The organism is Nesterenkonia alkaliphila (assembly GCF_009758175.1).
GTDB classification, from domain to species: domain Bacteria; phylum Actinomycetota; class Actinomycetes; order Actinomycetales; family Micrococcaceae; genus Nesterenkonia; species Nesterenkonia alkaliphila.
Map to the genome: position 1 here is coordinate 1 of NZ_WRPM01000101.1, position 114,403 is coordinate 114,403.

99 protein-coding genes, 2 tRNA genes and 1 other RNA gene (1 of these 102 cut by a window edge) are annotated in these 114,403 nt (G+C 65.8%); 42 read left to right on the forward strand and 60 right to left on the reverse strand.

Annotated features, from left to right (window positions below; all coding sequences use genetic code 11):
* Positions 1-73: 73 nt before the first annotated feature.
* From GNZ21_RS14340 to GNZ21_RS14350, 3 genes are all read right to left on the reverse strand, one after another.
* Entirely contained in the window at positions 74-1,312 is a 1,239-nt protein-coding gene (locus GNZ21_RS14340) for an RNA polymerase sigma factor (protein WP_188503447.1), read from the reverse strand.
* Between the two features lie 156 nt (positions 1,313-1,468).
* Positions 1,469-2,590, reverse strand: coding sequence for a DUF4192 family protein (locus GNZ21_RS14345; protein WP_157325526.1), 1,122 nt, complete (start codon positions 2,588-2,590; stop codon positions 1,469-1,471).
* A gap of 112 nt (positions 2,591-2,702) precedes the next feature.
* On the reverse strand, positions 2,703-3,665 hold the full coding sequence (locus tag GNZ21_RS14350) for a PAC2 family protein (RefSeq protein ID WP_157325527.1): 963 nt from the start codon (positions 3,663-3,665) through the stop codon (positions 2,703-2,705).
* A gap of 120 nt (positions 3,666-3,785) precedes the next feature.
* Here GNZ21_RS14350 and GNZ21_RS14355 point away from each other — a divergent pair, with 120 nt between their 5' ends.
* From GNZ21_RS14355 to sucB, 3 genes are read left to right on the forward strand one after another with little or no spacing between them, the layout of a single operon-like run.
* Complete coding sequence (locus GNZ21_RS14355) at positions 3,786-5,336, forward strand: leucyl aminopeptidase (protein WP_229659367.1); 1,551 nt, start codon at positions 3,786-3,788, stop codon at positions 5,334-5,336.
* A 55-nt stretch (positions 5,337-5,391) separates the two neighbouring features.
* Complete coding sequence (gene lpdA / locus GNZ21_RS14360; RefSeq protein ID WP_188503446.1) at positions 5,392-6,756, forward strand: dihydrolipoyl dehydrogenase; 1,365 nt, start codon at positions 5,392-5,394, stop codon at positions 6,754-6,756.
* 39 nt (positions 6,757-6,795) lie between these two features.
* Positions 6,796-8,580, forward strand: a complete 1,785-nt coding sequence (sucB, locus tag GNZ21_RS14365; protein WP_157325529.1) for a 2-oxoglutarate dehydrogenase, E2 component, dihydrolipoamide succinyltransferase — start codon at positions 6,796-6,798, stop codon at positions 8,578-8,580.
* A 3-nt stretch (positions 8,581-8,583) separates the two neighbouring features.
* Here the strand turns inward: sucB and GNZ21_RS14370 are convergent, their stop codons facing one another.
* Complete coding sequence (locus GNZ21_RS14370; protein WP_157325530.1) at positions 8,584-9,525, reverse strand: protein kinase domain-containing protein; 942 nt, start codon at positions 9,523-9,525, stop codon at positions 8,584-8,586.
* A 73-nt stretch (positions 9,526-9,598) separates the two neighbouring features.
* On the opposite strand from GNZ21_RS14370, the gene lipB reads away from it, so the two are divergent.
* The 7 genes from lipB (at position 9,599) to GNZ21_RS14405 (ending at position 17,092) form a co-directional block, all read left to right on the forward strand.
* Entirely contained in the window at positions 9,599-10,330 is a 732-nt protein-coding gene (gene lipB, locus GNZ21_RS14375; RefSeq protein WP_157325531.1) for a lipoyl(octanoyl) transferase LipB, read from the forward strand.
* A gap of 56 nt (positions 10,331-10,386) precedes the next feature.
* On the forward strand, positions 10,387-11,367 hold the full coding sequence (lipA, locus tag GNZ21_RS14380) for a lipoyl synthase (protein WP_157325701.1): 981 nt from the start codon (positions 10,387-10,389) through the stop codon (positions 11,365-11,367).
* An 18-nt stretch (positions 11,368-11,385) separates the two neighbouring features.
* On the forward strand, positions 11,386-12,171 hold the full coding sequence (locus GNZ21_RS14385) for a DUF4191 domain-containing protein (protein WP_157325532.1): 786 nt from the start codon (positions 11,386-11,388) through the stop codon (positions 12,169-12,171).
* A 173-nt stretch (positions 12,172-12,344) separates the two neighbouring features.
* Positions 12,345-12,977 carry a 30S ribosomal protein S4 gene (gene rpsD, locus GNZ21_RS14390; protein WP_157325534.1) on the forward strand — a complete coding sequence of 211 codons (633 nt, stop codon included), beginning with the start codon at positions 12,345-12,347 and terminating at the stop codon, positions 12,975-12,977.
* Positions 12,978-13,092: 115 nt separating this feature from the next.
* Positions 13,093-15,798, forward strand: coding sequence for an alanine--tRNA ligase (gene alaS / locus GNZ21_RS14395; RefSeq protein WP_157325536.1), 2,706 nt, complete (start codon positions 13,093-13,095; stop codon positions 15,796-15,798).
* A 2-nt stretch (positions 15,799-15,800) separates the two neighbouring features.
* A complete protein-coding gene (gene ruvX / locus GNZ21_RS14400; protein WP_157325538.1) occupies positions 15,801-16,283 on the forward strand; it encodes a Holliday junction resolvase RuvX in 483 nt (160 codons plus the stop codon).
* 41 nt (positions 16,284-16,324) lie between these two features.
* Complete coding sequence (locus GNZ21_RS14405) at positions 16,325-17,092, forward strand: hypothetical protein (protein WP_157325540.1); 768 nt, start codon at positions 16,325-16,327, stop codon at positions 17,090-17,092.
* Here GNZ21_RS14405 and GNZ21_RS14410 read toward each other — a convergent pair.
* The 8 genes from GNZ21_RS14410 to GNZ21_RS14445 form a co-directional block, all read right to left on the reverse strand.
* Positions 17,056-19,344, reverse strand: a complete 2,289-nt coding sequence (locus tag GNZ21_RS14410; protein ID WP_229659382.1) for a RelA/SpoT family protein — start codon at positions 19,342-19,344, stop codon at positions 17,056-17,058. The genes GNZ21_RS14405 and GNZ21_RS14410 overlap by 37 nt on opposite strands.
* Before the next feature lie 102 nt (positions 19,345-19,446).
* Positions 19,447-20,616, reverse strand: coding sequence for a protein translocase subunit SecF (gene secF, locus GNZ21_RS14415; RefSeq protein ID WP_157325542.1), 1,170 nt, complete (start codon positions 20,614-20,616; stop codon positions 19,447-19,449).
* The gene (gene secD / locus GNZ21_RS14420) at positions 20,616-22,643 is read right to left on the reverse strand and encodes a protein translocase subunit SecD (RefSeq protein WP_157325544.1); all 2,028 of its coding nucleotides are present in this window, start codon (positions 22,641-22,643) and stop codon (positions 20,616-20,618) included. Before secD ends, secF begins: the two co-directional genes overlap by 1 nt.
* An 11-nt stretch (positions 22,644-22,654) precedes the next feature.
* Positions 22,655-23,074: a preprotein translocase subunit YajC gene (locus GNZ21_RS14425; RefSeq protein ID WP_157325546.1), complete on the reverse strand. Its 420-nt coding sequence runs from the start codon at positions 23,072-23,074 to the stop codon at positions 22,655-22,657.
* 30 nt (positions 23,075-23,104) lie between these two features.
* The gene (gene ruvB, locus GNZ21_RS14430; RefSeq protein ID WP_188503462.1) at positions 23,105-24,121 is read right to left on the reverse strand and encodes a Holliday junction branch migration DNA helicase RuvB; all 1,017 of its coding nucleotides are present in this window, start codon (positions 24,119-24,121) and stop codon (positions 23,105-23,107) included.
* Positions 24,122-24,138: 17 nt separating this feature from the next.
* Positions 24,139-24,774, reverse strand: a complete 636-nt coding sequence (ruvA, locus tag GNZ21_RS14435; protein WP_157325548.1) for a Holliday junction branch migration protein RuvA — start codon at positions 24,772-24,774, stop codon at positions 24,139-24,141.
* Between the two features lie 53 nt (positions 24,775-24,827).
* Positions 24,828-25,490 (reverse strand): crossover junction endodeoxyribonuclease RuvC, encoded by a 663-nt coding sequence (gene ruvC, locus GNZ21_RS14440; protein ID WP_308805445.1) that lies wholly within the window; start codon positions 25,488-25,490, stop codon positions 24,828-24,830.
* 15 nt (positions 25,491-25,505) lie between these two features.
* Positions 25,506-26,267 (reverse strand): YebC/PmpR family DNA-binding transcriptional regulator, encoded by a 762-nt coding sequence (locus tag GNZ21_RS14445; RefSeq protein WP_157325550.1) that lies wholly within the window; start codon positions 26,265-26,267, stop codon positions 25,506-25,508.
* A 103-nt stretch (positions 26,268-26,370) separates the two neighbouring features.
* Between GNZ21_RS14445 and GNZ21_RS14450 the strand changes: the two genes are divergently transcribed.
* Both GNZ21_RS14450 and GNZ21_RS14455 read left to right on the forward strand, forming a co-directional pair.
* Positions 26,371-28,401, forward strand: coding sequence for a M3 family metallopeptidase (locus tag GNZ21_RS14450; protein WP_157325552.1), 2,031 nt, complete (start codon positions 26,371-26,373; stop codon positions 28,399-28,401).
* Positions 28,402-28,470: 69 nt separating this feature from the next.
* Positions 28,471-30,072, forward strand: a complete 1,602-nt coding sequence (locus GNZ21_RS14455; RefSeq protein WP_157325554.1) for an HNH endonuclease signature motif containing protein — start codon at positions 28,471-28,473, stop codon at positions 30,070-30,072.
* Position 30,073: 1 nt separating this feature from the next.
* Here GNZ21_RS14455 and pgsA read toward each other — a convergent pair whose 3' ends face one another.
* From pgsA to GNZ21_RS14480, 5 genes are all read right to left on the reverse strand, one after another.
* Positions 30,074-30,682 (reverse strand): phosphatidylinositol phosphate synthase, encoded by a 609-nt coding sequence (gene pgsA, locus GNZ21_RS14460; protein WP_157325556.1) that lies wholly within the window; start codon positions 30,680-30,682, stop codon positions 30,074-30,076.
* The gene (locus GNZ21_RS14465; protein ID WP_157325558.1) at positions 30,675-31,226 is read right to left on the reverse strand and encodes an HIT family protein; all 552 of its coding nucleotides are present in this window, start codon (positions 31,224-31,226) and stop codon (positions 30,675-30,677) included. The genes pgsA and GNZ21_RS14465 overlap by 8 nt, the downstream gene beginning before the upstream one ends.
* Positions 31,223-33,220: a threonine--tRNA ligase gene (thrS, locus tag GNZ21_RS14470; protein ID WP_188503444.1), complete on the reverse strand. Its 1,998-nt coding sequence runs from the start codon at positions 33,218-33,220 to the stop codon at positions 31,223-31,225. Before thrS ends, GNZ21_RS14465 begins: the two co-directional genes overlap by 4 nt.
* A gap of 73 nt (positions 33,221-33,293) precedes the next feature.
* Positions 33,294-34,196, reverse strand: a complete 903-nt coding sequence (locus GNZ21_RS14475; protein ID WP_157325560.1) for an Fpg/Nei family DNA glycosylase — start codon at positions 34,194-34,196, stop codon at positions 33,294-33,296.
* Positions 34,197-34,670, reverse strand: coding sequence for a ribose-5-phosphate isomerase (locus GNZ21_RS14480; protein ID WP_157325562.1), 474 nt, complete (start codon positions 34,668-34,670; stop codon positions 34,197-34,199).
* A gap of 254 nt (positions 34,671-34,924) precedes the next feature.
* On the opposite strand from GNZ21_RS14480, the gene GNZ21_RS14485 reads away from it, so the two are divergent.
* The 3 genes from GNZ21_RS14485 to GNZ21_RS14495 all read left to right on the forward strand — a co-directional run bounded on the left by GNZ21_RS14485 (position 34,925) and on the right by GNZ21_RS14495 (position 36,722).
* Positions 34,925-35,350 carry a globin gene (locus GNZ21_RS14485; RefSeq protein WP_188503461.1) on the forward strand — a complete coding sequence of 142 codons (426 nt, stop codon included), beginning with the start codon at positions 34,925-34,927 and terminating at the stop codon, positions 35,348-35,350.
* A gap of 38 nt (positions 35,351-35,388) precedes the next feature.
* Positions 35,389-35,461 (forward strand) — tRNA-Arg (locus GNZ21_RS14490).
* A gap of 1 nt (position 35,462) precedes the next feature.
* Entirely contained in the window at positions 35,463-36,722 is a 1,260-nt protein-coding gene (locus GNZ21_RS14495; protein ID WP_157325566.1) for a glycosyltransferase, read from the forward strand.
* Here GNZ21_RS14495 and GNZ21_RS14500 read toward each other — a convergent pair.
* Positions 36,710-37,750 (reverse strand): acyl-CoA thioesterase, encoded by a 1,041-nt coding sequence (locus GNZ21_RS14500; RefSeq protein ID WP_157325568.1) that lies wholly within the window; start codon positions 37,748-37,750, stop codon positions 36,710-36,712. The genes GNZ21_RS14495 and GNZ21_RS14500 overlap by 13 nt on opposite strands.
* Positions 37,751-37,767: 17 nt before the next feature.
* Between GNZ21_RS14500 and GNZ21_RS14505 the strand changes: the two genes are divergently transcribed.
* Both GNZ21_RS14505 and GNZ21_RS14510 read left to right on the forward strand, forming a co-directional pair.
* On the forward strand, positions 37,768-38,409 hold the full coding sequence (locus tag GNZ21_RS14505) for a hypothetical protein (protein ID WP_157325570.1): 642 nt from the start codon (positions 37,768-37,770) through the stop codon (positions 38,407-38,409).
* Between the two features lie 179 nt (positions 38,410-38,588).
* On the forward strand, positions 38,589-39,089 hold the full coding sequence (locus tag GNZ21_RS14510) for a single-stranded DNA-binding protein (protein WP_157325572.1): 501 nt from the start codon (positions 38,589-38,591) through the stop codon (positions 39,087-39,089).
* 8 nt (positions 39,090-39,097) lie between these two features.
* Here the strand turns inward: GNZ21_RS14510 and ettA are convergent, their stop codons facing one another.
* From ettA to rnpB, 6 genes are all read right to left on the reverse strand, one after another.
* The gene (ettA, locus tag GNZ21_RS14515; protein WP_157325574.1) at positions 39,098-40,780 is read right to left on the reverse strand and encodes an energy-dependent translational throttle protein EttA; all 1,683 of its coding nucleotides are present in this window, start codon (positions 40,778-40,780) and stop codon (positions 39,098-39,100) included.
* Positions 40,781-40,791: 11 nt separating this feature from the next.
* On the reverse strand, positions 40,792-41,784 hold the full coding sequence (locus GNZ21_RS14520; RefSeq protein WP_157325576.1) for an acyltransferase family protein: 993 nt from the start codon (positions 41,782-41,784) through the stop codon (positions 40,792-40,794).
* 11 nt (positions 41,785-41,795) lie between these two features.
* The gene (locus GNZ21_RS14525) at positions 41,796-43,271 is read right to left on the reverse strand and encodes a DUF2079 domain-containing protein (RefSeq protein ID WP_229659366.1); all 1,476 of its coding nucleotides are present in this window, start codon (positions 43,269-43,271) and stop codon (positions 41,796-41,798) included.
* Positions 43,268-44,803: a polyprenol phosphomannose-dependent alpha 1,6 mannosyltransferase MptB gene (gene mptB, locus GNZ21_RS14530; protein ID WP_157325578.1), complete on the reverse strand. Its 1,536-nt coding sequence runs from the start codon at positions 44,801-44,803 to the stop codon at positions 43,268-43,270. The genes GNZ21_RS14525 and mptB overlap by 4 nt, the downstream gene beginning before the upstream one ends.
* A 25-nt stretch (positions 44,804-44,828) precedes the next feature.
* A complete protein-coding gene (locus GNZ21_RS14535; protein ID WP_157325580.1) occupies positions 44,829-46,271 on the reverse strand; it encodes a glyceraldehyde-3-phosphate dehydrogenase in 1,443 nt (480 codons plus the stop codon).
* Positions 46,272-46,346: 75 nt separating this feature from the next.
* Positions 46,347-46,686: RNase P RNA component class A (rnpB, locus tag GNZ21_RS14540), an RNA gene on the reverse strand.
* Positions 46,687-46,732: 46 nt separating this feature from the next.
* Here rnpB and GNZ21_RS14545 point away from each other — a divergent pair.
* Entirely contained in the window at positions 46,733-47,494 is a 762-nt protein-coding gene (locus GNZ21_RS14545; protein ID WP_157325582.1) for a YaaA family protein, read from the forward strand.
* Here the strand turns inward: GNZ21_RS14545 and epsC are convergent.
* From epsC to msrA, 3 genes are read right to left on the reverse strand one after another with little or no spacing between them, the layout of a single operon-like run.
* Positions 47,487-48,077 carry a serine O-acetyltransferase EpsC gene (gene epsC / locus GNZ21_RS14550; protein ID WP_157325584.1) on the reverse strand — a complete coding sequence of 197 codons (591 nt, stop codon included), beginning with the start codon at positions 48,075-48,077 and terminating at the stop codon, positions 47,487-47,489. The two genes, GNZ21_RS14545 and epsC, sit on opposite strands and share 8 nt — an antisense overlap.
* The gene (cysK, locus tag GNZ21_RS14555) at positions 48,074-49,006 is read right to left on the reverse strand and encodes a cysteine synthase A (RefSeq protein ID WP_157325586.1); all 933 of its coding nucleotides are present in this window, start codon (positions 49,004-49,006) and stop codon (positions 48,074-48,076) included. The genes epsC and cysK overlap by 4 nt, the downstream gene beginning before the upstream one ends.
* A gap of 50 nt (positions 49,007-49,056) precedes the next feature.
* The gene (msrA, locus tag GNZ21_RS14560) at positions 49,057-49,590 is read right to left on the reverse strand and encodes a peptide-methionine (S)-S-oxide reductase MsrA (protein ID WP_157325588.1); all 534 of its coding nucleotides are present in this window, start codon (positions 49,588-49,590) and stop codon (positions 49,057-49,059) included.
* 71 nt (positions 49,591-49,661) lie between these two features.
* Here msrA and GNZ21_RS14565 point away from each other — a divergent pair, with 71 nt between their 5' ends.
* On the forward strand, positions 49,662-50,504 hold the full coding sequence (locus tag GNZ21_RS14565) for a Nif3-like dinuclear metal center hexameric protein (RefSeq protein WP_157325597.1): 843 nt from the start codon (positions 49,662-49,664) through the stop codon (positions 50,502-50,504).
* An 11-nt stretch (positions 50,505-50,515) separates the two neighbouring features.
* Positions 50,516-50,968, forward strand: a complete 453-nt coding sequence (locus GNZ21_RS14570) for a reverse transcriptase-like protein (protein WP_308805444.1) — start codon at positions 50,516-50,518, stop codon at positions 50,966-50,968.
* A 138-nt stretch (positions 50,969-51,106) separates the two neighbouring features.
* Here GNZ21_RS14570 and gndA read toward each other — a convergent pair whose 3' ends face one another.
* The 3 genes from gndA to zapE form a co-directional block, all read right to left on the reverse strand.
* Complete coding sequence (gene gndA, locus GNZ21_RS14575) at positions 51,107-52,564, reverse strand: NADP-dependent phosphogluconate dehydrogenase (RefSeq protein ID WP_157325599.1); 1,458 nt, start codon at positions 52,562-52,564, stop codon at positions 51,107-51,109.
* Between the two features lie 151 nt (positions 52,565-52,715).
* Positions 52,716-53,648 carry a polyphosphate kinase 2 gene (gene ppk2, locus GNZ21_RS14580; protein WP_157325602.1) on the reverse strand — a complete coding sequence of 311 codons (933 nt, stop codon included), beginning with the start codon at positions 53,646-53,648 and terminating at the stop codon, positions 52,716-52,718.
* Between the two features lie 79 nt (positions 53,649-53,727).
* A complete protein-coding gene (gene zapE / locus GNZ21_RS14585) occupies positions 53,728-54,798 on the reverse strand; it encodes a cell division protein ZapE (protein WP_157325604.1) in 1,071 nt (356 codons plus the stop codon).
* Positions 54,799-54,849: 51 nt separating this feature from the next.
* On the opposite strand from zapE, the gene GNZ21_RS14590 reads away from it, so the two are divergent.
* A complete protein-coding gene (locus GNZ21_RS14590; RefSeq protein WP_157325606.1) occupies positions 54,850-55,578 on the forward strand; it encodes a glycerophosphodiester phosphodiesterase family protein in 729 nt (242 codons plus the stop codon).
* 12 nt (positions 55,579-55,590) lie between these two features.
* Here GNZ21_RS14590 and GNZ21_RS14595 read toward each other — a convergent pair whose 3' ends face one another.
* The gene (locus GNZ21_RS14595; protein ID WP_229659365.1) at positions 55,591-56,847 is read right to left on the reverse strand and encodes an alpha/beta hydrolase family protein; all 1,257 of its coding nucleotides are present in this window, start codon (positions 56,845-56,847) and stop codon (positions 55,591-55,593) included.
* Positions 56,848-56,918: 71 nt separating this feature from the next.
* Between GNZ21_RS14595 and msrB the strand changes: the two genes are divergently transcribed.
* The 4 genes from msrB to GNZ21_RS14615 all read left to right on the forward strand — a co-directional run bounded on the left by msrB (position 56,919) and on the right by GNZ21_RS14615 (position 60,312).
* A complete protein-coding gene (gene msrB / locus GNZ21_RS14600) occupies positions 56,919-57,326 on the forward strand; it encodes a peptide-methionine (R)-S-oxide reductase MsrB (RefSeq protein WP_157325610.1) in 408 nt (135 codons plus the stop codon).
* Positions 57,327-58,385: a threonine aldolase family protein gene (locus GNZ21_RS14605; protein WP_188503443.1), complete on the forward strand. Its 1,059-nt coding sequence runs from the start codon at positions 57,327-57,329 to the stop codon at positions 58,383-58,385.
* Between the two features lie 89 nt (positions 58,386-58,474).
* A complete protein-coding gene (locus tag GNZ21_RS14610; protein ID WP_229659364.1) occupies positions 58,475-59,089 on the forward strand; it encodes a DUF3000 domain-containing protein in 615 nt (204 codons plus the stop codon).
* A 2-nt stretch (positions 59,090-59,091) separates the two neighbouring features.
* Positions 59,092-60,312, forward strand: a complete 1,221-nt coding sequence (locus tag GNZ21_RS14615) for an HRDC domain-containing protein (RefSeq protein WP_229659363.1) — start codon at positions 59,092-59,094, stop codon at positions 60,310-60,312.
* 2 nt (positions 60,313-60,314) lie between these two features.
* On the opposite strand, the gene GNZ21_RS14620 is transcribed toward GNZ21_RS14615, so the two are convergent.
* From GNZ21_RS14620 to GNZ21_RS14640, 5 genes are all read right to left on the reverse strand, one after another.
* Positions 60,315-62,435 (reverse strand): 3-hydroxyacyl-CoA dehydrogenase NAD-binding domain-containing protein, encoded by a 2,121-nt coding sequence (locus tag GNZ21_RS14620; RefSeq protein WP_157325614.1) that lies wholly within the window; start codon positions 62,433-62,435, stop codon positions 60,315-60,317.
* A gap of 72 nt (positions 62,436-62,507) precedes the next feature.
* Entirely contained in the window at positions 62,508-64,502 is a 1,995-nt protein-coding gene (gene dxs, locus GNZ21_RS14625) for a 1-deoxy-D-xylulose-5-phosphate synthase (protein ID WP_157325616.1), read from the reverse strand.
* Positions 64,503-64,530: 28 nt separating this feature from the next.
* Positions 64,531-65,418 (reverse strand): MaoC family dehydratase, encoded by an 888-nt coding sequence (locus GNZ21_RS14630; RefSeq protein WP_157325618.1) that lies wholly within the window; start codon positions 65,416-65,418, stop codon positions 64,531-64,533.
* Between the two features lie 5 nt (positions 65,419-65,423).
* Positions 65,424-66,782, reverse strand: a complete 1,359-nt coding sequence (locus GNZ21_RS14635; RefSeq protein WP_157325620.1) for a 3-oxoacyl-ACP reductase — start codon at positions 66,780-66,782, stop codon at positions 65,424-65,426.
* Between the two features lie 9 nt (positions 66,783-66,791).
* Entirely contained in the window at positions 66,792-68,081 is a 1,290-nt protein-coding gene (locus GNZ21_RS14640) for an acetyl-CoA C-acetyltransferase (RefSeq protein WP_157325622.1), read from the reverse strand.
* A gap of 143 nt (positions 68,082-68,224) precedes the next feature.
* On the opposite strand from GNZ21_RS14640, the gene GNZ21_RS14645 reads away from it, so the two are divergent.
* Positions 68,225-69,319 carry a glycosyltransferase family protein gene (locus GNZ21_RS14645; RefSeq protein ID WP_198346042.1) on the forward strand — a complete coding sequence of 365 codons (1,095 nt, stop codon included), beginning with the start codon at positions 68,225-68,227 and terminating at the stop codon, positions 69,317-69,319.
* A 115-nt stretch (positions 69,320-69,434) separates the two neighbouring features.
* Entirely contained in the window at positions 69,435-71,513 is a 2,079-nt protein-coding gene (locus GNZ21_RS14650) for an acyl-CoA dehydrogenase family protein (protein WP_157325624.1), read from the forward strand.
* On the opposite strand, the gene pepN is transcribed toward GNZ21_RS14650, so the two are convergent.
* Complete coding sequence (pepN, locus tag GNZ21_RS14655; protein WP_157325626.1) at positions 71,500-74,106, reverse strand: aminopeptidase N; 2,607 nt, start codon at positions 74,104-74,106, stop codon at positions 71,500-71,502. The two genes, GNZ21_RS14650 and pepN, sit on opposite strands and share 14 nt — an antisense overlap.
* Positions 74,107-74,144: 38 nt before the next feature.
* On the opposite strand from pepN, the gene GNZ21_RS14660 reads away from it, so the two are divergent.
* Genes GNZ21_RS14660 through GNZ21_RS14670 form a run of 3 tightly spaced genes read left to right on the forward strand, consistent with a single transcriptional unit; the run spans position 74,145 to position 77,538 of the window.
* Complete coding sequence (locus GNZ21_RS14660) at positions 74,145-75,764, forward strand: circularly permuted type 2 ATP-grasp protein (RefSeq protein WP_157325628.1); 1,620 nt, start codon at positions 74,145-74,147, stop codon at positions 75,762-75,764.
* On the forward strand, positions 75,758-76,687 hold the full coding sequence (locus GNZ21_RS14665) for an alpha-E domain-containing protein (protein WP_157325630.1): 930 nt from the start codon (positions 75,758-75,760) through the stop codon (positions 76,685-76,687). The genes GNZ21_RS14660 and GNZ21_RS14665 overlap by 7 nt, the downstream gene beginning before the upstream one ends.
* Complete coding sequence (locus GNZ21_RS14670) at positions 76,684-77,538, forward strand: transglutaminase family protein (RefSeq protein WP_157325631.1); 855 nt, start codon at positions 76,684-76,686, stop codon at positions 77,536-77,538. Before GNZ21_RS14665 ends, GNZ21_RS14670 begins: the two co-directional genes overlap by 4 nt.
* On the opposite strand, the gene tatC is transcribed toward GNZ21_RS14670, so the two are convergent.
* The 11 genes from tatC to GNZ21_RS14725 are packed head-to-tail and all read right to left on the reverse strand — an operon-like array spanning position 77,522 to position 89,022.
* Positions 77,522-78,346: a twin-arginine translocase subunit TatC gene (gene tatC / locus GNZ21_RS14675; RefSeq protein ID WP_157325633.1), complete on the reverse strand. Its 825-nt coding sequence runs from the start codon at positions 78,344-78,346 to the stop codon at positions 77,522-77,524. The genes GNZ21_RS14670 and tatC overlap by 17 nt on opposite strands.
* Positions 78,347-78,351: 5 nt before the next feature.
* Positions 78,352-78,606 carry a Sec-independent protein translocase subunit TatA gene (gene tatA, locus GNZ21_RS14680; RefSeq protein WP_157325636.1) on the reverse strand — a complete coding sequence of 85 codons (255 nt, stop codon included), beginning with the start codon at positions 78,604-78,606 and terminating at the stop codon, positions 78,352-78,354.
* Positions 78,607-78,651: 45 nt separating this feature from the next.
* The gene (locus GNZ21_RS14685; protein WP_157325639.1) at positions 78,652-80,607 is read right to left on the reverse strand and encodes a helix-turn-helix transcriptional regulator; all 1,956 of its coding nucleotides are present in this window, start codon (positions 80,605-80,607) and stop codon (positions 78,652-78,654) included.
* A gap of 13 nt (positions 80,608-80,620) precedes the next feature.
* Entirely contained in the window at positions 80,621-81,025 is a 405-nt protein-coding gene (locus GNZ21_RS14690) for an FKBP-type peptidyl-prolyl cis-trans isomerase (protein ID WP_157325641.1), read from the reverse strand.
* A gap of 4 nt (positions 81,026-81,029) precedes the next feature.
* Entirely contained in the window at positions 81,030-82,286 is a 1,257-nt protein-coding gene (locus GNZ21_RS14695; protein WP_157325643.1) for an FKBP-type peptidyl-prolyl cis-trans isomerase, read from the reverse strand.
* A 33-nt stretch (positions 82,287-82,319) separates the two neighbouring features.
* The gene (gene pafA / locus GNZ21_RS14700; protein ID WP_188503442.1) at positions 82,320-83,822 is read right to left on the reverse strand and encodes a Pup--protein ligase; all 1,503 of its coding nucleotides are present in this window, start codon (positions 83,820-83,822) and stop codon (positions 82,320-82,322) included.
* 3 nt (positions 83,823-83,825) lie between these two features.
* Positions 83,826-84,029, reverse strand: coding sequence for a ubiquitin-like protein Pup (locus GNZ21_RS14705; RefSeq protein WP_157325645.1), 204 nt, complete (start codon positions 84,027-84,029; stop codon positions 83,826-83,828).
* Positions 84,030-84,058: 29 nt separating this feature from the next.
* Positions 84,059-85,708, reverse strand: coding sequence for a depupylase/deamidase Dop (gene dop / locus GNZ21_RS14710; protein WP_157325647.1), 1,650 nt, complete (start codon positions 85,706-85,708; stop codon positions 84,059-84,061).
* On the reverse strand, positions 85,705-87,264 hold the full coding sequence (gene arc, locus GNZ21_RS14715) for a proteasome ATPase (protein WP_188503441.1): 1,560 nt from the start codon (positions 87,262-87,264) through the stop codon (positions 85,705-85,707). Before arc ends, dop begins: the two co-directional genes overlap by 4 nt.
* Positions 87,257-88,315: a tRNA (adenine-N1)-methyltransferase gene (locus tag GNZ21_RS14720; RefSeq protein ID WP_157325649.1), complete on the reverse strand. Its 1,059-nt coding sequence runs from the start codon at positions 88,313-88,315 to the stop codon at positions 87,257-87,259. Before GNZ21_RS14720 ends, arc begins: the two co-directional genes overlap by 8 nt.
* 5 nt (positions 88,316-88,320) lie before the next feature.
* A complete protein-coding gene (locus GNZ21_RS14725; RefSeq protein WP_229659362.1) occupies positions 88,321-89,022 on the reverse strand; it encodes an HAD family hydrolase in 702 nt (233 codons plus the stop codon).
* A 124-nt stretch (positions 89,023-89,146) separates the two neighbouring features.
* Between GNZ21_RS14725 and GNZ21_RS14730 the strand changes: the two genes are divergently transcribed.
* Complete coding sequence (locus tag GNZ21_RS14730; protein ID WP_229659381.1) at positions 89,147-90,028, forward strand: PAC2 family protein; 882 nt, start codon at positions 89,147-89,149, stop codon at positions 90,026-90,028.
* Here GNZ21_RS14730 and mshC read toward each other — a convergent pair.
* Both mshC and GNZ21_RS14740 read right to left on the reverse strand, forming a co-directional pair.
* The gene (gene mshC, locus GNZ21_RS14735) at positions 90,000-91,286 is read right to left on the reverse strand and encodes a cysteine--1-D-myo-inosityl 2-amino-2-deoxy-alpha-D-glucopyranoside ligase (protein ID WP_188503440.1); all 1,287 of its coding nucleotides are present in this window, start codon (positions 91,284-91,286) and stop codon (positions 90,000-90,002) included. The two genes, GNZ21_RS14730 and mshC, sit on opposite strands and share 29 nt — an antisense overlap.
* 59 nt (positions 91,287-91,345) lie before the next feature.
* The gene (locus GNZ21_RS14740) at positions 91,346-91,609 is read right to left on the reverse strand and encodes a hypothetical protein (protein ID WP_157325655.1); all 264 of its coding nucleotides are present in this window, start codon (positions 91,607-91,609) and stop codon (positions 91,346-91,348) included.
* A gap of 94 nt (positions 91,610-91,703) precedes the next feature.
* Here GNZ21_RS14740 and GNZ21_RS14745 point away from each other — a divergent pair, with 94 nt between their 5' ends.
* Positions 91,704-91,910 carry a DUF5703 family protein gene (locus GNZ21_RS14745; RefSeq protein ID WP_150462587.1) on the forward strand — a complete coding sequence of 69 codons (207 nt, stop codon included), beginning with the start codon at positions 91,704-91,706 and terminating at the stop codon, positions 91,908-91,910.
* 21 nt (positions 91,911-91,931) lie between these two features.
* Here the strand turns inward: GNZ21_RS14745 and GNZ21_RS14750 are convergent, their stop codons facing one another.
* Together GNZ21_RS14750 and GNZ21_RS14755 are read right to left on the reverse strand one after the other, a co-directional pair.
* Positions 91,932-93,221: a M20/M25/M40 family metallo-hydrolase gene (locus GNZ21_RS14750; RefSeq protein WP_157325657.1), complete on the reverse strand. Its 1,290-nt coding sequence runs from the start codon at positions 93,219-93,221 to the stop codon at positions 91,932-91,934.
* 121 nt (positions 93,222-93,342) lie between these two features.
* The gene (locus GNZ21_RS14755; protein WP_157325659.1) at positions 93,343-94,725 is read right to left on the reverse strand and encodes an HNH endonuclease signature motif containing protein; all 1,383 of its coding nucleotides are present in this window, start codon (positions 94,723-94,725) and stop codon (positions 93,343-93,345) included.
* A 202-nt stretch (positions 94,726-94,927) separates the two neighbouring features.
* Between GNZ21_RS14755 and GNZ21_RS14760 the strand changes: the two genes are divergently transcribed.
* Genes GNZ21_RS14760 through GNZ21_RS14770 form a run of 3 tightly spaced genes read left to right on the forward strand, consistent with a single transcriptional unit; the run spans position 94,928 to position 97,905 of the window.
* On the forward strand, positions 94,928-95,566 hold the full coding sequence (locus GNZ21_RS14760) for a DNA-3-methyladenine glycosylase I (RefSeq protein ID WP_157325661.1): 639 nt from the start codon (positions 94,928-94,930) through the stop codon (positions 95,564-95,566).
* A gap of 57 nt (positions 95,567-95,623) precedes the next feature.
* Positions 95,624-95,986 carry a Cd(II)/Pb(II)-sensing metalloregulatory transcriptional regulator CmtR gene (gene cmtR / locus GNZ21_RS14765; RefSeq protein WP_229659361.1) on the forward strand — a complete coding sequence of 121 codons (363 nt, stop codon included), beginning with the start codon at positions 95,624-95,626 and terminating at the stop codon, positions 95,984-95,986.
* A 2-nt stretch (positions 95,987-95,988) separates the two neighbouring features.
* On the forward strand, positions 95,989-97,905 hold the full coding sequence (locus tag GNZ21_RS14770) for a heavy metal translocating P-type ATPase (RefSeq protein WP_229659380.1): 1,917 nt from the start codon (positions 95,989-95,991) through the stop codon (positions 97,903-97,905).
* A 135-nt stretch (positions 97,906-98,040) separates the two neighbouring features.
* Here GNZ21_RS14770 and GNZ21_RS14775 read toward each other — a convergent pair.
* Positions 98,041-98,127 (reverse strand) — tRNA-Leu (locus tag GNZ21_RS14775).
* A gap of 104 nt (positions 98,128-98,231) precedes the next feature.
* Entirely contained in the window at positions 98,232-98,489 is a 258-nt protein-coding gene (locus GNZ21_RS14780) for a type B 50S ribosomal protein L31 (protein WP_157325663.1), read from the reverse strand.
* 279 nt (positions 98,490-98,768) lie between these two features.
* On the opposite strand from GNZ21_RS14780, the gene GNZ21_RS14785 reads away from it, so the two are divergent.
* Positions 98,769-100,406, forward strand: a complete 1,638-nt coding sequence (locus GNZ21_RS14785; RefSeq protein ID WP_157325665.1) for an AbgT family transporter — start codon at positions 98,769-98,771, stop codon at positions 100,404-100,406.
* Between the two features lie 3 nt (positions 100,407-100,409).
* On the opposite strand, the gene GNZ21_RS14790 is transcribed toward GNZ21_RS14785, so the two are convergent.
* Together GNZ21_RS14790 and GNZ21_RS14795 are read right to left on the reverse strand one after the other, a co-directional pair.
* Positions 100,410-101,300 carry a sulfite exporter TauE/SafE family protein gene (locus GNZ21_RS14790; protein ID WP_229659360.1) on the reverse strand — a complete coding sequence of 297 codons (891 nt, stop codon included), beginning with the start codon at positions 101,298-101,300 and terminating at the stop codon, positions 100,410-100,412.
* A 4-nt stretch (positions 101,301-101,304) separates the two neighbouring features.
* Entirely contained in the window at positions 101,305-102,090 is a 786-nt protein-coding gene (locus GNZ21_RS14795; RefSeq protein ID WP_157325667.1) for an ABC transporter ATP-binding protein, read from the reverse strand.
* A 49-nt stretch (positions 102,091-102,139) separates the two neighbouring features.
* Between GNZ21_RS14795 and serB the strand changes: the two genes are divergently transcribed.
* From serB to pgl, 6 genes are all read left to right on the forward strand, one after another.
* Positions 102,140-103,096: a phosphoserine phosphatase SerB gene (gene serB / locus GNZ21_RS14800; RefSeq protein WP_229659359.1), complete on the forward strand. Its 957-nt coding sequence runs from the start codon at positions 102,140-102,142 to the stop codon at positions 103,094-103,096.
* Positions 103,097-103,208: 112 nt separating this feature from the next.
* Entirely contained in the window at positions 103,209-105,326 is a 2,118-nt protein-coding gene (gene tkt / locus GNZ21_RS14805; RefSeq protein ID WP_229659358.1) for a transketolase, read from the forward strand.
* A gap of 38 nt (positions 105,327-105,364) precedes the next feature.
* Positions 105,365-106,501 carry a transaldolase gene (gene tal / locus GNZ21_RS14810; protein WP_157325670.1) on the forward strand — a complete coding sequence of 379 codons (1,137 nt, stop codon included), beginning with the start codon at positions 105,365-105,367 and terminating at the stop codon, positions 106,499-106,501.
* Between the two features lie 44 nt (positions 106,502-106,545).
* Positions 106,546-108,195: a glucose-6-phosphate isomerase gene (locus tag GNZ21_RS14815; RefSeq protein WP_157325673.1), complete on the forward strand. Its 1,650-nt coding sequence runs from the start codon at positions 106,546-106,548 to the stop codon at positions 108,193-108,195.
* 20 nt (positions 108,196-108,215) lie between these two features.
* Positions 108,216-109,781, forward strand: coding sequence for a glucose-6-phosphate dehydrogenase (gene zwf, locus GNZ21_RS14820; protein WP_157325675.1), 1,566 nt, complete (start codon positions 108,216-108,218; stop codon positions 109,779-109,781).
* Positions 109,782-109,863: 82 nt separating this feature from the next.
* Positions 109,864-110,679 (forward strand): 6-phosphogluconolactonase, encoded by an 816-nt coding sequence (gene pgl / locus GNZ21_RS14825; RefSeq protein ID WP_157325677.1) that lies wholly within the window; start codon positions 109,864-109,866, stop codon positions 110,677-110,679.
* 235 nt (positions 110,680-110,914) lie between these two features.
* Here pgl and GNZ21_RS14830 read toward each other — a convergent pair whose 3' ends face one another.
* The 4 genes from GNZ21_RS14830 to GNZ21_RS14845 all read right to left on the reverse strand — a co-directional run.
* On the reverse strand, positions 110,915-112,072 hold the full coding sequence (locus GNZ21_RS14830) for a serine hydrolase (protein ID WP_157325678.1): 1,158 nt from the start codon (positions 112,070-112,072) through the stop codon (positions 110,915-110,917).
* Positions 112,073-112,088: 16 nt separating this feature from the next.
* A complete protein-coding gene (gene secG, locus GNZ21_RS14835) occupies positions 112,089-112,340 on the reverse strand; it encodes a preprotein translocase subunit SecG (RefSeq protein ID WP_188503438.1) in 252 nt (83 codons plus the stop codon).
* 80 nt (positions 112,341-112,420) lie between these two features.
* Positions 112,421-113,233 (reverse strand): triose-phosphate isomerase, encoded by an 813-nt coding sequence (tpiA, locus tag GNZ21_RS14840; RefSeq protein ID WP_157325679.1) that lies wholly within the window; start codon positions 113,231-113,233, stop codon positions 112,421-112,423.
* On the reverse strand, positions 113,230-114,403 hold the 3' portion of the coding sequence (locus GNZ21_RS14845) for a phosphoglycerate kinase (RefSeq protein ID WP_157325680.1). Its footprint extends 65 nt past the window's final position; 1,174 of the gene's 1,239 nt are visible here — the last part of the coding sequence; the start codon falls outside the window, past its right edge; its stop codon occupies positions 113,230-113,232. The genes tpiA and GNZ21_RS14845 overlap by 4 nt, the downstream gene beginning before the upstream one ends.

Genomic DNA, 114,403 nt, shown 5'->3' on the forward strand with positions numbered 1-114,403 from the left:
TCGGCCGGCTGCAGCGGCGCCGGCCTTCACACCTAAAGACACTCGGGAACCGTATCCCGCTAGTCCCTGTGACCTAGTCCAGGTAGTCGCGCAGCACCTGAGAGCGGCTCGGGTGGCGCAGCTTGGACATGGTCTTGGACTCGATCTGTCTTATCCGCTCACGGGTCACCCCGTAGACCTTGCCGATCTCGTCAAGAGTCTTGGGCTGGCCATCGGTGAGACCGAAGCGCATCGCCACAACCCCGGCCTCCCGTTCAGCCAGGGTGTCCAGCACGGAGTGCAGCTGCTCCTGCAGCAGGGTGAAGCTCACTGCATCGGAGGGCACCACTGCCTCGGAGTCCTCGATCAGGTCACCGAACTCGGAGTCCCCGTCCTCGCCGAGCGGAGTGTGCAGGGAGATCGGCTCGCGGCCGTACTTCTGGACCTCGACCACCTTCTCGGGGGTCATATCCAGCTCTGCTGCCAGCTCCTCCGGGGTAGGTTCACGGCCCAGGTCCTGCAGCATCTGGCGCTGCACGCGGGCGAGCTTGTTGATGACCTCCACCATGTGCACCGGAATGCGGATAGTGCGGGCCTGGTCAGCCATCGCGCGCGTGATGGCCTGACGGATCCACCAGGTGGCATAGGTGGAGAACTTGAATCCCTTGGTGTAGTCAAACTTTTCCACAGCGCGGATCAGACCGAGGTTGCCCTCCTGGATCAGGTCCAGGAACAGCATGCCGCGGCCGGTGTAGCGTTTGGCCAGGGAGACCACCAGGCGGAGGTTGGCCTCCAGCAGGTGGTTCTTGGCCTTCTTGCCGTCAGCCACCACCAGTTCCAGGTCCCGGCGGGCCCGCTTGTCCTTGGGCGGGCTGTTCTTCAACTTATGCTCGGCATAGAGGCCAGCTTCGATCCGCAGGGCCAAGTCCACCTCCTGCTCAGCGTTGAGCAGGGCCACCTTACCGATCTGCTTCAGGTAATCCTTCACAGGATCGGCGGTGGCGCCGGCGGAGACCACCTGGACGGCGGGGGCGTCGTCGTCATCGGCGTTGGAGATGACAAACCCGCGGCCGGAGCTTGAGTCATCGTCCTCGTTGTCCCCGGACTTGGCCTCCATGAGCTCTTCAGCGTCCTCGCCGGTGCTCTCGGCCTTGGCCACGGCTGACTCTAGGGCCTCAGTGGGTGAGGCCTCCTCCTCGGCAAGGATCTCCTCGACTGGGTCGGCGGCTTTCTTCCGCCCTCCGGTCTTCTTGGCTGCCGGTTTCTTCGCAGCGGTGGACTTGACCGCAGAGCTTTTCTTGGCTGCTGTGGACTTCGACGCAGTAGTGGGCACGATGACCTTCCGTCTCGTTTACTTGAGGTGCAGACGCTCAACACGCCTATGACCCTGTCAAGTCCCGGTTCAGAACAGATTCCTCCCCGGGCTGCAGGGTCTTACGGTGTATGAACACGGCTGCTGCGCAGTCCATTCCCGGTTCGGCAGAGGAATTTATCGGCTGCTCTTCCACCAGGAGTAGCTGGTCCGTTTCACCCGTGCCCAGGGGCAGACTCCTACGGCACTCATCCAGCTCCGCACCAGGGCCGCCAGGGTGGGGTCCTGCTGATCAGCCCACCGTTCAGGGAAGCGTTGCTGCACTGCCGCGGCGAAGGCATCAGTGCTGGACCCGCAGCCGCGGATCCACTCAGTCCAGGCTTTGAGGCCCATCAGCTGCTCGAGCTGGCGGGGCTGGGCGTAGGGCACCAGCTGGTGCAGCAGCAGGTCCAGGGCCTCCACCCGTTGCCAGGGCGGGGGCTGGGGTGAGTCCCCCCAGGGATCCTCAGCGCCGGTGAGCCGCATGATCAGCCCGGCTGTGGTGAGGCTCTCCGCGGGTCGCAGCAGTGCGGGGATCCAGCCCTTTGTGGAGTGCAGCCAGTCTGCCCCGCCGCAGCGCTGGGTCCGGTCCAGAGCCGCTTCCCAAATGGTGCGCACTTTATCCTTTGAGACAGCCGGGGCCTCCTCCCGCGCCCATGCGGCGGCGATTGCACCGGCGGTGATCAGCGGATTTCCCGCAAGGAAGGCATCCACCTGCTCCTGGGGGCTGGGCGTCTTACTGGGGGCCAGTCCCGGAACCCGCTGCAGACTGCGGGCAAGAACCTCCGCCACATCCTCTCCGGGATAGGGGCAGCAGTCTGCGTCGGGGCAGTGATAGTCCCGAATTCGACCGGCGCCGGCATGCCAGACCTGGCTGGTGCGCACCCCTGCCAGCCGCTGCAGCTGCTCACTGAGCGCAGCGAGGAACAGATCATGCCGTCCCGGGGTGTCCGGGATCAGGGGCGCAGAGTCTAAGATCACCACCAGCACCGCCTCGGGGACCGGCTCCGCCTCGGGGCCGGCCAGCCACTCCGCGCAGCGCCAGCCCATCGGCACCGGGCTCTGAAGCGCTGGTTCTAGATCCACTCTGAGGTGCCCGCCGGTGGATCCCTGGAGCAGTCCGAGGATCACCACAGAGTCCTGGGGCAGATGGCCGAAGCTGTGCTGCACCAGCGCCAGTGCGTCACCGGGATCGGCCACGCTCAGCGGTGCGCTCTCTGAGTCAGCAGATGGGTTCCGGGGTGTGTGTGATGGGGTCATGTTCCCAGATTCCGGCGTCCGCGAACGCGCTGGGATGCTCGGCCGGGTCGTTGGGGAGTCCCCGGCGAGTCGCCCAGCCGATGCCGAGCCTGGGGAAAACTGCCCCGGGCGCTCAGCCGTTCTGGTTGCGCAGGAACTCTTCCACCGCTGCGCCCAGCTCCTCGGCGTCGGGAACGGTATCGCCCTCCTTGACCAGCAAGGAGCGCTGATTGGTGGTGGCGTACTGGTCAAAATTGGCCTCCAGCTGCCTGACCAGCTGTGCGATCTCCGGAGCCTGTTCCACCTGCCGGGTGATATCGGCCTCCACGGAGCGGGCAGCCTCCCGCAGCTCATCAGTGGGCAGCATCAGCTCCCCGGCGGCCCCTGCGTACTCCAGGGCGGCCACTGCCACCTGTGGGTATTTGCCCCCGGCCAGGTAGTGCGGCACATGGAGGGTGTAGCCGACGACGTCGCGCCCGGCCTCGTCTGCCCGCAGCTCGAGCATCTGGGAAAGCCCCCCTTCGATCTTGGCCTCTGGCGACCAGGTGGAGATGCCTTCGACCAGGTCCGTCCGGTTGCCGTGGGCAGTTACGCCCACCGGGCGGGTGTGCGGGGTGGGCAGGCCTAGGGCGTCCACAGTGACCACCAGACGCACATCGATCTGCTCGATGAGCTGCAGTAGAGTCTCGGTGACCGACTCCCACTGGAAGTCCGGCTCATCGCCGGTGAGCAGCAGGAAGGGGCGGCCTGAGGCATCGACCACCTCGAACAGCTCTAGCCGAGGGCCCTGAAACTCGGAGAACCTGTTACCGGTAAAGGTCAGCTGAGGGCGGCGGGAGCGGTAGTCGAAGAGATCATCAACTTCGAAGTGGGCCACGCTGCGGTGCTGCAGCCGGCCCAACAGGGTTTCGGCAAGCTGCTCGGAGAGCTGTCCGGCGTCGGTGTGCCCGGAGATGGACACCAGCAGCGGCATCCGGGGCCCGGCTGCTGCCTCACGGTGTACCAAGTCAGTGCTTGGCGAGGCTGCATCAGACTCCGTGCCCTGATCCTCATCGGCATGGATGTGCAGCAGATTGAACTCTTCGGCATTGGTCACCGGCTCCGGCTCCTCCCCTGCGGTGTGGTCTGTAGTGTTCTGTCAGGTAACAGCGGACCAGCTCAACACATTCCCGACAACGGTGACGGGCCAGGGTCGTTTGTGGATAGTATCGGAGTCGTGATTAGTGACTTCGCCCCCACCGTGACCACCGTTTCCTCCGCAGTAGAGAAAGTTGACGCCGATGCACTGGTGATCGGCGTGGCCAAGGGCCCGGACGGCCCGGTGCTGCTGCCGAACCCACTGGCTGAGAAGGCCGCTAAGGGGGTGTCAGACTCGCTCAAGGCCCTGGGTGCCTCCGGTGCAGCCGATCAGCTGCTGCGGCTGCCCGGTGTGGACGGCTTCAAGTCTGAGACCCTGGTGCTGATCGGCGTCGGACCAATGACCGGCGAGCCGGACGGCGGACTATCTACTGAGGCGCTGCGCCGGGCCGCCGGCTCAGCGGTGCGTCAGCTCTCCTCAGCCGGCTCCGTGGCCCTGGCTCTGCCGGCTGCCACGGTGGAGCAGGTGGCCGCAGTGGCCGAGGGTGCGGCCCTCGGCGCTTACAGCTTCCCTCACTTCAAGGGTTCTGAGAGCGCACGCTCCAAGACCCCGGTGGCTGAGATCGCTGTGCTCACCGAGCTAAAGGACAAGCACACCAAGCCGGCCGTAGCCCGGGCTTCTGTTGTGGCCGCCGCAGTGCGTGCTACCCGGGACCTGGTCAACACCCCGCCCAGCCACCTCTACCCGGAGTCCTTCGCCGAGGCCGTCAAGGGCCACGCCCAGGGCTCCAAGCTCAAGATCAAGGTATGGGACCACAAGGAGTTGGATAAGGGCGGGTTCGGCGGTCTGCTCGGAGTCGGCGGCGGCTCCTCCCGCAAGCCTCGTCTGGTGCGGGTGGAGCACTCCCCCGCAAAGCCCGTGGCCCATATCGCCCTGGTGGGCAAGGGCATCACCTTCGACTCCGGCGGGCTTTCCCTGAAGCCGGCCAATGCGATGACCACTATGAAGCTGGATATGGCTGGGGCCGCCACAGTGGCGGCCGTGGTCAAGGCAGCGGCAGATCTTGATCTGCCGGTGAGGGTCACCGGTTGGCTCTGCCTGGCGGAGAATATGCCCTCCTCCACCGCGCAGCGCCCGGAGGATGTCATCACCATCTACGGCGGCAAGACTGTGGAGGTACTCAACACTGACGCGGAGGGCCGCCTGGTGCTGGCCGACGGAATCGTGGCCGCCGGTGAGGAGAACCCGGATGCGATCATCGATATCGCCACACTCACCGGGGCCCAGATGATCGCCCTGGGCAACCGCACCGCCGGTGTGATGGGCAATGAGGACCTCCGCGAGGATCTGGTCGAGGCCTCCCAGGATGCCGGCGAATCTCACTGGGCGATGCCCATCCCGGAGGAGGCGATCAGCGGGTTCGAATCCGCTGTGGCCGATCTCACCAACACCGGGGCCCGGGAAGGCGGCATGCTCAATGCGGCGGCTTTCCTGCGAGAGTTCGTCCCAGAGAAGCCGGATGCTCCCAAGGATGCCCTGGATCCAGAGCAGAAGCGCATCCCCTGGGCACATATCGACATTGCCGGCCCCTCCTTCAACGAGAAGGGCCCCTACGGCTATATGCCTAAGGGCGGAACCGGGGTCAGTGTACGCACTCTGATCACCTATCTTGAGGGCCTGGCCCGCTGATAGTCTGATGCCCAAGTACATAACTCAAAACGTCTCACCCAAAGGAGCCTGAGAAGTGGCTGAAGAATTTGACGTCCTGGTGCTCGGCGGCGGCTCCGCCGGCTATGCGGCCGCTCTGCGCAGCGTCCAGCACGGTTTCTCGGTAGCGCTGGTGGAGAAGGCCAAGCTGGGCGGCACCTGCCTGCACACTGGCTGTATCCCCACCAAGGCCTACCTGCACGCCGCGGAGCTGGCCGATGAGGCCAAGGAGTCCGAGAAGTACGGAGTCAATGTCGAGTTCAAGGGCATCGACATGGCCAAGGTCAAGGAGTACAAGGACGGCATCGTCGCCGGTAAGTACAAGGGACTCTCCGGCCTGCTGAAGATGCGCAAGGTCCAGGTCATCGAGGGCGAGGGCAAGCTGGTTTCGCAGAACGAGGTCGAGGTGGCAGGCACCACCTACCGGGCCAAGAACATCGTGCTGGCCACCGGTTCCACCTCTAAGACCTTCGGCCTGCCGCTGAGCAAGCGGATCATCACCTCTACTGAGGCCCTGGAGCTGGACTACACCCCCAAGTCCGCCATTGTGCTGGGCGGCGGAGTGATCGGCTCCGAGTTCGCCTCCGCCTGGAACTCCTACGGGGTCGATGTGACCATCATCGAGGGCCTGCCCAACCTGGTGCCCAATGAGGATCCCAGCATCATCAAGCAGTTGGAGCGCTCTTTCAAGAAGCGCGGCATCAAGTCCAACCTCGGCACTTTCTTCAAGGATGTCGAGGAGACCTCAGATGGTGTCAAGGTCACTCTGGAAGACGGCAAGACCTTCGAGGCTGAGATCTGCCTGGTAGCAGTGGGCCGTGGCCCAGTGACTGAGGGCCTGGGCTTCGAGGAGCAGGGCATCACCCTGGACCGCGGGTTCGTCATCACCGATGAGCGCCTGCACACCGGCGTGGGGAACATCTACGCCGTCGGCGATATCGTCCCCGGTCTGCAGCTGGCCCACCGCGGCTACCAACAGGGCATCTTTGTAGCCGAGGAGATCGCCGGCAACAACCCGGTGATTGTCGAGGACATCAATATTCCCAAGGTCACCTTCACCGAACCGGAGATCATGTCGGTGGGCTACACCCAGCCCAAGGCGGAGGAGAAGTTCGGCAAGGACCAGATCGAGGTCACTGAGTACAACCTGGCCGGCAACGGCAAATCCTCCATCCTGGGCACCGGCGGCATCATCAAGCTGGTCGGTGTCAAGGGGGGCCCGATCGTGGGCGTTCACGGCATCGGCTCGCGGATCGGTGAGCAGATCGGTGAGGCCCAGCTGATCGTCAACTGGGAGGCATACCCGGAGGATGTCGCCACCCTCGTCCATGCGCACCCCACCCAGAACGAAGCACTCGGAGAAGCCGCCATGGCGCTCTTCGGCCACCCCCTCCACGGCTGAGCAGCCCATCCACGAATTGAATGAGTAGGAGCCGGACCAATGTCTGAGACTGTCAACCTTCCCGCACTCGGTGAGTCAGTCACCGAGGGCACTGTCACCCGCTGGCTCGTCGAGGTCGGAGAGGAGGTGGAGGTCGACCAGCCCATCGTGGAGGTCTCCACCGACAAGGTCGACACCGAGGTTCCCTCTCCGGTGGCTGGGACCGTGGAGGAGCTTCTGGTCTCTGAGGATGAGACCGTCGAAGTCGGCGCCCCCTTGATCACCATCGGCGACGGTTCCGGCTCCGGTGAGGATTCTGGGAACGACGACGCCTCAGCAGACAGTGCTGAGGAGCAGGAGGAGGCAGCCACTGAGGCTGAGCAGCCTGAGGAGACTCAGGAGGCCGCTGAGGAGGAGGCCCCCACGCCGGCCGCCGGGGAGTCCGGCGGCGGTGAGTCCACCCCCGAGGAGGACAGCCCAGCTCCGGAGACCGGAGGCGGCGAGGGTGAGGAGGTCACCCTCCCTGCCCTGGGCGAATCTGTCACCGAGGGCACCGTGACCCGCTGGCTGGTGGAGGTCGGCGATGAGGTGGAGGTCGATCAACCTCTGCTGGAGGTCTCCACCGATAAAGTCGACACCGAGGTCCCCTCCCCCGTAGCCGGCACCGTCCAGGAGCTGAAGGTCTCTGAGGACGAGACTGTGGAGGTCGGGGCAGTGCTGGCCCTGATCGGTTCCGGTGGAGCACCTGCGGCCAAGTCTGAGGAGCCCACTGAAGAGGCCGAAGAGGCCTCCGAGGAAGAGCCCGCGGAGCAGCCCAAGGATGCCTCGGCAGAGCAGGAGGCTCCTGAAGAGGAGCCGAAGCCCGAATCCAAGCCCGAACCCAAGGCTGAGCAGAAGAAGTCCGAGCCCGCCGAGGACACCTCGGCTGAAGGCTATGTCACCCCGCTGGTGCGCAAGCTCGCAAAGGACAAGGGTGTGGACCTCTCATCCCTCAAGGGCACCGGAGTGGGCGGCCGCATCCGCAAGCAGGACGTGCTCGACGCCGCCGAGGTGGACAAGCCGGCCCAGGAAGACTCCTCTGCCGCTGCCAAGCCAGCACCCGAGGTGAAGGTGGACACCACCAAGCGCGGCAGCACCGAGAAGGCCCCGAGGATCCGCCAGGTGATCGCCCAGCGGATGAACGAGTCCCTGGACATCTCAGCCCAGCTGACCCAGGTGCACGAGGTGGATATGACCCGCATCGTGAACCTGCGGGCCAGGGCCAAAGAGGCGTTCAAGGCGCAGAACGGCGCCAACCTCACCTACCTGGCGTTCATTGCTGCTGCTGTCACCGAGGCGTTGAAGCAGCACCCGGTGCTCAACGCCGAGTACAACCAGGAGTCCCAGGAGATCACCTATCACGACTCGGAGCACCTCAGCTTCGCCGTGGACACGGAGAAGGGCCTGATGGTTCCGGTGATCGCCGATGCCGGTGACCTCTCGCTGGCCGGTATGGCCAAGAAGATCGCTGATGTGGCCAAGCGGACCCGGGAGAACAAGATCGGCCCTGACGAGCTCTCCGGGGGAACTTTCACCATCACCAACCTGGGCAGCTTCGGGGCTCTGTTCGACACTCCGATCATCAACCAGCCGCAGGTGGCTATCCTGGGCCCCGGTGCCATCGTCAAGCGGCCTATGGTGGTCACCGATGCTGACGGCAATGAGTCCATCGGCATCCGGCACATGATGTACCTCTCGCTGACCTATGATCACCGGATCGTGGACGGCGCTGATGCTGGCCGTTTCCTGCAGACGCTCAAGGCGCGCCTGGAGGAGGGCAACTTCGAGGCCCAGCTGGGGCTGTAGCTCTCAGTTCACCACTGTGGGGGTCCGCTTCCGGGCGGGTCCCCACAGTCGTTTAACCGCATTTCTGAGCCCCCAGCCCCGCCGGCTGTGGCCCGCCTGGCTGATCGAGGCCATCCTGGTGGGAACCTCTGCCAGGGCGGCATCGTCAATCGCTGGGAGCAGGTCCAACGGTTCGGGAGCTGCGCAGGCGTAGAGCTCGACGGCGAACTCGCCGGCCAGTGGCCGGCAGCCGGACAGCGGGCTCAGTGCCTCCTCCAGCAACGCAGCAAGCGGCTCCGGTGCCCGAGGCAGCAAGCTCTGCAGCGGAGCACGCGCTGCGCTGGGACCAGGCTCATGCCCAGTCAGTGCCGCCCAGCCCACAGCTGCCAGGTCGGCGATATCCTGCTCCGGAGAACCCCACCGGTTCGGCATTCCCAGCACTGCGGCATCGCCGAGATCCCCCAGGGCAGGCCTGCCCTCAGGGCTGAGCAGGATATTGGCGCAGCTGAGATCGCCATGGGCCGCTCCTCTGCTGTGCAGGTGCTCCAGGGCCTGGGCCACCGGGGTCAGCGCAGTGACCGCCTGTCCCGGGCTCAGTCTGCCCACACTGCTCAGCAGCTGGGCCAGTGATCCTGCGGTATAGGGCTCCAGCAGCAGGCCGGTGCGGCCCTCCGCAGTGGCGAGTACCCCCCAGGGCCGCACCAGGTGAGGGTGGATCAGCGGGAGCATCGCCTCCAGTTCACCCTGGGCTGAACGCAGCGAAGCAGCTCCGCGGGGCGCCTGCAGAGGTATCTTGAGTGCCAGTCTGCGCGGGGCTCCGGCGCCCACCCAGGTGATGGTGCGCTCCGCTGCGGCGGTGCACTGCACCAGCCACACAGCACTGCGCCCGCCCACTCCGAGCAGCCGCAGCGTACTGAGTCCCGGTATCCGTGGTGGAGGAGGTGGGGCGGCGTCGTAGTGTTCCATACGACCAGCCTGCCCCGAATCCGAGAAACTCGCAGAAAGTTATCCACAACCAATTGAAGAGTAGGCTGGTGCCATGACCTCATTGCAGACTCGCTACCTCGGCTTCGATCCCGATCTGGTGGACTACCGTGAGGCCTGGCAGATGCAGCGTTCCCTACATGCTCAAATTCTCGACGGGCAGGCTGATTCCACCCTGTTGATGCTGGAGCATGCTGATGTCTACACCGCCGGTAAGCGCACCGAGCCGGAGGATCTTCCCCAGGACGGCACCCCGGTGGTGGATGTGGACCGGGGTGGCAAACTCACCTGGCATGGCCGCGGGCAGCTGGTGGCCTACCCCATCCTGCACCTGAGGGACCGCTCCCTGGTCAAGGACTACGTCTGCGCCCTGGAGAATGCGATCATCAGAGTCCTGGCCGAGGACTACGGGATCCGCGGCAGCCGGGTGGAGGGCCGTTCCGGAGTCTGGCTCACCGAAGGACCGGTGCACCAGAAGATCGCCGCGATCGGGATCCGTGTGCACCGCTCAGTGACCATGCACGGGCTGGCCCTGAACTGCTCCAATGAGCTCGCCCCGTTCAGCAAGATCATCCCCTGCGGGATCACCGACGCAGGCACCACCAGCATCTCCGAGCAGCTGGGCCGCACCGTCACGCCGGCTGATGCCGCACCTCGGATCGCGCAGGAATTGCAGGCAGTACTGCCGCGTTACCTCACATCAGGGGCAGCTGCCGCAGTTTCGGAGCCCTCCGAGCTGCTCACTGCCTGCACATTGTCAGCACCGAAGAAAGAGGTCACACGTTGAGCGGATGCGCTCCCGCCGCAGCAGGAACCGGCACCATTGCCCCCGAGGGCCGCAGGATGCTGCGCGTGGAGGCGAAGAACGCCGCCGTCCCCGTGGAGCGCAAACCCGAGTGGATGCGCACCAAGGTCAAAATGGGGCCGGAGTTCGCCGAGATGAAGAAGCGGGTCGGCGGCAAAGGGCTGCACACTGTCTGCGAGGAGGCCGGCTGCCCGAACATCTTCGAATGCTGGGAGGACCGTGAGGCTACCTTCCTGATCGGCGGCTCCGCCTGCACCCGGCGCTGTGACTTCTGTGAGATCGACACCGGCCGGCCGGCTGCTCTGGATGAGTCCGAGCCCCTGCAGGTGGCCGAATCTGTCCGCGAGATGGAGCTGCGCTACGCCACTGTCACCGGCGTGGCCCGCGACGATCTGCCCGATGAGGGTGTCTGGCTCTACGCGGAGACCATCCGTAAGATTCACGAGCTCAACCCCGGCACCGGAGTGGAGATCCTGATCCCGGACTTCTCCGGGCGCCCGGAGAACATCGCCGGGATCTGCGAGGCCAAACCCGAGGTGTTCGCACATAATGTGGAGACCGTGCCGCGCATCTTCCGCCGCATCCGCCCCGCCTTCCGCTACGAGCGCTCCCTGGACGTGCTCACCCAGGGACGCAGCCATGGCATGATCACCAAGTCAAACCTCATCCTGGGCATGGGCGAGACCCGCCAGGAGATCACCGAGGCGCTGCAGGACCTCCACGACGCCGGCTGCGATCTGATCACCATCACTCAGTATCTGCGCCCCACTCCCCGGCACCTGCCGGTGGACCGCTGGGTCAAGCCGCAGGAGTTCATGGAGATCTCCCAGGAGGCTGAGGAGATCGGATTCCTGGGCGTGATGTCCGGGCCGCTGGTCCGCTCCTCCTACCGGGCGGGCTCACTCTGGGCCAAGGCTATGCAGCAGAAGGGCTGGGAGATCCCTGCGGAGCTCTCTCATATCCAGCCTTCCGGCCAGACCAAGCAGGAGGCCGCGACTCTCGTTGCTGCCGGATTCTGAGCTAGACTGAGCGGCATCATGGCAGATTCCCAGATCACTAAGCAGCAGGCCAAGGCTGAGCTGAAGAAGCTCCGCCAGCAGCAGAAACTTCAGGCGCAGGAGCGCAAGGCCAATAAGAAGGCCAAGAAGGCCTCGGGCGAAGGGTTCTTCTCCCGCATCAAGCAGGTCTTCAACATGACCCGCTCCTACGATAAGAACATTCTGTGGTGGATGCTGCTGGCCGGCATCGTCACCTTTGCGGCGACCTTCATCCTGATCTCGCTGATCCTGCACTGGATCTTCGCCCTGGTGATGGCCCTGCCCTTCGGCCTGCTGGCGGCCATGATTGTGATGAACCGCCGTGCCGAGAAAGCCGCTTTCGCCCGCATCGAGGGCCGTCCGGGCGCTGCCGCCGCAGCCCTGAACACTCTGCGCCGCGGCTGGGTGGTCTCCGAGGAGCCCATCCAGATCGACGCCAAGACCCAGGACGCGGTCTTCCGCGCCATCGGCAAACCCGGCGTAGTGCTGGTCACCGAGGGCCCCTCAGGACGGGCCAATAAGCTCGCCGCCAAAGCGCAGAAGCGGCTGCGCCCGATCCTACGCAATGAGGTGCCCATCCACGTGGTGCAGTCCGGACGCGGCAAGGACCAGGTGCCGCTGCCCAAACTCACCAAGCACATCAAGAAGCTCGACAAATCGCTGAACAAGCACGAGGTGCACGAGGTGGAGCGCCGCCTCTCTACCCTGCCGATCAGCAAGCCGCCGGTGCCCAAAGGCGTGGACCCCTGGCGCGCACGCCCGGACAGGAAGGCCCTGCGCGGCTGATCTGGTAGACTGTCTCTTCGTCTGGCAGGCAGAAGTGCGCCTTCTGCCGCAGTTCACGAGCAATCGGCAGCTCGGACTCTCCATGGGAACATCTTTCGGAGGCCAGGTCGTGTCATGTCACCTGCCATGGCGCATGAATAAAGAAATGCCGCTAGCAGAAAGAAGCATCATCTATGCCTAAGACTCCTTTGCGCGCACGCCGCACTGTGAAGGCCTCCCGGGCCCTCGGCGTCGCCCTTACCCCCAAGGCCCAGAAGTACCTGGACCGCCGCCCCTACGGTCCCGGTCAGCACGGCCGCACCCGCCGCCGCACCGACTCCGACTACGCCGTCCGGCTGCGCGAGAAGCAGAAGCTGCGCGCCCAGTACGGCATCCGCGAGGCTCAGCTGACTCGGTACTACGAGGAGGCAAAGCGGATGGGCACCGGTCTGACCGGTGAGAACCTCATCGAGCTGCTGGAGTCCCGCCTCGACGCCCTGGTGCTGCGCTCCGGCTTCGCCCGCACCATCGCCCAGGCCCGCCAGTTCGTGGTGCACCGCCACATCACCGTCAACGGCAAGCGTGTGGACCGCCCCTCCTTCCGGGTCAAGCCCGGCCAGGTCATCCAGGTGCACGAGCGCAGCGAGAAGTTCGAGCCCTTCCAGATCGCCGCTTCAGGTGCCCACCAGGAGGTCCTGCCGGACGTTCCCGGCTACCTCAGCGTGGAGATCGATAAGCTGCAGGCCACCCTGGTCCGCAAGCCCGAGCGCGCCGAAGTTCCGATCACCTGCGAGGAGCAGCTGGTGGTCGAGTACTACGCCCGCTGATCCCACAGCCTCACCTCAGATGCCCGTCGTATCCCGTTTGGGGTGCGGCGGGCTCTGTGTTTTCGCATAAGCTTGACCAGTCACTGACCCGTCATCGAAGGACAGAACTCACACCATGAAGTCGCAGGAGATCACCCGCACCTGGTATGACTACTTCACGGCCAAGGGCCACACCAAGGTGCCCTCAGCCTCCCTGGTCTCCCCGGATCCCTCGCTGCTGTTCACCGTGGCCGGAATGGTGCCGTTCATCCCCTACTTCACCGGTGTGGAGACCCCGCCCTATCCGCGGGCCGTCTCTGTACAGAAGTGCATCCGCACCGAGGACATCGAGGAGGTCGGCAAGACCGCCCGGCACGGCACCTTCTTCCAGATGTGCGGAAACTTCAGCTTTGGCGACTACTTCAAAGAGAAGGCCATCCCAATGGCCTGGGAGCTGCTCACCACCCCGGTGGAGGGCGATCCGCAGACGGGCCTGCGCGGCTTCGGATTAGACCCGGACCGGCTGTGGATCACTGTCTATGAGGACGGTGAGGAGCGCGACGATGAGGCACGGCGGATTTGGGAGGACGTGGTCGGCGTCCCCGCCGAACGTGTGATCGGCACCGGTAAGGCAGACAACTACTGGTCCACCGGCCAGCCCGGACCCGGCGGCCCCTGCTCAGAGATCTACTACGACCGGGGCCCCGCCTACGGCGCAGAGGGCGGCCCTGCGGTGGATGAGAACCGGTACGTGGAGATCTGGAACCTGGTGTTCATGCAGGACCGCCTCTCAGCGGTGCACTCCAAGACCGAGTTCGAGATCGCCGGTGCGCTGCAGAACAAGAACATCGACACCGGGCTCGGCCTGGAGCGGCTGGCGATGATCCTGCAGGGCGTGGAGAACATGTACGAGACCGACCAGGTCCGCCCCGTGCTGGACCGGGCCGCCCAGCTGGCCGGGGTCACCTACACCTCCACTGAGGACCCTGACGACCCGCACCACACCACCGATGTGCGGCTGCGGATGATCGCCGATCACACCCGCTCGGCCCTGATGCTCATCACCGATGGGGTGCGCCCGGCCAATGAGGGCGGCGGCTACATCCTGCGCCGGCTGATCCGCCGGGTGATCCTCGGCATGCGCCTGCTGGGCGTGGAGAAGCCGGTCTTCGAGGAGCTGATCACAGTCTCCAAAGACGCCATGAAAGGGGTCTATCCGGAGGTAGAGGAGCGCTTCGAGACGATCCGCGCCGCAGCGGTCAAGGAGGAGCAGGCTTTCCTGCGTACCATCACCGCCGGCACCGCAAGGCTGGAGTCGGCAGTCAGCTCAGCCAAGACCTCCGGTGCCCCGCTTGCTGGAGAGGACGCCTTCGCCCTGCATGACACCTACGGATTCCCCATCGATCTGACCCTGGAGATGGCCGAGGAGGCAGGGGTCAGCGTTGACCAGGAGACCTTCCGCTCACTGATGGCGCAGCAGCGCCAGCGCGCCCAGGCCGATGCCCGGGCCAAGAAGTCCGGTCACGCCGATACCGAGATCTATCGGCAGCTGCTGGCAGACTCCCCCACGCACTTCACCGGCTACACCGAGCACAGTACTGAGTCCCGCATCCGCGGCATCCTGGCCGGCGGGGAGTCCCGCAGCAGCGCCTCAGCCGGGCAGGAGATCGAGATCATCCTAGACGCCACTCCCTTCTATGCTGAGGCCGGGGGCCAGGCTGCCGACACCGGTCGGATCACCGGCGACGGATTCGTACTGGAAGTCGCCGATGTGCAGTCCCCGGTCAGGGGACTCTCTGTGCACCGGGCCAAGGTTCTGCAGGGTGAGGTCTCGGTAGGTGCCCAGGCCCTGGGCGCCATCGATGTGCGCCGCCGCCTGGACGCCCAGAAGGCCCATACCGCCACCCATATCATTCATGCTGCCCTGCACGATGTGCTGGGCCCCGAGGCGGTGCAGGCCGGCTCCTTCAACAAGGAGGGCTATCTGCGCTTCGACTTCACCCACGACGACGCCCTCTCCCCGGCTGCCCGGCAGGAGCTGGAGGAGGTCTCCAATCTGGCCATCCGTGACAACCATGCCGTGCAGACCAAGACCATGAGCCTGGAGGAGGCCAAGGCGATGGGAGCGATGATGCTCTTTGGCGAGAAGTACGGCGACAGCGTACGCGTGGTGGAGCTCAACGGCCCCTGGTCACGCGAGCTCTGCGGCGGCACCCATGTGGCCTCCACTGCCGAGATCGGCACCCTGGCGCTGATGTCTGAGGCCTCGGTGGGCTCGGGGAACCGCCGGGTAGAGGCCCTGGTGGGCCTGGATGCCTTCAAGCATTTCGCCGCTGAGCGGACCCTGGTCAACCAGCTCACCGAGATGCTCAAAGTCCCCGCTGACCAGGTGCCCGACCGGATCAGCGCCACTTTGACCAAGCTGAAGGAAACCGAGAAGGAGCTGGAGCGGCTCAAAGCTGAGCAGCTGCGCGCCCAGGCCGGACAGCTGCTGGAGTCCGCTGTGGACGCCGGCGGGGTCTCCGTGCTGACCCATCATGCCGGAGAAGCCGCAGGAGATGATCTGCGCCAGCTGGTGATGGACCTGCGCGGCCGCTTCGGCGAGCGGGCGGCTGTGGTGGCTGTTGCCGGCGAGTCCAAGGGCCGGCCAGTGGTGGTTATCGGCACCACGGAGGCCGCCCGAACCGAGGGGCTGCGCGCCGGGGATCTGGTCAAGACCGCCACCGGTGTGCTCGGCGGGGGCGGCGGCGGCAAGCCCGACCTCGCCCAGGGCGGCGGCCAGGACGCCGGCAGGATCGATGAGGCACTGGCGGCCGTCACCGCCGCGGTGCAGAACCGCTGAGCATGCGTGCAGGCGTCCGGCTGGCGGTAGACGTCGGAGAAGCCAGAGTGGGTCTGGCCGCCACCGATCCGGATGCCCTGGTCGCCACACCGGTGATGACCCTACGCCGGGACAAGAACCGGAACGGGGATATCCGGATGATCGTGAAGATCGCCCGCGACCGCGGTGCCAGGCTCATCTATGTGGGGCTGCCGCTCTCGCTCTCCGGGGAGGACACACCCTCCACCCAGAAGGCCCGTGACTATGCTGCGGAGCTGAAGCGCCAACTGACCGAGGCGCAGCTGAACACGGGCGTGCAGCTGATCGATGAGCGCCTGACCACCGTCTCCGCCGCCGAGAAGATGCGCGCCTCAGGGCGCTCTGCCCGGGAGCAAAAGGAGGCCATCGACCAGGCCGCTGCAGTGGAGATCCTCAACCACGCCCTGCAGATGCGCACCGCCGGCGGAGCTGAGCCCGGCCAGGACGTTATCCACAGCTCTGACTGAGACTGTTTGCCACCGACTCTTCAGCGGTACACCATGGTCACATGGGAGCGTCAAACAGCACCAAACGATATGAACATCTGCAGCAGCGGATATATCGGGCCGGCTACCCGTTCACCGCAGGCGAGCTGGTGGCTATGCAGGCGGAGGGGCTGCTGCGGCATGTCGCTCAGGACGTCTATGCCGAGGCCGGACTTCCGGAGGGACCAGCGCTGCGGGCCGCCGCGGCCTATGCGCTGCTGAACCGGAGGCTGCGCGAATCAGGCACGCTCTGCGGGGAGACGGCCGCCTGGGTGCATCTGGGCGGTCAAGCCCCGCAGCGAGTCCAGGTGATGGTCAGCGGCACCTCAGCGGCGCAGCGGGCGGTGCTCACCGGGCGCTGGCGGCTGCACTATCTGCCGCTGCAGGCCGCGGATGCCGAGCCGATGGGCGCAGCAGCGGTGACCACAGCGCTGCGCACTGCCGCGGATCTGTTCTGCGGGATCGGGGTCACTCACTTCCCCCGGGCGCTGGACCGGGCTCCGGCGTGGCAGCGCACGGAAAAACTGCTGCTGCACTGGCCGGCGGCCCGGGATCCTCTGCAGGGGCGCGATGAGGACCTCTGCGCCCCGGGTCCACAGGAGACTCAGGCGGTCCAGCAGCGCTGGCAGAGCATCGCCGCTCTGATGGACTGCTCCGGGGCAGACCCGGATGAGACCGCCGATGCGGTGTTGAGCATCCTCTCGCGAACCCGTTGGGACTCCGCGCGACGGCAGCGGATTCTTGAGCTGCTGACTCAGTGCGTCTCGCGCCGTTTGCCCACAGTGCGGTAGACATCGTACACCCCGTCGATGCGCCTGACCGTGTTCAGCACATGGTTGAGGTATCGGGGATCGCCCATCTCAAAGCTGAACCGGGAGATCGCCACCCGGTCACGGGAGGTCTGCACCGTGGCGGAGAGAATATTGACCTGGGACTCTGCCAGAGTACGTGTGACATCAGAGAGCAGGGACTTCCGGTCCAGGGCTTCGACCTGAATCTCCACCAGGAACACTGAAGACTTAGTGGGTGCCCATTCCACCTCCACCAGGCGGCCAGGCTGCTCGCGCAGCTGCTGCACGTTCCGGCAGTCCGCCCGGTGCACGCTGACCCCCTGGCCCCGGGTCACGAAGCCCTCGATCTCATCGGGAGGCACCGGGGTGCAGCAGCGGGCCAGTTTGGCCAGCACATTGCCCGCACCTTTGATCACCACCCCGGCATCGGAGTACTCCGAGGGCTTCGTGGCCGGAGAGGTGATCGGAGTGGTGTCCAGCTCCTCGGAGTCCGCCTCCTCGGTGTCGAAGAGGGCGTTGAGATGCTCCAGCACGTTCTGGGTGGAGACATGCTCCTCCCCCACCCCGGCGTAGAGCCCGGAGATATCCGTATAGTGCAGCTGCTCGGCCACCGTGAGCAGCACATCCGGGTTCATCACCTTCTGCAGCGGAAGGTTGGACTTCCGGATCACCTTGGTCAGCATGTCCTTGCCGCGCTCGATGGACTCCTCGCGGCGCTCCTTGGAGAACCAGTGCCGGATCTTGTTCCGCGCCCGGGCCGACTTGACGAACATCAGCCAATCATTGGACGGGCCGGCACCCTCCGCCTTGGAGGTGAAGATCTCCACCCAGTCCCCGTGGTTGAGCTCCGAGCTCAACGGAACCAGCTTTCCGTTGACCCGGGCGCCGATGGTCTTATGCCCCACATCAGTGTGGATGGCATAGGCAAAGTCCACCGGGGTGGCTCCGGCCGGCAGCGCGATCACCTCTCCCTTGGGGGTGTAGACGAACACCTCCCGGGTGTTGATCTCATTGCGCAGCGATTCCAGGAACTCATCAGGGTCCTTGGTCTCGGACTGCCAGTCCACCAGGGAGCGCAGCCAGCCGATGTCCTCAGTGGCCTGGGACTGCTGGGTGGCACCCCGGGTGACGGGGGCGGCGTCGTTGTTCTGGGCATTTCCGGGGGCCCGCTGACTCTGCTTGTACTTCCAGTGCGCCGCCACCCCGTACTCCGCCCGGCGGTGCATCTCGTGTGTGCGGATCTGAACCTCCACCGGCTTGCCCGCGGGCCCCAGGACAGTGGTGTGCAGCGACTGGTACATATTGAACTTAGGCATCGCGATATAGTCCTTGAACCGCCCGGGCAGCGGGTTCCAGCGTGCGTGCAGAGCACCGAGTGCGGCATAGCAGTCACGGACCGAGTCCACCAGCACCCGGATGCCCATCAGATCGTGGATATCGTCGAACTCTTTGCCGCGCACGATCATCTTCTGATAGATCGAGTAATAGTGCTTGGGCCGGCCAGTGATAGTTGCCCCGATGCTGGACTTGTTGAGGTCATCGGCGATCGTCTCGCGGACCTCAGCTAAGAACTTCTCCCGCTGCGGGGTGCGCTCCCCCACCAGACGCACGATCTCTTCATATACCTTGGGGTACAGCGCAGCGAAGGACAGGTCCTCCAGTTCCCATTTGATGGTGTTCATGCCCAGCCGGTGCGCCAGCGGCGAGAAGATCTCCAGGGTCTCCTTGGCCTTCTTAGCGCTCTTCTCCGCGGGCACATAGCGCCAGGTGCGAGCATTGTGCAGCCGGTCGGCCAGCTTGATCATCAGCACCCGGATGTCCTTGGCCATGGCCAGCACCATTTTGCGCACTGTCTCGGCCTGGGCGGCGTCGCCGAACTTCAGCTTGTCCAGCTTGGTGACCCCATCGACCAGCAGGGCGATCTCCGCGCCGAAGTCCGCGGTGAGATCCTCCAGACTGTAATCGGTGTCCTCCACCGTATCGTGCAGCAGGGCGGCAGCCAGGGTGGAGCCGTTGAGCCCCAGCTCAGCCAGGATGGTGGCCACCGCCACCGGGTGCGTGATGTAGGGCTCCCCCGATTTGCGCTTCTGGTGCCGGTGGTGGTGCTCGGCGGCTTCGAAGGAGCGGCAGATCAGCGGCAGGTCCTCATCAGCCCCATTGGCGCGGATGGCCCTCAGCAGTGGTTCGAGCAGGGGGGAATCGGCCGTTTGGGCCAGCGTGCCCACAGCTCGCGAGCGGCGCGGCTGCGCCACGGCCTGCCCCGCCTGGGCAGTCCCTGCGGCCTGTACGCCCTGATCCTCCACGCTCGCTGTGCTGCTCCTTAGTCCTGGGGTGCTGGAAATATGGGGAACAGTCTAACGCTGTTCACCGCCTGAAGATTCCGGAGTCTCCGGGGCCAGCACCGCGTCCCAGTCCAGCACCTCGAGATCCTCATGCTCAGGCTCTTCGGCCTCGGGTTCGGGCAGCGGCGGGAAGGCCACCGGCTGCCCCTGACTGTTCAGCGGCGTGCCGGAGAAGGTGATCTGCTCGATTCCGGAGTCCTGGATCCGCTCCTGGCGCAGAGCCAGGACCTCCTCGGTGTGGCTCCTGATGTCAGCGTCCCCGCGGCGCATCCGAGCATAGAGCGGGGCCTGGACAAAGATGGTGGCGATAGTGCCCACGATGATGCCGGTAAACAGGGCCAGCGCGATATCCCGCAGGGTGCCTGCTCCCAGCAGCCAGGCGCCGATGAACAGGATGGAGCCCACCGGCAGGATGCCCACCACGGAGGTGTTCACCGAGCGGACCAGGGTCTGGTTGATCGCCAGGTTCACCCGCTCGGTGAATGTCTGGTCCTTCTGCTCCTGCAGCGGGGCGAGGTTCTCGCGGATCTTATCGAAGACCACCATGGTGTCGTAGAGCGCATAGGAGAGGATGGTCAGGAATCCGATGATGGCGCTGGGTGTGACCTCAAACCCGGTGGCGGAGTAGATGCCCTGGGTGACCACCACCACGAACCCCAGTCCGCCGATGGCCGCCACGGACATCTTCCAGGTGCGGAAGTAGAAGGCCATATAGAGAGTCACCAGCACCAGGAACACCACCAGGCCGATAACCATCTGCTGGGTGATGTGCTCGCCCCAGACCGGCCCGATGAAGGTGGAGGAGACCTGATCAGCGCCTACCCCGTAGCCCTCCTGCAGCGCCTGGCCGACTTCCAGGGTCTGCTCATCGTCGAGCTGCTCGGTCTGCACTCGGATAGTGCTCTCGGCGATATTGGTGACTGTGGCCTCCTGCCCGGAGACCTCGGCCACGGCATCCTCACCGATGCTGATATCGGTGTTCTCAGTCTGCGAGATGGTGAACTCGCTGCCGCCGGTGAACTCAATGCCGAAGTTGAACCCGCCGCGGAAGAACGGAATCGCGATGGAGGCCACCAGCAGCAGTGCCGCGATGATGAACCAGAGATTGGAGCGCTGCACAAAGGGATAGGAACGCTCCCCGGTGTAGAGCTGGTTGCCTGCTTTGGCGAATCCGGCGGCCATCAGCGCTGGTCTCCTTCGGTGCTCTCAGAAGAGGACGACGACGCCGGCTCGGCTTCCTTGCGCGCCGGCTCGGCTTCCCTACGGGCCAGCTCGACTTCCCTACGTGCTTTCCGCCGTTCGGCGATAGTCATCCTGGCCCATTCCTCCTCAGGGATATCGGGCAGTTCCGCCTTACGGTCCGCTGCCGCTGAACGGGGTTCCGCAGTGGGCACGTCGGTGGCTGGGGCGGCGTCATTCTCGGTGTCGACATTCTCGCCGGCGCCCACTGCTGCAGCGGCCTGGTCGGAGTAGACCACATTGCTTCGGGCGAAGCGGCCGGCGCCCTTGTAGAGCACATCGACACCGAGCTCCTGGGCGCTGAGCCCGGAGAACCGCTTACCGGAGGCGAAGAACTTCCGCCGGGCCAGCAGCTGCATCAGCGGGTGGGTGAAGAGGAATACTAGGATCACGTCGATCAGAGCGGTCAGTCCCAGGGTGAAGGCGAAACCCCGAACATTGCCCACGGCCACCATGTAGAGCACCACGGCGGCCAGCACGTTGACTGCCTTGGAGGCCAGAATGGTGCGCCGGGCCCTGGACCAGCCGGCCTCCACCGCCCCGGCCAGGGAACGGCCCTCACGCAGCTCGTCCTTGACGCGTTCAAAGTACACCACGAAGGAGTCGGCGGTCAGACCGATGGAGAGGATCAGACCTGCGATACCAGCCATTGAGAGCCGGTAGCCGTCGGACCAGCCGAGCAGGGAGAGTGCCCACCAGGTGATCAGCGCCACCACCACCAGTGAGGGGATGGTGACTGCCAGGGCCAATGAGCGGTACTGGTAGATCGCGTAGCCGGCAGTGAGCAGCAGGCCGATGATGCCGGCCAGCAGGCCCATCCGCAGCTGCTCGGCACCCAGGGTGGCCGAGATCTGCTGCTCAGACTCGATCTGGAAGGAGATCGGCAGTGAGCCGTAGCGCAGCTGTTCAGCGAGGTTCCGGGCCTCAGCATCGGTGTATTCGCCGGTGACCCGGGCATTGCCGTCGGTGATCGGACTGAGCATATTGGGCGCTACGATCACGTGGCCGTCCAGGACAATCGCGAACCGGTTCTGGGGGGTGCCCTGCGGGTAGCCGTAAAGCCGGGTCGAGGCCTCCCGGAACAGCTCGGTGCCGGTGGAGTCGAAGTGGATGACCGTCTCGTAGTACCCGGTGGCCATGCCCGTGGGTCCCTGCTCAGTGCCCCAGCTGGCATCGTTGATGTAGTCCCCGTCCACATCCACCGGCCCCAGGATGAAGATGTCCCCGGTGTCCGGGTTGCAGGTGACCAGGGGCAGATCGGGATCCTGGGCCTCCCTGTCCTCGATAGTGAGGTCGGGGCGGCATTCGTAGTCCAGGAACTCAGCGGCCAGCTCCTCGGTGAGATGATCCTCGATCTCAGCGAAGTCATCGGGGGCCATCTGGGAGCTCAGGGTCTCCAGCAGCTCGGCATGGGCCTCCTCCGGGCTCGCCGGGGCCTCCTCATCCTCGAGCTGCTCCTGCTCCGGGTCCTCGGAGAGCGCCTCGAGCTGCTCCTCCACCACTGCGCGCTGCTCATCATCGAGCTCAGGACTCTCCAGAAGAGCCTGCAGCTCGGCGCGCTGGGCCAGTACCGGATCCCTGCGGACCTCCAGCACGGAGCGGAACTCCATGGCCGCACTTGCCTGGATCAGCTCGCGGGTCTGCTCATCGGGCACCCCGGGCATGCCCACCACGACGTTCTCTGCGCCCTGTACGGCGATCTCTGCCTCGGCCACGCCGGTGCCGTCCACGCGCTGGCGGATGATCTCCACGGCCTGATTGAGTTGGTCGTCGTCGATCTCCTCCCCGGACTCCACCTGGGGCGAGAGCACCATCTGGGTGCCGCCCTCCAGGTCGAGGGCAAGCAGGGGCGCCCACTGGGCGTGGCCCTGCTGCACGCCGTAGGCCAGACCGCCGCCCATGCCCAGCAGCAGCAGGAAGAGAACCACAAGTGCGGCGCGGGCTTTCCGCACTGGTTTGGATGCAGCCATGGAGCCTTCGGCTATTTCGGTTCTGTGCCGTCGGCGGCAGTGGGGTCGGTGTCCGGCTCCTGGTGTCCGGGTGCTGGTTCGGTCACCTGGACCACGGCCTGCAGCAGGAAGTCTGCACGGTGCCCGTCGGAGAACTCGAGCGTGACTCGCTGCTTCTCCTCGTCGCGGCTGACCACACGGCCCACCACGCCGCCCCCGGCCACCACTTCGGCGCCGACCACGGCACCGGCATGGGCCTGCTGAGCACTTTCGCGCACCTTCTTGCTGCGCCGCCAGGTGGTGATGATGAACAGCAGCAGAATGCCGAACATCAGGATGAGGAAGATCGAGGAGCCGCCGTCCCCTTGCGCCTCGCCCTCTCCATTGCCGCCGTTCTCGGCGGGGGCTTCAGCCACCCAGGCGTACAGGTTCAGTTTCAGGGAGTCAATCACAACCGGCAATCCTAGCAGTGTTGGGCGACTCTACTCATCCCAGAGTGAAGCCTGCGAGTCCTGGGCCGGTGGGGTCAGGCCCAGGTGCTGCCAGGCGGCATCGGTGGCGACCCGTCCCCGCGGGGTGCGGGCCAGCAGACCCTCGCGCACCAGATAGGGCTCGGCCACGGTCTCCACCGTCTCGGTCTCCTCACCCACCAGGATGGCCAGGGTGGAGAGTCCCACCGGGCCCCCTTTGAACTTGGTGCACAGCGCCTCCAGCACCGCACGGTCCAGCCGGTCCAGGCCTCTGGCGTCCACCTCGTAAGTGTCCAGCGCCTGGGAGGCGGCAGTTCTGTCCACCTGGTCCACTCCGTGCACCAATGCCCAGTCACGGACTCGGCGCAGCAGCCGGTTGGCGATCCTGGGGGTTCCGCGGGAGCGGGAGGCGATCTCGGCGAAGCCCTCCTCGCTGACCCGCATATCCAGCATTCCCGCTGAGCGGCGCAGCACCTGGTGCAGCTCCTGGGTGCTGTAGAACTCCAGGTGTCCGGTGAAGCCGAAGCGGTCACGCAGCGGTCCGGGCAGCAGCCCGGCCCGTGTGGTGGCTCCGACCAGCGTGAAGGGCGGCAGCTCCAGGGGGATGGATGTGGCCCCGGCCCCCTTGCCCACAATGATGTCCACCCGGAAGTCCTCCATCGCCATGTAGAGCATCTCCTCGGCCGGCCGGGACATCCGGTGGATCTCATCGATAAACAGCACCTCACCATCGGTGAGTGAGGAGAGGATCGCCGCAAGATCCCCCGCGTGCTGGATAGCCGGTCCGGAGGTGATCCGCAGTGCCGCGTTCATCTCTGCGGCAATGATCATCGCCAGGGTGGTCTTGCCGAGCCCGGGCGGACCGGAGAGCAGCACATGGTCGGCCGCGGTGGAGCGCATCCGGGAGGACTGCAGGACCAGGGAGAGCTGGTTGCGTACGGTGGCCTGGCCCACGAAGTCCTCCAGGGCCTTGGGCCGCAGCGCGGCCTCCAGGGCCTTCTCCTCTGCGGCCGGGGCAGTGCCGACGATCTCCCGGGGGTCGGTGGTCACCGGCCGGCACCTGCCTTAGCGGCACCCAGGCCGCGCAGCACGGTGCGCAGCACCGTGGCGGTATCGGCCTGGCCCAGCTCAGGGTCGGCGGCCAGGGCCTCGTCCACAGCCTTGCCGGCGTCCTTCTCAGTCCAACCCAGGGAGGTGAGGGCGGCACGTACCTCAGCCGCGGTGATCTCGGCGCCGGTGGGCGTCGTCGTACTCTGCTCCCCCGCTGCCGGCTCCGGCTCGATGACCAGCTTGCCGGCCAGCTCCAGCAGAATCCGCTGCGCGGTCTTCTTGCCGATGCCGGGGACTTTGGTGAAGGCGGCGGTATCGGAGTCCCGGATGGCCAGGCGGACCTCATCCGGGGTGTGCACGCTGAGCACGGCCAGGGCCAGCCGCGGGCCCACCCCGGAGATGCTCAGCAGGGTGGTGAAGATCTCCCGCTCCCCGGTCTCAGAGAAGCCGAAGAGCAGCGGGGCGTCATCCTGGCGAGGGACGTAGCTGGTGTGCAGGAAGGCCGGCTGCCCGGTGCGCAGCGCGGACAGGGTCTGCTGGGTGGCCTGGACGGTCAGTCCGAAGCCGGAGACCTCGACCACAGCGTGGTCCAGTCCCAGGTGGAGCACCTCGCCGCGGATGCTGGAGATCATCGGTCACCTTCCGTATTAGTACACATTTTCGACCAGCGTACCGGATGGCGGGGTCAGCGGCGGGCGGCACGCCGTTCGGCATCCTGCCATGCCCGCTGGGCCGCGGTCATCCCGGTACTGCGCTGGGCGGCAGCCTTCTGTAGGGCGGTGCGCGCCCCCTGGTGGGTGGCGGTGGCTGCGGTCATATTGAACTTCGCCCCCACCCCGGAGCGCCAGCCGTGGCAGATCGCCACTGCATAGGCATCGGTGGCATCCACCGGTTTGGGCAGTCCGGGCAGATTGAGGATCCGGGCCACCATTCGGGCCACCGCATCCTTATCCGCCCGCCCGTCGTCGGTGACTGCGGCCTTGACCTCCGAGGGGGTGTGCCAGGCCACCGGGATTCCCCGGGCGGCTGCGGCGGCGATCACCACACCGGAGGCCTGGGCGGTGGCGATCGCAGTGGGCGCATTGGCGGAGGAGAACACCCGCTCGATGGCCAGCACATCCGGGGCGAACTCATCCAGCAGCTGTTCAGCGGCGCGCTGGATGGCCAGGATGCGCACGGCTAGGTCCTCATCGCTGCTGGTGCCCTTGACCTCCACGTGCAGGGACTCCCCGGAGCGGTTGGGCTGCATCTGGACCACGGCGAACCCGCAGCGGGTCAGCCCCGGGTCCACCCCCATGATCCGCTGAGCGATCCGGGAGGTCCCGGCAGTGGAGGCCACGCGCTGCACGGCGATGGGAGACTCCTAGCTCTCGGCGTCCAGCGCGGCCAGGGTCTCCGCGCTCAGGTCGGCGTTGGTGTGGATGTTCTGCACATCATCCAGATCATCCAGCGCATCGTGCAGGCGCAGGAACTTCTTTGCATCCTCCAGCTCCAGATCGATCTTCATATCGGAGACGAATGCCACTTCATCGGAGTCGTAGCTGATCCCGGCCTCCTCCAGCCCCTTGGTGACCTCCTGCAGGTCGGAGGGCTCGGACTGGACCTCGAAGTTGCTCTCCTGCTCCAGGACCTCCTCCACCCCGGCCTCCAGGACTGCGGCGAGCACCTCGTCCTCGCTCACACCCTCAGCCTTGGGTACGGTCACCACGCCTTTGCGCTGGAACATATAGGCCACTGAGCCGGGATCGGCCACGGTGCCCCCGGAGCGGGTGACGGCAGTACGCACCTCTGCAGCAGCTCGGTTGCGGTTGTCAGTCAGGCACTCCACCAGCAGGGCGGATCCGGCGGGCCCGCGCACCTCATAGGTGATCTCCTCATACTCCACGGTGTCACCGGTGAGCCCGCCACCGCGCTTGATCGCCCGGTCGATATTGTCATTGGGCACCGATTCCTTCTTGGCCTTCTGCACGGCCAGGGCCAGCGCCGGGTTGCCGTCAATGTCCGGGCCGCCGTTGCGGGCAGCCACCTCGATCTGCTTGATGTAGCGGGCGTTGATCTTGGCGCGCTTGGCGTCCACCGCGGCCTTGCGGTGCTTGGTATTGGCCCATTTTGAGTGACCGGCCATGCTTCTCCTCAGGGTCTGTCGGTGCCACAGGTGCGGCGATTTGGTTGCATCAGGCAACAGTTGGGTAGTCTGACTCCAGGTTACTCGCTCGAAAGGACTTCCTGTGGCAGATTCGCCCGTTGTGGACACCCCCTGGACCCGCACCCTCGACTATGACTACCCGGATATGACCACAGTGGACGACGACGCCGCCTGGGCACCGGCGCGGCAGGCGGCCCTGGCAGCCCAACGGGAGCGGGTGGCGGAGATCGCCGGGAACCCGGAGCCGGCCACGGTGGAGAATATGCTGCATGCCTACGCCCTCTCCGGGGCTGAGCTGGACCGGCTGACCCGCGCATTCGGGGTGGCGGCGGCGGCCGACGGCACCGAGGCCCGCCAGCAGGTGCGCGCCGAGGCCGCACCCCAGATCGCTGCCCATACTGACTGGATCACCCTGCATCCGGGGCTCTTCTCGCGGTTCCGGCAGCTGCAGGAACGGATCGGGGCCGGGGAGGTCACCGCCACGCCGGAGCAGCAGTGGTTCCTGGAGCAGCTGATTCTCAAAGCCAGGGTGGCCGGGGCCGGGCTGGACGGCTCGGGCCAAGCTGAGCTGAAGGAGCTCAATCAGCAGCTGGCGGGTTTGGAGACCGCCTATTCCCAGCTGCAGGTGCGTGAGGCCACCGAGGCTGCCGTGCTGGTGAAATCTGCGCAGGAGTTGGCGGGGCTCAGCGAGTCCCGGATCGCCTCTGCCCGGGCCGCCGCTGAGGCTGCCGGGCACGCCTCGGGCTATCTGCTGACCCTGACCATGCCGGTGCAGCAGGGGCTGTTGGGCTCACTGGAGAACCGGCAGACACGCCGGGCGCTGCACACCGCCTCGGTGACCCGCGGCAGTTTGGCTGATGACCTGGGCCGCACCACCCGTCAGATCGGGGCGCAGATCGCTGTGCTGCGGGCTAAGAAGGCTCAGCTGCTGGGCTATGAGAACTTTCTGGAATCGGTGCTGCCGCTGCGCACGGCGCCGAGCCGGCGGGCGGTGGAATCCATGCTGGGCAAACTGGCCGCCGGTGCTGCTGAACGTGCCGCCACAGAAGCGGAGCGGATCGCTGAGCACCTCGGATTCACCCCCGAGCCCTGGGATCTCAGCTATGGGATCGAGCAGGTTCGCAAGAGGCTCCCGGCCGGCTCCGGGGCCGGGGAGATCACTGTGGCGGAGGGACTGCGGCGAATCTTCGACGCCGCCCATCGCGCCTATGGCATCACTGTGGTGGAGCGGGAGGATCTGCCCGGCTATGTGCCCGGGGCCCGCAGCTTTGAGGTCTTCGACGGCCCAGCCGGTGAGCCGGGAACCGGCCTGGGACTGTTCCTGCTGGATCTCTACACCCGGCCCACCAAATCCGGCGGGGCCTGGATGAACGGGTTCTCAGTGCCCTCCACCCTGGCCGGGACCAAGGCGGTGGTAACAAATAACCTCAATGTGGCGGCACCGGCGCCGGGACAGGAGCCGGTGCTGACCCAGGGCGAGCAGAAGACCCTGTTCCATGAGTTCGGCCATGCCCTGCATGCCCTGCTGGCCCAGGCGGAGTTCCCGCAGCTCTCGGGCACCGCGGTGCCTCGGGACAATGTGGAGTTCCCCTCGCAGGTCAACGAGGTGTTCCAGGAGCTCTACCGCAATCCCACTCCCCCGGGTGCGGTGCCCTCGGAGAACGCGCTCTGGGGCAAGGGCTGCTCCACTGCCGAACATGTGGCGGCTGTGGTGATTGATCTGGCCTGGCACACCCTGTCCCCGGAGCAGGCTGAGGCCGCTGCACAGGATCCGGCGGGCTTTGAGGCTCAGGTGCTCGCCGACTGGGGCCTGGACCTGCCCCTGGTCCCTCCGCGGTACCACGGCGGCTTCTTTAAGCACATCTTCGCCTCTGCGGGCTATGCCGCCGGGTACTACTCCTACCTGTGGGCGGAGGTGCTGGCGGCCCATTCCAGCGAGTGGTTCCGTGTGGTGCTCGATGATGAGGCCGCCCTGGCCTCCCGGGGCGCGCACTTCCGCACCGAGCTGCTGGCCCGCGGCAATACCCGCGATCCCCTGGACTCCTTCCGCGCCGCCCTGGGCACCGACCCCGACCCTCAGCACCTGATGCGGAGCCTCGGGCTTCAGAATTAGAACATTTGTTCTGAAGATCTCCTTCCTGAAACTCTTGATCCAGCTCATACTAGAATTTATAATCGATATATGGACAGGGAACCAGATCGGGAGGGCACGGAACGCCATGATGCCGCCGGCGATTCTCCCGCCTCTGCCGGAATCCCTGAGCGTCCCCCTCAGCCTCTGCTGAGCTCAGATGTGCTGCCCGGCTGGCAGATGGAGCGCGATCTGCGCATCGCTCGAGCCGCTCAGCTGGCATGGATGGTTGAGCTGCGCAGAGAGTATGTGCGTGAAGCGGACCAACATAGCCGGGAGATTCTGGACTCGGCCATCAGGCGCGAAGCCTCGCAGACTCGGATCGACATCATTAAAGGGACCGCACTGCACCGAGCCCAGGAGGCCGGCCGTGCTGCGGAGATGCACATCGCTCAGGCCGTCGGCCGCTCAGAATACGTAGTGGCCAGCGAGATCAATGCTGCCGAGCGAGTGCAGTCCAAAATGCCCCGGGTATGGCGAGCATTCACCACGGGCCGGATCTGCGATCTGAGACTCCGCAGAATCGCTGCCACGCTGGAGAAGCTGAGAACAGCAGAGGCGGTGGAGAAACTGGATGAGCAGGCCGCCGAGTACGCCGAGACCCATCGGTTGGGTCAGGTAAAGGACTGGCTGAAGGGCTTCGAGCACACCGCAGAGCCGGCCCATGCCGCTGAACGCTTCGCCGCTGCGGCCCGGCAGCGGCGTGTGACGGTGACCGAGGTTGAGGACGGGATGAGCCTGCTCTCCGCCCTGCTGCCGAGTCTGACCGCTCATGCGCTGAAGCGCCGCCTGGATGCCGCGGCACGCTCCGCCACGGAGCACATTCCACACAACCCGCTGATCGCGGAGCACACTCTGGAACTCCAGCACCGGGATTCAGACTCTCAGTTGGCGCGGCTCGCCGCGGGATCAGCAGTGGTGCCCGAGGAGTTCTCCTCCCCAGGGGTCAGTGCCGGGTTCAGCATCGGCTCTGAGAGCCAGGTGGGCCGTCTGCGGGTACCGACTCTGCATATCATCGACGGCTCGTCGGCCGACCCAGCCTCCGCCGAAGAGCCTGACCCTTCAGCCTCACAGCCGCAGACTTTTCAGGAACTGCCCGCCACCCGTGAGGACGGCGACCCGCGGTCCATGGACCAGCGGGCTGCGGACGCATTCTGCGCCTGGCTGCTCAACACCCAGACTCCCGATGAGCTGAGCACCGCCGCTCAGATCGGGATTCTGGTGGAGGAGGCAACCCTGACCGGAGTCTCCGACCAGCCGGGATTCACCCGGGACGGCAAGATTCCCGTACCGGCCCGGAACCTGAGGGACTGGCTCAGGGCACAGACCGAACAGCTCAGCTGGTACCAGCTCCTTCACCCGCCGCCTGAGGACAGGCCATCCGGTGAGAACCTGCTCGCTGTCCACGCCGAGGGCCGCTATCCGCCGGAGCGCCTGCGCGTCGCGCTCTGGTTCCGAGACCGCACCTGTTCAGCTCCAGGGTGCAGTGTGCCTGCTGAGCACTGCGACATCGACCACATCATCCCCTGGCCGGAGGGTGAGACCAATGCCGAGAACCTGGAATTGCTCTGCCGCAGGCACCACCGCCTGAAGTCCTGGGGCTATGACGTCCATCTGCCCTCATTCACCGCCGACCTGGCGTTCGCCGCCTGAGTCAGCTGCCCGCCCCGGCTTGGCGTACCACTGTGGTGATGCGCTGGATGACGGTGATGAGCGAGGCCGCGGCAAGCAGGGCCAGCACCACCAGCAGCACCACCTCCGGCAGGCCCAGGCCCACGAACCCGGTGAACACCAGGGCCAGCACCATCCGCTCCGGCCGCTCGGCGATTCCGGTGTTGGCGTCATAGCCCTCGGATTCGGCCCGGGCACGGATATAAGAGACCAGCAGGCCCAGGATCATGCAGACTGCGGCAGCCACTCCGATCCAGTAGTTCTCTCCGGAGCCGAAGAACCAGAGCATCAGGCCCAGGAACACAGCGCTGTCCTGCACCCGGTCCGAGACTGAGTCAAGAAACCCGCCCAGTACGCTGGACTTCTCGCCCAACCGTGCCATCAGCCCGTCGATGAGATCGCTGAACACGAACAGGGTGATCAACAGCGTGCCCCAGAACAGCTCCCCCAGCGGATAGAAGATCAGCGCACCCAGACTTACTCCGGCAGTGCCGATCACTGTCACAGCGTTCGGAGTCAGTCCGATCCGCAGCAGAAACCTGGCGATCGGGGTGAAGGCGGTAGAGAAGAAGGCGCGCAGGTGCTTAAGCATCGCCCCAGGCCTCCGCCACCAACCGCCGAATCTCGCCCAGGGTCACCGACAAGGACTTGGTCTGGGCGATGATCGGCAGAAAGTTGGTGTCCCCGCTCCAGCGCGGGATCACATGCTGATGCAGATGTGCGGCAATACCGGCCCCGCCCACCTTGCCCTGGTTGATACCCAGATTGAACCCGGCAGGGTCGGCCCCGCCGCGCAGCGCACGCATGGCCTTCTGGGTCAGGGCGATGAACTCCGCCGACTCCTGCTCGGTGAGATCAGTCAGGTCGGGGACATGCCGATAGGGGCAGACCAGCAGATGCCCCGGGTTGTACGGGTAAAGGTTCAGCAGCACATAGCAGTGCCGGCCCCGGGCCACGATCAGCGACTCCTCATCGCTGCGCCCAGGCGCTGCGCAGAACGGGCAGTTGTGCTCGCCGGTGACCTGGTCCTGACCCTTGGACTGATAGGCCTCACGGTGCGGGGTCCACAGCCGCTGAAAGGCATCAGGCACCCCGGGAAGCTCAAAGCTGTCGGTCTCCCAGGGCTGCTGCGTCATTGGTTCTGGTGACTTTCGATCGCTGCCAGGATCCGCTCCACGGCCTGATCCACCGGCACTTGGTTGTCCTGGCTCCCGTCACGGAACCGGAAACTGACCGCCCCGGCCTCGGCGTCGTCCCCTCCTGCGATGAGCACAAACGGAATCTTGTCTTTGCTCGCGGTGCGGATCTTCTTGGGGAACCGCTCAGTGCTGTCGTCCAGCTCCGCACGTACTCCTCGGGACCGCAGCTTCGCGATGACCTCGCCTAGGTAGTCATTGAAGGGCTCGGCCACCGGGATCCCGCGCACCTGGACCGGGGCCAGCCAGGCTGGGAACGCCCCGGCGTAATGCTCCAGCAGAATCGCGAAGAACCGCTCGATGGAGCCGAAGAGCGCCCGGTGGATCATAATGGGCCGCTGGCGGGAACCATCGGCTGCGGTGTACTCCAGGCCGAACCGCTCGGGGAGATTGGGATCTACCTGCACGGTGGAGAGCTGCCATTTGCGGCCGATGGCGTCAGTGACCTTGAGATCGATCTTGGGCCCGTAGAACGCTGCTTCTCCGGGGATCTCGGTGAGCTTGAGCCCGGAGCGCAGCGCCACATTGCGCAGGGCCTGGGTGGCGGAGTCCCAGTATTCGTCAGAGCCCACCCATTTGGACTTTTCCTCATCGCGCATGGAGAGCTCCAGCTCAAACTCCTCCAGCCCGAAGTCGCGCAGCAGGGAGACCACGAACTCCACCACCTTGGCAGCCTCGTCCTCCAGCTGGTCCGGACGGACGAACAGGTGGGAGTCATCCTGGGTGAACCCGCGCACCCGGGTCAGCCCGTGCAGGGCCCCAGAACGCTCATTGCGGTAGACCGTGCCGTTCTCTGCCAGGCGCAGCGGCAGGTCCCGGTAACTGCGTCCACGCTCCTTGTAGATGAGGATATGCATGGGGCAGTTCATCGGCTTCAGGTAATAGTCCTGGCCCTGTTTGGTGATGTTCCCGGACTCGTCGCGCTCCTCATCCATGGAGATGGCCGGCCACATATCGTCCTTGTAGTTGGCCAGATGCCCGGAGGTCTCGAACAGGTCTGCCTTGGAGATATGCGGGGTATAGACGTAGGTGTAGCCGGACTCCAGGTGCCGGGCCCGGGCATGCTGCTCCATGATCCCGCGCACCAGGCCACCTTTGGGGTGCCAGACGGAGAGTCCTGAGCCGATCTCCTCAGGGAAGCTGAACAGGTCCAGCTCCCGGCCCAGTTTGCGGTGGTCACGGCGCTCGGCCTCAGCCAGGCGCTCCTTATAGGCCTTGAGGTCATCCTTGGTGGGCCAAGCGGTGCCGTAGATGCGCTGCAGCTGCGGGTTGGTCTCCTTGCCGCGCCAGTAGGCGCCGGCGGCGCGCATCACTGCGAAGGCATTGGCGATCAGCTTGGTATGCGGCAGATGCGGCCCGCGGCACAGATCGGCCCAGACCCGCTCTCCATTGCGGTCCACATTGTGGTAGATGGTGATCTCTGCCCCGCCCACCTCCACAGACGCCCCCTCGGCGTCGCCGGAGCCGGCCAGAAGTTCCAGTTTGTACGGCTCATCGGCCATCTGGCGCTTGGCCTCATCCAGGTCCACGACTTCCCGCTCAAAGGTCTGGGCCTGGTTGATGATCTTCTGCATGGTCTTTTCGATCTTCTTCAGATCCTCCGGTGTAAAGGGATTCTCCACATCGAAGTCAAAGTAGAAACCGTCGGTGATATAGGGCCCGATGCCCAGTTTGGAGCCGGGGAAGAGCTGCTGTACGGCCTGGGCCATCACATGCGCAGTGGAGTGCCGCAGCACATTGAGCCCGTCCTGCTCGGTGATGTCCACCGGGGCCACGTCAGCATCTTCGGGCAGTTCCCGGCTGAGATCCCAGAGCTCCCCGTTGACCCGCATCACCACTGTGGTTGCGGAGTCCCGGAACAGGGTGGTGCCTGTAGTGCCCGCCTCAACTGTGGTGGGTGCGCCGTTGAGGGTGATGCTGATCTGCTCGGACACGAGTCTCGGAATCTCCTGGATCGGTGGAAAAAGCTGACCCGCTGAGTCTACTGGAGAGCGCCGTGGCGCGCCGCTACCGGCCCTGGCAGCCCGGGCACCAGTAGAGCCGCCTGCCCTTCAGCTCGCGCATCCGGATGGTTTCCCCGCAGCGCAGGCAGGGGGTGCCCTGGTGCTGGTAGACCCAGTGCCGGCGCAGCTTCCGGTCGGCGCCGCGGGCGCCTAGGTGCGGGTCCTCGGGCCGCAGGGTGCGGATGATCCCCTCCGCCACCCCGGTGCGCAGCTGCTCGGTCAGGGTCTGCCACAGCGATGCGGTCTGGGCCGGCTCAAGCTCCTGGGCGGGTGCGTCTGGGTCAAGCTGCTCCAGGAACAGTGATTCGGCGCGGTAGATGTTCCCCACTCCGGCAATCACCGCTTGGTCCATCAGCGCTGCGGCGATGCTGTCCCGGCGGCGGGCCAGGTGTTGGCGGAACTGGGCCAGCAGCTGCTCATTGATCAGCCCTGCGGGCTGGTGCAGCGGGTCCGGGCCCAGGCGCGCAATCACTGCCTGATACTGCATCGGGTTCAGCACCTGGCATCTGGCAGGTCCGCGCAGATCCGCCCAGCCGTGGGGCACATGGATCCTGGCCCGCACTGAACCGGTGGGCGGGGCAGGGATGATCCAGCCGGCGTCGTCGTACTGGGGTGTGAACCTCTCCCCTGAGGTGCGCGGGGCCCCCAATGAGGCAGCCCCGGCAAACGTCTCATCCCCGCGGAAGCTGAAGGCCCCGTAGAGCCCCAGGTGGACCTGCCAGATATCAGCGCCAAGGTGCACGAAGAGCTGTTTGCCCCAGGCCTCGGCACGCTCCGGGACCCGGTCGGTGAGCCGGGCAGCGCCTGCGCTGAACCGGCCCTGCGGGGAGCTCACCCGCCACTGCCGGCCGGTGAACAGCCGGTTGATCTGCTCGGCGAGCCGGTGGAGAGTGTGGCCCTCAGGCATTCAGTCCTGGATCTCGCCGGTGTTCTCGTAGTGGCTGATCTTGCCGATCCGCCGGGCGTGGCGCTCCTCGCCGGACCATTCGGCACTCAGGAATGCCTCAACGATCTCGGTGGCCTCCTCAAGGCTGTGCTGACGCCCGCCCAGACCCACCACATTGGCGTTGTTGTGCTCCCGGGCCAGTTGCGCAGTCTCCAGGTTCCAGGCCAGGGCTGCGCGGATGCCTTTGACCTTATTGGCTGCAATCTGCTCGCCATTGCCGGATCCGCCCAGCACAATGCCCAGGGACTCGGTGCCAGCGGCCCAGTCTGCGGCCACCGCCTCAGCTGCCCGCAGGCAGAATCCGGGGTAGTCGTCCTGCGCGTCATAGACCTCAGGCCCATGGTCGGTGACCTCATAGCCCTGGGCCCGCAGGTGGGAGACCAGGTGGGCGGAGAGCTCCATACCGGCGTGGTCGGTGGCGATGTGGACGCGCATGGCAACCTTCTCTCGGAATCTTCGGGAACAAGCAGCATCCATCCTATGCTGAAGCCGATATGACAGATCACGACGACGCCCCCGCAGCTGGACAGCCCAAACTTCCGGAGTTCTCCCGCCGGCTGGGTGCTCCGATCGCCACCGTGCGCCCTGCCGGTAAGCCGCCCTCCCAGGTGAGCGGCCGTCCCGGCGCTGCCGACGGCCCGGCGGTGCCGCATCAGCCTGGTCCGCCGCGCCCAGCTGACCTGGGGTTCATGCCGGGACCGGACGGCCGGCCGGTGCCGCAGGAGGCGGATCCGGAGGCGGTGGACCCGAACAGCTTCTACGCCCAGGTGGGCGGTCGTGAGACCTTCCAGACGATTGTCGATGTGTTCTACGAGCAGGTGGCTGCCGATGAGCAGTTCCGTGCCATGTACCCGGAGCAGGACCTGGAGCCGGCCAAACGCCGGCTGCTGATGTTCCTGGAGCAGTACTGGGGCGGCCCGCGGCGTTACCAGGCTGAGCGCGGACACCCGCGGCTGCGGATGCGGCATCTGCCCTTCCAGGTCGACGCCGCCGCCCGGGACACCTGGCTGCGCTATATGCGCAAGGCTGTGCAGGCCGCGGAGCTCTCTCCAATGCACGAGGCTGAGCTCTGGGACTATCTGGAGCGTGCCGCGCACTCCATGGTCAACAGCTGATCCGGGTAGGATGTACTGCTGGGCCTCTCGAGGCCCATGCCCCAGTAGCTCAGGGGATAGAGCAGCGGCCTTCTAATCCGCCGGTCGGGGGTTCGAATCCCTCCTGGGGCACATGACAGGTGAGCCATCTCTTCGTATCGTGATGCTCAGCCTGCACACCTCTCCCCTGGCCCAGGCCGGCACCGGCGACGCCGGCGGACTCAACGTCTACGTCAACGCCCTCTCCCACGCCCTGGCCGGGCGCAGCACCGCCACGGTGGACATCATCACCACCGACCTGGACGGCCAGTACGAGAACCCGGACTCAGCCTCGGCGTCGCAGGGCGACTACATCCGCACCCTGCACCCCGGGCTGCGGATCCATGTCCTGCGAGTCTGGCAGAGTTGTCAGCAGGACAAGTCCCGACTCATCGAATGCCTGGACGACCTCGCCGACCGGGCCGCCGCCAGTCTGCGCCGGGCCGATGCGGCACCGGTGAATCTGGTGCACTCGCACTACTGGATCTCCGGGCTGGCCGGGCTGAAGCTCTCCCAGGAACTCTCCACTCCCCTGGTGCACACTATGCACACCATCGGGGCGGTCAAACTGGAGCGGGACCCTTCCGCAGTGGAGGACCCGCGGCGGCATCCGGCTGAGGAGCGGATCACCGCGGCAGCCTCGGCACTGACTGCAAATACCCGGCGGGAGGCCGCGGACCTGCAGCGACACTTCAGCGTCCCGGAGGAACGGATCGCCATGGTCCAGCCCGGCACAGACCTGGACACCTTCTACCCCCCTGCGGAGCAGGACCCGCGGCATAGACCGCCCGGTAGGCGTCCCTTCCGGCTGACCTTCGCCGGGCGCCTGCAGCCGCATAAGGGCCCCCAAGTGGCCGTGGCCGCCGTGGGCGCGCTGCGCCGGCTGCGCCCCGAGCTGCCGGTGGAGCTGACTGTGGCCGGCCGGCAGTCCGGACCAGATGCGGTGGATATCTCTCGCCTTGCCGAGCAGGAGCAGATTGCGGACGTCGTCGTACTCAGAAAACCACTACCGCATCCGGAGCTGGCCGAGCTGTTCCGCAGCTCGGATGTGGTGCTGGTGCCCTCCTACAGTGAGTCCTTTGGACTAGTGGCCCTAGAGGCCAAGGCCTGCGGCACCCCGGTGCTGGCGCATTATGTCGGCGGGCTGGCAGAGCTGGTGGACCACGGCAGCACGGGGCTGCTGATCAACTCTCTGGACCCCGATGACTGGGCCGATGCGCTGCTGCGGCTGGCCGGAGACTGGGAGCGGTGGAAGGCCCACAGCGCCGCTGCAGCAGAGCTGGCCCAGCGCTACTCCTGGCGCTCCACGGCCGCCCAGGCCATGGTGGCCTACCGGCGGGCTCAGTCCATGTAGCGGGAACGCCAGGCGCTGCGGTACTTCTGGTTCAGCTCCCGCTGGTTCCGCCCGGCGGAGATGGCCCGTTTCTGTACCGTTTCCTGCAGCAGCGGCTTGAACCCCTGGGGAGGCCGGACCATGCCCTCCTGGGCGGTGGTGGCCACCAGCTCCCCCGCCTGGGTGTAGATGGCTCCCTGGCTCAGCCCGCGGGAGTTCTGCGCGGAGGGGGAATCCTTGACGTAGAGCAGCCACTCATCGGCCCGGGCGTGCCGGTGCCACCACATGGCGTGGTCCAGGGAGGCTACCTTCAGGCCCGGTTTGGCCCAGTACAGCCCGTGCTGGCGCAGCACCGGCTCCAGCAGCGTGTAGTCGGAGGCGTAGAGCAGGGCCGCCCGGTGGATATTGGGGTCATCGGGCAGCGTGGTGCGGGCCTTGAGCCATACAGCGGAGGTGGGGCGCCGATCGCGGTCGGCCTCCAGGTAGATGGGCCGGTCGATGTGCCGAATCTCGAAGGGCCTGCCGCGGCCCCACTCCTGAACCACCGGGTGTTTGACATGGCCCACCAGCTCCTCCGGGGCGGGCAGCTCCTGCGGGCTGGGGATGCCCTGGGGCATGGGTGCATAGTGCTCCGGGCCGCCGGCGGGCTTTTGAAAGCTGGTGATCATCGAGAGGATCGGCTTGCCGTCCTGAATGGCATGAGACCGGCGCGCAGAGAAGGAGCCCCCGTCACGCAGCCGCTCCACCCTGACCTCAATCGGCTTGGCAGAGTCCCCGGGCCGCAGGAAGTAGCCGTGCACCGAGTGCACCACCCGCTCCGGATCCACGGTGCGCATCGCGGCGGTGACCGCCTGGGCCAGCACCTGGCCGCCGAAGACCCGCCAGAACGCCTGCTCGAACACTGGAGCCAGGAACCGGTCCTCTCCGCCGTCATCGGGCAGGGCCTCCAGGTCCAGCATCCCCACCAGCTGGTTGACCGCCTCCTCCGGGGTCGGGACTCGGTACTCGCGTTCGGCCACGTCCAGCTCCTTCAGTCTCGGGCGGTGCATGAAACAATGACTATCCTATGACCCAGCATCTGCACTTCGCCGAAGCCGCCGCCCTGCAGGACCTGAGCACCTACATCAAGCGGGGGCGCCGCATCAATGAGCACGGCATCCGCCTCCAGGCGGTGGGTACTGTGCTGGCTGCCTGGCTGCCGGTGATGACCCCCTCCACGCTGACCTCACGCATCCCGGCAGTGCTGGGTCTGCGCACTATGGCCCTGGCCGAGCCCTCCACCGCCGATGTCACCGTGGAGCTGGCTTCGATCAGCGAACGGCTGGCCCGGATGAATCCGGTGGATGTGCAGCTCTCCCTGCCGCCCAGCCGGCTCAATGTGCCCTGGGCCGCGGTGACTCCGCCGCGCGCCGGCTGGCAGCCGGTGGGGACTGTGCCGGATGCTCAGCTGCGGGCCGCTGCCGAGGCTGGGATCGCAGAGGTGGCCGAGGCGGTGCCGGAGACTGCCGGGGCCCATGTGGTGGAACAGGTCCGTGAGACGGTGTGGAGCCGGCCCCTGGTGCACGGGATTCCCGCCGGTGCTGCCTTCGGCGCTCTCTCCCTGGGCTTCATCAGGGATCACGACGACGCCGCCACAGCTGTCCACACCAACGGCAAGTGGCTGCGCCTGACCTCAGCAGGCGGATTCATCCTCACCCGGGTGGTTTGAGTTTTCCCCAGGCCCGCCCGTGTGCTGCCGGGCACGCTGCGGCCTCCACAGAGAGCCGGCCGGCTGCGCGGCCAGTGCTGGCACCAGCGCAGACTCTGAAGCATGAGTCGGAGGCGCCTGCTCACGGCCCGCCCCCGCCTCACTGAGTCAGCAGGCCGTGAAGCAAGGAGGTCTCAGCGATGTCTGAGTCCATCACCGTCCGCGGCCATGCCGGCAATAAGCCCGAGATCCGGATGACCAACTCAGGGACCGAGGTTGCTACCTTCCGGGTGGCCTCCACCCCGCGTTGGCGCAACAGCACCACCGGGGAATGGGCCTCCGGGGAGACCAACTGGTACTCGGTGGCAGCATTCGGGGCCTTCGCCAATAATGTGGCCGAGTCCATCAGCAAGGGCGATCCCGTAGTAGTAGTCGGCCGGCCCAAGATTCGTTCCTGGGAGGGCAAAGAGGGCAGCACCGGCACCGAAGTGGAGATCAACGCCCAGACAGTGGGCCATGACCTCAAATACGGCCGCAGCAGCTTTGCCAAGGTCAACCGGGAAGGCCCGTCCGCCGAGCCGGCCCAGCACGAGGGCGAACCGGTAGACGCAGACACCGGCGAGATCAGCCCGCCGGTTCAGGACCAGTCAGCTGCCCCACCCTGGAGCAAGGAGCCGGCACTTGCCCAGCAGGGCGCATAGACCCGCGGTCAGCCGCGGGTCAGGCGGCGGTGGGTGACTCGGCTCGGGCGGGCTGCGTCGGGGCCGAGTCGCTCCACCTTGTTCTTCTGGTATGACTCGAAGTTACCCTCGAACCAGTACCAGTTGGCGGGGTTGTCCTCGGTGCCCTCCCAAGCGAGCACATGGGTGGCCACCCGGTCCAGGAACCAGCGGTCGTGTGAGATGACCACGGCACAGCCGGGGAACTCCAGCAGCGCGTTCTCCAGGGAGCCGAGGGTTTCCACATCGAGGTCGTTAGTGGGCTCATCGAGCAGCAGCAGGTTGCCGCCCTGTTTCAGGGTCAGGGCCAGGTTGAGCCGGTTGCGCTCACCGCCGGAGAGGACTCCGGCCTTCTTCTGCTGGTCCGGGCCCTTGAACCCGAAGGCCGAGACATAGGCACGGGAGGACATCTCCACAGCACCGACATGGATGAAGTCCAACCCGTCTGAGACGACTTCCCAGAGGCTCTTCTCGGGATCGATATTGGAGCGGTTCTGGTCCACATAGGAGATCTTCACGGATTCGCCGATGGTCAGGTCTCCGCCGTCGAGCTCCTCCATCCCCACGATGGTCTTGAACAGGGTGGATTTGCCCACACCGTTGGGGCCGATCACACCTACGATGCCGTTGCGCGGCAGGGAGAAGGAGAGCCCGTCGATGAGTGTGCGCTCGCCGAAGCTCTTCTGCAGGTTCTCCGCCTCGATCACCTGGGTTCCCAGGCGCGGGCCCGGCGGAATCTGGATCTCCTCCAGGTCCAGCTTCTTGGTGCGCTCGGCTTCGGCGGCCATCTCCTCGTAACGGGCCAGACGCGCCTTGGACTTGGTCTGGCGGCCCTTGGCATTCGAGCGCACCCACTCCAGCTCCTCGGAGAGCCGCTTGGCCATCTTGGCGTCCTTCTTGCCCTGGATCTCCAGCCGGGAGCGCTTCTTCTCCAGGTAGGTGGAGTAGTTGCCCTCATAGGGGTAGAGCCGGCCGCGGTCCACCTCACAGATCCATTCGGCCACATGGTCCAGGAAGTACCGGTCGTGGGTCACGGCGAGCACCGCACCCTCATAGGACGCCAGGTGCTGCTCGAGCCAGAGCACCGACTCGGCGTCGAGGTGGTTGGTGGGCTCGTCCAGCAGCAGCAGGTCCGGCTTGGAGAGCAGAAGTTTGCACAGCGCCACTCGGCGGCGCTCACCGCCGGAGAGGTGAGTGACCGGCTCATCGCCGGGCGGGCACCGCAGGGCGTCCATGGCTTGCTCCAGCTGAGAGTCCAGATCCCAGGCATTGGCCGCGTCGATGGCTTCTTGGAGTTTGCCCATCTCCTCCATAAGCGCCTCGAAGTCGGCGTCAGGGCTGGCCATCTCATCGCTGATCTCGTTGTACCGGACCAGCTTGGAGTAGATCTCCCCCACACCTTCCTGGACGTTGCCCAGCACAGTCTTCTCCTCGTTCAGCGGCGGCTCCTGTTGGAGGATTCCTACCGAATAGCCCGGCGAGAGCCGCGCCTCACCGTTGGAGGGCTCATCCATCCCGGCCATGATCTTCAGGATGGTGGACTTTCCGGCGCCGTTGGGGCCCACCACGCCAATCTTGGCCCCGGGGAAGAAGGACATGCTCACGTCATCGAGGATGACCTTGTCGCCCACTTTTTTGCGGGCTTGGTGCATTTGGTAAATAAACTCAGCCATGATCCCCTAGCCTAGCGCAGCTTCATCGCCACTCTTTGGTGTCCGGGCATCACGTAGAGGAACGGCGTCCACGGCCGCAGGCCCACCAGCAGCACGGTCAGGCCCAGGCTGGTGATGGTCATCAGCAGCACCCGGGGCCCATCGGCAATATCAAGGTGATTGAACAGATGATCGCGCAGCAGGATGATAATCGGGAAGTGAGCCACATAGACCACAATCGAGCTGCGCCCGCACCATTCCACGCACCGGACCAGCCTCCCGCGGGGCAGCCGGGGGGCCAGCCAGAGGATCACCGCGATACCGAGCACGGAGATTCCCGCAGCAGCCGGGGTACCCACGCGCAGACTGCGGTCGTCTGCCCCCATATTGGCCAGGAGTGCTGTGAGCAGCAGCAGTGGCACCACCACCGCCCAGTGGACCTTGACCCAGCGGCTCACCATATGGGTGGCCCAGGCTCCCAGGAAGAAGAAGGCCCCGTACCAGAAGGTGGAGCCGATGAGCCCGCCGTGCACGGCCCCGGTGCTGACATAGGTGCCGATCATGGCCAGGAACAGCGCCAGGTACCCCCAGCTGTGGCCTACCGGGAACCGGCTGGCCAGCGGTTTGAAAGCCATCGCTGCGGCATAGCAGAGCAGCAGACTCATCAGGAACCACAGATAGTCTCCGGTGGCCAGGTAGTCCACCAGGTCATCGGGCACTCCGATCCCGCTGCGGATGAAGAACCCGTAGAGGAACAGCCAGAGCACCAGCGGCCAGGCGATGGCGGCGACCTTGCCCCATACGTAGATCGGCAGCGGCTTGGCCAGCGAACGGTGCAGCAGCATCCCGGACATGAACATCAGCAGCGGCATCCGGAACGGGGTCAGGTGCCGGTTCACATCGGTCCACCAATCCACGCTGGCTCCGGCGATATGCCCGGTGTTGGCGTGCAGAACCACCACCAGCAGCACTGCCAGGCCACGCAGGAAGTCCATCCACTGCATCCGGGGGGCTTGAGATTTCACGGTGGTCAACACTACTCCTGATACTCAGTGCAGACCGGATGATTGGGTATGTCACGGTGCAGCACCCACAGCCCGGCATCGTCGGCTGTGATCGTCTCGAAGCCCAGCCGCTCGGCGCGGGCGAAAGCCTCCTCTGGGGTCAGCGGGTCATTTCCGCCCAGCTCATCTTGGGTGGCATCGATGATCAGCCAGTTGACCCTGTCCTCGTCCAGAGTCCCCGCCAGACCGGTGTAGGTGTGCTGGGTCAGGTGCGGGGCGGCAGTGTCGGCCGCCTCCACACAGGCTCCTTCGGGGATCAGGTCCACGGCCCGCTGGTGGGCCTCGGCGCGCTCCCCCGGCTGCCAGTTCTGCCCGGTGTAGGTCCAGTGCAGCGGGAAGATCTGGTGCTCCCGTTCGGCAGTGAACTGCAGGACCGCTCCGCCGGCAAGACTGATCAGGATCAGCCCGGCCGGCAGGATGCTGGCCGGGCGGTACTCGCCCCTGCTGCTGCCCCGCAGTCGGCGGATTCTGCGCAGCGTGTCGAAGGCGGCCAGCAGCAGGATCACCGCGATGATCGCATCGTAGTGGTAGACCAGGCCCCAGACGGTCAGCCGGTCGTTGAACAGCCGGGAGAGCAGCAGCGGGGCGGCGATCAGCGCATAGGGCGAGAGCAGCGGAAGCAGCCACAGCGGCACCAGGTGGGCGGTGAGCAGCGCAATCTTCAGCGGGTGATCCACCAGAATGGGCAGCGCGTTCCAAGGTTGGGTGAGCAGGAACACCGCCGCAGCAGAGGCGCTGGCCCCCAGTGCGGTGTAGTCCCAGTAGGCGAACTCGCCCTCGGCGGAGAAGTAGGGAATGACGACGCCGACCGCCAGCCAGAGCCCCACCAGCCCGGTCACTGCCAGCACAGCTGCCTGGGCCCAGTGCCGCTTCAGGGCCAACACTGCGGCAACGGCGAGCAGGGTGGCACCCATGTCTTCTCGGACCAGCAGCAGCAGTGAAGCCAGGATGACTGCGGTCCAGGGGCGGCGTCGTTCGATCGTCCAGATCACCCAGCCGATCAGCGGCACGCCGAAGGCGATCTCGTGGAAGTCCCAGTTGATGAAGGCCTGGAAGGGCCACCACAGCAGTATGGCTGCCGCGGCCAGTAGTGCTGCCCGGTGGCTGAACCAGCCGCGCACCAGCAGGTACACCGGTACCGCAGCGGAGATCAGCAGCAGGATCAGGGCCAGGTTCAGCACCCTGGGGTCGTCCCAGATCCAGTACAGCGGCGCCAGCACTGCGATGATCGGGTGGAAGTGATCGCCCAGCAGGTGGAAGCCTTCACCCTTGATCGGCACGATAGGGGCGTTGAACTGCGAGTACTGGCGCACTGCTTGGTCGAAGATGCCCAGGTCATAGCCCCGGGCCTCGAAATTCCGGAACCGCAGCAGCGAATGTGCCAGATACAGCACGGCTGCACCGGTCATCACCGCGGTCAGGCTCAACCACTGCTTCAACGGGATCATGGCTCAGCTGCCTGTCTTCGGTCCAGCCAGCCGCGCCGCCAAACCCAGTGCACGCTGGGCAGCAGGGCGATGAACACCATGGCGATCACTGAGGTGGTCAGGCTCAGCTGCAGCATCTCCTGGTCCAGATCCAAGAACGCCCAGACGCTCAGCTGGTCCTGGGCGCCGTAACAGATGAAGAACCCCACGGTGAAGATGACCCATTTGGTCTGCCAGTCGTTGCGGATCCCCACCACGGCGAACAGCGGCAGCAGCCACAGCAGGTACCAGGGGTGGATGATCGGCGAGAGCACCACCAGGGCGGTGAACGCCCAGGTCATCCGCTGCAGAATATGCCGGTCCCTGCCGAAGAACATCAGCCCCAGCACGATCAGCACACTGGCAGCCCGGCCGAGCACACGCAGCAGGTCAAGGGTCCAGGAGGCGTCCTGGCCGAAGGCATGCAGAGTGTTGCTCAACGCATCATCGAGGATGCCCATCGGGGACCAGAAGGACTTTCCGGTGTCCCCGGTGCCGGCCAGCACCATGACCCAGCGCAGACCATAACCGTTGACCGCACCCACCAGGAGCAGGATGATCCCGGCTATCCCGGCAGTGGCCGCCCAGCAGATGAACCGCCACACCCAGATGTGCAGCTGCGGGTATCGCTGGTAGAGATGCGCGGCCCAGAGCAGCCCGATGAACGGCAGCAGCACCATGGTGATGATCTTCATGCCGATTGAGACTGTCACCAGCACTGCGGCCAGGGCTCCCCTGGACCAGTGCTTGTCCGCGGTGACCGCATAGTAGATCCCGGCGAGGGCGAAGCCCATCATCAGGGCGTCGTTGTGAGCGCTGGAGATGAAGCTGATGATGAACAGCGGGTTGGCGCTGGCCAGCCATTGGGCGCGACCACCGTGGACCCCTAACGCTGAAGCGAGCTTGGGCAGGTAGTACATCAGGAGCACCACCCCGGCAACGCAGGCCAGCCGGAACAGGAACACCGCGGTGTCCACATGTTGGTTGGTGATCTGCATGACCGCTGCCTCGATCCAGAGGAACATCGGCCCATAGGGAGTCTCGGACTGGGCCCACATGGGATCGGTGCCGAAGTGGAACCAGTTGTCCAGCTGCGAGACCCCGTCCTGGTAGGGATCCCTGCCGGCCAGCACCAGCCGCCCCTGGTTCACATATGCGTAGACGTCCCGGGAGAAGATCGGCACGCAGAGCAGGTGCGGCACCGACCATACTGCTGTGGCGATGTTCACGATGCGCAGGCTGCCCGGCTGCCAGGCCTTGCGGTCGGCCTCGCGCAAGGCACGGCCCAGCAGCAGCCAGGCATGGAACATCACCCAGCAGCCCAGGGTCAGCGCAACAGTGGAGAGGCTCACACCCCAGGGTTCGGTGCGCAGTGGAATGACCCAGGACCAGCGGTTGATGGCTGAGGCATTGGCCAGCCAACCGACCCCGAAGGAGCCGAAGAGCACCAGAAGCGATCCTGCGAACCCCTGGATGAAGGCGCGCAGGATTCGCGGGGAACTCAGGCTCGGCACCTCATGAAACTATCACCCGCAGGGGTCATACCCGGGGAAACTTGGGCGGTTCTGACTGTGCGATGTGCTCAAGGACACGCACCACCTGGGCGGAGTAGCCGTACTCGTTGTCGTACCAGACGTAGAGGATAGCCTGCTTGCCGTTGACGATGGTGGCCAGCCCGTCCACCACTCCGGCGGCAGTGGAGCCGACGAAGTCGGTGGAGACCACCTCGGCGGAGTCGATGTAGTCCACCTGCTGGGCCAGCGGGCCCTCCAGGGACTCCCGGCGCAGGAAACGGTTGAGCTCCTCCTTGGTGGTCTCCCGCTCCAGCTCCAGGTTGAGGATGGCCATCGACACATTGGGGGTGGGCACCCGGATGGCGTTGCCGGAGAGTTTGCCGGCCAGCTCGGGCAGCGCCTTGGCCACCGCCTTGGCGGCGCCGGTCTCGGTGAGCACCATGTTCAGGGCCGCGGAGCGGCCTCGCCGCTCCCCCTTGTGGAAGTTGTCGATGAGGTTCTGGTCGTTGGTGTAGGAGTGCACGGTCTCCACGTGGCCATGATCAATGCGGTACTTCTCGTGCATCAGCTTGGCCACCGGGGTGATGGCGTTGGTGGTGCAGCTTGCCGCTGAGAGCAGGGTGTCGGTCTCCTCGATCCCGGTGTGATTGACCCCGTAGACAATGTTCTTGATCTCGCCCCTGCCCGGGGCGGTCAGCAGCACCCGGGCTGCACCCTTGGACCTCAGATGCTGGCCGAGCCCCTCCTCATCGCGCCAGATGCCGGTGTTGTCCACCACTACGGCTCCCTGGATGCCATGGGCGGTGTAGTCCACCTCCTCCGGGGAGTTTGCGTAGATGACCTTGATGTAGGTGCCGTTGGCGATGATGGCACTGTTCTGCTCATCCACCCGGATGGAACCGGCGAAAGGCCCGTGCACTGAGTCCCGGCGCAGCAGCGAGGCCCGCTTGGCCAGATCGTTGCCCTTGCCCCTGCGCACCACGATCGCCCGCAGCCGCAGGCCGGTGGCGGAGGAGGCATGGCCCACCATGATCCGGGCCAGCAGCCGGCCGATCCGGCCGAAGCCGTAGAGCACCACATCCTGCGGCTCAGCGCGCCCCTGGCCCTGCTTGCCCACCACATCGGCAAGCTCTTCACGCAGGAAGTCCTCCAATGCTGCCCCGCCGGAGGCCTTGAACTTATTGTTCAGCCGAGCCAGGTCGATACTGGCAGCGCCGAGGTCCAGACTGGTCAGCGCCTGCACCAGGGGCAGGGTCTCGGAGATGGGCAGCTCCACCTCGTCCACCTGTCGGGCGAATCGGTGTGCTTTGAGAATGTCGATGGCTGACTGGTTGACCAGCTGCCGGCCGTAGATACCGGTGACCACGTTGTTCTCCCGGTAGAGCCGCCCGATGAGCGGGATCATGGCCTCGGCCATCGCCTCGCGGTCGAGCCAATCGTTGAGGTGCTTATTCGCGGCTTCGGACATGCGGGTTCAAGGTCCTTTCGATGAGACGTCTTTGTCTGCTTACGGACCTACTCTATCCAAGCCGGTCGGCGGTGCGGGGCGGGCCGGCCGATAAGCCGGGTTCTGTCGTTGGACCATCATCCATCTGGGTGCCGCGTTGCCGCGGACCTCAAGCGGTCAACCCGAGCACTCGGGCGGGCAGCCCTCGAACGTGCTCTGCTCGACCTTGCTCCGGATGGGGTTTGCCGAGCCGCCGCAGTCACCTGCGGCGCTGGTGGGCTCTTACCCCACCGTTTCACCCTTACCCTTGCGGGCGGTCTGTTTTCTGTGGCACTGGCCTGCGGGTTTCCCCGAGTGGGCGTTACCCACCATCCTGCCCTATGGAGCCCGGACTTTCCTCGACAGCCGATGCTGCCGCGATGGTCTGGCCGGCCCGTCCCTCTAGATGAGAGTACAGCGCTTCGGGTTGCTAGGGTATTCCGGTGCTGATTCTGCTCCCGCCCAGTGAGGGAAAAACCGCCCCCGACGACGCCGCCGCCCCACACTTGGATCTGGAGGAGCTCACCCTTCCTGACCTGACCGGGGCCAGGGAGCAGGTGCTTCAGTCACTGGTGGAGGCCTCGGGCCGTGAGGATGCTCAGCAGGTGTTCAAAGTCGGTGCCAAGGTGTTAGAGGAGGTAGCGGCCAACCGCCAGGTAGCTCAGGCCCCTGCGGCCCCGGCATGGCAGATCTATACCGGGGTGCTGTATGAGGGTCTGGGGGCGGCGTCGTTATCTGCTGAGCAGTTGGAGCAGGCGGCCGAGCATGTGCTGATCTTCTCCGGGCTGTTCGGGGTGACCGGGTTCACCGACCGCATCCCGGCCTACCGCTGCGCCATGGACGTGAACCTGCCCGGGGTGGGGAACCTGGGCAGCTTCTGGAAGAAGCAGCTGGCTGCGCCGCTGAGCGCGCTGGCGGCGGACCGCCTGCTGGTGGACTGCCGCTCCGGCTCATATCAGAGGCCCTTCCCCGGAGACCCTGCGCGCCGGCTGCAGGTCAACAGCTTCACCGAGCTGAACGGGGTGCGGAAGGTGGTCACCCACTTCGCCAAGGCCGCCCGGGGTGAGCTGGCCGGGATGCTGCTGCGGGCGACCTCCGCGCCGGAGACCGTTGAGGAGATCGCCCATATCGCCGCTGACCGCTGGACTGTGGAGGTCCGTCCCGCCGAGGGCAGAACCCCGCACCAGCTGGACCTGATCAGATGAACAGCGCCGGATCCAGCTCGTAGTGGGCTGGGTCCACCAGGGGCTTATGCTCCTCCTGGCGGCGCTTGCGGTCCTTGGCCGGGACCCCGATCAGCACCGAATGCGCCGGAGCAGACTTCACCACTACTGCGTTGGCCCCGACGGCTGACTGCTCACCGATCTCCACCGGGCCCAGCACCTTGGCGCCGGCACCCACGGTGACCCCATTGCCCAGGGTCGGGTGCCGCTTGGTCTGTTCCAGGGAGGTCCCGCCCAGGGTCACCCCCTGATAGAGCATGCAGTCATCGCCGATCTCTGCGGTCTCCCCGATGACCACCCCCATACCGTGGTCGATGAAGAAGCGCCGGCCGATGGTGGCCCCCGGGTGGATCTCAATCCCGGTGAGCCCGCGCGCCACCTGGGAGACCACCCGGGCAGGCGTCTTCAGGGGGGTGACCTGCCACATCTTATGTGCCACTCGGTGCGCCCAGATCGCGTGCAGCCCGGAGTAGGCCAGTACGATCTCGGCGTTGGAACGAGCAGCGGGGTCATGCTCCCGGGCGGCGGTGATGTCCTCCCGCAGGCGCCTGATCAGCTTCCTCATCCGCGGATGTCTTCGTACAGCAGAGTGGAGATGTAGCGCTCACCGAAGTCAGCGGCGATGGTGACGATCAGCTTGTCCTGCATCTCCTCGCGTGCGGCGACCTTCAGCGCGGAGGCCACCATGGCGCCGGTGGAGATGCCGCCGAGGATGCCCTCCTCCGTGCCGAGGCGGCGTGCAGTGGTGATGGCCTCCTCCAGATTGGCCTGGACCACCTCGTTGTAGAGCTCGGTGTCCAGCACCTCGGGCACAAAGTTGGGGCCGATGCCCTGGATCTTGTGCGGGCCGGCCGCCCCGCCGGAGAGGATCGGGGAGTCCTCAGGCTCCACCGCCACCAGGTGCAGATCGGGATTGTGCTCGCGCAGCTTCCGCCCGGCTCCGGTGATGGTGCCGCCGGTGCCGATGCCGGAGACCAGCACGTCCACGGCTCCGTCAGTGTCGCGCCAGATCTCCTCACCGGTGGTGTTGTAGTGCACGGTGGGGTTGGCCTCATTGGCGAACTGCCGCGCCCAGATGGCGTTCTCGGTCTCCTCCACGATCTGCTTGGCCTTCTCCACCGCTCCGCGCATGCCCTCAGCACCGGAGGTCAGCACGATCTCGGCCCCATAGGCCCGCAGCATCACCCGGCGCTCAGTGGACATAGTCTCAGGCATGGTGAGCACCACCCGGTAGCCGCGGGCCGCCCCCACCATGGCCAGGGCGATGCCGGTGTTGCCGGAGGTGCCCTCCACAATGGTGCCGCCGGGCTTGAGCACCCCGGCTGCCTCAGCGGCATCGATGATGGCCGCACCGATCCGGTCCTTCACACTGGAGGCCGGGGAGTAGAACTCCAGCTTCACCGCCACATTGCCGGGCAGGTCGGCGTCGAGCTTATTGAGCTTAACCAGCGGAGTGTTGCCGATGGCCTCGGTGATGTTGTTGAGCAGGGGCATTGTTGCAGTCCTTTCAGTGGACGGGAGCAGTGTGCATATTCAGCTAAAGACTATCGGTGCGGGCTCATCCACTCAGCCCAGCCGGCCCGCAGTGCTGCGATTTTGGGGTCGATGACGAACTGGCAGTAGCCCACCTCGGGGCGGCGGGTGTGGAAGTCCTGATGTTCCGGCTCCGCCTCGAACACCTGGCCCAGGGGTTCCAGGGAGGTGACGATGGGCTGGTTGAAGTGGGGTTGGGCAGTGTCGATGGCTGCCTGGAACTCCTGCTTCTGCGCCTCGGAGGTGTAGAACATCGCCGAGCGGTACTGGGTGCCCACATCGTAGCCCTGCTGGTTGAGGCTGGTGGGGTCATGGGTGGAGAAGAAGATCTCGTAGAGCACGCTGGTGGGCAGCTCATCGGGGTCATAGGTGATCTCCACTGCCTCGGCATGGCCAGTGGTGCCACTGCAGACTGCCCGGTAGTGGGCTTCTCCGGTGCCGCCGGTATAGACGGAGCGGACTCTGCTGACCCCGCGCAGCCGGCGGGCGATGGAGTCCAGGCACCAGAAGCATCCGGCGCCCAGCACCACAGTGCGTTCAGTCATACCGGTGCAAACTCAGCGTCTGCGCGGTTCATTCCTGGTGGGCTGCAGTCTGTGCCGATAGATTGAGCAGCATGGTTCAGACTCCGACTCTGCAGGAGGTTCTCGATGTGGTCGAGGACCTGTGGCCGGCCCAACTGGCTGAAGACTGGGACGCGGTGGGCCTGGTGACCGGGCGCCGGGAGGCCCAGGTGAGCAAGATCCATTTCGCGGTGGACCCGGTCTCCGCAGTGGTGGAGGAGGCCTGCAGTGCCGGGGCGGATCTGCTGATCACCCACCACCCGCTGCTGCTGCGCGCGGTGAACTCGGTGGAGGCCGGCACCTTCAAGGGGGCGGCGGTGCACCGGCTTATCGAGTCCGGCTGTGCCCTGCTGACCGCGCACACCAATGGGGACTCTGCCGTGGGCGGAGTCAATGATGTGCTGGGCGAGATTCTGGGTCTGGTGGATGCGCAGCCGCTGAAGCCGGTTCAGGATGCGCTGCCGGAGGAGGGCCTGGGCCGCATCGGCAGCCTGCCCGCCGGGACCACCCTGGGCGAGTTCGCCGCCACGGTCTTCGGCACTCTGCCTGCGGTGGCCGGTGGAGTGCGGGTGGCCGGGGACCGCGACGCCATCATCCAACGCGTAGCACTCTGCGGAGGGGCCGGGGATTCGCTGCTGGCCGCAGCTCGGGAGGCGGAGGCTGATGTCTATATCACCGCGGATCTGCGCCACCACCCGGCCTCGGAGGCGCGGGAGGCGGTGCGCGGGGCACGGCCCTATCTGATCGATGTCTCCCACTTCGCCAGCGAATGGCTGTGGCTGCCAGCGGCGGCCCAGGCCTTGGACCGCCGGCTCGGCTATGCCGGCTTCGAGGTGGAGATCGCGGTCTCCGGGATCAATACCGACCCTTGGGACTTTGTGCTCACGCCCGGGTAAGGTTGCTGCACGTGACTGATCTGATTATTGAGGCCGACGGGGGCTCCCGCGGCAACCCCGGAATCGCCGGGGCCGGTGCCCTGGTGCGCAACCCGCAGGGGACTATTCTGGCCGCTATAGCCGTCCCGCTGGGGATGCGTGCCAGCAATAACGTGGCCGAGTACACCGGACTCATCGAGGGGCTCAAGCTCGCCCGGCAGATCAACCCGGACGCCTATGTGGAGGTGAAGATGGACTCCAAGCTGGTGGTGGAGCAGATGAGCGGGCGCTGGAAGATCAAGCATGAAGATATGAAGCGCCTGGCTGCCGAGGCCAGCCAGATCCTCTCCCCCATGCAGGTCACCTATACCTGGATCCCGCGGGCCGAGAACGGCGACGCCGACATGCTCAGCAATGAGGCCATGGACGCCTCGGCGGCCGGCTCCGACTGGAATCCGGCCGCCAGCGCCATCCAGCCCGGCTGATCAGACCTCGGTCTCGGTGCGGTCCTCGGACCAGCGGGTGTGGAAGGTAACAGGCTTATCAGTGCTGGTCCCGGCCGCGGGGAAACCCCGCTGGCCTCTCGGTGGGCAAAGCTCTGCCCACCTTCACACCTAAAAGCCTCAGACCTCGGTCTCGGTGCGGTCCTCGGACCAACGAGTGTGGAACGTCCCAGGCTTATCAATGCGCTGATACGTATGAGCACCGAAGTAATCCCGCAGCCCCTGGGTCAAAGCCGCCGGCAACCGATCAGCACGCAGCGAATCGTAATACGCCAACGAAGAGGAGAACACCGGGGCTGGAACACCATAAGTCGCTGCTGCTGCTACCACCCGCCGCCAAGCCGGTAAGCACTCACTGATCGCCTCAGTGAACTCCGGTGCCAACAACAGATTCGCCGGGGTCTCACCCTCAGTCTCATAGGCGCGCATAATCGTATCCAGCAAATCAGCCCGAATAATGCACCCAGCCCGCCACAGAGACGCGATCGTGCGCATATCCAAGCTCCACCCGTATTCGGCCCCAGCAGCGGTGAGCATATCGAAACCCTGAGCATACGAGACCAACTTCGACGCATAGAGCGCCTTACGGATATCCTCCACAAAGTCCTGCTGAGACTCCTTAGTCCCGTAGAACTCCTGGGCACTAACCGCCTGATTCACCCCAGCCGGGAACACATCCCGAGTAATCTTCCGCAATTCACGCTGCGAGGAGATAGACCGGGCAAAGACCGACTCCGCGATCGTCGTCACCGCAGAACCAACCTCCAACCCCGAGATCGCAGTCCACCGGCCGGTGCCCTTCTGCCCAGCAGCATCCACAATCACATCCACCAACGGCCGACCCGTCAGCTCATCCTCCTGTTCCAGGACCTCGGAGGTGATCTCGATCAGATACGAGGCCAGATCCGTGGTGTTCCACTCCCGGAACACCTTCGCCTGCTGGGCCGGCTCGATCCCAGCCAAAGACCGCATCAGATCATAGGCCTCCCCAATGACCTGCATATCGGCATACTCAATCCCGTTATGCACCATCTTCACGTAATGCCCAGCACCATCAGTGCCCACCCAGGCACAACAGGGCTCCCCGTTATACGACGCGGCGATCTTCTCCAACATCGGACCCAGACTCTGATAAGACTCCTGGGAGCCCCCAGGCATGATCGAAGGGCCGTTGAGTGCACCCTCCTCACCACCAGAGACACCCACACCCACAAAATGCAGGCCCTTCTGACGCAGATCAGCCTCCCGACGCCTGGTCTCCTCATAAAACGAGTTCCCCGCATCAATAATGATGTCCCCTGCATCCAGCAGCGGGGTCAACTCATCAATCACCGCATCCACCGGGCCGCCAGCCTTGACCATGATCAACACCCGGCGCGGACGCTCCAGGGACTCCACCAGCTCCGCCAGGGTCTCCGTGCGCACAAACTCGCCCTCAGAGCCATAGGAATTGATCAGCGCATCCGTCTTCGCCACCGTCCGGTTGTGCAGAGCCACCCTAAACCCGTTCCTAGCCAGGTTCCGGGCCAAATTAGCCCCCATCACCGCAAGACCAGTCACTCCAATATCAGCGCCCAATGCATCTCCTCAATAGGTGTCAATGTGATCCGGGACCATCCTAGCCGTGTGAGCCGCGAACTTCGTGATGCGGCGACTTTATGGTGTGAAGCTCGGCGCCACTGCAGCCGAGCGAGAGCGGCGGCGGCGTGTACGGCGCCGCGGAAGCAGCTCAGTCGCCGACTGCGTCGCGGCCGCGCTGGACGATCAGCGGGTCGGGCTCACCGACCACCTCGTGGTCCTTGCCCTCGTACTCGAACTGGGAGAGGAAGTAGCGCATCGCATTGAGCCGGGCCCGCTTCTTGTCATTGGACTTGATGGTGATCCAGGGGGCGTGGTCGGTGTCGGTGCGCAGGAACATCTCTTCCTTGGCCTCGGTATAGGCCTCCCAGCGGTCCAGGGACTCCAGATCCATTGGTGAGAGCTTCCACTGCCGCACCGGGTCGATCTGCCGGATGGCGAACCGGGTGCGCTGCTCCTTCTGGGTCACCGAGAACCAGAATTTGGTGAGATGGATGCCGGCGTCGATGAGCATCTTCTCGAAGACCGGGGCCTGGTCCATGAAGGTCTCGTACTCATCATCGGTGCAGAAGCCCATCACCCGTTCCACTCCGGCACGGTTGTACCAGGAGCGGTCGAAGAGCACCATCTCCCCGGCGGTGGGCAGGTGATAGATGTAGCGCTGGAAGTACCACTGCCCTTTCTCCCGGTCTGAGGGCTTGTTCAGGGCCACAACCCGGGCGGTGCGGGGGTTGAGATGCTCGGTGAAGCGTTTGATGGTGCCGCCCTTGCCGGCGGCGTCGCGCCCTTCGAAAACCACCACATGCTTGAGCCCGAAGTCCTCGGCCCAGTACTGGAACTTCAGCAGCTCCACCTGCAAGTGGTACTTCTCGATCTCATAGAGGTCGCGGCCCATCCGCTCCTCATACGGATAGTTCTCCTGCCAGGTCTCCACCGCATTGCCCTGCGGGTCGATCAGGTCGGGGTCCGGGGTATGGCCATCAGCCACGGTGTACCCGCCGGCGAGCAGCTGGTCGATGAACTCGCGCAGATTCTGCCGAGGCTTATTGGCTTCGATACCTTCCCAGAGGTCCTGTTTCACCATTGCTGCCTGCCTTTCCTGCTGCCGATGGAATCGCTGTCATCGAAGCAAAGCTGCGTGAATTCCAGATGAACTGTCCAGCTTACAGAGCCTGCTCGCCCATCTGGCCGGCGCGCGCCAGCGCAGTGAGCCTAGAGACCGCACGGTGGTACTTCTTCATGTACCCGCCGGAGAGCATTTCCTCAGTGAACAGCGCGTCGAAGGGCTCACCGGAGGCGATGATCTTCACATCCTGGTCATAGAGCCGATCCGCCAGGACCACGAACCGCAGTGCCAGTGACTGCCCGGTGATGGTCTCCACATCCTTGAGCACCAGCACCTCTACTCCGGAGATCAGCTGGCGGTAGCGGCTGGGGTGTACTTTGCTCAGATGCGCGCACAGCGGCCCGAAGTCATCCACCACCCGAGTCTTCTCCGGGTAGTGCTCTGTGGCGAACTCCTCCACCTGGCTGCTGCTCAGCGGGGCCGGCGCCTCGGGCAGGCCCCGGTGCCGGTAGTCCTCCCCGTCCACCCGGATCACGCGGAACTGATCGGCCAGGACCTGGATCTCGCGCTTGAAGTCAGTGGCGGCGAACCGCCCTTCACCCAGGGATCCCGGCAGCGTGTTGGAGGTGGCTGCCAGCTTCACCCCGGCGTCGGCCAGCTCGCGCAGCAGCCGAGACATCAGGGTGGTGTCCCCGGCGTCATCGAGCTCGAACTCGTCGATGCAGACCAGCTGGTAGTCGCTGAGCACCTCCACAGTTTTGCGGAAGCTCAGGGCGCCCACCAGGTTGGTGTACTCCACAAAGGTGCCGAAGGCCCGTTTGTGCTCAGGCACTCCATTCTCCCCGGCGGCATGGTAGAGCGAGGCCAGCAGGTGAGTCTTGCCCACACCGAACCCGCCGTCCAGGTAGATTCCGGCCGGGCCGGCAGGCTTGGTCCTGCCCCCGAAGAGTCTGCCCAGGAAGGAGGACGACGCCGGTGCCCCCACAGTGCTGGAAAACTCCCTCAGTGCTGCCACCGCCTCGGCCTGGGAGGGGTGCCCGGGATCGGGGATGTAGCTGTCAAAGGAGACTGACGCGAAGCGGAAGGACGGGCGCAGCCCGGCCAGCAGGTCATCCACTGTGACCTGGGGTGTTCGTTCAGCAAGCGGTGCGGCGGCATCTGATGGCATAGTCTCCAGCTTACGCCCGCCAGGGGATGGCGTTTGGGTAGTATCACAGGAGTGAGCAGACTCCCTGACTGGCTGACCGACCGCCCCATCACACACCGAGGTCTGCACGGTTCCGGAGTCCCAGAGAACTCGATGGCCGCATTCCAGGCTTCCATCGAGGCTGGCCTGCCCATTGAGCTGGATGTGCAGCTGAGTGCAGATGACCAGCTGGTGGTCCATCACGACGATCATCTCCAACGGCTCTGCGGCCGCCAGGAGCTGGTGCGGCAGCTCAGCCTGCAGGAGCTCACAGCGCTGACCATCACCGGCACCGACCAGCAGCCGCTGAGCTTCGCGCAGACCCTGGAGTTTGTGGACGGCAGGGTTCCGCTGTTGGTGGAGATCAAGACCGGGGAGTGCCGGAACCTGCGGGCCCAGGCGGCAGCGGCCGCACTGCGGGACTACCGCGGAGAGTGCGCCGTGCAGTCCTTCGATCCGCTGATTGTGGGCTGGTTCGCCAAGAACGCACCCCACGTGCTGCGCGGCCAGCTCTCCGGAAGCTTCGCAGAGAAGAAGGACATGTCCTGGGCCACCAAGAAGCTGCTGCAGAACCTCGGGCTGAACGGGATCTCAAAGCCGGACTTCGTGGCCTATGAGTACCGCGCCATCAACCAGGCCCGTGCCCGGCTGATCTCCCAGCGATGGCCGCTGCTGCTGTGGACCATCACGGCGCAGCAGGACATGGAGCGGGCCTATGCGCTGGCCGATAACGTGATCTTTGAGGGTTTCTCCCCCGCATGACGGTGGATGCGGCTAGCTGGTTCCCGGCTCCGGGAGCGCGAGCAGCTCGGTGACCCACTGGTGGACGTGGGACTCCCAGCGTTCGGGATCGTAGTTCCACTCCTTGACATGCCGGGCGGTGTGGAAGGGCACGAAGTCCACCAGCCGGTTGCGCTCGGCAAGGTCCCGGCTGGGCTGATAGGGCACCACCTCGTCGTCGATGCTGTGCAGGATCAAAGTACGGGTGTGCAGCTGGTCGGCTCGGGCGATCCAGTTCAGCGCCTTCAGGTCCACCGGGGAGGCCAGCCCAGTGGCCCTGCGCCCGGCGTCGTTGGAGATCAGCCACTGAGCCAGCCGGCCCAGCAGCTCCGGGACCCGCCGCTCCTTGGCCTGGTGGCCGAGCACGTCGATCCAGTCCACTACCGGTCCGGTGAGCACCAGACCGCGGATCCGGGTGGTCAGCGGTGACCGGTCGGCGGTCTGCAGGGCAATCGCCCCGCCCATCGACCAGCCGAAGATCAGCACGTCCTCGGCCCCGTGGTCCAGCGCATAGGCCACCGCTGCCTCAACGTCCTCCCACTCGGTGATCCCGAGCCCGTAGCGGCCATCGGGTCCGGCTGGAGCCTCGCCGTCGTTGCGGTAGGAGACCAGCAGCGAATCGATGCCCAAGCGGTGTGCGGCCCACAGGGCCTTGACCGCCTCCACCCGGGTCCCGGTGCGCCCGTGCACCATAACCCCCCAGATCCGCCTGCCGGCCAGCGGGCCCTCGGGGTTGCGGTGTGGGACGTACCAGGCAGGTGCCGGGCCGACGGGCAGCTCAACGCTGACCTCCTCGTACCCGAATCCGGCGTCGGCGGGGTTTAGGTACAGGGCGGAGCTGATCGAGGCTGCTTTGGCTGTGCGCAGGTCCCCGTGCTGGACCCCGAGCACCCGGCGGGTGACCGTGCCGTGCTTGGGCTCCAGGGAAGTGATCTTCCCAATCTGAGCTACCGCCCGGCCCTGGTTGAAGTGCAGTCCGTACGTGCCCTCCACCACCGTGTCCTCAGTGACCGGGAGGATCACTTGGAGCCCATCGGAGTCCTCGATAACCGCCAGGATCTCCAGGGTCTCGGCCGGCTCATGGGCCGGGGTGACCACCATCCGGGCCAGGTAGGCGGAGACGCTGGACATGATGCCCGCCAGTACCGTGCCGGCGGCCAGTCCGGTGGCTGCTCCCAGCAGCACTGATCTGACCCATGGGGTGGGCTCGGGCTCCCGCCGCAGCCTGCGCACAACTTCCTCAGTGTCCATGTTCCTCCCACGCATGTGTGACCGGGCTCTACTCTACGCCGGACTCCTGGGCTGAGGCTTAGACTGAAGCTATGAGTGATGATCCGTTCCGCACAAAGCTCAGCGACTTCGAGTTCCAGGTGCTGCGCGAGGGGGGCACCGAGCGGCCCTACACCGGTGAGTACTGGGACAATAAGCAGCCGGGGACGTACTTCTGCCGGGCCTGCGGCGCCAAACTCTTCGAGTCGGAGACCAAGTTCGACTCCCGCTGCGGTTGGCCCAGCTTCTACCAGCCTGCCGAGGGCTCCAATGTGACCTATCTGAAGGACACCTCGATGGGGATGCAGCGGATCGAGGTGCGCTGCGGTTCCTGTGACTCCCACCTGGGGCATCTCTTTGAAGGTGAGGGGTTCAACACTCCCACCGATCTGCGCTACTGCATCAACTCGGTCTCGATGACCTTTGAACCGGCAGAGCACGACGACGAGGGAGCAGCCTGAGTGGGCAAGCAACGCGCCACAGGCGCTCATCTTGACCCCAGTTTCGCCTCGGACAATGTGGCTGGTGTGTCCCCTGAGGTCATCGAGGCGATCAGCACAGCCAACACCGGGGCCGCTCTGCCCTATGGAGAGGATCCCTTCAGCGCTGAGCTGAGGGACTGGGCCAAGGACGAATTCGGCCCTGCTGCGGAGATCTATCCGGTGTTCAACGGCACCGGTGCCAATGTGGTGGCCCTGCAGGGGCTGCTGCCGCGCTGGGGGGCGGCGATCTGTTCGGCTCAGGCGCATATCAACAACGATGAGGGTGCTGCTCCGGAGCGAGTGGGGTCACTGAAGCTGCTGCCCAGACCGACCTCTGATGGCAGGCTGCGCCCGGAGGACATCACTGCGGAGCTGGGCACCCTGGGGTTCGTGCATGCCGCCCAGCCGCTGGCAGTGTCGGTGACCCAGTCCACTGAGCTGGGAACCCTCTACACCGTGGAACAGCTCAGCGCCCTTGCGGAGACCGCCCATGGGCATGGGCTCGGTGTGCATATCGACGGTGCCAGGATTGCCAATGCGGCGGCCGCCCTTGGTATGGGCCTGGGCGAGTTGGTGGCTGGCAGCGGCGCTGATGTGCTCAGCCTGGGCGGTACCAAGAACGGGGCCCTGGCGGCTGAGGCGGTGGTGGTGATCAACCCGGAGCGGGTCTCAGGGTTGGGTTTCATCCGGAAGTTCTCCATGCAGCTGGCCTCCAAACAGCGGTTTGTCGCTGCTCAGCTGCTTGCCCTGTTCAGCACTGAGGCTTGGCGGCGCAATGCGGAGTACGCCAACGCCCAGGCCCAGCAGCTCGGTCAACGGCTCGCCGCCCTAGAGGGTGTCACGCTCTCCGGGCAGACCCAGGTCAACGCAGTCTTTCCGGAGGTGCCCGCCGAGATGGCTGCCCGGATCCAGAGCCGATATCTGGCCCATATCTGGAACACTGCGGCCTCCGGGAATCCCGTGCTGCGGCTGATGTGCTCCTGGCAGACCACTGATGAGCAGATCGAGGAGCTGGTGCACACTGCGGCAGGTGCCTGAACCTGCCGGTGGTTGCCTGTGACAACATTGTTGGCCGGTGTGCGGCGTGCCTGAGGCAGACTCCGGGTGCCGCTCCATAGTCTGGACTGGTGAGCGTATTCGGCCCTCTGGCGGGCAATTATGCCCGGCCGGCCCCCAGTATTGACGGCGTGCCTGCAGCATTCCGCGCCGCCCTGGATCAGCTGCGCTCGGCGGCTCCCCGCGTTGAGGCCGTGGTCTCAGAGGTCCCGGCACCGGCCAAGCTGGCGCCTTTTGCCGCAGCCCTGGGGGCCGACATCCGTGAGGACACTGGGGATCATATCGCTACCGGCAGGTTTATCCTGCTGCACGATCCGGCCGGTCAGGAGTCCTGGGGCGGCACTTTCCGAGTTGTGATCTACATTCGGGCTGAGCTGGAACCGGAGATGGGCAATGATCCGCTGCTGGCCTCAGTGGCCTGGACCTGGCTCAGTGACTCCCTGGCCCAGCACGGGGTGCGGCACTCGCATACCGGAGGCACAGCCACCCGTATCCTCTCCGAGTCATTTGGCTCCCTGGAGTCGCGGCGGGCCAGCAATGATGTGGAGCTGCGCGCCTCCTGGACCCCCCAGGGCACAGCATTCGCCGCGAACCTCGAGGCCTGGGCGGATATGGTCTGCTCCTTCGCCGGTCTGCCTCCGCTGCCTGACGGCGTGGTGGCCCTGCCCCATATCCGGCGGAGCTGATGATGAGCGATTCTGAGCTGCCGCTGTTCACCGAGCCGGCCGGTGGCGTACCCGCAGTCATGGATTCGGCGCGCGGTCTGCAGCGGGCGGCCGAGGCCCTTGCTGCCGGCACCGGGCCCGTGGCGGTGGATGCTGAGCGGGCTTCGGGAATCCGTTATGGACAGCGGGCCTTTTTGGTCCAGCTGAAACGGGAGGGCGCCGGGATCTGGCTGCTCGACCCGGAGGCATTGGGCTCCCTGGACCTCATTCAGGAGGCGCTGGGAGAGGCCGAGTGGATTCTGCATGCGGCCACTCAGGACCTTCCCGGGCTTGCCGAACTGGGACTGAAACCTGCTGCGCTCTTCGACACTGAGCTGGCCGCCCGGATGGCGGGCCTGCCCCGGGTGGGGCTGGGTGCCGTGGTGGAGCAGCTGCTGGAGGTGCGGCTGGCTAAGGAGCATTCGACCGCCGACTGGTCCAAGCGGCCCCTGCCCAAGGACTGGCTGCGCTATGCGGCCCTGGATGTGGAGCTGCTGATCCCCCTGCGGCAGAAGCTGGCAGGGCTGCTGGAGGAACAGGGCAAATCTGAGTGGGCGGCCCAGGAGTTCGCCCATCTGTGTACCTTCACCCCCACAGTAGTGCCCCGTGCCGAGCGCTGGCGGAAGACCTCGGGGGTGAGCAGGCTGAAGTCGCCGCGCAAACTGGCTGTGCTGCGTGAGCTCTGGGAGGCCCGGGAGTCCCTGGCGGAGAAGCGTGATCTGGCACCCGGGCATCTGCTGCCGGACTCAGCTCTGGTGGCGGCAGCTGAGGCCGGCCCACGCACGGTTCCCCAGCTGCTGGCGGTACCGGGCTTCCACGGCCGGGCTGCTAAGCGTGAGGCTCCGCGCTGGCTGCGTGCAGTGCAGGAGGGCACCAGGACCAAGGACCTTCCGGGAAAGCCCAGCAGCACCGGCACTCCCCCGCCGCCGCGAACTTGGAAGGACCGCAACCCGGAGGCGTTCCGCCAGTTCCGCACTGCCCGGAACCGGCTTGCCCGCAGGGCTGAGCAGCTGAAGCTGATGCCGGAGACCCTGCTGGCCCCGGCAGTGCTCAAGCAGCTGTGCTGGACCCCTCCCTCAGTGCTGGATCCGGAGCATATCGAGCAGGCGCTGGTGGAGCTGGGTGCCCGCCCCTGGCAGGTGGAGCAGACCTCCGCGATCATCACCGTGGCGATGCTGGACCCGGACCCGCTCGAGGATCTCTGACCTTAGGAGTGGAAGGGCCTGCCGTTGACCTTCTGGCTGATGCCCTGCTGGTCCAGGTAGGGGGTGATGCCTCCGCGATGGAAGGGCCAGCCAGCACCCAGGATCATACACAGGTCGATGTCCTTGGCTGAGGCCACCACCTCGTCGGCAAGCATCAGCCCGATCTCCTCGGCCAGAGCATCCAGCACAGTGCTGCGCACCTGCTCCGAGGTCTGCGGGGAGTTGCCGAACTCCAGCAGCTCGCGGGTGGAGTCCTTGATGTGCTTGTTCCCGGCCTCGTCAGTGGACCAGATCTCCTTCACGCCGTGGTCGATCAGCCTCTGCAGGTTCTGGGACACATAGAACCGGTCCCCGAAGCTGGCGTGAAGCGACTCGGTGACATGCTGTGCCACCGGGATGCCCACCATGGCCAGCAGATCGAAAGGGGTCATCGGCAGGCCCAGGGGCTTCAGTGCTTCATCTGCCACCTCTGCAGGGGTGCCCTGGTCGAAGGACCTTTGGACCTCTGCCATCAGCCGCAGCAGCACCCGATTGACCACGAACGCGGCAGTGTCCTTGGTCAGTACCGGGGTTTTGCGCAGCTTGGCGGCCAAGTCGAAGGCTGTGGCGATGGGCTCATCAGCGGTCTTCGCGGTTCGGGCGATCTCCACCAGGGGCATCACCTGCACCGGGTTGAAGAAGTGGAACCCGATGACCCGCTCAGGGTGTTTGAGATCTGCGGCCATCTCGGTCACCGAGAGCGAGGAGGTGTTGGTGGCCAGAATCGCCTCCGGGGAGACGATCTCCTCCAGCTCGGCGAAGACCTGCTTTTTGACACTGATCTCCTCAAACACTGCCTCGATGACGAAGTCCGCATCAGCGTAGGCAGACTTGTCCGTGGAGCCGGTGACCAGCCCGGTGAGCGCCTCTGCCTGCTGGTGGCTCAGCCGGCCCTTCTGCACCTGCTTGGCATTCTGAGCCGCAATGTACTCCAGGCCCTTGTCCACCCGGGCCTGGTCGATGTCGCTGATCACCACGGGCACCTGCAGCTGCTGGGCAAAGACCAGGGCCAGCTGGGAGGCCATCAGACCGGCACCGACCACGCCGATGCGGTTCAGACTGCGCGGAGCAGCCTGCGGCACCCCGGCCGGCTTCTTGGCGCGCTTCTGGACCAGTTCCATGAAGGCATAGACCGTGTTCTTGAACTCTGGGCTGACCAGCAGCTCCCCGAGAGCATACACCTCCAGCCTGCGGTCCTCATCCCGGGAGTTCCTCGGCACCTGGCGGAAGATCTCCAGGGCGCGCAGCGGTGCCGGGGCCGTGTCCCCCGTTTTGGCCGCGATCGTCTTCTCCGCCAGCTGCACAGCTCGTTCCCAAGCCTGATCACTGGTGTCGTGATCACGGTGCTTTTCCAGCTCCGCGGTAGTGGCGGCGTCGTGGTTGAGCACTTTGGCCGCCCAGGCGAGGGAGTCCTGCTCAAAGCTGGACTCCTCGAAGATCGCATCTGCGATGCCGAACTCGAAGACCTGCTTACCCTTGAGCGACTTATTGTTGTTCAGCGCATTGACGAAGATCACCTGGGCTGCGGCCTCAGGGCCAATCAGCCGGGGCAGCCGGTAGATGCCGCCCCAGCCGGGAACTAGGCCGAGGAATGCTTCAGGCAGCCCCACCGCTTTGGTGGTCGAGGAGACGGTGCGGTAATCGGCGGGCAGCGCGATCTCCAGCCCGCCGCCCAATGCGGTGCCGTTGATGAAGGCGAAGGTGGGGGCTGGGAAGTCCTCGACCAGGTTGTAGGCGTCATGGCCCAGCTCTGCCAGGTCGATTCCGTGCTGGGACTCCGTGAGCTCTCTGGCGGAGACGATATCTGCCCCGGCGGCGAAGACCCCGGTCTTGCCGATGATTCCCAGGGCTGCGATCTCTCCGGATTCGGCCCGGACCTGCTGGCCGGCGACTGCTTCACCGAAGGCGATCAGTGAACCGGGGCCCAGTGTACTGGGGCGTTTCTCCAGCTGATTGTCCAGACGGATGAGCGCCATAGTGCCCGCGCCCTCGGGGAGTTCCACATCCTCCACCAAGGAGTGCGTGAGCTCCTCATGCGGGAAGTTCTCGGTCAGATGGCGGTAGCGGGAGAAATCAGCGGACAACGGCGGCCTCCTGTGCTTGATGCGTGAACAGTGCGTTCCGCATCACATACTACCGGCGGGTAACCAGACTGGCTACCGGGAGCGGAACACCGGGATCTCACCGGTGGGCAGGTCTTCGCCGGGCAGCCGCCGGGCGAAGGGCACCTTGGTGCCCAGCACCTGGGCCACAGTGTCCTGAGCGATCTGAGCGGAGGTCAGCCCCACCCGTTCAAAGATCTGACTGCGGGTGCCGTGGGCCAGGAACTCCACCGGGAGCCCCACCTCGTTGAGCGCAGTGTCCACCCCGGCCTCGCGCATCTCCTGGCGGATTCGGGCGCCCACTCCCCCGGCCTTCACCCCGTCCTCGATGCACACCACAATCCGGTGCCGGGCAGCCAGAGCCACCACCGATTCCGGGACCGGAAGCACCCAGCGGGGGTCCACCACCGTGGCGGTGATGCCCTGGTCCTCCAGCCGGCGAGCCACATCCAAGGAGAGCTCACCCATCGCCCCCACCGAGACGATCATCACGTCATTGGTCCAGGAGCCGTCCGGATCTGGCTTGCTGCTGGTATGCAGCACGTCCACGCCATCGTCCAGGCGCCGCAGCGCATCCAGCTCATCGTTGACATTGCCCTTGGAGAAGCGCACCACAGTAGGGGCATCCTCCACCGCGACCGCCTCGCGCAGCTCCTCGCGCAGCCGGGCGGAGTCCCGGGGAGCCGCGATCCGCAGCCCGGGGACCAGCTGCAGCAGGGAGAGGTCCCAGACCCCGTGGTGGCTGGGACCGTCCGGTCCGGTGACTCCTGCCCGGTCCAGCACAAAGGTCACCCCGGCCTTGTGCAGCGCCACATCCATGAGCACCTGGTCGAACGCCCGGTTGAGGAAGGTGGCGTAGACCGCCACCACCGGGTGCAGCCCGCCGTAGGCCAGCCCGGCCGCTGAGGCCACCGCATGCTGCTCAGCGATGCCCACATCCAGCACCCGCTCAGGGTGCTTGGCGGCCAGGGTGCGCAGCCCCACCGGGATCAGCATGGCCCCGGTCAGTGCCACGATGTCCTCACGCTCGTCGGCGATTGCAGCGATCTCCTCCTCGAACACGGAGGTCCAGGAGCGGGAAGAGCCGCGGGAGACCGGGTCACCGGTCTCCGGGTCGATCACCCCCACTGCGTGGAACTGGTCGGCCTCATCAGCCCTGGCCGGGGCGTAGCCGCGGCCCTTCTCGGTGATGGCATGCACAATCACCGGACCCTCATAGCTGCGAGCGTCCTCCAGAGCCTCCTCCAGGGCGGACTGGTCGTGGCCGTCCACTGGGCCGATGTACTTCATGCCCAAGTCCTCGAACAGGCCCTGCGGGGCCCAGAAGTCCTTGGCACCCTTCTTCATCGCGTGCAGGCTGCGGTAGGTCATCTGACTCAGCGGCCCGCCGTTGATCAGCCGCCGCTTGGTACCGTCCATCACGGATTCGTAGACCGGATGGGTGCGAACTTTGTCCAGCACCCCGCGGCGCAGCTTGGAGAGCTGGTTGGCGATCCCGCCCACAGTCGGCGCATAGGAGCGGCCATTGTCATTGACCACAATCACTACTCTGCGGTCCTTATCGGCCGCGATGTTGTTCAAGGCCTCCCAGGCCATACCCCCGGTCAGCGCCCCGTCACCGATGATCGGCACCACGTAGCGGTCGCCCTCGCCCTGCAGCGCACGGGCCCGGGAGATTCCGTCAGCCCAGGCCAGTGAGCTGGAGGCGTGGGAAGACTCCAGAATGTCATGTACGGACTCGGAGCGATCCGGGTAGCCGGCCAGCCCGCCCTGCTGGCGCAGCGTGGAGAAATCCTGGCGACCGGTGACCAGCTTATGCACATAGGACTGGTGCCCGGTGTCAAAGACGATGGAGTCTCGCGGGGAGTCGAAGACCCGGTGCACCGCCAAGGTCAGTTCGACGACGCCGAGGTTGGGGCCCAGGTGCCCCCCGGTGGCCGAGACATGGGTGATCAGGAACTCACGGATCTCCTCAGCCAGCCGGCCCAACTGCTCTGCGCTGAGCTTGGACAAGTCCTGCGGTGAGCGGATCGTGTGCAGAATGCTCATTCACCCAGTCTACCGAGACTCAGCAGTGTCACGGCAGGATAAGCTCCCCGGTGAAATGCGGTTTGGCTCTGCGCGGATTCCAGCCGGTGAACCTAGTCACCTTCTCCTCCACCTGCTCAGCGGCAAAGGCCACCTTGCCCGGCAGTGCCACCGGGGCAGCGAACTGGATGCTCCACTGGTGTCCGGCTCCCTCCGGCTCCCGGCCCTCCAGCATGCGTGCCGCGGAGTACATACCGTGCACTATGGCCCGCTTCTGTCCCAGAGCCTTGGCGGTGAGCCCGGTGAGGTGAATCGGGTTGTAGTCCCCGGAGACTGCCGCATAGTCGCGACCGGCCTCAGCACCCAGAGTCCACAGGGCGGTCTTCACCGGCGGGGTGAAATCCTCCCGGGGTGCGGCAGCGTCGGGTTTGTCGAACAGATAGCTGCCGCGGCCCAGGTACACCGAGGTGCTGCTGTAGAGCAGCTGACCCGCAGCCGAGATCTCCAGCACGATGTCCACCTGGGTGCCGCGCCGGTGCGGGGCGAGGTTCTCTGCCCGGGCCAGGATCTGCAGCGGCTGCCCGGCGGTGACCGGGTGATGGTGGTGGACATGGTTGGACAGATGCACCATACCCAGCAGCGGCAGCGGGAACTCGCGCTGGGACATCAGGGCCATCTGCACCGGGAATCCGGCGATATGCACCAGCACTGAGGGAAGCGAGGCCCGGTGCACCCCGTCAAAGACCTCGCCGTGCACCAGCTGCCGGTAGGCCTCGGCCTGCTCCTCGGTGATCCCGGGGTGCTCAGCGAGCACCGGTCGCTGAGGCAGCGCCTTGAGGCTCCCGGTGGTGGAGAGCTTGGATTTGGCGGCGTCCAGGGCCGCCTTGCGGTAGAGGCTGCCGAGCTCGGGCAGCGGGATCCGGCGGGGCTCTGTCATAGCACTCACGCCCCCACCAGGTTCTGACCGCAGACCCGCATGGTGAGTCCGGAGGTTCCTGCCGCAGCCGGGGAGACCAGATAGGCGATGGTCTCCGCCACATCCTCGGGCCGTCCGCCCTGGCTCAGCGAGTTCAGCCGCCGGGCCACCTCACGAGTGGCCATAGGCATTTTGGCGGTCATCTCAGTCTCAATGAATCCAGGGGCCACTGCGTTGATGGTGCCGTGGCGGGCTGCAAGTTGGGCGGAGGCCGCTGAGACCATTCCGATCACCCCGGCCTTGGAGGCCGCATAGTTGGTCTGCCCGCGGTTGCCAGCGATCCCGGAGGTGGAGGCCAGCGAAACGATCCGCGGGCCCACAGTGCTCTCGGTGCGGCTGAACAGCTCAGAGTCCAGGAACACCTGGTTCATCCGCAGTTGGGATTCGATGTTCACCGCGATCACCGAATCCCAGCGGCCGGCGTCCATATTGGCCAGCAGCTTGTCCCGGGTGATCCCGGCGTTGTGCACCACGATGTCCAGCCGGCCGTAGTGCTGTTCTGCGTGAGCGAGGATGCGCTCAGCGGCGTCCTGTTCGGTGATGTCCACCTGCAGGGCGGTGCCGGAGACCTGGTTGGCCACCTGGGTCAGCTGCTCCCCGGCGGCGGGGATGTCCACGGCGATGACCTGGGCGCCGTCTCGGTGCAGGGTGCGGGCGATGGCCGCGCCGATCCCGCGGGCCGCACCGGTGACCACAGCCACCTGATTCCGCAGCGGTGCCGACCAGTCCTCCGGCAGCGTGCCGTTGACCGAGTCCACAGTGATGAACTGCCCGGAGACGAAGGCTGAGCGTCCGGAGAGCAGGAACCGCAGGGCTCCGGCCACTGAGGGAGCCGCGGGGTCGAGGTTCTCGTGCAGGATCAGCCCGTTGGCAGTGCCCCCGGCGCGCATCTCGTGGGCCAGCGAGCGGGTGAGGCCTTCTATGCCTTTCCTAGCCGCCCGGGCAGCGGGGTCCTCAGTGTGATCGGGGTTGCGGAATACCGTGATGACTCGGGCAGAGGGTTTCAGCTGCTTGAGCAGCCCGCCCAGTTCCAGCACAGACTCGGAGAGATTTGCGGGGCTGTGCGCGGAGTCGAAGACCGCCACTACGGCGGCCACCTTCTCTTTGGGACCCACATGACGCCGGACGTCCAGGTCCCAGTCCAGCAGGCGCCCGGCGATGAGGTCGGAGGCCTCGCTCTGCCCGACCAGCACCACTGGCCCCTCGATCACCGGGTCCCCGGGGCTGTAGCGGCGCAGCTTGGCCGGTTGGGGCAGGCCGAGCGCTTTGGTGATCCTGCGGCCGAAGCCGGTGTTGGCGAATTCAGTATAAGAGTCCTTAGCCATAGAGATGCTTTACCGTCCTTCGATGATTGCCGTGATGCCCTGGCCCCCGGCCGCGCAGACCGAAATGAAGCCCAGTTTGCCGGGCTTGCCGTGCAGCAGTTTGGCCAGAGTGGCCACGATCCGTCCGCCGGTGGCAGCAAAGGGGTGGCCGGTGGCCAGCGAGGAGCCGGTCACATTGAGCTTGGACCGGTCGATGCTGCCCAGCGGAGCATCCAGACCCAGCTTGTCCCGGCAGAACTCCGCAGACTCCCACGCTTTCATCTGGGCCAGCACAGTCGAGGCGAAGGCCTCGTGGATCTCGAAGTACTCGAAATCCTCAAAGCTGAGGTTATTGCGTGTCAGCATCCGGGCTGCCGCGTAGGTCGGTGCCATCAGCAGACCCTCAGCGCCGTCCACAAAGTCCACTGCGCCCTGCTCGTAGTCCACAAAATTGGCCAGTTTGGGCAGATCATGGGCATCGGCCCACTCCTCGGATCCCAGCAGCACTGCGGAGGCCCCGTCGGTCAGCGGGGTGGAGTTGGCCGCGGTCATCGTGGCTTCCTCACCCAGATCCTTTCCGAAGACTGGGGATAGCTTGGCCAGCTTCTCCACAGTGGAGTCACCGCGCATATTGTTGTCCTTGCTGATCCCCTTGAACGGGGTGACCAGATCGTCGAAGAAGCCCTGCTCATAGGTGGCGGACAGGTTGCGGTGACTGGCCGCGGCCAGCTCATCCTGCTCTTCCCGAGTGATGCCCCACTGGTGGGCGGTGATCGCCATATGCTCACCCATGGAGAGTCCGGTGCGCGGCTCTCCGGTACCGGGGGCCTGCGGGGCCAGGTGGCCGGGGCGGATCTGGGCCAGGGCCTTGAGCCGGGCGCCGAGGGTCTTGGCCCGGTTGGCCTCCATGAGGATCCCGCGCAGCTCATCGGTGACCACAATCGGAGCATCGGAGATGGAGTCCACTCCCCCGCCGATCCCGGAGTCGATCTGGCCCAGCTTGATCTTATTGGCCAGGGAGCCAATGGCCTCGGTGCCGGTGGCGCAGGCCATCTGCACGTCATAGGCAGGGGTCTTGGGATCCAGCGGTGTGCCCAACACCGATTCGCGGACCAGGTTGAAGTTCTTGGAGTGCTTGAGCACTGCACCCCCGGACACTGCGCCCAGCTGCTGGCCCTGCAGCCCGTAGCGGGCCACCAGTCCGTTGAGTGCAGAAGTGAGCATGTCCTGGTTGGAGGCCTTCGCATAGGCGCCGTGGGCGCGGGCGAAGGGGATCCGGTTGCCGCCGATGATGACGGCCTCGCGCACTGTTTCTGCCATGATCTGCTCCTGAGCTTGCCGTTTATTACTCGTCAGTCACTTAGGATACCTGTGCCAGCGGTCACTTTCCATCCTGGCAGCCCTCGCTCCTGCTTAAACCTCGGTTCACCTCCGATTTAGACACCTATTCAATGATCACTCTCATGACACGACATTCCGAAGAGAGTACCTCTGCTGTCCGCCTACGCCCCGCCGCAGCCCTGGGCCTTCTGCTGAGCCTGACGCTAGTCTCCTGCGCCGAAGGCACCGAAGCGGCCACCGATTCCACTGCGGATCCGGCCGGGGGCGATGATCCGCTGCGTATTGCCGTAGCTACCAATGAGCCCTGGGGCGCCTACCACGTAGAGCACGTCGCAGAGGAGGTCGCCCAGCGTGGAGGCGAGATCCAGCTCATCGTCCCTGACCTCTCAGAGGTCGACGAGGAGGCCAGCGTTGAATCCGTCCCACTGGACGAGGCAAACCCTGACGACTATGACCTGCTGGTGGTCAATGGCGCCGAGGAGTGGCCGCTGGAGGTTGCCGAAGAATTCCAGGAGCTTCCGATAGTAGCCAGCAGCACTGCCTATCTCCGCCCGGAGGAGGCCGAGCACGCCGAGCGGCTCCGTCCTCGACTGGCAGGCATAACCGCCAGCTCTCCGGCCGAGCGTGAAACCTTCGCTGTCTACTTCGGCGTGCCGGAGGAGGATATTGACGTGGTGGGAGTCCCAGAACTGGATGACACGCCCGATTGGTCGCCTGAGCCTGAAACGGTGCTGATCCTCACCAGCGTGACCCATCCGGACGAGACCGGAGGCGCCGCCCCTGGAACCGAACTGCTGCTGGAGGCGGCGCATGCGCTGGATGAGGAAGGCTACGACATCCTGGTCGGGCTGCACCCGCGTGAGGATGAGTCCCTCTGGAATGACTTCGACATCGCCCAGGAGGGCTCCGTGGAGGCTTCGGTTCGGGCCTCCAGGGCAGTAGGGATTCCAGGTACCGTCTTCCCTCGCATCGCGGCAGTCGGCACGCCCTTGGTGGCCGTGATGGACTCTGAGCTCGAGGTTCCCGAGTACTTGCTGAGCACTGCTGAGACAGCGGAAACTGTCGATGAGGTGCTCGCCGCTGTCGACGGCGCACAGCCACTGTCCCAGGAAGCGCTGGACTATGTAGTAGGCCCGCTGGGAGCCGCCGCCGAGCAGCTGGTGGACGCCTGGGAACACGCTGCCGCGGTTGACCCCGGCGAGCTCGACCACGACTGAGCTCACGCCTGGCTCGATGGCACTCCGCTGACAGAGTGGCAAAGTTACTGATCAGTATCTTAGACTACTTGTGTTGACCATCACTGTCAGCCTCACAGTCTTTAAGGAGCACCCTATGGGAGAGCACGACGACGCCGGCACCGGACCTATCGACACCGCCACCGTGGACACCGCCCACCTGGAAGAGATTCTGCTGGGCCGCTGGGCAGAGACCAAGCGGGTGGCCCGGGAGCTGCTGAAGGACCCGCAGTTCCACAAGACTGAGAACCTCACCAAAGAGGACCACCGGGAACGCACGCTCAAACAGGCCCACGCCCTGGTGGAGGCCAATGCCGTGCACCGGGCCTTTCCCGAGGAGTTCGGCGGCGATGCCGACCACGGCGCCAATATCGCCGCCTTCGAGGAGCTGGTCACCGCCGATCCCTCCCTGCAGATCAAAGCTGGGGTGCAGTGGGGGCTCTTCGGCGCAGCAGTGATGCATCTGGGCTCCCATGAGCACCAGAAGAAGTGGCTGCCCGGAATCATGGACCTCTCCGTACCCGGGGCCTATGCCATGACCGAGATCGGACACGGCTCTGATGTGGCCTCCCTGGGGACCACCGCCACCTACGACGCCGCCACGGATGAGTTCATCATCCATACCCCCTTTGAGGCGGCCACCAAACGGTTCCTGGGCAATGCGGCCCTGCACGCCACCGCAGCAGTGGTCTTCGCCCAGCTCATCACTGAGGGTGTCAACCACGGGGTGCACTGCTTCTACATGGAGATCCGCGATGAGCAGGGCAACCCGCTGCCTGGGATCACTATTGAGGACGACGGCCATAAGGGCGGTCTCAACGGGGTGGACAACGGCCGGCTGCGCTTTGACCAGGTGCGGGTGCCTCGCACCAATCTGCTCAACCGCTACGGCGATGTGGCCGAGGGCGGGGCCTACAGCTCCCCCATCGAGTCCCCGGGACGGCGGTTCTTCACCATGCTGGGCACACTGGTCCAGGGACGGGTCTCACTGACCGGCGCCGCAGTGGCCGCCGCCAAGCTGGGCCTGATCGGAGCGGTGACCTACGGCAACCAGCGCCGCCAGTTCAACGCCACCTCCACCACTGAGGAGGAGGTGCTGCTGGACTACCAGCTCCACCAGCGGCGGCTGATCCCACGCTTGGCTACGACGGTGGCCCTGGGCTTCGCCCACGACAACCTGCTGGCCAAGCTGGACGATGTGTTCTCCGGCAAGGACGATTCCGATGAGAACCGTCAGGAGCTGGAGACCTTGGCTGCGGCGATCAAGCCGGTGGCCACCTGGCACGCCCTGGACACCCTGCAGGAGGCCCGGGAGGCCTGCGGCGGGGCCGGGTTCATCTCGGAGAACCGATTCACCTCGCTGCGCGCGGACTTAGACGTCTATGTGACCTTCGAGGGTGACAACAATGTGCTGCTGCAGCTGGTGGCCAAACGGCTGCTGGCCGACTACGCCGCTGAGTTCAAGAATGCCGATGTCGGCGCCCTGGCCAGTTACGTGGCTAATCAGGCCGGCTCCAGAGTGATGCACCGGTTCGGTCTGCGCAAGGCCCTGCAGGAGGTTCAGGACACCGGGGATGAGCGGCGCAGCGCCAATTGGTTCAAGCAGCCCGAGGTGCAGCGTGACCTGCTGTCCGGCAGGGTGCGCCAGATGGTCGCCGATGCTGCCGGGGAGCTGCGCCATGTGGCCAAGCTGCCGCCTGAGAAGCAGGCCACTGTCTTCAACGAGCACCAGTACCAGATCATCAACGCAGCCAAGGCCCATGCCGATCTGCTGCTCTGGGAGGCCTTCACCGAGGGCCTGGAGCAGGTGGAGCACCCGGGTACCAAGCAGGTGATGACCTGGCTTCGCGATATCTATGCGCTTACCCGCATCGAGGAGACGCTGGACTGGTACCTGATCAATGGACGGGTCTCCGGGCAGCGGGCTCGGACTCTGACCCCCTATATCAACCGGCTGGTGGCCCGGGTCCGCCCGCATGCCCAGGATGTGGTGGACAGCTTCGGATATGCGCCGGAACATGTCCGGATGGAGGTGGCCTCCGGGGCCGAGCAGGCCCGGCAGGATGCGGCCAATGAGTACTACCGCAAACTCCGGGCCTCCTCGGATGCCCCGGTGGAGGAGAAGACCCTCCTGGACCGCAAGCGGGCTCAGAAGCGCGCCGCTAAGAAGCAGTAGCGGCCCGCTGGGCGCGCAGGGCGCGCAGCAGGTGGTCCTGCTCCTCGAGGATGATTCGGCGCAGCGCCGCCGGGGCGTCCTGGTTCTCCTGCAGCCACTGTTTGGCCTGCTCTGCGGCAGCCTCGGAGGGGCTCGGGAACAACCCCCGGACCACGCGGGTGGCCTGGCCCTGGGTCATCCGCTGCCAGACCCCGGTCAATGCAGCGAAGTACCGCTCCGCATACCCTGGGGTCAGCCCCTGGGGATCGGCGCCGAACCCGTCGATGGTGGCAGTGAGGTGGTCATTGGAGAGCTCCGCACCCTCAGCGTCCTGACCGGTCAGCGCCTGCTGGAATGCCGCTGCCTTGACCTCGGCCTGCGGCCGTGCCGCCAGGGCCAACCGGTGGGCGATCCGCCCCCGGGCGGTGGTGCGGCGGGAGATCTCAGCCTCCAGCTCCGGCTCCCCCGCCCGGCCGTGGGCAGTCAGCGCCTGCAGGAACAGCCAGCGCAGCTCCTCATCGGCCTCGGACTCCAGGCGTTCGGTCAGGAATTCCAGCTGCGAATCATGTCGCCGTGACAAGAGCGCCAAAACTCGAGTGGCGGCAAGGACGGCGTCATTGTGCTGATCACCTGCGGCAATGAACTGCGCCAGCCCGGCGGCAAGTTGGGCCTCCAGCGCCGGGCGCGCCCCGGCGGGGGTGTAGAGCTCGCAGGCCTGGTTGGCTTGGCGCAGCAGCGACTGGACCACCACCACCTCCGGTATCTGCAGGCCCAGGCGCAGCACTGCCTCCACGAACCGGGCTGCGGGAAGCTGGCCGTCGCGGACCATGGACCACAGGGCGGCCCATACTGTGGCCCGGGCCAACGGATCGCCCACTGGGTGGGCCAAAGCCGCCGCCACGGATTCGGGGTCCAGCACCAGTTTTGCGTAGCTGAGGTCCTCGTCATTGGGCAGGATCAACCGCGGCGTCCCAGCCTCCGGCAGCTGCAGCCCGGGCACCGCAGTGATCCCCTGCTCAGCCTCGGGCGCCAGTTCCGCCGGCACCGACTGGGCCCGGCTCAAAGTCCCGGTGCCATCCAGGGTGAACAGTCCCACCCTGATCACATGCGGACGCGCGATGGGCTCCCCCGTCGTGGGATCAGTGCCGGTCTGCCGCACTGAAACCTGCCCGGCGTCGTCGTACTGCGTCTGAAGCACCGGGATGCCCGCGGTCTGCAGCCAGGCCGCAGCCCAGGCCCGCATGTCTTTTCCGGTGGCCTCCTCCAGCACGCCCAGGAAATCCTCCAGGGTGGCATTGCCGAACGCGTGCCGCTGGAAGTAGCTCCGCGCAGCCTGCCGGAATGCTTCCGCTCCGGCATAGGCGGCCAGCTGCTTGAGCACACTGGCACCCTTGGCATAGGTGATCCCGTCGAAGTTCTGGTCTGCGGCCTCCAGATCCGGGATATCGGCCACGATCGGGTGCGTGGTGGGCAGCTGGTCCTGCACATAGGCCCAGCCCTTGCGTGAGTTGGCGAAGGCCACCCAGGCGGTGGTGAAGTCCGTGGCGGAGTCCACCCCGTAGGAGCCCATATAGTCGGCAAAAGACTCCTTCAGCCACAGGTCATCCCACCAATGCATGGTCACCAGATCGCCGAACCACATATGGGCCATCTCATGCAGGATGGTGTTGGCCCGGGTCTCATGCTGGGCCTCGGTGGCACCGGTGTCGAATACATAGCGCTCGGTGAAGGTGACCAGGCCGGGGTTCTCCATGGCCCCGAGGTTGTACTCCGGCACGAACACCTGGTCATATTTGCCGTTCCGGCCCGCGGACCGCCCCCAGGGATAGGCGTAGCCGAACTCGGCGTGGAAGAAGTCCAGGCCCTGCTTGGTGATCCGAAACAGCTCATCGGCGTCCAGATGCTCAGCCAATGAGGCCCGGCACAGCAGGGCCAGATCAATGCTGAACTCCTCCTGTCCCGGCACGCCGCCGCGCCAGGTGTCCTGCACCAGATGATAGGGCCCGGCCAGCAGGGCGGTGATGTAGGAGCTCATCAGCTCAGTCTCGGCGAACTCGGCGCGCACCAGCCCTTCGGCCACAGCCTGCCTGGTGACCTCGGCTCCGTTGGAGCGCAGCTGCCAGTGCGCCGGGCCAGTGATCGCGAACCGGAACCGGGCCTTGAGATCAGGCTGGTCGAAGACGGGGAAGACCCGCCGGCAGTCGGCCGGCTCGTACTGGGTGTAGAGATAGACCGCGCCGTCGCTGGGATCCTCAAACCGGTGCAGTCCCTCCCCCGAGCGGGAGAAGGCCGAGACCGAGCTGATCTCCACGATGTTCTGCCCCTCCACCAGGCCGGGAAGCGGGATGCGGGCACCGTCGAAGCCGGCGGCGTCGTAATCGGTGCCGTTGATGGTCAGCGAGTCCACCGAAACGCCGGCGTAGTCCAGGAAGGGCACCCTGCCGCTAGCAGCCGCCGAGTCAAAGGATAACTCCACACGCGTTTCGACCGGGTAGGTGGTGGCTCCCTTCTGCGCAGCTCTCGAGAGATCCACGTGGACCTGATAGGAGGAGACGCTGAGGCAGGAGGAGCGGAGGGCCGCCTCATCCCTGGTGAGGTTCATAGTTTCTGACATAGTGTTATTGAAACAGACCCGGACAGGACAGTAGGAATATGGCAGACCTCTTTGCTGACTATCCGAGGGCGATGCAGCGCTCCACTGCCTTCGATGAGATGTTCTCCCGCGATGGTGGTCTGCGGCCGGACTACTCCGGGGTCAATGATGTCCTGCAGTCCCTGAACCTCTCTGATGTCTCCGCCCGGGCCGAGGCCATGGCCCGGACCTTTCTGGACCGCGGGGTGACCTTTGACTTCGCAGGAGAAGAACGCGCCTGGCCCCTTGACATTGTCCCGCGGATCATCCCCGGGGCCGAGTGGAACCGCCTCTCCGCCGGGGTTGCGCAGCGGGTCACCGCCCTGGAGATGTTCCTCAACGATGTCTATGACCGGATGGAGATCGTGCGCGATGGCGTAGTGCCGCGCTCGCTGATCACCACCAGCGCCCACTTCCACCGCGAGGTGCACGGGCTGGCCACCCCCGGCGGGGTGCGGGTGCATATCTCCGGGATCGATCTGGTCAGGGACGACGCCGGGGTCTTCCGGGTTCTGGAGGACAACGTGCGGGTGCCCAGTGGAGTCTCCTATGTGCTGGAGAACCGCCGGGCCATCGCCAAGGGACTGCCCGAGGCGTTCTCCGGTGCCTCCATCCGCTCAGTGGAGGAGTATCCGCGCCGGCTGCTCTCGGCCCTGCGGCGCACCGCCCCCGAGGGTGTGGACGATCCCACAGTGGTGGTGCTGACTCCCGGGGTGTACAACTCTGCGTACTTCGAGCACACTCTGCTGGCCGGAATGATGGGTGTGGAGCTGGTGGAGGGCCGCGATCTGGTCTGCCGCGGCAATCGGGTCTATATGCGCACCACTGAGGGCGAACAACGGGTGGATGTGATCTATAAACGGCTCGACGACGAGTTCCTGGACCCCCTGCAGTTCCGTGCGGACTCAATGCTCGGGGCGCCCGGGCTGATCAACGCCGCCCGGGAGGGCAATGTCACCATCGCCAATGCAGTGGGCAATGGGGTCGCCGATGACAAGCTGGTCTACACCTATGTGCCGGATATCATCCGCTACTATCTGGGCGAGGAGCCGATCATCCCCAATGTGGACACCTACCGGCTGCAGGAGCCTGCTGCCTGCGAGGAGGTGATGGACCGCCTGGCCGAGCTGGTGCTCAAACCGGTGGACGGGTCCGGCGGTAAGGGGTTGGTGATCGGCCCGGCGGCCACCGGCGAAGAGCTGGCGGCGCTGCGGGAGAAAGTGCTGGCCGATCCGCGCGGCTGGATCGCCCAGCCGGTGCTGCAGCTCTCCACAGTACCCACTCTGGACGGGGAGACTTTCGGACCCCGTCATGTGGACCTGCGGCCCTTCGCCGTCAACGACGGCGAGGAGGTCTGGGTACTGCCCGGTGGGCTGACCCGGGTGGCGCTGACCGAGGGATCCCTGGTGGTCAACTCCTCCCAGGGCGGCGGCTCCAAGGACACCTGGGTGGTGGACTCAGCGGGCAGTGAGCAGAGCCCCGCCGCGCCCACCGCAGTGCCCTGGAGCACCCGTCGCAGCGCCCGCACTGCCCAGCGGGTCTGGCCCTCGGCCTTCCACTCCCGCGGCAATTCCGCCGACCAGTACGACGAGCAGCAGCAACAGCAGCAACAGCAGAGCCAGGGAGGCCCCCGATGCTGAGCCGGATCGCGGAATCGCTATTCTGGATCGGACGCTACGTGGAGCGGGCCGACGGCACCGCCCGGATCCTGGATGTGCATCTGGAGCGGCTGAATCAGCTGCCGCTGGCCGAGCAGCGTACGGTCTCCACCAATCTGCTGGCGGTTATGGGTGTGAACGCTGAGGGCGAGGCCCCGGCAGGGCTGCAGCAGCTGCTGCACAGGATGGCCTTCGATATTCAGCAGGGCAATTCGATCGCCGGGTCCCTGGCGGCAGCGCGCGAGAATGCCCGGCGTGCCCGGGAGACCGTCTCCGCCCCGGTCTGGGAGTCACTGAACACCACCTGGAACGGGCTGACCAGCCACCGCCAGGACGTGGTGGGAACCTACCGGTTCTGCACCTGGGTGATTGAGCGCACCGCCACAGTGCAGGGTCTGGCTGACTCCACGATGAGCCGAGACGACTCCTGGCAGTTCATGGCCCTGGGCAGGGCACTGGAGCGGGCCGATATGACCGCCCGGATGCTGGCCAGCGGGGATGAGGAGGCCTTCCGGCTCTCCTGGGCGAATATGCTGCGCTGCGCCGGAGCCTATGAGTCTTTCCTGCGCAGCCGGCGGGCCGCCTTCGGCGATTCCTATGCAGTGGAGTTCCTGCTGCTGGACCGATTGTTCCCCCGCTCAGTGGTCTCCTCACTGCGCCAGGTGGAACAGGCACTGATCGCCCTGGACCCGGAGTACACCCGCACCGGGAAGATGGATCAGGCGCGCAGGTTGGTGGGCCAGGCCCGCACCTTCCTGGAGTATCACCACTCTGAGGATCTTCTCGCCGAGCTCCCGGAGCATCTGGAGCGGGTGCAGGCTGCCTGCTCAGAGGCCTCCAATGCAATCACCGTAAAGTACTTCGCACAGGCCGCTGGGCAGGCCTGGACAGGAGAACAGGCATGACCCGGCTGCACGTCACCCACAGCACTGAATACCGCTACGGTGCCCCGGTCACGGTCTCCTACAATGAGGCGCGGATGACCCCGCAGACCGATGCCGCCCAGGTGGTGCTGGAAACCGACCTGAGGATCGCCCCCTGCACCAGCGCCCCCACTTCCTATCGGGACTACTGGGGCACCAAAGTGCACACCTTTGACCTGCACTCCCAGCATGAGAGGCTCCAGATCACCATGGAGGCCCTGGTGGAGGTGCACCGCACGGAGAAACAGCACGCGCCGGAGGATCTGCTGGACTGGCCGGAGCTCTCCGCCGATGAGAATTTTCAGCAGTTCAGCGACTATGTGCCCCAGTCCAAGCTCACAGCCCCTGGGGATGAACTGGCCGGGGCCGCCCGGGACCTCGCCGCAGCGAGGTCGCCGCATGAGACAGCTATGGCCATCTTCGCCTGGTTGCGTGAGGTGATGGAGTACCAGCCCGGCCACAGCCAAGTCAGCTGGGATGCTGAGACCTCCTTCCGTGAGCGCAAAGGGGTCTGCCAGGACCTCTCACATGTGGCGGTGGGCGCGCTGCGCAGCCTGGGCATCCCGGCCCGCTATATCTCCGGCTATATCCACCCGGACCCGGAGGCGCCCATCGGCACCGAGGTCACCGGCCAGTCTCATGCCTGGCTGGAGTGGTGGGACGGGCGGTGGCACTCCTGGGATCCCACCAACCACAAACCCGCCGGGGAGCACCATATCCTGGTGGCCCGAGGGCGCGACTACGCCGATGTCACCCCGCTCAAGGGCATCCTCTCCGGGGGCGGACCGGAGACTACCCTCGAGGTGGACGTCAGGATCACCCGCCAGGCCTGAGCAGAGCCTGCTCCCGGCGCTCACGGCGTTTGTCGTTGAGCAGGCACAGGCCGATGGCGACACCGAAGAGCAGGGTCAGTGGGATCATGATGAAGAACATGGTCACCGCCTCACCCCCCGGGGCCGCTAAGGCTGACATCACCGCAATCAGCATCACCACACCACGCCAAGCACCCAACACCTGCTTACCGGTGACGATGCCCATCATGTTGATCCCCACCAGAATCACCGGAATCACCATCGCGATCCCACAGGCAATGAACAGATGCAGCACAAAGGCGAAATACACATCCGGGGCAATAATGTTCGAGGTGCCCTCAGGGTTCAGCGAGAAGAAGAACTCCACCGCCCGCGGCAACAACGTATAGGCCATGAAGATCCCGCCCAGAAACAGCGGCACACTAGCAGCGATAAACGCCACCGCATACCGCTTCTCCGTCTTCTTCAGCCCCGGCATGATGAACGCCCAGATCTGATACAGCCACACCGGAGAAGAGATCACCAGCCCCACAAACAGGGATAACCGGATCAGCAGATCCAAAGGCTGACCCACTGCGTTGAACGCAATCGAGGTCAACCGGGCATCCTCATCCCCACCATGATCAAGCACCGGGGCCGCCAGGGTGGCCACCAGCCACTCATAGAGGAAGAACCCGGCCACAGCCCCCAGCAGGATCCCCGCAGCAGAGATCACCAGGCGCCTACGCAGCTCCCGCAGGTGATCCTTCAGCGACATCCGCCCCTCAGGATCACGCTTCCTGCGCTTGGAGCCCCGCGGCACCGGCCGCTCCCGATCGGCCAGAGTCATGCAGACTAGGAGTTGTTGGGGTGGTCGCGGCGTTCGCGGCTCTTATGCACATCCGCGGTGGGATCAGTCTGCTCGATGACCCGGGGCTCGGAGCTCTGCTCCTGCGCCGGGCGGTCCTCCTCCTTCATGGTCTTGACCTCAGACTTGAAGATGCGCGCGGACTCGCCCAGCGACCGAGCCAGTTTAGGCAGCTTGGTCGCGCCGAAGAGCAGCAGCAGGATGCCGAGGATGATCAGCCACTGCCAGCCTTGAATTCCCATGGAGAAGGTCCTTTCCTGATCCTGCCCAAGGATACCCGGCCCAGCTCAGCAGTGCGAAGCCAGCTGCTGTTCGGCACGCTGTACGATCTGTTCACGCAGTTCCACGGGCCGGATCAGCTCGATGTCACCGCCGGCTTCCAGGCAGGTGCGCACCGCTGCTTCCCGGGTGATGAAACGGGTGGAGATGGTCCGGGCGCCGGTCTTGCCGTCCGTGTGCTGTTTGACCGGCTGGTACATGGCCGCCGCTCCGGCGGCGAAGGGCGCAAAGCGCAGAACCACCGGCACCGAGTCCTCCGTGACGGGCACCTGGGGCCTGGCCGCCTCACTGAGCTCTATCTGCGCGGCACGGGGGTCCTGCTGATGATCTGGCAGTGGTCTCAGCTCGCTGATCCGGTCCAGCCGGAAGGTCCGCTCTCCGGCCTCCTGCCGGCACCATGCCCGCAGATAGGTGTGCGGGCCGTCGTAGAGGATCTGCACCGGGTCGATGATCCTGTCTGAGGAGACTCTGCCGGAGAGGTCCTCATAGTCCAGGCTCACCGGATGCTTGGCGCTAATGGCCAGCTGAGCCGTGCGCAGCAGTCTGCCGTCGGCCGGGGTGCGAGCCAGTGACATACTGGCCGCGGCCTGGGCGATGGACTCCGGGACAATGGCGATAACCTTCTGCTGCAGCTGCTCCGCGGCTGCGGCGATATGCTCCTCCCCCGGTGGGCAGACGTCGATGAGTGCCTTCAGCGCGATCATCAGGCTCAGCGCCCCAGGCTTGGTCAGCGATACGGGGCGGTGGAGACTGCCGGCTCCGGTGCTGAGCACAATGGGCTCGTCGGCGGCCAGGTACTCCGATACGAACACCTCATCATTAGGCTCCGGATAGGGTTGAACCTCCAGAGTCTCAGGGAACCCATCCGTGTTGACCTGGGCGATGCTCAGCAGGTCGCGCAACAGCTGTGGCGGGGTGATGGAGTATTTGACCAGCAGCTGGCTGGGCCGCACCCCCTCCGGCCTGGAGAGCAGCAGGGCCACCATGTTGATCACCCGCTCAGTCTTGGTGGCGGCGTCGTCCTTGCGCAGATTGGCAGGCGGGGTCGTCAGTTTGGGGAGGTTCTGCGGCGCCGGCGGCTGATGGGCACGCAGTGCTCCTTCCAGCACTGCCCGGGCGTCCGGGCGGCGTCCGGTACGGTCCAGGACTGCGCTGATGTCCAGATCCCGGTAGCTGCTGGCCTCGCTGATCTGCCTGAGCTGTTCGCGTTCGTCTGGGCTGAGCCGGCTGGCCGGCAGCTGCTTCACAGAACCGTGCACCCGGTCCAGTCGGTAGAGGCGCTGCTCACCGCGGTCCAGGTCATGGCCCACCAGATACCAGTGGGCTCTCGCCCCGGTGCCCAGGGGCACCACCCGGCGTACTTCAGCGGACTGGCGGCCATAGCCGGTGTAGCTGAAGGTCACCGGGGTGCCGGTGCCGGCCCGGGCCAGATCGATCAGGGTGGAGATCTCCGCCTCGGAGCCGATCGACGCCTGCAGAGCCTGGGGTGCTTCTGGTGCGCTGGGCCCATCATGATTCGGGTTGATCGCCCAGAGCGCGTGCTGAAGGCCGGCAATGTTGTTATTGGCGAACAGCAGCTGGGCCCGGTACAGGGCCATCTGCTCATCGGGGGTCAGGCTCAGATCAGGCAGCCCGTACTGGCTGCGGGAGACCCGGTAGCGGTAGTCCTCATCTGCTGTGGGCTCGCTCAGATGGATCCCGCAGCTGCGCAGATGCTCCTTGTCATGCCCGAAGAGCTTCTCCAGGGCATCTCGGGCGCGCTGCTGCTCCGCCCCGCGCAGCCGATCGATGGCCCGGTATCTGCCGCGGTAGAGCTCCACCTTCTCGAAGATCTCATCGCGGGTGAGCCCACCGGGATGGTTGAGCAGAGTGGAGGCCAACGAGAGCGCCCGGACCACGCCGTCCTCGGCGAATGCGGTCTGCTCCGGCTCCTGCAGCACACTGCTGTCCCCCTGGTGGTGCATTGGACTCAAGCTATCAGCCGGTCTTGTGCACCTTCACCAGGTCTACGATGAAGATCAGGGTCTCGTTGGGGCCGATCGCAGCCCCGGCGCCTGCCTCCCCGTAGGCCAGGTGCGGCGGAATCTCCAGACGCCGCCGGGCACCTTCCTTCATGCCGATCAGGCCCTGGTCCCAACCCTGGATGACCTGGCCGATGCCGGCGGTGAAGTCCAGGGTCTGCCCGCGGTTCCAGGAGGCGTCGAATTCCTCACCGGTGGACCAGGCGACTCCTACGTAGTGGCAGGAGATCTGGTCCCCGGCGGCCACCTCAGGTCCACCGCCGGGGATGAGCTCTTCGATGATCAGCTCCTGGGGCGGGGTCTCCCCGGGGAAGTCGACCTCGGGGCGGGTGCGGTCGTAGTTGCGCTGTCCGAAACTCATTTGCTCAGTCCTCGTCCTCGTCGCTCTGGTCGTCTTCATCCGGGTCCTGCTCGGCCTCCTCGCCGGAGTCCTCACCATCGGGGTCCTCCGCCTGCAGAATGGTCTCCAGTTCCTCCATCGGAATGCCCATCTGCAGGAACATCTCCAGTTCCTCAACCGAGATGCCGTGCTCCTCGGAGAGTCCCTCCAGCTGTTCGCGCTCCTCCTCGCTGAGCTCCATCTGGGGGGCCTGCTGCTGCTGCTGCTGGCTGGCTGCCTGCATCTCGGCCATAGTTTCGCCGTCGATGACGCGCACGATGTCGACTACAAAGATCAGCGTGCCGCCGGGTCCGCCGTCTGCGGAGGTGCCCTCTTCCTCATCGGCGGTCTCTCCGTAGGCCTGCTCCGGGGGGATCACCAGCAGGATCCGGTCTCCCACGTGGTGACCCGGGATGCCTTCAAGCCAGCCTGGGATCACCCCACCTTCTAGGGAGAAATCGAAGGGGTTGCCCGGGGCTCCATCCTCGGTCCAGGACTGGTCGAAGATCTCGCCGTCCTCCCATCGCCAGCCGCGGTACTGGGCGAAGACGTAGTCCTCGTCTCCGATCTCCTCGCCCTCGCCGGCCACAAGCACCTCAGAGGAAAGCTCCTCCGGGGGCTGGGATTCTGGGTCATGGTCGCCGAGCTCGGGGGCTGTGCCAATCTCAGAGTCGATGCCCGGCAGGTCGCCGGACTGCTCCTGCTCCTCGCCATCGGCGTAGGTGGGGCTCTGGTCCAGGATCTCGAAGATATACAGGGTGTCTGCGTTGACCCCCTCGGCCGGATTGGCCGTCACGTAGAAGACCACCTCGGAGCCGACGGTCACGCCCTCCGCGGTGAGTCCCTCGGCGAAGAACTGCTCGGTCTGAGACTGTGATGCGCTCAGTGCGGGCAGCGAGAGGAAGGGGTCGATAGGCTCCTCATGGGTGCTCTGCAGCACTGTGGCGTCCTCAGGGTCCACCACGGTGAGGTGGTAGTCGATGAGCCAATCGCTGGTGAGCTGCTCCCCGCTGCCCTGGTTGAGCACCTGGCTGGCGTTGTCCTCACCTTCGAGCTCCTCATAGATGGTGACTTCCGGCACCTCGCCGTCACCAGGGGCGCTGACCTCCAAGTTGTTGAAGACGCTGGTATCGCCAATGCCTTCTGATGCGCCGTTGTCCCCGTCACCTCCGCAGGCGCTCAGCAGCAGAACTGCTGCTGCGGAAAGGGCAAGGGGTGCTGTGGCAGCGCGGTGGTTGTGCATCGGGGGAACTCTACTCTTCTGTCAGTGGCTTTGTCAGATTACTGGGGGTTCGGGAAGCTGGTCCGGATCTGCGGTCACATACTTGTCCGTCAGCGCCGGGCTGACTCCGCGGCGGCTGCGTTCCTGATAGTCCAGTTCACGCAGAGCGGTTCGGTCCCCGAGCTTATCCAGCAGCGCCTCGATCCGCTCATCGCGATCGGCGAAGGGGTCTTTGACCATCACGGCCTCCAGCGGCCGTTCGATGAGCTTATGGTGCACCCAGTCCACAGTGGTCTCGGCGCCGAATACACGTGCGGTGGAGAGGAACTCTCCGCGCACTGCAGCCCGGGTGGGCGGCGGGACGGTGAGCGCATCCTGCACCTGCTGCTCGGTGAGGATCTCCTGGGCCCGGCCCCGGCGCCGCAGCAGGTGGAACAGTCCCCGCTCCGGGTGCACATCGTGATAGGCCATATCCAGCTGCAGCAGCCGGTGGTGGCCCAGACTGAGCCCGCGCTGGGCGGCCACCTCGTCCACCAGGCGTTTCTTAATCGCCCAGTCGATCTCGGTGTCGATGAGGCTGTGGTCCTCGGTCTCCACGGCGGTCAGGGTCCGGTCCCAGAGCTCCAGGATCTGCTCCACCCGCTCGTGGTGGGCCCCCTGGGCGGCCACGAACCGCTGCACCCGCTCCAACAGGCCGCGCTGGATCTGCACTGCGGTCATCTCCCCGCCGCCACGGATGCGGACTCGGGCTTGGCCGGTGAGGTCGTGGCTGATCTGCCGGATTGCAGCGATCGGGTTCTCCAGCTCGAAGTCCCCTACCGGCACCCCGGCCTCGATCATCCGCAGCACCAAGTCGGTGGATCCGTAGCGCAGCAGGCTGGTGGTCGAGGACATATTGGAGTCCCCCACGATCACATGCAGCCTGCGGTGGGTGGCGGCATCGGCATGCGGCTCGTCCCGGGTGTTGATGATCGGCCGGGAACGAGTGGTGGCTGAGCTGATGCCCTCCCACATATGGTCTGCCCGCTGGCTGAAGGCGAAGTGCGCCTGCGTCTCCTCATCGGCCGGAACCACCCGCCCGGCCCCGGCGATGATCTGGCGGGTGATCAGGAAGGGCAGCAGGATCCCGGAGAGCCGGCGGAAGTGCGTGGTGCGCGGGATCAGGTAGTTCTCGTGGGAACCGTAGGAGTTCCCGGCGGAGTCCACATTGTTCTTGAGCACATAGACCTGCCCGGTGAACCCGTCAGTGGCGATGCGATGCTCGGCGGCGGTGGCCAGGTGGTGCATGATGCGCTCCCCGGCCCGGTCTGAGGCGATCAGGTCGATCAGGTCAGCGCATTCCGCTGTGGCGTACTCCGGGTGCGAGCCCACGTCCAGGTAGAGGCGGGACCCGTTGGGGATAAAGATATTGGAGCTGCGGCCGAACTCCACCACAGGGCGGAACAGGTACCGGGCCAGCTCATCAGGGGGAAGTCCCCGGCCGGGATGCTGCTGGTCGGCGGCAGGCCGGTGGATGAGGCCGAATTCTGTCTCGACCCCGTAGATCCGGGCATCCACGCCCTACTGGCCGCCCTTCTGGACGAAGCCCTTGACGAACTCCTCGGCATTGGTCTCCAGGACGGTGTCGATTTCGTCCAGCAGGCTGTCCAGCTCCTGTGCCCGCTCCGCCGACTGAGGGTTGCCGCGGAGCTGACCAGCGGCTGCGGCGTCGTCGTTCTGGTCGTCCCCGGGGCGGTTGGGCTGCTTCTGCGGTTGTGCTGACATGGTTCCATCCTATCGCGGACAGGTCAGCCTCAGTTGAGCAGCTGCTGCAGGCCCTCCACCAGCTGCTGGCTGTCGGCAGCCTCATCCAGTACCGTCTCGGCCTGGGCGCGGGTCCCGGAGAACGGGTCAGGCAGGTGCAGGCGGACCGGGGGTGCGGCCGAGTCCGGGCGCAGCAGCACCTGGTCCCAGGAGGCGCCGGCCACCGCCTGCCCGTGGCGGCTCACCAGTTGGCCGCGCAGCCAGGCGCGGGTCTCCTCCGGCGGGTGCTGGGCGGCCCAAGCCACCTGATCATCGGTGAACAGCCGGCGCATCCGGCCAGCTGCGGCCAGCCGGTAGTACAGCCCTTTCTCAGGACGCAGATCGTGGTACTGCAGGTCGATCATGCCCAGCCGGGGTGAGTCCCAGTCCAGTCCGTCTCGCCGCCGGTAGGACTCCAGCAGCTGCAGTTTGGCCACCCAGTCCACCCGGTCAGCGGCCAGAGCGGGGTCCTCGGCCAGATCGGTGAGCAGCTGCTGCCAGGCCTCGATCACCTCGGCGGTCTCTGTGTCCGGCGCGCGGCCGGGCAGCTGGGCCACGGCCGCCTCCAGGTAGGCCTGCTGGATCTGCAGGGCGGTCATCGGGCCCCGGTTGGTGGGCACAGCGGCGGTGAGCGTGGGGTCATGGGAGATGGTCCTCAGCGCCTGCACCGGGTCGTAAAGGCGGATCTCCGGCGCTTCGCCCGCTTCGATCAGATCCAGGACCAGGGCTGTGCTGCCCACCCGCAGCCAGGCGGAGTACTCGCTCATATTGGCATCGCCGATGATCACATGCAGCCGCCGCCAGGAGTCAAAGTGGGCGTGCGGTTCATCCCGGGTGTTGATGATGGGCCGGCGCACCGTGGTCTCCAGGCCCACCTGCTCCTCGAAGAAGTCCGCCCGCTGGCTGATCTGGAATCCTTGGGCCTGGCCGCGCTGGCCGATCCCCACCCGGCCGGCCCCGCAGATCACCTGACGGCTGGCGAAGAACGGCAGCAGCCCGGTCACCAGTTGGTCGAAGGGCAGGCTGCGCGGCACCAGATAGTTCTCATGGGCCCCGTAGGAGACAGATTTGTTGTCCGTGTTGTTTTTGTACAGCAGCACCTCAGGTGCCCCCGGCTCCTGGGCGAGCCGATCAGCGGCAGCACGGACGACGACGTCTCCGGCCACGTCATAGAGCACCGCACGTTTGGCACCCACCGCCTCAGGTGCCGAGTATTCGGGGTGGGCGTGGTCCACATAGAACCGGGCACCGTTGCCCAGCACCAGGTTCATCAGCAGCTGCGGCTGACCCTCCTTCAGTTCGAAGAAGTCGCCGCGCCAGTGGGCAGAGCCCGGGGCGTGGAACTCCTGCTCGGCAGAGTCCGCCGGGCTGGGGTCTCCACCGGTGATATTGCCCAGCGCGTCGCGCAGAGCGTGTGGGTCATCGGTGAGCTGGCTGGAGTGGGCGGCCGAACGCGGCAGCACCCAGCCGCGAGCGTCAACCAGGGGGGACTCCGACTGGTAGTCCCATTCGGTGCCGGCCACAGCCCCGCCGTTCTCAGTGACATGGGCGGCATAGGCGTTGATCAGCTCGATGGACAGCGCCACATGGCTGGCTCTGGGATTGGCTGGAGCGTGGATCCCGTACTCCGTCTCCAGGCCGATCAACCGGCGCACACTCATGCCTGCCCGCCGATCCTGGCGATCATCGCCCGCTGCTCGGCCAGCTCCTGCTCGATGGCTTCGATCAAATGGCCTTCAGTGATGCCCTTCATCTCCTCCTGCTCCGCGCCGGCCAGATACTCCTTGATGGCCAGCTTCTTGGCCCGGTCCACAATATTGCTCAGCACCGCGCCGGACATGAAGCCGGCCTGTTCGGGATAGAGGCGCTGCACCACGGAGCTGATCAGTGCGCTGCGCGCCTGGGCGTGGCCGCCGTGCTGGGTCACCAGGGCCGGGCGCAGGGGCACCGCATCGCCCAGATGGATGGCGAGGATCTCCCGGGCGCCCTCGGCCGAAGGCCGCTGCACCCGGATCTTCACGTCCAGTCGGCCTGGGCGCAGAATGGCCGGGTCGATCATGTCCTCCCGGTTGGAGGCCCCGATGACGATGACGTTGTCCAGGGACTCCACACCGTCGATCTCGGCCAGCAGCTGGGGCACGATTGTGGTCTCCACATCCGAGCTGACCCCGGTGCCGCGGGTGCGGAACAGGGCCTCCATCTCATCGAAGAACACCACCACCGGAGAGCCCTCTGAGGCCCGTTCCCTGGCCCGGGCGAAGATGACCCGGATATGCCGTTCGGTCTCGCCCACATATTTGTTGAGCAGCTCCGGGCCCTTGATGTTCAGGAAGAAGGCCCCGTTGCCGCTGTCTTCGGCAAGTGAGGTGGCCACGGCCTTGGCGATCATGGTCTTGCCACAGCCGGGGGGCCCGTAGAGCAGGATGCCCTTGGGTGCGCGCAGCCCGTGCTCCCGGTAGAGCTCGGCGTGCAGGAACGGCAGCTCCACCGCATCACGGATCTGTTCGATCTGCTCGGCAAGCCCGCCGATCTGCTGGTAGGAAATATCCGGGGTCTCCTCCAGCACCACATCCTCCACCTCAGAGAGCGGCACCACCTCAGTGGCGGTTCCGGTGCGCAGGTCCACCACTACGGCGTCTCCGCTGCGCACCGCCGGTTCTCCATCCTGCGGGGCCTCTGCCCCCGGGGAGAGTCGCACCACTCGCTCCTCCTCACCGCGCACCAGGATCACCAGGCGCCCGTCGGGCAGCACCTCTTTGACCCGGGCGATCTCGCCGGTGCCCTCGGGCTGAAGCACCGCGATGATGGTGTAGTTCTCGTTGAGCAGCACCTCGCTGCCGGGCACCAACTGCTCCGGGGCGATCAGTGGCGAGACCGAGACCCGGAGTTTGCGCCCGGAGTGGAGCACATCGCAGCCGGCAGCGGTGGCTGCGGCGATCTCCCGGCCCTCAGTGCGTTCGCGCGGCTCGCGGTAGCCGATGATGGTGGCGAAGGTGAAGGGCGGCTGACCGTCGGCCTCCAGGGCCTGCTTCAGCTGGTCGATCTGGCCGCGGGTGGCCTCCAGCAGACCTTTCATCCGGTCGTTATTGCGCCCGGCCGCCTGCAGCTGCTGCTCCAAGTCCCGCTGCCGGGCGCGCAGGTTGTCCACCTGCCGGTGCGCCTGCTCCAGACGGGACTGCAGGGCCTGCGCGTCAGGCTGGGTGTTCGTCTCACTCACCAGGGGTGACCTCCTCGGCTGCTTGGGCGTGCTTGAGGGCGGTGGCGGCGGCCCGCCGAGCCTTCTTCCCGGAGACGGTGCGGGTTTTCAGCCCCTCCTCGTCCCAGGTGAGCTGGGCGGCGTCCTCGGCTGTTCCGGGCCAAGCCTGTTTGTCCTCTGGAGAGGGCTCTGAGACCTTCTCCCGTTTCTTCAGCTCCAGGGGAAGCTGGTCATCGGCCAGCCTTCGGGCCGAGAGCAGGAACCCGGTATGAGCCACCATGCGGTGGTCGGGGCGCACCGCCAGACCGTCCAGATGCCAGGTGCGCAGCATCGTCTCATGGGCCTCCGGCTCGGTGAAACCGCCTGAGCCGCGGATGGCCTCTGTGAGCCGGGAGAGCTGGGTCACCGAGGCCACGTAGCTGACCCAGACCCCGCCGGGCGCCAGTACCGTGCGCACCGCCTCCAAGCATTCCCAGGGCGCCAGCATGTCCAGCACCACCCGGTCCACTCCCCCGGGGGTCTCGATCTCCAATGGCTTCTGGGCGGCATCACCCAGGTGGATGTTCCACCCTGGGTGCGGCTGCCCGAAGAAGGCCTCCACATTGCCGCGGGCGATCTCGGCGAACTCCTCGCGAAGCTCATAGGAGTTCAGGGTTCCGGCATCTCCCACCGCGCGCAGCAGCGAGATGCTCAGCGCCCCGGAGCCGACCCCTGCCTCCAGGACATGGGCCCCAGGAAAGATATCTGCCACCTGCACGATCTGCGCAGAGTCCTTGGGATAGACCACGGTGGCTCCGCGGGGCATGGAGAGCACATAGTCGTTCAGCAGTGGGCGCAGCACCTGGTAGCGGTAGCCGCCGCTGTTCTCCACCACGATGCCCTCAGGCTGGCCGATCAGTCGGTGGTGGTCCAGCACGCCCTGGTGAGTGTGCCATTGCCCGCCCTCGACCAGTGTGATGGTGGACTTGCGGCCCTTGTAATCGGTCAGCTGCACTCGTTGCCCGGCTTTCAGCGGGCCGGTGCGCATATGTTTGCCGATCGGTTGCTGCGCTGGGTCTTCTCCAGTGCTCATCCTGCTCATGCGGCGGCCGGAGCGGGATCGTGGACCAGGAGTCGGCGCAGGTCCTCCACCCGGGCGCCGTGGAGGCTGTCGAAGATATGCCACTGCCCGGTCTCCGGCAGCTGGGTGTAGTGCGGCACTGCGAGGGTGACCATCCCAGAGGCTGCTGCTGCAGCGGTGCCGGGCACCGAATCCTCGATGGCGATGCACCGGCTGCGTTCCAGCGGGGCTCCGGTGCGGTCCTGGTGATCGGCGGCCATCTTCTCGAACGCCACATGGTAGGCCTCCGGATCCGGCTTGCCCTTAGTCACCATGTCCCCGGTGACGATGAACTCCAGCTGCCCGGCCGGCAGCGCCTGGTGGATGGCTGCCGCCAGTGGGGTGAAGCTCATGGTCACCATGGCGGCGCGGATCTGTTCGGCCTGCAGCTCGGCGAGCAGATCCCGGGCACCGGGCCGCCAGGGGATGTTCTCCGCGCATTTGGCCACCACCTGGGCGGTGAGGAGCTCGATGATCTGTTGGGTGCCCATCCGCACCCCGGCCTGCTGAAGGAGGCTGGCGGAGTAGTCCAGGGCCTGACCCACCATCAGGTGGGCCTGCTCCTCGCTCCAGCTTCCGCCGTGCGCTTTGACCAGCTCATACTCGGATTCGATCCAATAGGGCTCAGTATCGACCAGTGTGCCGTCCATATCCCAGAAAACGGCCTGCAGTTCTGACATGCCAACCATCGTACGCTTCCACCTGCCCGGTGTTCCTACTAGTGTGAGAAATGTGAGCGAGGATTACCCAGCACCGGAGCCTAAGGACCCCGACGCACCCGCCGAGAGTGTGGACCGGGCGCAGCTGCTGGCCGCTCACCTGCGGAAACTCTCAGCCGAGAGCGGGGACTCCGCAGCACGGCCCACTGTGATGGTGCTGGCCTTTGAAGGGTGGAACGATGCCGGGGGTGCCGCCTCTGCTGCAGTGGGCACAGTGGCCCAGGCCTTCAGCTCCGAGCTGGTGGAGAAGCTCACCGATGAGGAGTATTACGACTTCCAGTTCTCCCGGCCCAAGGTAGTGCGCAACCCCAGCGGCCGGGAGATCATCTGGCCCTCCACCACCATCCTGCACGCCGCCATCCCCTCAGCGGAGTTCGACCTGTTGTTTGTGCACGGGGTGGAGCCCAGTTTCCGCTGGCAGGCCTATACTGCGGACCTGCTCACCAAAGCCGCCGAGCACAACGTGGCCGCCGTGGTGCTGGTCGGGGCCCTGCTGGCCGATGTGCCGCATACCCGGCCGATCCCGGCCTCGTTCTCCTCCGAGGACGCTGAGATCCGCGAGCTGCTGGACATTGATGAGCCCACCTATGAGGGGCCGGTGGGGATTGTGGGTGTGCTGGCGCATACCGCCTATCAGGCAGGGATTCCCTCAGTGTCGCTGTGGGCCGCGGTCCCGCATTATGTGGGTCAGGCGCCCTCGCCCAAGGCCCAGTTGGCGCTGATGCGCAAGCTGGAGGAGCTGCTGGGCGTTCCCCTGGACCCCCAGGAGACCGAGGAGATCGCCGAGGACGCTGCGGCCTGGGAGCGCGGGGTGGACGATCTGGCCGAGGAGGATGCTGAGATCGCCGAGTACGTCAAGCGCCTAGAGGAGGCCACGGACACCACCAACCTTCCCGAGGCCTCTGGGGAAGCGATCGCGGAGGAGTTCGAACGCTACCTCAGGCGCCGCAAACCCCCTGAGCGCTGAGGTCCAGTCCCAGCAGGGCCAGGACGACGCCGCGCACCCGGGCTGCCCCTGTGGAGCCGGCTGTCTGCCCGCTGGCCCACATATCCAGCGTGTCGAGGGCTGCCGGGGCGTTGAGGTTATGGCCCAGGGCGCTCATCAGGGCGTATTGAAGGTCTTCCGGTGCGGCGGCGTCGTCGTGCTCTGGTGCCTGCGTCAGAGCGTGTTTCCAGCGTGCCAGGCGGTCCTGGGCTCGCTGCAGCGCAGTCTCGGTGTAGTCCCAGTCCTCACGCCAGTGGTGAGAGAGGATCAGTGTTCGGATGGCCTGGGGGTCCACCCCCTGTTCGCGCAGTCCCGAGACCAGCACCAAATTGCCGCGCGACTTGGACATCTTCTCGCCCTCGAGCCCGACCATACCGGTGTGCATATACCGTTCAGCCAGTGGCACCCCGTCCGCTGCGGTGGCATGAGCAGCGGAGAATTCGTGATGGGGGAACCGCAGGTCTGATCCCCCGCCCTGCACGGTGAAGGGTGCTGGCAGGTGGCGGCGGGCGATTACCGAGCATTCGATGTGCCAGCCGGGGCGCCCGTGTCCCAGCTCGCCCCCGGGCCACTGCGGCTCTCCCTCACGGGCGGCGCGCCAGAGCAGGGGGTCCAGGGGATCGCGCTTGCCGGCGCGGTGCGGGTCGCCGCCGCGCTGCGGGAAGAGCTCTTCCATAGCGGCCCGGTCGTAGCCGCCGATGCTGCCCAGCTGCCAGTCGGTGCGCTGTTGGGCGGCCGCAATGTCGAAGTAGTAGTCCTCGGTCTCGGCATCTTCAGCAGGCACCGGATAGGCGATGCCCAGCTCCAGCAGCCGCTCCACATCTTCCACCACGGCCGGAATCATCTCCACAGCGCCGAGGTATTCGGTGGGCGGGATGACCTGGAGGGCTTCCATATCCTCCCGGAAAAGCTGCACCTGGGATTCAGCCAGTTCCTGCCAGTCCACTCCGGTGGCAGCGGCTCGTTCCAGCAGAGGATCATCGATATCGGTGACGTTCTGCACGTACTGCACCTGAAGCCCGCAGGCCCGCCAGTAGCGCACCAGCAGGTCGAAGTGCACATAGGTGTTGGCATGCCCCAGGTGGGTGGCGTCATAGGGAGTGATCCCACAGACGTAGAGCGAAGCGATGCCGTCCCGTGCCGTGGTGGTCAGCGTGCTCCCGTTGGGGGTGCTGTAGAGCTCCAGACTCTCAGGGGCCGGCGGCAGGCCGGGTACTGCGGGTGAGCTCCACGATTCCACGCATTGATCCTTTCACGGGGTGACTGTCCAATCAGGGGTCAACCCGCGGAAGGCCTGGATCATTCCTCGTCGAGGTCCTCGTCCAGATCGTCGTCGAGGTCCTCATCCACATCCTCCGAGTCCTCGTCATAGAGGTCCAGGGGGGTAACCTCCCCGGTCGCAGCGAAGAGCGCATCCTCATAGGCCTCGAAGGCGTCGGCGATGCCGTAGAAGCTGGTCTCCACGGCGGGATCGTCCTCCCCACGGCGGTTCACCGCTGCGGAGAGGTGCTCCTCGAGGGCGTTGGTGAGCGCATTGAGTGCGATACGAGGATCGATGTTCATAGCCTCACAGTACCAACGCCTCAGCCCCCGCGGTACCCCCGGGCCGGCACCTGTTCCCAGCACAATTCTTGACGGGTGTTTTAAGGTGGTCTGCATGATTGAGACAGACACGCGCGGCCGGACCTGGGAGTACCTGGTGATCACCTGCCAGCCGCGCGAGTCGCTGGCTGAGGCACGCCGAAAGGTGATCGATCACGCCGAGTACGGCCGGTGGGAGCTGCGCCGCTCAGCGATCTATATGGGCGGTATCCGCAAGTACTGGCTGCGCCGCCGGATCATGAAGGTGGAGAGGACCTTCTGAGGCCAGCCGGGTGTTGGCGCTCTACTGCTCGAGCAGGAAACGGTGCAGCGTGCGCACACCGAACTTCAGCGAGTCCACCGGTACCCGCTCATCCACGCCGTGGAACATACCGGTGAAGTCGAGGTCGGCGGGCAGCCGCAGCGGTGCGAACCCGTAGCCGGTGACACCCAGCTTGGCCAGGTGCTTATTGTCGGTGCCGCCGCCGAGCATATAGGGCACCACCACCGCCTCGGGGTCCTCATCCTTCAGCGCTTGGATCATCTGCTCCACCAGCGTGCCGGAGAAGGGCACCTCCAGGGCGGGCCCCTCGTTCATCAGCTGGAACTCAACGTTCTCTCCGGCGAGCTCACGCAGCGTGGCGGCGACCTTGGCGTCCTGATCCGGCAGGGTGCGGGCGTCCACCAGTGCCTCCGCCTGCCCGGGCACTACGTTGTGCTTATATCCGGCGCTGAGCAGAGTGGGGTTGGAGGTGTTGCGCAGGGTGGCGGCGATGAACTTTCCTGCCGAGCCGGAGGCCTCGATGAGCTCCGAGGGGTCCTCCGGGTTGAAGGGGATTCCGGTTACCTCCGCAAGCTGCTCGAAGAGCGCCCGGGTGGTCTTGGTGTACTCGATGGGCCACTGATGGGCACCGATCGCCGCCACAGCTTCGGCCAGGTGCACCACTGGATTGTCCCGGTGGATCGCTGAGCCGTGGCCTGCAGTGCCGTGGGCGACCATCTTGGTCCAATGGATGCCTTTCTCCGCGGTCTGGATCAGATAGGTGCGGGTGCCGGCAATATCGGCCGAGAACCCGCCGACCTCGCTGATGGCCTCAGTGGCACCTTCGAACACCTCGGGGTGGGCCTCGGTGAGCCAGCCGGCCCCGTAGCGGCCGTTGTCCTCCTCATCGGCGAAGAAGGCGAAGATGATGTCTCGCCGCGGCTGGTGGCCCTCCTCGGCCATCTGCAGCAGCGAGGCCAGGATCATCGCGTCCATGTTCTTCATATCCACTGCACCACGGCCCCAGATCATGCCGTCGACGATCTCTGCGGCGAAAGGGTCCACCTGCCAATCAGAGGCCTGGGCAGGGACCACGTCCAGGTGTCCGTGCACTACCAGTGCCCCGGCCTCCGGGTCGCTGCCCCTCATCCGGGCTACCACATTCGTGCGCCCCGACTCCCGCTCGTAGAAGTGCGGCTCCAGGCCGGCCTTCCGCATAATCTCGGCGCAGTATTCTGCGGCGTCCCGCTCACCATTCGACTTACCCTCGCCCCAGTTCTGGGTGTCGAAGCGGATCAGATCGCGGCAGAAGTCAACAACATTACTCTCCATACCTCTCACCCTATCTCGCCCGGGGGCCACTATTCAGTTGTCAAGTCTCGTGCCCGTTCTGCCGCGGCAGCAGGCTGAGCTTCCCCTCCGCGCCGGGGCGAAGGAGCGGCGCAACGGGAGCTCAGTCCCCGGTGGCCCATTCCGGTGGCGGATCGGTGCCGGTGCTGAGTTCCGGCAGCAGCCCGTGGCTCTTGATCTCGTGGTGGTGGTGGCACAGAACTTGGGTGTTGGCCGCGTTGGTGGCCCCGCCGGTCTCATAACTGGTGATGTGATCCAGATCGGCCCGGAACCCTGGCTCCAAACAGCCTTCGGCTTGGCATCGCCCGTCGCGCAGCAGCACGGCACGCCGCAGATTACCGGTCACGAACCGCGCAGAGGAGACTGTCTCCAAGATGTTTGTGCCGCTGAGGAGCTTCTCGGTGAGCCGGCTGCTCGCTTGTTCTGATCCTTCGGGGCGCTCAGCGCGGGCCAAATTGTCTAAGGGGTGATCGCTGCCGAGTTTCACGATCCGTACCGACTGTTGGTTTCCGTCCGGTGCAGTTCGGGTGCCGGTGAGGTAGAAGGTCTTCTCCACCTTGGGGTCATTCATTATGGCCCGAGCCTGAGCAGCAGGCAGTATGAACCTCCCGTCAGTGCTGGTCGCAGGAGCATCAGATGCCTCTGTGACCGTCTCCAGGGGGATGGTGATGTTGATTCCCGCAGTGCCGCCCTGCTGCGAGTCAGTGACCTCTGCACCGGAGCCTGTCAGCAACCAACCGGTGAGGGTATCGGCCATTCGTTGGTGATACCCGACTTCAGCCGTCTCACCTGCAGCGTTCTTCTGCTTACGGGTGGCGGTGGCAGCCGCTGCGTGCAGCCGCTCCTCCACTGATGCCAGCACCAGGGTGGGCAGCAGAGCCTTCATCAGAGTCATCCCGTTGTCCAGCGCAACGAACGAGACGTGTCTTGTATTCTGCGCAATCTCGTAGCGACGCTGATGCCCAGCAGTATCCAGTTCAGCCACAGTGTCACGGACTGCACGGGCGACCGTGTTGCGGTGATCCCCGGCTGCCGGAACGCAGAACCTGGTATCCAATGCGGCGGTCAGCTCCCGCTGCACCTGCCGATCACCACTGTTGGTCTCGATCAGGTCCCCAGCACCCTCGGCAACCTTCTGCACTCGGTCAGCATCCACGATCCCGGCCCGGTAGGCCTCCCAGGTCCGCGGCAGCCATTCCTGCGCCGTGCTCGCGGTGCTCAGCATTCGGTAGATCTGACCCTCCGGGACGCCCAAAACCAGCGCGATCTCGCGATGCACCGCCTTCAGCACAGCGCTCCGGCGAAAAGTGTGCTTCGGCTGCTCCTGGGCAAGCCTGCGCTCCCGGTAGTCCAGTAGATGCTGGATCTTTCTGGCTTCAGCTTGGCGGCTTGCTACCTCTTCCTCCCAGGCTGCCCTCAGCTCTGGGGCGCTCAACAGGTGGGCATAGTCCTCTGGCACCGCCGGGTCTGCCATTGGGGTTCCCATGGGTCTATTCTACCGTGACATGAGTCACATTGCTAGGGTTCTTGGAACACTTATACGCGTTTTGTCTACATTTTCTGGTGATTAGGAGTGATTGCTTGCGCTGCCCTCCTGGTACTCCAAGCCTAGAGTCCAGCACCGACTCGAAGAATGCCGGGCGATACCCGAGGGGCAACGCGAGGCCAGCACTGGGTAAGGTGGCGCCATGGGCGAACAGCAAGGACAGCCACGGCCGGCGCCCCACGCTGCCACCGTCGCCTCCGACGGGCTCCCCCGCTGCCTCTGGAGCGTGGGTACCCCGGATCTGCTGAACTATCACGATACTGAGTGGGGTTTCCCGGTCGGAACGGACAGGGCGCTGTTCGAGAAGCTGTGCCTGGAGAGCTTCCAGTCCGGGCTGAGCTGGCGGACCGTTCTGGCCAAGCGGGAGAGTTTCCGGTCTGCCTTCCACGGTTTCGAGATCGCCCGAGTCGCCCGGCTGACTGAGGACGACGTCGCCCGGCTCCTCCAGGACCCAGGAATCATCAGGCACCGTGGCAAGATCGCGGCGGTGATCAACAACGCCCGCCGCGCCGAGGAGCTTCTGGAGCAGCAGGAGTCGCTGGCAGCCTTTGCCTGGTCCTTTGAGCCAGAGCCGGAGGGGCTTGCGGCACCACAGACCGCGTCCACCTCTGCCGCCTCGGTGACCATGTCCAAGGAACTGAAGAGGCGAGGCTGGCAGTTCCTAGGACCCACCACGGTCTTTGCCTTTATGCAGGCTATGGGCCTGATCAATGATCATGTGCACGGCTGCACTGTGCGCAGCACCGTGGAGAAGGCCCGGGCAGGCTTCTCCCGACCCTGATCACGCAGGTCTTCCCCACGCTTGCCGATTAGTCAGCGCTCGCTGTATGGTCAGCATGTGCTGACTATTTCCTCTCGGCTTGATGTGATGCACCGGCTGGGCCGCGCCATGGCTGACCCGACCCGGTCCCGGATCCTTCTGTTTCTGCTTGATGGACCCGGGTATCCGGCGAAGCTAGCACGTGAGCTGGAGCTGACCCGCGCGAATGTCTCCAACCACCTGGCATGCCTGCGGGACTGCGGAATCGTAGTCGCCGAACCGGAGGGGCGGCAGACCCGCTATGAGATCGCTGACCCGCACCTCTCGCGGGCGCTGAACGCCCTGGTGGAGACCACGCTGGCAGTCGACGAGGGCGCAGAGTGCTTTGATCCCGAATGCCCCGAAGGCTGCTGCACCAGTGACCGGCAGGGGCAGCAGTGAGCGTGGATGCCTGCGGATGTGCCCCCGGCAGCGACACTGCCGCTGGGCAGGCGGTTGACGCGCGCCGGTGGTGGCAGGATCGCAGCGTGCTGATCCCCCTGGCTTCTGGTCTTCTTCTGGGCACCGGCTGGGTGCTGGAGTGGACCGGAGTGGCGGATCAGGCCCCGCTCTCGGCTGTGGCGCTGGCGGCATTCTGGGGCAGTTTGCTGTTGGGAACATCGCAGTTCGTCCCCGGTGCACTGCGGATGCTCCTGGTGCGCCGCCGGCTGGGGATCGGACTGCTGATGACGATCAGCGCCACTGGCGCAGTAGCACTGGGACATGTCGAAGAGGCCGCGGCGCTGGCGTTCCTGTACTCGATTGCTGAGGCCCTGGAGGACCGGGCGATGGACAAGGCCCGCTCCGGGCTGCGCTCCCTGCTGAGCCTACTGCCCAACAGTGCCACCATAATCGACGACGACGGCACACCACGTCAGGTGCCCGTGCCCTCCCTGGTGCCGGGTCAGCTGATCCGGGTGGCCGCAGGCACGCGCCTAGCCACCGACGGGATAGTCCGCACCGGGCACTCAGCCCTGGACACATCGGCGATCACCGGTGAGTCTATCCCGGTGGAGGCCGGTCCCGGTGATGAGGTGCTGGCCGGATCGGTTAACACCACCGGAGTGCTGGAGGTCGAGGCCACCGCTTCGGGCACGGAGAACTCACTGACCACTGTGGTTCGGCTGGTCGAGGAGGCCCAGGCGGAGAAGGGCAAACGCGCCCGCCTAGCGGATCGCATCGCCAGCCCCCTGGTACCAGGCGTTCTGGTGCTGGCAGCACTGATCGCGGCAGTGGGGTCAGTGCTCGGAGAGCCTGTGGAGTGGGTGACCCGGGCGATCATCGTGCTGGTGGCCGCCTCGCCCTGCGCCTTGGCGATCTCTGTGCCGATCACTGTGGTCTCCGCCATCGGCGGGGGGAGCCGATTCGGGGTGATCATCAAGTCCGGGGCGGCATTCGAGCGACTGGGCCGGGTGAATCACCTCGCTGTCGACAAGACCGGGACCCTCACCCGCAACCAGCCAACTGTCAGCGCCGTATTGACCACACCGGGACACTCCGAACAGCAGGTGCTGACATGGGCAACAGCTCTGGAAACGCACAGCACGCACCCCTTGGCGGCGGCTATCACCGCTGCTGCCCCGGGTGGCCGGCATGCCGCGGAGGTCGTCGAACTCCCCGGGCAGGGCATCACCGGAAGCGTCGAGAACAGGCGTATCGCAGTGGGCAACCCGCGATGGCTCACCTCGGGGCCACTGGCCCGGCAGGTGGCTGATCTGGAGCAGCGCGGCTGCACGGTAGTGGTGGTCCACCACAGTGGGCAGGTGGTCGGCGCTATCGGGGTTCGGGACGAGCTGCGCGACGGGGCGGCAGAGACGATCGCAGCACTCGCCGCCGAGGGGGTCGGTGTCACCATGCTCACCGGCGACAACGCCCGCACGGCCCGTGCCCTAGCCACCGAAGCAGGGATCACTGAGGTGCAGGCAGAACTGCGCCCCGAAGACAAAGCCGAAGCGATCGCTGCCCTGCGAAGGCACCACCAGGTGGCGATGATCGGTGACGGCATCAATGACGCCCCTGCCCTGGCCTCTGCTGATGTGGGCATCGCAATGGGTGCCACCGGCTCGGATGCGGCCGTGGAGTCAGCAGATGTGGCCTTCACAGGAGAGGACATCCGCCTGCTCCCCCAGGCCCTCGCGCACGCACGGCGGGGGCGGACGATCATCAACCAGAACATCATCCTGTCCCTGGTGCTGATCGCGGTGCTGCCGCCGCTGGCGCTGTTCGGCGTGATCGGTCTGGCCGCCGTGGTCCTGGTCCACGAACTCGCCGAAGTCATCATCATCCTCAACGGCCTCCGCGCCGCGGGCCGCAGACTCTGACCCTGCTTGGGGCGGGGCCCGGGACCCCGCAGCGGAGCCTACAACGGCGAAACCCGGCCTGGGTCAGGATCTCTCCTGATCAGACCGGGTTTCGCTTCGGGTCGGGGGCCGCCGTGATGGCGATCCCTGACGCAGTGCGCGGAGCGGGACTTGAACCCGCACCCTCATTATTAGAGGACTAGCACCTCAAGCTAGCGCGTCTACCTATTCCGCCACCCGCGCAGGTGCTTCGCTGCTCACTTCTTCGAGCCAAGAAACTCTAGCACGTGAGCAGCCGAAGCGCCGAACCGCCCGGAGTGAACCAGGCAGGCGGCGCCGACAACTTCTTACTTCTTGCCGCCGAAGCCTGCGAAGCGCTTGTTGAACTTGTCCACACGGCCGGCGGAGTCCATGATCCGCTGCTTGCCGGTGTAGAAGGGGTGCGATGCAGCGGAGATCTCCACATCGATCACCGGGTAGGTGTTTCCATCCTCCCACTCCATGGTCTTCTCGGAGGTGGCGGTGGAGCGGGTGAGCACCTTCTCGCCGGAGGAGAGGTCGTTGAAGATCACCGGCTTGTAGGTCGGGTGAATATCAGTCTTCATAGTGTCAGTGTCCTTTTCTTGCGCCGCTGGTCCCTGTCAGAACAGGGCTGCCAGAAGCTGGGAGACATTCAAAGTGTGCAGACCGCGGCACGGCCAACGCTCTATCTTACAGCACGACGCCGCCGGCGTCACCCTGCGGTGCCGTACTCACCGACTCCCGCCCCACTCCCTCCCTCCCTCCGGCCGGCACCAGAGCGCACCAGGATCTGATTGAAGTCTCCCCAGGAACCTCCTACATTGGAAGGCACCTGACACCGACCCAAGAAGCTGAGCCACCCGATGAGCACCCCACCGCAGGAGCCAGAGCAGCAGGACACAGAGCACACCGAGAACGCCGAGCCGGCGGATACCGTCGCCGCCGGCAGTGGAACTTTGGAGTCCGGGAAGCGGAAAGGGTTCTTCCAGAAGTTCCTGGACTTCATCGAATGGGCCGGCAATAAGCTACCGCATCCGGTCACCCTCTTCGCACTGCTGGCGCTGCTGGTGGTGCTGCTGTCCTGGCTGCTATCCCAGATCGGCCTCAGCGTCGAGGATCCTCTGGAGGGCGAGACCGTGGAGGTCTTCAACCTGCTCTCCGCCGAGGGCGTGGAGTGGATGTTCACCTCCGCGGTGGACAACTTCATCGGCTTCGCCCCGCTGGGGGTGGTGCTGGCCACCATGATCGGCATCGGTATGGCCGAGTCCACCGGGCTGATCGGCACCGCCCTTCGCAGCTTCATCCTGGCGATCCCCCGGACCCTGGTGACATTCGCCATCGTCTTCGCCGGCATCATGTCCTCCGTGGCCTCAGACGCCGGCTACGTGGTGCTTCCTCCGCTGGCCGCCATCCTGTTCGTAGCCCTGGGCCGGCACCCGCTGGCCGGCATCGCCGCAGCCTTCGCCGGGGTCTCTGCCGGGTTCAGCGCCAACCTGCTGCTCTCCGGGACCGATGTGATGCTCGGTGAGCTGACCATCGAGGCCGCTGCCACCATCAACCCGGACTATGCCGACCAGATGAACCTGGCCATGAACTACTGGTTCATCATCGTCTCCACCTTCGTGCTGGCCATCGCCGGCACGCTGGTCAGCCAGTTCATCGTGGAGCCCCGGTTGGGCAAGTGGACCGGCGAGGGCGTGATCGAGGGTGAGGACCAGGCCAAGCTGAAGATCACGCCCACTGAGAAGAAAGGCCTGATCTGGGCCGGAATCTCGCTGCTCATCACCGCAGCTCTGCTCCTGCTGCTCATCGTTCCGCCGAACGCTCCGATGCGCGGTGAGGACGGCGCCGTGGTGGAGTCACCGTTCATGAGCTCGCTGGCGATCATCCTGGTGGTGGTGTTCTTTGTGCCCGGACTGGTCTACGGGATCGTCACCAACGTGGTGAAGAACGACACCGACGCAGTCAACCACATATCGAAGTACCTGGCCGGTATGGCCATGTTCCTGGTGCTGGCCTTCACCGCCGGGCAGTTCATCGCCTACTTCGACCAGACCAACCTCGGGCTGATCGTCTCCGTCCTGGGAGCCGACGCCCTGGACTCCATCAACCTCACCGGCATCCCACTGGTGATCGTGTTCATGCTCTTCGTCGGCATCGTCAACCTGTTCATCGGCTCGGCCTCAGCGAAGTGGGCCATGCTGGCCCCGATCATGGTGCCGATCATGATGCAGCTGGGAATCTCCCCAGAGTTCACCCAGGCCGCCTACCGCGTCTCGGACTCGGCCACAAATATCCTCAGCCCGCTGATGACCTACTTCGCGCTGATCATCGTGGTGGCCCAGCGCTATGACAAGCGGATCGGTATCGGCTCGCTAGTCTCGGTGATGCTGCCGTACTCACTGGCCTTCTGGGCAGTCTGGACGGTGATGACCATCGGCTGGATGGGCCTTGACCTGCCGCTGGGCCCCAACGCCCCGATCTACTACGAGGGCCCGTAAGGACTAACTCAGCAGGTTGTTGAGCATCACGGCCAGGGCGACCAGGCCCAGGGTGATGATCACCCCGCGCAGCACCACCGGGGAGAGTTTGCGGCCCAACCAGGCCCCGAGCAGTCCGCCCAGAGTAGAGCCTGCAGCGATGATCGCCACCACTCCCCAGAGGATCACCCGGTCATCAGGGTCACGGATCAGGTAGTCGACCACCAGATAGCTGACTGCCGCGGTGAGGTTCACAAAGGCCACCAGCAGGTTCTTCACTCCGTTGGCCTGCTGCATAGTGGCAGCCAGCAGCACCCCCATGATGCCCATCAGGAGAATCCCCTGGGCAGCCACGAAGTATCCGCCGTAGATCCCAGCCAGGAACACCAGCAGAATCAGCGGCCAGCGCACCGACTCAGCTGCCTTGCGCGCCACCGTCTCAGCAGAGTCCTCCTCCTGAGGCGTCTGCGGGTCATCATCCTCCACCCGCTCGGCCGCCCGGCGCTTGACCCAGGCGGCCAACTTCGGCTGGGCGATTACCAGCCCCAGCGAAATCACGATCAGCACCGGGGCCACCGTGCCGAAGACCTCCTCCGGCAAAGTGATCAACAGGGTCGCCCCGATCACCCCACCCACAAACGAGGCCGGGATCAGCTTTGCCAGCACCGATCGAACCTGGATGATCTCGCGCCGATACCCCCAGGCCCCGGTGAAGTTGCCCGCGATCAGCCCCATCGCATTCGAGACAGTGGCTGAGACCGGCGGGATCCCCATGGCCACCAACACCGGAAACGTCACCAAGGTCCCAGAACCCACCACCGCGTTGATCGCACCAGCCCATACCGCAGCCAGCAGAATCAGCAGCAGCAGGCCCAGCCCCAGGCCATGCAGCTCAAACTCAAGCAGTGCCTCCAACAGGTCAGCTCTTCTTGAAAGCGCTGTAGCGGCCCTCGCGCTCCACCAGCTCCAGGGGCACCTCGAAGGTCTCCGACAGGTTCTCCGAGGTCAGGGTCTCCCCCATGGGACCGGCGGCCACCAGCTCGCCGTCGCGCAGCAGCAGCACATGGGTGAAGCCGGGCGGGATCTCCTCCAGATGGTGGGTGACCAGCACTGTGGCCGGAGCATCCTCCCAGTCCACCAGCTCAGAAATCGAGGAGACCAGCTCTTCACGCCCGGCCAGGTCCAGGCCGGCGCCGGGCTCATCGAGCAGCAGCAGCTCGGGGTCAGTCATCAGTGCGCGGGCGATCTGGACCCGCTTGCGCTCCCCCTCACTGAGCGTGGAGAAGGGCCGGTCGAACACCGTGCCCACACCCCAGGCATTGAGCAGGCCGAAGGCCCGGCGCTCGTCCAATCGCTCATACTGCTCGCGCCACCTCCCGGTCACCCCATAGGCCGCGGTGAGCACCGTGTTCAGCGCAGTCTCATGGCCGGGAATGGAGTTCGCCACCGCATTGGAGCACAGTCCGATCCGCGGGCGCAGCTCGAACACATCCACCGCTCCCAGGGTCTCGTCCAGCACCTGAGCGGTCCCTGTGGTGGGGAACAGCCGGCCGGAGGCGATCTGCAGCAGGGTGGTCTTGCCCGCCCCGTTGGGCCCCAGGATCACCCAGCGCTGCCCCTCCTGGATCTGGAAGCTGACATTGTTGAGCAGCAGTTTGCGGCCGCGGCGCACAGTGACGCCCTGGAGATTCAGCACGGGACTCATGGGCCCAACACTACCGAACCCGAGCAGCAGAGATAGGCTGAGACGCGCTATGACTGACCTGCCTGCCGGAGCCGTGGCGATGATCGCCGCCGAGAACCTCGAGCCCGCCCTGATCCGTTCCCTCACCGCTGAGTTCGGGCGCCGCGGCCTGATGCATGCGGCGCAGTCCGCCCAGTTCAGCACAGCCGGCGGCCCTGTGCAGGCCGTGCGGTGGGCGGTCTCCATGGAGGACTACGACGACCCCAGCGGCACCGACTGGCTGGGCTCGCTGCTGGACACCGCTGCAGAGCAGCTTGCGCACGACGCCGTCACCACCACTGTGCTGCCCGCCGCCCAGCGGCTTCCGGACTCACCTTCAATGCTGATTATGGATGTGGACTCCACACTGATCGATCAGGAGGTCATCGACCTGCTCGCCGCCCATGCCGGGCGCGAGGCGGAGGTGGCCGAAATCACCGAACGCGCTATGCGCGGCGAGCTGGACTTCACCCAGAGCCTGCACGCCCGGGTCAGCGCCCTGGCCGGGCTGCCCGACACAGTTCTTCATGAAACCTTCCAGAAGGTGACCCCCACCTCAGGTGCCCAGCAGCTGATCGGTGCCTGGCGGCGTCGTGCCTGGCCGGTGTTCGCCGTCTCCGGCGGGTTCGTCCAGATCCTGGCGCCGCTGGCCGAACAGCTGGGCCTGACCGGCTATGACGCCAACACCCTGGAGGTGGCCGACGGCCAGCTCACCGGCCGGGTCACCGGTGAAGTGGTGGACCGCAGCGTCAAACGCCAACGCCTGCTGGACTGGGCCGGCGACCAGGGCGTGGCTGTTCAGCATGTGGTCGGGGTGGGCGATGGAGCCAATGACCTGGATATGGTGAGTACAGCAGGCATCGGAGTGGCCTTCTGCGCCAAACCAGCATTGGCCGGACAGGCTGATCTGGTGATCGAGCATCGCAGCATGGAGCTGATCGGCTTCGCGCTGGGGCTCTCGCAAGACGAACCGGCCCGCCCCGGGTAGGCTGGAGTGAGTGGGCTCACGCCAGCTGGCCTGAGCTCAACCCCGGCACAAGGGCGTGCCTCCGCATAAGCCCCCTTTGTAGAGACGAATCACCGCTTGGAGGACACTCACAGTGACCGAAATCTTCACCGACCTGGACAAGAAGGCCGTGGACACCCTGCGGGTGCTGGCCGCCGACGCCGTCGAGAAGGTCGGATCCGGCCACCCCGGCACCGCAATGAGCCTGGCTCCCGCCGCCTACCTGCTGTTCCAGAAGGTGATGCGCCACGATCCCTCCGATCCGCAGTGGATCGGCCGCGACCGGTTCATCCTCTCCCCCGGCCACACCAGCCTGACCCTCTACCTGCAGCTGTACTTCTCCGGCTACGGGCTTGAGCTGGAGGATATTGAGGCGCTGCGTACCTGGGGCTCCAAGACCCCGGGCCACCCCGAGTACGGCCACACCGACGGTGTGGAGATCACCACCGGACCGCTGGGCCAGGGCCTGGCCTCCGCAGTGGGCTTCGCCTACGGCCAGCGACGGCTGCGCGGGCTGCTGGACCCCGAGGCGCCGGCCGGTCAGTCCCCCTTTGACCACAACGTGTGGGTCATCGCCTCCGACGGCGACCTGCAGGAGGGCGTGACCTCCGAAGCTTCCAGCCTGGCCGGCCACCAGGGCCTGGGCAATCTCAATGTGATCTGGGACGACAACAAGATCTCGATTGAGGATGACACCGATATCGCCTTCACCGAGGATGTGCTGGCCCGTTACGAGGCCTACGGCTGGCATGTGCAGCGGGTCGACTGGCTGAAGACCGGTGACTACGCCGAGGATGTGGCCGAGCTGGACCGCGCCCTTGCCGCCGCCAAGGCCGAGACCACCAAGCCCTCGCTGATCGCGCTGCGCACCATCATCGGGTGGCCCGCCCCCGGCAAGCAGAACACCGGCGGTATCCACGGCTCCAAGCTGGGCCCTGAGGAGCTGGCCGCCACCAAGGAGCTGCTCGGCTTCGACCCGGCAGCCCACTTCCACGTGGCAGAGGAGGTCATCGCCCACGCCCGTGAGGTCAAGGCCCGCGGGGCGCAGGCCCGTGCCGAATGGGAGAAGTCCTACCAGGCCTGGCGGGAGAACAACGAGGACGCCGCGGCACTGCTGGACCGCCTGCTCGCCGGGGATCTGCCCACCGGCTGGGAGGAGTCCCTGCCGGAGTTCCCCGCCGGTGAGGCTGTGGCCACCCGGGCTGCTTCCGGCAAGGTGATCAACGCGGTGGCCCCGGTGCTGCCCGAGTTGTGGGGCGGCTCCGCCGACCTGGCCGGATCCAATAACACCCTGATCGCGGGGGAAGAATCATTCGGTCCCGCCGCCAGCTCCACGGGCAAGTTCACTGCCAGCCCCTATGGCCGCAACCTGCACTTCGGCATCCGTGAGCATGCCGCAGCGGCCATCACCAACGGCATCCAGCTCTCGGTTCCGCTGCGCACCTACAACGGCACCTTCCTGATCTTCTCCGACTACCAGCGCCCGGCCGTGCGGTTGGCGGCTCTGATGGGCATCGGCTCGATCTTCGTGTGGACCCATGACTCCATCGGCCTGGGCGAGGACGGGCCCACGCACCAGCCGGTGGAGCAGCTGGCCAGCCTGCGGGCGATCCCCGGCCTGGACGTGACCCGCCCCGCGGACGCCAATGAGGTGGCCGTGGTCTGGCGTGAGGTGCTCAAACGTCGCAGCAAGCCCGCCGGCATCGCGCTGACCCGCCAGGGGGTGCCCACGTTCGCCCGCGGTGCGGGCGAAGCCACCGCCGATGAGTTCGGCTCAGTCGAGGGCGCAGCCAAGGGAGCCTATGTGCTGGCAGAGGCGGTCCGGGACGGCGTCGTCGTCCATCCTGAGGTGATCCTGATCGGCACCGGTTCCGAGGTGCAGCTGGCCGTGCAGGCCCGCGAGGCCCTGGCCGAGAAGGGTGTGGCCGCCCGTGTGGTCTCCGCCCCCTGCCTGGAGTGGTTCGCCGAGCAGGATCCCGCCTACCGGGAGCATGTGCTGCCCTCTGCCGTGAAGGCCCGGGTCGCGGTGGAGGCCGCCCACCCGCAGTCCTGGTACCAGTACGTGGGCGATGCCGGGCGGGTTGTGGGCCTGGACCACTTCGGCGGATCCGCCGACTACAAGGTCCTCTACGAGCAGTTCGGCATCACTGCCGAGGCGGTCACCGCCGCCGCTGAGGAGTCCATCAGCGCCGTCACCAACATCAGCAACTGAGACCCCTACTCTTCAGATCTTCAGACCAAGGAGCAGATATGAGTGCCGAAACTGCCGCAGGAAACCCGAACACCAAGGCCCTCTCCGATGTGGGCGTATCCATCTGGCTCGATGATCTCTCCCGCCAGCGGCTGGAGTCGGGATCGCTGGCCAAGCTGATCGAGTCACATCATGTGGTCGGGGTGACCACCAACCCCACCATCTTCGAATCAGCTGTGGGCTCCGGCGACTCCTATGAGGGGCAGCTGGCCGAACTGGCCGCCAAGGGCGCCGATGCCGAGCAGGCCGTCTTCGAGATCACCACCGCTGATGTGCGCGAGGCCTGCGACGTCTTCGCTGGGGTCTACGCCGCCAGCGAGGGGGTGGACGGCCGGGTCTCCATCGAGGTGGACCCGCGGCTGGCCCGCAATGCCGATGCCACCATTAAGGAGGCCAAGCGGCTCTACCAGGCGGTGGACCGGGAGAACGTGATGATCAAGATCCCGGCCACGGTGGAAGGTATCGAGGCGATCGCCGCTGTGCTCGCCGAGGGGATCAGCGTCAACGTGACCCTGGTGTTCTCCCTGGAGCGCTACCGGGCGGTGATCAACGCGTTCATGCTGGGCCTGGAGAAGGCCTACGCCGAGGGATTGGACATCTCCAAGATCCACTCAGTGGCCAGCTTCTTCGTCTCTCGGGTGGACACTGAGGTGGACAAGCGTCTGGAACTGGCCGCGGAGGAGGGCAAGCCCGGCACCGAGAAGCTGAAGTCCAAGGCCGCCATCGCCAATGCGCGGCTGGCCCACCAGATCGCTTCGGAGTCTTTCACCTCCGAACGCTGGCTGCTGCTGGCAGATCGGGGCGGGCGGCCACAGCGGCTGCTGCTGGCCTCCACCGGCACCAAGGACCCCAGCCTCTCTGACACCCTCTACGTCACCGAGCTGGCAGCTGCCGGAGTGGTCAACACCATGCCGGAGAAGACCCTGAACGCCCTGGCTGATCACGGCGAGGTGGATGGAGACACTATGACGGACACGTATGTGGACTCCAACCGGGTGCTCGATGGCATCTCTGCCGCCGGAATCAGCTACCGCGAGGTGGTGGACGCCCTGGAGGCTGAGGGCCTGGGGAAGTTCGAGAAGTCCTGGGAGGGACTGCTCGCCACCGTCGACGAGGGCCTGAAGCGCAACGCCTGAGCCTGCTGTCCTGCCGTTCCAGTACTGCCCGAAGGGAAGAGAAGATGAGCTCGCTGTCACTGACTCTGCTCGGCGCGGCCCGCCAGGCCGCCGAAGCCCAAGTCCCCGGACTGGTGGACCACGAGTTCGCCTCCCGGCTGGCCGCCAAGGACCACACACTGTGGGGCCCCGAGGCTGAGGATGAATCCGCAAAACGGCTCGGCTGGGTGGCCCCCTTCGAGGCCGCCCGCCCGCTGGTGGAGCAGATCACCGCACTGCGCGCCGAACTGGCAGCCGAAGGCGTGGACCGGGTGGTGCTGGCCGGGATGGGCGGCTCATCGCTGGCCCCTGAGGTGATCACCGCCACCTATGGAGCCCAGCTGGTAGTGCTGGACTCCACCGACCCGCAGCAGGTCTCGGCTGCGCTGACGGATCTGGAGCGCACTGTGCTGGTGGTGTCCTCCAAGTCCGGCTCCACTGTGGAGACTGACTCGCAGCGCCGGATCGTGCAGCAGGCCTTCAGCTCTGCTGGGATCAGCGCTGCAGCGCGCACTGTAGTGGTCACCGATCCGGGCTCGCCGCTCGGAGAGTCCGCCCGGGAGCAGGGGGTGCGCGCGGTCTTCGAGGCCGACCCTTCGGTGGGCGGACGCTACTCTGCGCTGACTGCCTTCGGGTTGGTGCCCTCCGGTCTGGCCGGGGTGGATATTGCCGCACTGCTGGATGAGGCGGAGTCCGCACTGGACCTGCTCACCGAGGACGACGCCGCCAACCCGGGCCTGCAGCTCGGGGCGGCTATCGGCGGCACCTCCCCGCTGCGCGACAAGCTGGTGATCGCCGATGCCGGTTCCCCGTTGGTGGGCATCGGTGCCTGGATCGAGCAGCTGGTGGCAGAGTCCACCGGCAAGGAGGGCACCGGTCTGCTGCCGGTGATCGTGGCCGATGGCGAGCCGGAGCTGACCCGCGACGCCGATGATGTGCTGGTCGTGGAGATCGTGGATGCTGAGGCTGAAGACGGTGCCTCCGTGGACGCCGACCCGGCCGAGACTGTGGTCTCCCCGCATGTGGTGCGCACCGGCGGCAGCCTCGGGGCACAGTTCCTGCTCTGGGAGTTCGCCACTGCGGTGGCCGGTTCCCTGCTGGGCATCAATCCCTTCGACCAGCCTGACGTGGAGTCCGCGAAGGTGGCCGCCCGGTCCCTGCTGGGCTCCCCCGCCCCGGAGAGCGGGGAGGCTGTGACCGATGGGGCGGTCGAGATCCGCGCCTCAGGTGATGAGTCCCTGCTGACCAATGGGCAGGTGACGGTGGCCGAGGCGGTGCAGGCGTTGCTGGCCCGGGTCCCGGATACCGGCTATGTGGCCGTGATGGCCTATCTGGACCGCACCTCTGAGACCGAACTGGAGGAAATCCGCCCCCAGCTGGCCGCACTGGCCGGCAGGCCGGTGACCTTCGGCTGGGGCCCCCGGTTCCTGCACTCCACCGGGCAGTTCCACAAGGGCGGGCCAGCAGTGGGGGTCTTCCTGCAGATCACCACCTCGGCGGAGCAGGACCTGGATGTCCCGGAGCGGCCCTTCACCCTCACCCAGCTCATCTCCGCCCAGGCCAACGGTGATGCCGCCGTGCTGGCTGAGCACGGCCGGCCGGTGCTGCAGTTGCACCTGACCGATCGGAAGGCCGGGCTGCAGCAGGTCATCGACGCCGTATCCTCGCTGAGCTGAGCGGCGGTTCGAGGAGACTGATGACCAGCAGCGCAGCACATGGCGATCCTCTGGCGGGGGCACTGTCCCGCCGGACTTCCAGCAGCAGCGGGTCCCGGCCGGCCGGGGACTGTGCCATGGTGATGTTCGGCGTCACCGGGGACCTGGCCCGTAAGAAGCTGCTGCCGGCCCTCTATGATCTGGCCAACCGGGGCCGGCTCCCGGAGAGTTTCAGCCTGGTGGGCTTCGGCCGCCGGGAGTGGAGCCACCAGGAGTTCGCCGAGCAGGTCAAGACCTATGTGATGCAGCGGGCACGCACCGACTTCAACGAGGAGGTGTGGGAGCAGCTGGCCGCCGGCCTGCGGTTTGTGCAGGCCTCCGGCTTTGAGGATGACGCTGCCTATGAGCAGCTGGGCCAGCTGCTGGTGGAGCTGCAGGATGAGCGCGGCACCGGCGGAAACCATGCCTTCTACCTCTCGATTCCGCCCAACAGCTTCGAGACGGTGAGCCAAAAGCTCTCAGTGCACGGGCTGGCCCGCCGGGCGAAGTCCGCCGATGAACCCTGGTCCCGGGTGATCATCGAGAAGCCTTTCGGCCATGATGAGCACTCTGCCCATGAGCTCAATCAGGCGGTGGAGCGGGTCTTCGCCTCCGATGATGTCTTCCGCATCGATCATTACCTGGGCAAGGAGACCGTCCAGAACCTGCTTGCCCTGCGGTTTGCCAACCGGCTGTTCGAGCCGCTGTGGAACAACCAGCACATCGACCATGTGCAGATCACCATGGCGGAGAACATCGGCATCGAGGGCCGTGCCAGCTATTACGACGGTGTTGGCGCAGCCCGGGACGTGATCCAGAACCATCTGCTGCAACTGCTGGCGCTGACCGCGATGGAGGAGCCGATCAGCTTTGACGCGGACCACCTGCGCCGGGAGAAGGAGAAGGTGCTGGAGGCGGTCCGGGTGCCTGCGGACCTCGGGGCGGCAAGTGCCCGTGGGCAGTACGCCTCCGGCACTCAGGATGGGGAGGGCGTCGTCGGCTTCCTCCAGGAAGAGGGTTTTGACCCAGACTCCACCACTGAGACCTATGCGGCGTTCAAACTGGGTATCCACACCCGGCGCTGGGACGGGGTGCCGTTCTATCTGCGCTCCGGTAAACGGTTGGGCTCCCGGGTCACCGAGATCGTGGTGATGTTCAAGCGTGCTCCTAATCTGCTGTTCACCCAGGCTGATGAACGGCAGTTCGGGCAGAACGCGCTGATCATCCGGATCCAGCCCAATGAGGGCGCCACGCTGCGGCTGGCCTCCAAGGTACCCGGCACCGGGATGGAGATCCGGGATGTGAATATGGACTTCAGCTACGGGCGGTCCTTCACCGAGGAGTCCCCGGAGGCCTATGAACGGCTCATCCTGGACGTGCTGCTGGGCGAGCCCCCGCTGTTCCCCCGGCACCGCGAGGTGGAACTGTCCTGGCAGATCCTGGACCCCTTCATCAAGCGCTGGGAGGCCATGGCGGAGCAGCCCGAGCCCTATGCGCCTGGCTCCTGGGGACCGGCCTCAGCTGAGGAGCTGATGGCCCGCGACGGCCGGGCATGGAGGGTTCCTTAAGCCTGCCACCCTACTCTGACTAGGGAAAACAGTGTACGACGACGCATAGTTCCCTATTTTTGAAACAGTGAGGTTGGTTGCCATGGGAGTTCAGATCAATACTGAGACTGCTGCGCCGCAGGTGGAGGTCTTCGCAGATCGGGCGGAGGTGACCCGGACGATCGCCTCCCGGCTGCTGGCGGTGCTGAAGCAGGCGGCGCAGTCCCAGGGCATGGCCCATGTCTCGCTGACCGGTGGCGGTGCAGGCATCGCCACCCTGGAGGCAGTGGCCGAGCTGGTCCGGGAGGGCGCTGAGGCCCCGGACTGGGCCTCGGTGCATTTCTGGTGGGGCGATGAGCGGCTGCTGCCGGCGGGGGACGAGGACCGCAACGAGACCCAGGCCAGGGCGGCGCTGCTGGACTTCCTGGTGGCTGAGCAGGGACTGCCCACGGACAATATCTGCCCGATGCCCACCTCCGAGGAGGCCGCGCACCCGGAGGCTGGGGCACAGATCTATGCCCGGCAGCTGGAGGCCTTCGCCGCCGAGCACGGGGTCCAGGGCCCGCATGGGAAGCTGTTGATGCCGCGCTTCGACGTGATGCTGCTTGGTGTGGGGCCGGACGGGCATATCAACAGCCTGTTCCCTGGCAAGGATTCGCTAAGCGTGATCGGGCAGCCCACCACCGGGGAGTCCGACGCCCCGGTGGAACTGGGGCCGCCGCTGCGGGTGACTCTGACCTTCGACGCGGTGCACACGGCTCGCCGGGTCTGGACCGGGGTGACCGGTGCGGATAAAGCGGAGGCCGCTGCAGAAGCTCTGGTTCCCGGTGCCGATGTCACCCAATACCCTGCGGCCAACGCCCGCGGCGCCGAGGAGACCATCTGGCACCTGGACCAGGCCGCTGCCGCACAGCTCTGAGCAATTCGGGACGATAACTGGCAGCACACACTTCGGCATCGTCATCTACTGCCCAAAAACTCCCGCATACCGGTCTCATCTGAGCAGTTGCCTACGACATACCCTGCGCAGCTCCGAGGCATCGTCGCCCACTGCCCATAACACCCACAGACACTGGGCGCAATTCCCCCTGTGCAGCGGGAACTGGATAGAGATAGAGGATCGATCGGAGCGACCCATTAGTTTCCCAGCGAACTCAGCTGGGGCGCTGGCGGAAAGCTCGGCGGCTCAGCAGCAGGGTGAGAAGGCAGGCGGCTGCGGCCCCGGCGGCCGCGGAGAGGAGCAGGGCGCCGGTGGACCAACCCGCGGCCTGAGTCTGCGCTGCGTCTATCTGCCCCGGATCCGCGGGATGATCGGTGCCCTCGCCCTCCGCCGGGGCACTGGGCGGGCTCTCGCGGCCCTCGGCCTGCTCCCCTGCGGTGGGCGCCGGATCCTCGGTGGGGGGCTCCTCGGGTGCGGGGGCGACGTCGTCCTCCTCCTGGTCCTCAGGCTCGGGCAGAGCCTCCAAGTGGCTGTAGACGATCTGACCGATATCGGTGACCACCGGATTGCCGATCGCCGCCATCTCCGTGAAGTCCCAGGTGGTGGTCACCTCGGTGAGCACCACTACTGCGTGCTCGCGGCCGGGGACCAGGAAGTAGCCGATGTCATGGGTGTAGTTGTCGATCTCCCCAGTCTTATGCGCCAAGGTGCCCTCTGCGGCGGGGATCTGGCCGAACTTGGTGCCGATCTGCTGGTCGAGCAGGGTCTCCAGCAGGAAGTCCCGGCTCTGGGGGCTCAGCAGCTGATCATCGGCATAGGCCGTGGTGAGCAGCCCCAGCAGCTCCTCCGCCTCGGCGATGTTCTCCGCCTCCGTGACCGCCGGGTTCTGGGAGTCCGCGACCCGGGTGTACCAGAGGTGCTCAGTGCCGAGGTCCTCGAAGAGCTGCTCAATGGGTTCCAGCCCGATGTAGTACACCAGGGTGTGTTGGGCCGTATTGTCCGATTCGGTGATCATCAGCTGGGCGAGCTCCTCCACAGTGGAGTCCATCGGCAGCGAGCCCTGGTCCAGATTGCCGGTGCCAGGCAGAGTCAGCTCGGGCGGCACGGTGATCGGGGCATCAAGGCTGATCACTCCGGCATCCACCTGCCTCAGCAGGGCGATCAGCACAGCTACCTTGACCGTGCTGGCCCCATGGTAGGTCTCACCCGGGTTGATCAGCAGAGGCTCGGCCGCCGGATCAGTGAGGTCCTGAACTCCTACTGAGACATTGACCCCCTGGGACTCTGCCCGGGCCACTGCCTCCTCGAGGGCCTGCTGCAGCTCGGGGTCCAGCGCTGCGGCGAGCAGAGCGCTGAGTGCAAGCCTCCGCATAGCCGGGGCAGCCGGTTTACCAGCTGCCGGTGGTCTGGATGATCAGGGCAAGCGCCACAATGATCAGTCCCCAGACGATGCCCAGCACGATGGTCAGCCGGGTCAGGTTGCGCTCGGCCACACCGGATGAGCCCAGTGAGGAGGTGATGCCGCCGCCAAACATATCCGACATACCGCCGCCGCGTCCTTTGTGCAGCAGGATCAGCAGGATAAGCAGGAGGCTGAGCACCAGCAGGGCGATCTGAAGCCCAATGGTCAGTGCGGTCACGTGCGGCCTTTCAGAGAACGTTCAACGTCGGTTTGCGCGGCTACCAGCGTAGCAGGTGCGCAGCGGGTGTCCGGGCAGGCTCAGGCGGTGATGTGCTTCTCGAACTGGGCGATCTTGGCGAACTCCTCAGCTTCCAGGGATGCACCGCCCACCAAGGCGCCGTCCACATCGGCCCCGGCAAGGATGGAGGCCACGTTCCCGGACTTCACCGAACCGCCGTAGAGGATGCGCACCGAGTCAGCGAATTCCTGGGAGTACAGCTCGGCAAGTTTGGCGCGGATGGCCGCGGCCAGTTCCTGGGCGTCCTCCGGTCCGGCGGTCTTGCCGGTGCCGATGGCCCAGACCGGCTCATAGGCGATCACCAGTTCTGCCAGCTGCTCAGCGGTGAAGCCCTCCAAGGCCGCCTGGACCTGAGCCAGGGTGTGGTGAACATGGTTGCCAGCCTCGCGGACCTCCAGGCCCTCCCCTACGCAGAGCACCGGCGCCAGCTGGTGGCGCAGGGCTGCCTCAATCTTGGAGCGAACGACGCCGTCCCCCTCACCGTGGATCTCCCGGCGTTCCGAGTGCCCCACGAGCACCTGGGAGCAGCCCAGCTTAGCCAGGAACGCACCGGAGATGTCCCCGGTGTAGGCCCCGGAATCCTGCGGGGAGAGGTCCTGTGCGCCGTATTCCAGGTCCAGCTTGTCGCCGGCGACCAGGGTCTGAACCCCGCGCAGATCGGTGAAGGGCGGGAATACTGAGACCTGCACACGCTCGTAGTCGTGATTGGCATCGTCCAGGGTCCAGGCCAGTTTCTGGACCAGGGCGATCGCCTGCATATGGTCCATGTTCATCTTCCAGTTGCCGGCGATAAGCGGGCGCCGGACGAACTGTCCATTCTTCTGCGTGGTCATGCTGCTCCCAATGCGTCGATTCCGGGCAGGTCTTTGCCCTCCAGGTATTCCAGTGAGGCTCCGCCACCGGTGGAGATATGACCGAAGCTGGATTCATCGAAGCCGAGCGCGCGCACTGCTGCTGCAGAGTCGCCGCCGCCAACCACGGTGAAGCCAGGGCAATCGGTAAGCGCCTGGGCCACCGCCCGGGTGCCTGCGGCGAAGGGCGCCATCTCGAAGACCCCCATGGGGCCATTCCAGAACACGGTGTTGGAGGCCGTGATCTGCCGGGCGAATGCGGCAGCGGACTCCGGCCCGATGTCCAGGCCCAGCGCCTGGTCACCATGGGCGCCGTTCTCCAGTTCACCCACCGGGAGCACCTCGTGCTCGGCATCGGCGGAGAAGCTGGCTGCCATGACGATATCGGTGGGGAAGATCAGCTGGCAGCCGTGCTTTTCGGCCAGGGCTACAAAGCTTTTGACCGTATCCAGCTTGTCCTCCTCCACCAGGGACTTGCCGATCCCGTATCCCATGGCCTTGGCGAAGGTAAAGACCATGCCGCCGCCGATCAGCAGAGCGTCAGCCTTGGGGATCAGGTTCTCGATCACCGCCAGCTTATCGGAGACCTTGGAGCCGCCAAGCACTACGGTGTAGGGCCGCTGGGGTGACCGGGTAAGCCGCTGCAGCACTTTCAGCTCAGCGGCCACCAAATCTCCCTGGTAGGCGGGCAGCAGCTTCGCGATGTCAGTGGTGGAGGCATGGGCCCGGTGCACTGCTCCGAAGGCATCGTTGACATAGGCGCCGTTCTCCCCGGTCAATGCCGCCAGCTCGGCGGCGAACTCCGCCCGGGCGGCGGCATCCTTGGAGGTCTCACGGGGGTCGAAGCGCACGTTCTCCAGCATGAAGATCTCGCCATCGCCCAGTTGGGCCACGGCCGCACGCGCCTCCTCACCGGCCAGCGGCAGCTGGGAGTCGATCCCGGTGACCCGGGCCTCCGTCAGCTGGCTGAGCCGGTGCGCCACCGGCTCCAGGGAGAACTCCGGATCGAAAGCACCCTTCGGCCGGCCGAGGTGAGCGGCAACGATGACCCGTGCACCTGCCCCCGTGAGCTTCTCCAGCACCGGAAGCGAGGCGCGGATCCGCCCGTCATCGGTCACAGTGCCGTCTTTGAGCGGGACGTTGAGGTCCGAG

What these genes read in the sequence shown, in the direction of transcription:
- GNZ21_RS14345 (WP_157325526.1), bottom strand. Translation starts at nt 2,590, where the DNA reads ATGACCCCATCACACACACCCCGGAACCCATCTGCTGACTCAGAGAGC.
- sucB (WP_157325529.1), top strand. Translation starts at nt 6,796, where the DNA reads ATGTCTGAGACTGTCAACCTTCCCGCACTCGGTGAGTCAGTCACCGAG.
- GNZ21_RS14370 (WP_157325530.1), bottom strand. Translation starts at nt 9,525, where the DNA reads ATGGAACACTACGACGCCGCCCCACCTCCTCCACCACGGATACCGGGA.
- lipB (WP_157325531.1), top strand. Translation starts at nt 9,599, where the DNA reads ATGACCTCATTGCAGACTCGCTACCTCGGCTTCGATCCCGATCTGGTG.
- lipA (WP_157325701.1), top strand. Translation starts at nt 10,387, where the DNA reads ATGCTGCGCGTGGAGGCGAAGAACGCCGCCGTCCCCGTGGAGCGCAAA.
- GNZ21_RS14385 (WP_157325532.1), top strand. Translation starts at nt 11,386, where the DNA reads ATGGCAGATTCCCAGATCACTAAGCAGCAGGCCAAGGCTGAGCTGAAG.
- rpsD (WP_157325534.1), top strand. Translation starts at nt 12,345, where the DNA reads ATGCCTAAGACTCCTTTGCGCGCACGCCGCACTGTGAAGGCCTCCCGG.
- alaS (WP_157325536.1), top strand. Translation starts at nt 13,093, where the DNA reads ATGAAGTCGCAGGAGATCACCCGCACCTGGTATGACTACTTCACGGCC.
- ruvX (WP_157325538.1), top strand. Translation starts at nt 15,801, where the DNA reads ATGCGTGCAGGCGTCCGGCTGGCGGTAGACGTCGGAGAAGCCAGAGTG.
- GNZ21_RS14405 (WP_157325540.1), top strand. Translation starts at nt 16,325, where the DNA reads ATGGGAGCGTCAAACAGCACCAAACGATATGAACATCTGCAGCAGCGG.
- secF (WP_157325542.1), bottom strand. Translation starts at nt 20,616, where the DNA reads ATGGCCGCCGGATTCGCCAAAGCAGGCAACCAGCTCTACACCGGGGAG.
- secD (WP_157325544.1), bottom strand. Translation starts at nt 22,643, where the DNA reads ATGGCTGCATCCAAACCAGTGCGGAAAGCCCGCGCCGCACTTGTGGTT.
- ruvA (WP_157325548.1), bottom strand. Translation starts at nt 24,774, where the DNA reads ATGATCTCCAGCATCCGCGGCGAGGTGCTCCACCTGGGACTGGACCAC.
- GNZ21_RS14445 (WP_157325550.1), bottom strand. Translation starts at nt 26,267, where the DNA reads ATGGCCGGTCACTCAAAATGGGCCAATACCAAGCACCGCAAGGCCGCG.
- GNZ21_RS14455 (WP_157325554.1), top strand. Translation starts at nt 28,471, where the DNA reads ATGGACAGGGAACCAGATCGGGAGGGCACGGAACGCCATGATGCCGCC.
- pgsA (WP_157325556.1), bottom strand. Translation starts at nt 30,682, where the DNA reads ATGCTTAAGCACCTGCGCGCCTTCTTCTCTACCGCCTTCACCCCGATC.
- GNZ21_RS14465 (WP_157325558.1), bottom strand. Translation starts at nt 31,226, where the DNA reads ATGACGCAGCAGCCCTGGGAGACCGACAGCTTTGAGCTTCCCGGGGTG.
- GNZ21_RS14475 (WP_157325560.1), bottom strand. Translation starts at nt 34,196, where the DNA reads ATGCCTGAGGGCCACACTCTCCACCGGCTCGCCGAGCAGATCAACCGG.
- GNZ21_RS14480 (WP_157325562.1), bottom strand. Translation starts at nt 34,670, where the DNA reads ATGCGCGTCCACATCGCCACCGACCACGCCGGTATGGAGCTCTCCGCC.
- GNZ21_RS14485 (WP_188503461.1), top strand. Translation starts at nt 34,925, where the DNA reads ATGCCGGGACCGGACGGCCGGCCGGTGCCGCAGGAGGCGGATCCGGAG.
- GNZ21_RS14495 (WP_157325566.1), top strand. Translation starts at nt 35,463, where the DNA reads ATGACAGGTGAGCCATCTCTTCGTATCGTGATGCTCAGCCTGCACACC.
- GNZ21_RS14500 (WP_157325568.1), bottom strand. Translation starts at nt 37,750, where the DNA reads ATGCACCGCCCGAGACTGAAGGAGCTGGACGTGGCCGAACGCGAGTAC.
- GNZ21_RS14505 (WP_157325570.1), top strand. Translation starts at nt 37,768, where the DNA reads ATGACCCAGCATCTGCACTTCGCCGAAGCCGCCGCCCTGCAGGACCTG.
- GNZ21_RS14510 (WP_157325572.1), top strand. Translation starts at nt 38,589, where the DNA reads ATGTCTGAGTCCATCACCGTCCGCGGCCATGCCGGCAATAAGCCCGAG.
- ettA (WP_157325574.1), bottom strand. Translation starts at nt 40,780, where the DNA reads ATGGCTGAGTTTATTTACCAAATGCACCAAGCCCGCAAAAAAGTGGGC.
- GNZ21_RS14525 (WP_229659366.1), bottom strand. Translation starts at nt 43,271, where the DNA reads ATGATCCCGTTGAAGCAGTGGTTGAGCCTGACCGCGGTGATGACCGGT.
- GNZ21_RS14535 (WP_157325580.1), bottom strand. Translation starts at nt 46,271, where the DNA reads ATGTCCGAAGCCGCGAATAAGCACCTCAACGATTGGCTCGACCGCGAG.
- epsC (WP_157325584.1), bottom strand. Translation starts at nt 48,077, where the DNA reads ATGAGGAAGCTGATCAGGCGCCTGCGGGAGGACATCACCGCCGCCCGG.
- cysK (WP_157325586.1), bottom strand. Translation starts at nt 49,006, where the DNA reads ATGCCCCTGCTCAACAACATCACCGAGGCCATCGGCAACACTCCGCTG.
- msrA (WP_157325588.1), bottom strand. Translation starts at nt 49,590, where the DNA reads ATGACTGAACGCACTGTGGTGCTGGGCGCCGGATGCTTCTGGTGCCTG.
- GNZ21_RS14565 (WP_157325597.1), top strand. Translation starts at nt 49,662, where the DNA reads ATGGTTCAGACTCCGACTCTGCAGGAGGTTCTCGATGTGGTCGAGGAC.
- ppk2 (WP_157325602.1), bottom strand. Translation starts at nt 53,648, where the DNA reads ATGGTGAAACAGGACCTCTGGGAAGGTATCGAAGCCAATAAGCCTCGG.
- zapE (WP_157325604.1), bottom strand. Translation starts at nt 54,798, where the DNA reads ATGCCATCAGATGCCGCCGCACCGCTTGCTGAACGAACACCCCAGGTC.
- GNZ21_RS14595 (WP_229659365.1), bottom strand. Translation starts at nt 56,847, where the DNA reads ATGGACACTGAGGAAGTTGTGCGCAGGCTGCGGCGGGAGCCCGAGCCC.
- msrB (WP_157325610.1), top strand. Translation starts at nt 56,919, where the DNA reads ATGAGTGATGATCCGTTCCGCACAAAGCTCAGCGACTTCGAGTTCCAG.
- GNZ21_RS14615 (WP_229659363.1), top strand. Translation starts at nt 59,092, where the DNA reads ATGAGCGATTCTGAGCTGCCGCTGTTCACCGAGCCGGCCGGTGGCGTA.
- dxs (WP_157325616.1), bottom strand. Translation starts at nt 64,502, where the DNA reads ATGAGCATTCTGCACACGATCCGCTCACCGCAGGACTTGTCCAAGCTC.
- GNZ21_RS14630 (WP_157325618.1), bottom strand. Translation starts at nt 65,418, where the DNA reads ATGACAGAGCCCCGCCGGATCCCGCTGCCCGAGCTCGGCAGCCTCTAC.
- GNZ21_RS14635 (WP_157325620.1), bottom strand. Translation starts at nt 66,782, where the DNA reads ATGGCTAAGGACTCTTATACTGAATTCGCCAACACCGGCTTCGGCCGC.
- GNZ21_RS14640 (WP_157325622.1), bottom strand. Translation starts at nt 68,081, where the DNA reads ATGGCAGAAACAGTGCGCGAGGCCGTCATCATCGGCGGCAACCGGATC.
- GNZ21_RS14645 (WP_198346042.1), top strand. Translation starts at nt 68,225, where the DNA reads ATGACACGACATTCCGAAGAGAGTACCTCTGCTGTCCGCCTACGCCCC.
- GNZ21_RS14650 (WP_157325624.1), top strand. Translation starts at nt 69,435, where the DNA reads ATGGGAGAGCACGACGACGCCGGCACCGGACCTATCGACACCGCCACC.
- pepN (WP_157325626.1), bottom strand. Translation starts at nt 74,106, where the DNA reads ATGTCAGAAACTATGAACCTCACCAGGGATGAGGCGGCCCTCCGCTCC.
- GNZ21_RS14660 (WP_157325628.1), top strand. Translation starts at nt 74,145, where the DNA reads ATGGCAGACCTCTTTGCTGACTATCCGAGGGCGATGCAGCGCTCCACT.
- GNZ21_RS14665 (WP_157325630.1), top strand. Translation starts at nt 75,758, where the DNA reads ATGCTGAGCCGGATCGCGGAATCGCTATTCTGGATCGGACGCTACGTG.
- GNZ21_RS14670 (WP_157325631.1), top strand. Translation starts at nt 76,684, where the DNA reads ATGACCCGGCTGCACGTCACCCACAGCACTGAATACCGCTACGGTGCC.
- tatC (WP_157325633.1), bottom strand. Translation starts at nt 78,346, where the DNA reads ATGACTCTGGCCGATCGGGAGCGGCCGGTGCCGCGGGGCTCCAAGCGC.
- tatA (WP_157325636.1), bottom strand. Translation starts at nt 78,606, where the DNA reads ATGGGAATTCAAGGCTGGCAGTGGCTGATCATCCTCGGCATCCTGCTG.
- GNZ21_RS14685 (WP_157325639.1), bottom strand. Translation starts at nt 80,607, where the DNA reads ATGCACCACCAGGGGGACAGCAGTGTGCTGCAGGAGCCGGAGCAGACC.
- GNZ21_RS14690 (WP_157325641.1), bottom strand. Translation starts at nt 81,025, where the DNA reads ATGAGTTTCGGACAGCGCAACTACGACCGCACCCGCCCCGAGGTCGAC.
- GNZ21_RS14695 (WP_157325643.1), bottom strand. Translation starts at nt 82,286, where the DNA reads ATGCACAACCACCGCGCTGCCACAGCACCCCTTGCCCTTTCCGCAGCA.
- GNZ21_RS14705 (WP_157325645.1), bottom strand. Translation starts at nt 84,029, where the DNA reads ATGTCAGCACAACCGCAGAAGCAGCCCAACCGCCCCGGGGACGACCAG.
- dop (WP_157325647.1), bottom strand. Translation starts at nt 85,708, where the DNA reads ATGAGTGTGCGCCGGTTGATCGGCCTGGAGACGGAGTACGGGATCCAC.
- GNZ21_RS14720 (WP_157325649.1), bottom strand. Translation starts at nt 88,315, where the DNA reads ATGAGCACTGGAGAAGACCCAGCGCAGCAACCGATCGGCAAACATATG.
- GNZ21_RS14725 (WP_229659362.1), bottom strand. Translation starts at nt 89,022, where the DNA reads ATGTCAGAACTGCAGGCCGTTTTCTGGGATATGGACGGCACACTGGTC.
- GNZ21_RS14740 (WP_157325655.1), bottom strand. Translation starts at nt 91,609, where the DNA reads ATGAACATCGATCCTCGTATCGCACTCAATGCGCTCACCAACGCCCTC.
- GNZ21_RS14745 (WP_150462587.1), top strand. Translation starts at nt 91,704, where the DNA reads ATGATTGAGACAGACACGCGCGGCCGGACCTGGGAGTACCTGGTGATC.
- GNZ21_RS14750 (WP_157325657.1), bottom strand. Translation starts at nt 93,221, where the DNA reads ATGGAGAGTAATGTTGTTGACTTCTGCCGCGATCTGATCCGCTTCGAC.
- GNZ21_RS14755 (WP_157325659.1), bottom strand. Translation starts at nt 94,725, where the DNA reads ATGGGAACCCCAATGGCAGACCCGGCGGTGCCAGAGGACTATGCCCAC.
- GNZ21_RS14760 (WP_157325661.1), top strand. Translation starts at nt 94,928, where the DNA reads ATGGGCGAACAGCAAGGACAGCCACGGCCGGCGCCCCACGCTGCCACC.
- GNZ21_RS14780 (WP_157325663.1), bottom strand. Translation starts at nt 98,489, where the DNA reads ATGAAGACTGATATTCACCCGACCTACAAGCCGGTGATCTTCAACGAC.
- GNZ21_RS14785 (WP_157325665.1), top strand. Translation starts at nt 98,769, where the DNA reads ATGAGCACCCCACCGCAGGAGCCAGAGCAGCAGGACACAGAGCACACC.
- GNZ21_RS14795 (WP_157325667.1), bottom strand. Translation starts at nt 102,090, where the DNA reads ATGAGTCCCGTGCTGAATCTCCAGGGCGTCACTGTGCGCCGCGGCCGC.
- serB (WP_229659359.1), top strand. Translation starts at nt 102,140, where the DNA reads ATGACTGACCTGCCTGCCGGAGCCGTGGCGATGATCGCCGCCGAGAAC.
- tal (WP_157325670.1), top strand. Translation starts at nt 105,365, where the DNA reads ATGAGTGCCGAAACTGCCGCAGGAAACCCGAACACCAAGGCCCTCTCC.
- GNZ21_RS14815 (WP_157325673.1), top strand. Translation starts at nt 106,546, where the DNA reads ATGAGCTCGCTGTCACTGACTCTGCTCGGCGCGGCCCGCCAGGCCGCC.
- zwf (WP_157325675.1), top strand. Translation starts at nt 108,216, where the DNA reads ATGACCAGCAGCGCAGCACATGGCGATCCTCTGGCGGGGGCACTGTCC.
- pgl (WP_157325677.1), top strand. Translation starts at nt 109,864, where the DNA reads ATGGGAGTTCAGATCAATACTGAGACTGCTGCGCCGCAGGTGGAGGTC.
- GNZ21_RS14830 (WP_157325678.1), bottom strand. Translation starts at nt 112,072, where the DNA reads ATGCGGAGGCTTGCACTCAGCGCTCTGCTCGCCGCAGCGCTGGACCCC.
- tpiA (WP_157325679.1), bottom strand. Translation starts at nt 113,233, where the DNA reads ATGACCACGCAGAAGAATGGACAGTTCGTCCGGCGCCCGCTTATCGCC.